The organism is Flavobacterium sp. GQ95 (assembly GCF_059758655.1).
Genome location: NZ_JCAXEB010000013.1, coordinates 1 through 115,343, shown reverse-complemented (window position 1 = coordinate 115,343; position 115,343 = coordinate 1). Strand labels below are relative to the sequence as shown.

At 34.8% G+C, this 115,343-nt stretch carries 112 protein-coding genes (1 of these 112 running past the window's edge); 60 read left to right on the top strand and 52 right to left on the bottom strand.

Features of this window, described 5'->3' with window-relative positions; translation table 11 throughout:
- The 5 genes from hemH to AC6CH4_RS21500 all read left to right on the top strand — a co-directional run.
- Positions 1-261: the 3' end of a ferrochelatase gene (hemH, locus tag AC6CH4_RS21520; protein WP_498106629.1), read on the top strand. It extends 753 nt beyond the left edge of the window; the window shows 261 of its 1,014 coding nt (coding positions 754-1,014); its start codon lies off the left edge, out of view; it ends in the stop codon at positions 259-261.
- Positions 262-301: 40 nt separating this feature from the next.
- On the top strand, positions 302-850 hold the full coding sequence (locus AC6CH4_RS21515; protein ID WP_498106627.1) for a CopD family protein: 549 nt from the start codon (positions 302-304) through the stop codon (positions 848-850).
- Between the two features lie 131 nt (positions 851-981).
- Entirely contained in the window at positions 982-2,397 is a 1,416-nt protein-coding gene (locus tag AC6CH4_RS21510; RefSeq protein WP_498106689.1) for a sensor histidine kinase, read from the top strand.
- A 10-nt stretch (positions 2,398-2,407) separates the two neighbouring features.
- Complete coding sequence (locus AC6CH4_RS21505) at positions 2,408-3,190, top strand: enoyl-CoA hydratase/isomerase family protein (protein WP_498106625.1); 783 nt, start codon at positions 2,408-2,410, stop codon at positions 3,188-3,190.
- A gap of 159 nt (positions 3,191-3,349) precedes the next feature.
- Positions 3,350-3,748, top strand: coding sequence for a hypothetical protein (locus AC6CH4_RS21500; protein WP_056196530.1), 399 nt, complete (start codon positions 3,350-3,352; stop codon positions 3,746-3,748).
- A 59-nt stretch (positions 3,749-3,807) separates the two neighbouring features.
- Here AC6CH4_RS21500 and AC6CH4_RS21495 read toward each other — a convergent pair whose 3' ends face one another.
- From AC6CH4_RS21495 to AC6CH4_RS21480, 4 genes are all read right to left on the bottom strand, one after another.
- Complete coding sequence (locus AC6CH4_RS21495; protein WP_498106623.1) at positions 3,808-4,146, bottom strand: hypothetical protein; 339 nt, start codon at positions 4,144-4,146, stop codon at positions 3,808-3,810.
- A 59-nt stretch (positions 4,147-4,205) separates the two neighbouring features.
- Positions 4,206-4,859, bottom strand: a complete 654-nt coding sequence (locus AC6CH4_RS21490) for a metal-dependent transcriptional regulator (RefSeq protein WP_498106621.1) — start codon at positions 4,857-4,859, stop codon at positions 4,206-4,208.
- A 94-nt stretch (positions 4,860-4,953) separates the two neighbouring features.
- Positions 4,954-6,822 carry an Nramp family divalent metal transporter gene (locus AC6CH4_RS21485; RefSeq protein ID WP_498106619.1) on the bottom strand — a complete coding sequence of 623 codons (1,869 nt, stop codon included), beginning with the start codon at positions 6,820-6,822 and terminating at the stop codon, positions 4,954-4,956.
- A 73-nt stretch (positions 6,823-6,895) separates the two neighbouring features.
- Complete coding sequence (locus AC6CH4_RS21480; protein WP_498106617.1) at positions 6,896-7,288, bottom strand: Fur family transcriptional regulator; 393 nt, start codon at positions 7,286-7,288, stop codon at positions 6,896-6,898.
- Between the two features lie 94 nt (positions 7,289-7,382).
- On the opposite strand from AC6CH4_RS21480, the gene AC6CH4_RS21475 reads away from it, so the two are divergent.
- The 6 genes from AC6CH4_RS21475 to AC6CH4_RS21450 all read left to right on the top strand — a co-directional run bounded on the left by AC6CH4_RS21475 (position 7,383) and on the right by AC6CH4_RS21450 (position 13,657).
- On the top strand, positions 7,383-7,736 hold the full coding sequence (locus AC6CH4_RS21475) for a MerC domain-containing protein (RefSeq protein WP_498106615.1): 354 nt from the start codon (positions 7,383-7,385) through the stop codon (positions 7,734-7,736).
- Positions 7,737-7,748: 12 nt separating this feature from the next.
- Positions 7,749-8,657 (top strand): NAD(P)/FAD-dependent oxidoreductase, encoded by a 909-nt coding sequence (locus AC6CH4_RS21470; RefSeq protein WP_498106613.1) that lies wholly within the window; start codon positions 7,749-7,751, stop codon positions 8,655-8,657.
- A gap of 260 nt (positions 8,658-8,917) precedes the next feature.
- Positions 8,918-11,179, top strand: coding sequence for a TonB-dependent receptor (locus AC6CH4_RS21465; RefSeq protein WP_498106611.1), 2,262 nt, complete (start codon positions 8,918-8,920; stop codon positions 11,177-11,179).
- Positions 11,180-11,361: 182 nt separating this feature from the next.
- Positions 11,362-11,826, top strand: a complete 465-nt coding sequence (locus tag AC6CH4_RS21460) for a thioredoxin family protein (RefSeq protein WP_498106609.1) — start codon at positions 11,362-11,364, stop codon at positions 11,824-11,826.
- Positions 11,827-11,844: 18 nt separating this feature from the next.
- Entirely contained in the window at positions 11,845-13,020 is a 1,176-nt protein-coding gene (locus AC6CH4_RS21455; protein WP_498106607.1) for a lycopene cyclase family protein, read from the top strand.
- Positions 13,021-13,246: 226 nt separating this feature from the next.
- Positions 13,247-13,657, top strand: coding sequence for a BrxA/BrxB family bacilliredoxin (locus tag AC6CH4_RS21450; protein WP_026982321.1), 411 nt, complete (start codon positions 13,247-13,249; stop codon positions 13,655-13,657).
- A 165-nt stretch (positions 13,658-13,822) separates the two neighbouring features.
- Here the strand turns inward: AC6CH4_RS21450 and AC6CH4_RS21445 are convergent, their stop codons facing one another.
- From AC6CH4_RS21445 to AC6CH4_RS21435, 3 genes are read right to left on the bottom strand one after another with little or no spacing between them, the layout of a single operon-like run.
- Positions 13,823-15,193 carry an efflux transporter outer membrane subunit gene (locus AC6CH4_RS21445; RefSeq protein ID WP_498106605.1) on the bottom strand — a complete coding sequence of 457 codons (1,371 nt, stop codon included), beginning with the start codon at positions 15,191-15,193 and terminating at the stop codon, positions 13,823-13,825.
- On the bottom strand, positions 15,183-18,356 hold the full coding sequence (locus AC6CH4_RS21440) for an efflux RND transporter permease subunit (protein WP_498106603.1): 3,174 nt from the start codon (positions 18,354-18,356) through the stop codon (positions 15,183-15,185). The genes AC6CH4_RS21445 and AC6CH4_RS21440 overlap by 11 nt, the downstream gene beginning before the upstream one ends.
- 34 nt (positions 18,357-18,390) lie before the next feature.
- Positions 18,391-19,545 (bottom strand): efflux RND transporter periplasmic adaptor subunit, encoded by a 1,155-nt coding sequence (locus AC6CH4_RS21435; RefSeq protein WP_498106601.1) that lies wholly within the window; start codon positions 19,543-19,545, stop codon positions 18,391-18,393.
- Between the two features lie 374 nt (positions 19,546-19,919).
- On the opposite strand from AC6CH4_RS21435, the gene trhO reads away from it, so the two are divergent.
- The 10 genes from trhO (at position 19,920) to AC6CH4_RS21385 (ending at position 32,901) form a co-directional block, all read left to right on the top strand.
- Positions 19,920-21,305: an oxygen-dependent tRNA uridine(34) hydroxylase TrhO gene (gene trhO / locus AC6CH4_RS21430; RefSeq protein ID WP_498106599.1), complete on the top strand. Its 1,386-nt coding sequence runs from the start codon at positions 19,920-19,922 to the stop codon at positions 21,303-21,305.
- A 24-nt stretch (positions 21,306-21,329) separates the two neighbouring features.
- A complete protein-coding gene (gene tnpA, locus AC6CH4_RS21425; protein WP_498106597.1) occupies positions 21,330-21,764 on the top strand; it encodes an IS200/IS605 family transposase in 435 nt (144 codons plus the stop codon).
- A 597-nt stretch (positions 21,765-22,361) separates the two neighbouring features.
- Positions 22,362-23,603, top strand: coding sequence for a peptidase U32 family protein (locus tag AC6CH4_RS21420; RefSeq protein ID WP_498106595.1), 1,242 nt, complete (start codon positions 22,362-22,364; stop codon positions 23,601-23,603).
- Complete coding sequence (locus AC6CH4_RS21415; protein ID WP_498106593.1) at positions 23,603-23,833, top strand: ferredoxin; 231 nt, start codon at positions 23,603-23,605, stop codon at positions 23,831-23,833. Before AC6CH4_RS21420 ends, AC6CH4_RS21415 begins: the two co-directional genes overlap by 1 nt.
- Positions 23,834-24,007: 174 nt before the next feature.
- Positions 24,008-25,345 carry a PSP1 domain-containing protein gene (locus AC6CH4_RS21410; protein ID WP_498106591.1) on the top strand — a complete coding sequence of 446 codons (1,338 nt, stop codon included), beginning with the start codon at positions 24,008-24,010 and terminating at the stop codon, positions 25,343-25,345.
- On the top strand, positions 25,329-25,808 hold the full coding sequence (locus tag AC6CH4_RS21405; RefSeq protein ID WP_498106589.1) for a gliding motility lipoprotein GldH: 480 nt from the start codon (positions 25,329-25,331) through the stop codon (positions 25,806-25,808). The genes AC6CH4_RS21410 and AC6CH4_RS21405 overlap by 17 nt, the downstream gene beginning before the upstream one ends.
- Before the next feature lie 13 nt (positions 25,809-25,821).
- A complete protein-coding gene (locus AC6CH4_RS21400; RefSeq protein WP_498106587.1) occupies positions 25,822-28,128 on the top strand; it encodes a penicillin-binding protein 1A in 2,307 nt (768 codons plus the stop codon).
- Positions 28,129-28,297: 169 nt separating this feature from the next.
- Positions 28,298-28,999, top strand: coding sequence for a CoA transferase subunit A (locus AC6CH4_RS21395; protein WP_498106585.1), 702 nt, complete (start codon positions 28,298-28,300; stop codon positions 28,997-28,999).
- Positions 29,000-29,100: 101 nt separating this feature from the next.
- Positions 29,101-29,754, top strand: coding sequence for a 3-oxoacid CoA-transferase subunit B (locus AC6CH4_RS21390; RefSeq protein ID WP_498106583.1), 654 nt, complete (start codon positions 29,101-29,103; stop codon positions 29,752-29,754).
- Positions 29,755-30,120: 366 nt separating this feature from the next.
- Positions 30,121-32,901, top strand: a complete 2,781-nt coding sequence (locus tag AC6CH4_RS21385) for a M4 family metallopeptidase (RefSeq protein WP_498106581.1) — start codon at positions 30,121-30,123, stop codon at positions 32,899-32,901.
- A gap of 69 nt (positions 32,902-32,970) precedes the next feature.
- On the opposite strand, the gene AC6CH4_RS21380 is transcribed toward AC6CH4_RS21385, so the two are convergent.
- Together AC6CH4_RS21380 and AC6CH4_RS21375 are read right to left on the bottom strand one after the other, a co-directional pair.
- Positions 32,971-33,498 carry a DUF6646 family protein gene (locus AC6CH4_RS21380; RefSeq protein ID WP_498106579.1) on the bottom strand — a complete coding sequence of 176 codons (528 nt, stop codon included), beginning with the start codon at positions 33,496-33,498 and terminating at the stop codon, positions 32,971-32,973.
- Between the two features lie 49 nt (positions 33,499-33,547).
- On the bottom strand, positions 33,548-34,282 hold the full coding sequence (locus tag AC6CH4_RS21375) for a metallophosphoesterase family protein (RefSeq protein WP_498106577.1): 735 nt from the start codon (positions 34,280-34,282) through the stop codon (positions 33,548-33,550).
- A 136-nt stretch (positions 34,283-34,418) separates the two neighbouring features.
- Between AC6CH4_RS21375 and dinB the strand changes: the two genes are divergently transcribed.
- Positions 34,419-35,501: a DNA polymerase IV gene (gene dinB / locus AC6CH4_RS21370; protein ID WP_498106575.1), complete on the top strand. Its 1,083-nt coding sequence runs from the start codon at positions 34,419-34,421 to the stop codon at positions 35,499-35,501.
- A 93-nt stretch (positions 35,502-35,594) separates the two neighbouring features.
- Positions 35,595-36,095, top strand: a complete 501-nt coding sequence (locus AC6CH4_RS21365; RefSeq protein WP_498106573.1) for a PAS domain-containing protein — start codon at positions 35,595-35,597, stop codon at positions 36,093-36,095.
- Positions 36,096-36,233: 138 nt separating this feature from the next.
- Here the strand turns inward: AC6CH4_RS21365 and AC6CH4_RS21360 are convergent, their stop codons facing one another.
- The 9 genes from AC6CH4_RS21360 to AC6CH4_RS21320 form a co-directional block, all read right to left on the bottom strand.
- The gene (locus AC6CH4_RS21360; protein WP_498106571.1) at positions 36,234-37,838 is read right to left on the bottom strand and encodes a fumarate hydratase; all 1,605 of its coding nucleotides are present in this window, start codon (positions 37,836-37,838) and stop codon (positions 36,234-36,236) included.
- Positions 37,839-37,909: 71 nt separating this feature from the next.
- Complete coding sequence (locus AC6CH4_RS21355; protein ID WP_498106569.1) at positions 37,910-38,572, bottom strand: hypothetical protein; 663 nt, start codon at positions 38,570-38,572, stop codon at positions 37,910-37,912.
- 81 nt (positions 38,573-38,653) lie between these two features.
- Positions 38,654-40,093 carry a nucleoside recognition domain-containing protein gene (locus tag AC6CH4_RS21350; RefSeq protein ID WP_498106567.1) on the bottom strand — a complete coding sequence of 480 codons (1,440 nt, stop codon included), beginning with the start codon at positions 40,091-40,093 and terminating at the stop codon, positions 38,654-38,656.
- A gap of 112 nt (positions 40,094-40,205) precedes the next feature.
- Positions 40,206-41,279, bottom strand: coding sequence for a winged helix DNA-binding domain-containing protein (locus tag AC6CH4_RS21345; protein ID WP_498106565.1), 1,074 nt, complete (start codon positions 41,277-41,279; stop codon positions 40,206-40,208).
- A gap of 54 nt (positions 41,280-41,333) precedes the next feature.
- Complete coding sequence (locus tag AC6CH4_RS21340; RefSeq protein ID WP_498106563.1) at positions 41,334-42,047, bottom strand: 3'-5' exonuclease; 714 nt, start codon at positions 42,045-42,047, stop codon at positions 41,334-41,336.
- 95 nt (positions 42,048-42,142) lie between these two features.
- Positions 42,143-42,619 (bottom strand): methylated-DNA--[protein]-cysteine S-methyltransferase, encoded by a 477-nt coding sequence (locus AC6CH4_RS21335; RefSeq protein ID WP_498106561.1) that lies wholly within the window; start codon positions 42,617-42,619, stop codon positions 42,143-42,145.
- Positions 42,620-42,789: 170 nt separating this feature from the next.
- Positions 42,790-43,602: a Rossmann-fold NAD(P)-binding domain-containing protein gene (locus AC6CH4_RS21330; protein WP_498106559.1), complete on the bottom strand. Its 813-nt coding sequence runs from the start codon at positions 43,600-43,602 to the stop codon at positions 42,790-42,792.
- Between the two features lie 186 nt (positions 43,603-43,788).
- Entirely contained in the window at positions 43,789-44,238 is a 450-nt protein-coding gene (locus AC6CH4_RS21325; RefSeq protein ID WP_498106557.1) for a GNAT family N-acetyltransferase, read from the bottom strand.
- Complete coding sequence (locus AC6CH4_RS21320) at positions 44,223-45,125, bottom strand: LysR family transcriptional regulator (protein ID WP_498106555.1); 903 nt, start codon at positions 45,123-45,125, stop codon at positions 44,223-44,225. The genes AC6CH4_RS21325 and AC6CH4_RS21320 overlap by 16 nt, the downstream gene beginning before the upstream one ends.
- A 144-nt stretch (positions 45,126-45,269) precedes the next feature.
- Between AC6CH4_RS21320 and AC6CH4_RS21315 the strand changes: the two genes are divergently transcribed.
- The gene (locus tag AC6CH4_RS21315; RefSeq protein ID WP_498106553.1) at positions 45,270-45,665 is read left to right on the top strand and encodes a rhodanese-like domain-containing protein; all 396 of its coding nucleotides are present in this window, start codon (positions 45,270-45,272) and stop codon (positions 45,663-45,665) included.
- A gap of 55 nt (positions 45,666-45,720) precedes the next feature.
- On the opposite strand, the gene AC6CH4_RS21310 is transcribed toward AC6CH4_RS21315, so the two are convergent.
- From AC6CH4_RS21310 to AC6CH4_RS21290, 5 genes are read right to left on the bottom strand one after another with little or no spacing between them, the layout of a single operon-like run.
- On the bottom strand, positions 45,721-46,140 hold the full coding sequence (locus AC6CH4_RS21310) for an SRPBCC family protein (RefSeq protein ID WP_498106551.1): 420 nt from the start codon (positions 46,138-46,140) through the stop codon (positions 45,721-45,723).
- 2 nt (positions 46,141-46,142) lie between these two features.
- Positions 46,143-47,015: a tetratricopeptide repeat protein gene (locus tag AC6CH4_RS21305; RefSeq protein ID WP_498106549.1), complete on the bottom strand. Its 873-nt coding sequence runs from the start codon at positions 47,013-47,015 to the stop codon at positions 46,143-46,145.
- 17 nt (positions 47,016-47,032) lie between these two features.
- Entirely contained in the window at positions 47,033-49,438 is a 2,406-nt protein-coding gene (locus AC6CH4_RS21300; RefSeq protein WP_498106547.1) for a M28 family peptidase, read from the bottom strand.
- Between the two features lie 11 nt (positions 49,439-49,449).
- Positions 49,450-49,797: a hypothetical protein gene (locus AC6CH4_RS21295; protein WP_056188723.1), complete on the bottom strand. Its 348-nt coding sequence runs from the start codon at positions 49,795-49,797 to the stop codon at positions 49,450-49,452.
- Positions 49,794-51,323, bottom strand: coding sequence for a carbon-nitrogen hydrolase family protein (locus AC6CH4_RS21290; protein ID WP_498106545.1), 1,530 nt, complete (start codon positions 51,321-51,323; stop codon positions 49,794-49,796). The genes AC6CH4_RS21295 and AC6CH4_RS21290 overlap by 4 nt, the downstream gene beginning before the upstream one ends.
- 177 nt (positions 51,324-51,500) lie before the next feature.
- On the opposite strand from AC6CH4_RS21290, the gene AC6CH4_RS21285 reads away from it, so the two are divergent.
- Complete coding sequence (locus AC6CH4_RS21285; protein ID WP_498106543.1) at positions 51,501-51,833, top strand: single-stranded DNA-binding protein; 333 nt, start codon at positions 51,501-51,503, stop codon at positions 51,831-51,833.
- 63 nt (positions 51,834-51,896) lie between these two features.
- Here the strand turns inward: AC6CH4_RS21285 and AC6CH4_RS21280 are convergent, their stop codons facing one another.
- The 10 genes from AC6CH4_RS21280 to metG all read right to left on the bottom strand — a co-directional run bounded on the left by AC6CH4_RS21280 (position 51,897) and on the right by metG (position 62,715).
- Positions 51,897-52,589 (bottom strand): DUF2461 domain-containing protein, encoded by a 693-nt coding sequence (locus AC6CH4_RS21280; protein WP_498106541.1) that lies wholly within the window; start codon positions 52,587-52,589, stop codon positions 51,897-51,899.
- Positions 52,590-52,680: 91 nt separating this feature from the next.
- The gene (locus AC6CH4_RS21275) at positions 52,681-52,866 is read right to left on the bottom strand and encodes a hypothetical protein (protein WP_026984196.1); all 186 of its coding nucleotides are present in this window, start codon (positions 52,864-52,866) and stop codon (positions 52,681-52,683) included.
- Positions 52,867-52,947: 81 nt separating this feature from the next.
- Entirely contained in the window at positions 52,948-53,466 is a 519-nt protein-coding gene (locus tag AC6CH4_RS21270; protein WP_056188711.1) for a ferritin, read from the bottom strand.
- 94 nt (positions 53,467-53,560) lie between these two features.
- Positions 53,561-55,054 carry a hypothetical protein gene (locus AC6CH4_RS21265; RefSeq protein WP_498106539.1) on the bottom strand — a complete coding sequence of 498 codons (1,494 nt, stop codon included), beginning with the start codon at positions 55,052-55,054 and terminating at the stop codon, positions 53,561-53,563.
- A 157-nt stretch (positions 55,055-55,211) separates the two neighbouring features.
- A complete protein-coding gene (locus tag AC6CH4_RS21260) occupies positions 55,212-56,348 on the bottom strand; it encodes an OmpA family protein (RefSeq protein WP_498106537.1) in 1,137 nt (378 codons plus the stop codon).
- A gap of 108 nt (positions 56,349-56,456) precedes the next feature.
- Positions 56,457-57,086, bottom strand: a complete 630-nt coding sequence (locus tag AC6CH4_RS21255; protein ID WP_498106535.1) for a CatA-like O-acetyltransferase — start codon at positions 57,084-57,086, stop codon at positions 56,457-56,459.
- On the bottom strand, positions 57,086-57,793 hold the full coding sequence (locus AC6CH4_RS21250) for an HAD family hydrolase (RefSeq protein WP_498106533.1): 708 nt from the start codon (positions 57,791-57,793) through the stop codon (positions 57,086-57,088). Before AC6CH4_RS21250 ends, AC6CH4_RS21255 begins: the two co-directional genes overlap by 1 nt.
- 198 nt (positions 57,794-57,991) lie before the next feature.
- Positions 57,992-58,879 carry a DMT family transporter gene (locus tag AC6CH4_RS21245; RefSeq protein WP_498106531.1) on the bottom strand — a complete coding sequence of 296 codons (888 nt, stop codon included), beginning with the start codon at positions 58,877-58,879 and terminating at the stop codon, positions 57,992-57,994.
- Positions 58,880-58,968: 89 nt separating this feature from the next.
- Positions 58,969-60,426, bottom strand: coding sequence for a hypothetical protein (locus AC6CH4_RS21240; RefSeq protein ID WP_498106529.1), 1,458 nt, complete (start codon positions 60,424-60,426; stop codon positions 58,969-58,971).
- Between the two features lie 153 nt (positions 60,427-60,579).
- A complete protein-coding gene (gene metG, locus AC6CH4_RS21235) occupies positions 60,580-62,715 on the bottom strand; it encodes a methionine--tRNA ligase (RefSeq protein ID WP_498106527.1) in 2,136 nt (711 codons plus the stop codon).
- Between the two features lie 539 nt (positions 62,716-63,254).
- Between metG and AC6CH4_RS21230 the strand changes: the two genes are divergently transcribed.
- Positions 63,255-63,482, top strand: coding sequence for a CDGSH iron-sulfur domain-containing protein (locus AC6CH4_RS21230; RefSeq protein WP_026984188.1), 228 nt, complete (start codon positions 63,255-63,257; stop codon positions 63,480-63,482).
- A 46-nt stretch (positions 63,483-63,528) separates the two neighbouring features.
- Here the strand turns inward: AC6CH4_RS21230 and AC6CH4_RS21225 are convergent, their stop codons facing one another.
- From AC6CH4_RS21225 to AC6CH4_RS21195, 7 genes are all read right to left on the bottom strand, one after another.
- Positions 63,529-64,020, bottom strand: coding sequence for an SMI1/KNR4 family protein (locus tag AC6CH4_RS21225; RefSeq protein ID WP_498106525.1), 492 nt, complete (start codon positions 64,018-64,020; stop codon positions 63,529-63,531).
- A gap of 3 nt (positions 64,021-64,023) precedes the next feature.
- Entirely contained in the window at positions 64,024-64,926 is a 903-nt protein-coding gene (locus tag AC6CH4_RS21220; RefSeq protein ID WP_498106523.1) for a PhzF family phenazine biosynthesis protein, read from the bottom strand.
- An 87-nt stretch (positions 64,927-65,013) separates the two neighbouring features.
- On the bottom strand, positions 65,014-65,571 hold the full coding sequence (locus AC6CH4_RS21215; RefSeq protein WP_498106521.1) for a YdeI/OmpD-associated family protein: 558 nt from the start codon (positions 65,569-65,571) through the stop codon (positions 65,014-65,016).
- 19 nt (positions 65,572-65,590) lie between these two features.
- Entirely contained in the window at positions 65,591-65,923 is a 333-nt protein-coding gene (locus AC6CH4_RS21210) for a hypothetical protein (protein ID WP_498106519.1), read from the bottom strand.
- A 44-nt stretch (positions 65,924-65,967) separates the two neighbouring features.
- Positions 65,968-66,246, bottom strand: coding sequence for a hypothetical protein (locus tag AC6CH4_RS21205; RefSeq protein ID WP_498106517.1), 279 nt, complete (start codon positions 66,244-66,246; stop codon positions 65,968-65,970).
- A 17-nt stretch (positions 66,247-66,263) separates the two neighbouring features.
- Positions 66,264-66,680: a lysozyme inhibitor LprI family protein gene (locus tag AC6CH4_RS21200; protein WP_498106515.1), complete on the bottom strand. Its 417-nt coding sequence runs from the start codon at positions 66,678-66,680 to the stop codon at positions 66,264-66,266.
- Positions 66,681-66,710: 30 nt separating this feature from the next.
- Positions 66,711-67,232, bottom strand: a complete 522-nt coding sequence (locus AC6CH4_RS21195) for a TlpA family protein disulfide reductase (RefSeq protein ID WP_498106513.1) — start codon at positions 67,230-67,232, stop codon at positions 66,711-66,713.
- A 368-nt stretch (positions 67,233-67,600) separates the two neighbouring features.
- On the opposite strand from AC6CH4_RS21195, the gene AC6CH4_RS21190 reads away from it, so the two are divergent.
- From AC6CH4_RS21190 to AC6CH4_RS21170, 5 genes are all read left to right on the top strand, one after another.
- Positions 67,601-67,771 (top strand): hypothetical protein, encoded by a 171-nt coding sequence (locus AC6CH4_RS21190; RefSeq protein ID WP_498106511.1) that lies wholly within the window; start codon positions 67,601-67,603, stop codon positions 67,769-67,771.
- 69 nt (positions 67,772-67,840) lie between these two features.
- Positions 67,841-68,383 (top strand): DMP19 family protein, encoded by a 543-nt coding sequence (locus AC6CH4_RS21185; RefSeq protein WP_498106509.1) that lies wholly within the window; start codon positions 67,841-67,843, stop codon positions 68,381-68,383.
- A gap of 223 nt (positions 68,384-68,606) precedes the next feature.
- Positions 68,607-69,173 (top strand): hypothetical protein, encoded by a 567-nt coding sequence (locus AC6CH4_RS21180; RefSeq protein ID WP_498106507.1) that lies wholly within the window; start codon positions 68,607-68,609, stop codon positions 69,171-69,173.
- 206 nt (positions 69,174-69,379) lie between these two features.
- The gene (locus AC6CH4_RS21175) at positions 69,380-70,924 is read left to right on the top strand and encodes a patatin-like phospholipase family protein (protein ID WP_498106505.1); all 1,545 of its coding nucleotides are present in this window, start codon (positions 69,380-69,382) and stop codon (positions 70,922-70,924) included.
- Between the two features lie 353 nt (positions 70,925-71,277).
- Positions 71,278-71,697, top strand: a complete 420-nt coding sequence (locus AC6CH4_RS21170) for a lipocalin family protein (protein ID WP_498106503.1) — start codon at positions 71,278-71,280, stop codon at positions 71,695-71,697.
- 92 nt (positions 71,698-71,789) lie between these two features.
- Here the strand turns inward: AC6CH4_RS21170 and AC6CH4_RS21165 are convergent, their stop codons facing one another.
- The gene (locus AC6CH4_RS21165) at positions 71,790-72,395 is read right to left on the bottom strand and encodes a DapH/DapD/GlmU-related protein (RefSeq protein ID WP_498106501.1); all 606 of its coding nucleotides are present in this window, start codon (positions 72,393-72,395) and stop codon (positions 71,790-71,792) included.
- Between the two features lie 251 nt (positions 72,396-72,646).
- Here AC6CH4_RS21165 and serS point away from each other — a divergent pair, with 251 nt between their 5' ends.
- From serS to proC, 7 genes are all read left to right on the top strand, one after another.
- Positions 72,647-73,918: a serine--tRNA ligase gene (gene serS / locus AC6CH4_RS21160; protein ID WP_498106499.1), complete on the top strand. Its 1,272-nt coding sequence runs from the start codon at positions 72,647-72,649 to the stop codon at positions 73,916-73,918.
- Positions 73,919-73,989: 71 nt separating this feature from the next.
- Positions 73,990-74,817 carry a prolipoprotein diacylglyceryl transferase gene (gene lgt / locus AC6CH4_RS21155; RefSeq protein ID WP_498106497.1) on the top strand — a complete coding sequence of 276 codons (828 nt, stop codon included), beginning with the start codon at positions 73,990-73,992 and terminating at the stop codon, positions 74,815-74,817.
- 93 nt (positions 74,818-74,910) lie between these two features.
- Positions 74,911-76,692 (top strand): tetratricopeptide repeat protein, encoded by a 1,782-nt coding sequence (locus tag AC6CH4_RS21150; RefSeq protein WP_498106495.1) that lies wholly within the window; start codon positions 74,911-74,913, stop codon positions 76,690-76,692.
- Positions 76,693-76,785: 93 nt separating this feature from the next.
- Positions 76,786-77,097: a DUF4286 family protein gene (locus AC6CH4_RS21145; RefSeq protein WP_498106493.1), complete on the top strand. Its 312-nt coding sequence runs from the start codon at positions 76,786-76,788 to the stop codon at positions 77,095-77,097.
- Positions 77,098-77,256: 159 nt separating this feature from the next.
- Complete coding sequence (gene rsmA / locus AC6CH4_RS21140; RefSeq protein ID WP_072969895.1) at positions 77,257-78,042, top strand: 16S rRNA (adenine(1518)-N(6)/adenine(1519)-N(6))-dimethyltransferase RsmA; 786 nt, start codon at positions 77,257-77,259, stop codon at positions 78,040-78,042.
- A complete protein-coding gene (gene mgtE / locus AC6CH4_RS21135; protein WP_498106491.1) occupies positions 78,026-79,375 on the top strand; it encodes a magnesium transporter in 1,350 nt (449 codons plus the stop codon). The genes rsmA and mgtE overlap by 17 nt, the downstream gene beginning before the upstream one ends.
- Before the next feature lie 100 nt (positions 79,376-79,475).
- Positions 79,476-80,252, top strand: coding sequence for a pyrroline-5-carboxylate reductase (gene proC, locus AC6CH4_RS21130; protein WP_498106489.1), 777 nt, complete (start codon positions 79,476-79,478; stop codon positions 80,250-80,252).
- A gap of 204 nt (positions 80,253-80,456) precedes the next feature.
- On the opposite strand, the gene AC6CH4_RS21125 is transcribed toward proC, so the two are convergent.
- Positions 80,457-80,756 (bottom strand): antibiotic biosynthesis monooxygenase family protein, encoded by a 300-nt coding sequence (locus tag AC6CH4_RS21125; RefSeq protein ID WP_498106487.1) that lies wholly within the window; start codon positions 80,754-80,756, stop codon positions 80,457-80,459.
- A gap of 65 nt (positions 80,757-80,821) precedes the next feature.
- Positions 80,822-81,961, bottom strand: a complete 1,140-nt coding sequence (gene nhaA, locus AC6CH4_RS21120; RefSeq protein WP_498106485.1) for a Na+/H+ antiporter NhaA — start codon at positions 81,959-81,961, stop codon at positions 80,822-80,824.
- Positions 81,962-82,226: 265 nt separating this feature from the next.
- Between nhaA and AC6CH4_RS21115 the strand changes: the two genes are divergently transcribed.
- The 4 genes from AC6CH4_RS21115 to AC6CH4_RS21100 all read left to right on the top strand — a co-directional run bounded on the left by AC6CH4_RS21115 (position 82,227) and on the right by AC6CH4_RS21100 (position 84,448).
- A complete protein-coding gene (locus tag AC6CH4_RS21115; RefSeq protein ID WP_498106483.1) occupies positions 82,227-83,174 on the top strand; it encodes a 2-hydroxyacid dehydrogenase in 948 nt (315 codons plus the stop codon).
- A gap of 212 nt (positions 83,175-83,386) precedes the next feature.
- Positions 83,387-83,812 carry a DUF805 domain-containing protein gene (locus tag AC6CH4_RS21110; protein WP_498106481.1) on the top strand — a complete coding sequence of 142 codons (426 nt, stop codon included), beginning with the start codon at positions 83,387-83,389 and terminating at the stop codon, positions 83,810-83,812.
- A gap of 15 nt (positions 83,813-83,827) precedes the next feature.
- Complete coding sequence (locus AC6CH4_RS21105) at positions 83,828-84,106, top strand: TM2 domain-containing protein (RefSeq protein ID WP_192186679.1); 279 nt, start codon at positions 83,828-83,830, stop codon at positions 84,104-84,106.
- Between the two features lie 78 nt (positions 84,107-84,184).
- Positions 84,185-84,448, top strand: coding sequence for a TM2 domain-containing protein (locus tag AC6CH4_RS21100; RefSeq protein ID WP_498106479.1), 264 nt, complete (start codon positions 84,185-84,187; stop codon positions 84,446-84,448).
- 57 nt (positions 84,449-84,505) lie between these two features.
- On the opposite strand, the gene AC6CH4_RS21095 is transcribed toward AC6CH4_RS21100, so the two are convergent.
- Positions 84,506-86,308: a GNAT family N-acyltransferase gene (locus AC6CH4_RS21095; protein ID WP_498106477.1), complete on the bottom strand. Its 1,803-nt coding sequence runs from the start codon at positions 86,306-86,308 to the stop codon at positions 84,506-84,508.
- A gap of 120 nt (positions 86,309-86,428) precedes the next feature.
- Between AC6CH4_RS21095 and AC6CH4_RS21090 the strand changes: the two genes are divergently transcribed.
- From AC6CH4_RS21090 to AC6CH4_RS21080, 3 genes are all read left to right on the top strand, one after another.
- Positions 86,429-87,190 (top strand): exodeoxyribonuclease III, encoded by a 762-nt coding sequence (locus tag AC6CH4_RS21090; protein WP_498106475.1) that lies wholly within the window; start codon positions 86,429-86,431, stop codon positions 87,188-87,190.
- A 230-nt stretch (positions 87,191-87,420) separates the two neighbouring features.
- Positions 87,421-88,365, top strand: coding sequence for an OmpA/MotB family protein (locus AC6CH4_RS21085; RefSeq protein WP_498106473.1), 945 nt, complete (start codon positions 87,421-87,423; stop codon positions 88,363-88,365).
- Positions 88,366-88,660: 295 nt separating this feature from the next.
- Positions 88,661-89,698 (top strand): aldo/keto reductase, encoded by a 1,038-nt coding sequence (locus AC6CH4_RS21080; protein ID WP_498106471.1) that lies wholly within the window; start codon positions 88,661-88,663, stop codon positions 89,696-89,698.
- A 76-nt stretch (positions 89,699-89,774) separates the two neighbouring features.
- Here the strand turns inward: AC6CH4_RS21080 and AC6CH4_RS21075 are convergent, their stop codons facing one another.
- From AC6CH4_RS21075 to panC, 7 genes are all read right to left on the bottom strand, one after another.
- The gene (locus AC6CH4_RS21075; protein WP_498106469.1) at positions 89,775-90,233 is read right to left on the bottom strand and encodes a DUF4262 domain-containing protein; all 459 of its coding nucleotides are present in this window, start codon (positions 90,231-90,233) and stop codon (positions 89,775-89,777) included.
- 69 nt (positions 90,234-90,302) lie between these two features.
- The gene (locus tag AC6CH4_RS21070) at positions 90,303-90,623 is read right to left on the bottom strand and encodes an SdpI family protein (protein ID WP_498106467.1); all 321 of its coding nucleotides are present in this window, start codon (positions 90,621-90,623) and stop codon (positions 90,303-90,305) included.
- A gap of 20 nt (positions 90,624-90,643) precedes the next feature.
- Positions 90,644-92,608, bottom strand: coding sequence for a transglycosylase domain-containing protein (locus tag AC6CH4_RS21065; protein WP_498106465.1), 1,965 nt, complete (start codon positions 92,606-92,608; stop codon positions 90,644-90,646).
- Positions 92,609-92,627: 19 nt separating this feature from the next.
- Complete coding sequence (gene radA, locus AC6CH4_RS21060; RefSeq protein ID WP_498106463.1) at positions 92,628-93,989, bottom strand: DNA repair protein RadA; 1,362 nt, start codon at positions 93,987-93,989, stop codon at positions 92,628-92,630.
- Positions 93,989-95,143: an alpha/beta hydrolase gene (locus AC6CH4_RS21055; RefSeq protein WP_498106461.1), complete on the bottom strand. Its 1,155-nt coding sequence runs from the start codon at positions 95,141-95,143 to the stop codon at positions 93,989-93,991. The genes radA and AC6CH4_RS21055 overlap by 1 nt, the downstream gene beginning before the upstream one ends.
- 197 nt (positions 95,144-95,340) lie before the next feature.
- Positions 95,341-95,691 (bottom strand): aspartate 1-decarboxylase, encoded by a 351-nt coding sequence (gene panD, locus AC6CH4_RS21050; protein WP_026984155.1) that lies wholly within the window; start codon positions 95,689-95,691, stop codon positions 95,341-95,343.
- 14 nt (positions 95,692-95,705) lie between these two features.
- Positions 95,706-96,584, bottom strand: coding sequence for a pantoate--beta-alanine ligase (gene panC, locus AC6CH4_RS21045; protein WP_498106459.1), 879 nt, complete (start codon positions 96,582-96,584; stop codon positions 95,706-95,708).
- Positions 96,585-96,662: 78 nt separating this feature from the next.
- Here panC and AC6CH4_RS21040 point away from each other — a divergent pair, with 78 nt between their 5' ends.
- From AC6CH4_RS21040 to AC6CH4_RS20970, 15 genes are all read left to right on the top strand, one after another.
- Complete coding sequence (locus tag AC6CH4_RS21040; protein ID WP_056188595.1) at positions 96,663-97,469, top strand: glycogen/starch synthase; 807 nt, start codon at positions 96,663-96,665, stop codon at positions 97,467-97,469.
- Positions 97,470-97,490: 21 nt separating this feature from the next.
- A complete protein-coding gene (gene bamH / locus AC6CH4_RS21035) occupies positions 97,491-99,068 on the top strand; it encodes a BamH family beta-barrel-assembly machinery protein (protein ID WP_498106457.1) in 1,578 nt (525 codons plus the stop codon).
- A gap of 9 nt (positions 99,069-99,077) precedes the next feature.
- Complete coding sequence (gene glmS / locus AC6CH4_RS21030; RefSeq protein WP_498106455.1) at positions 99,078-100,925, top strand: glutamine--fructose-6-phosphate transaminase (isomerizing); 1,848 nt, start codon at positions 99,078-99,080, stop codon at positions 100,923-100,925.
- 302 nt (positions 100,926-101,227) lie between these two features.
- Complete coding sequence (locus tag AC6CH4_RS21025; RefSeq protein ID WP_498106453.1) at positions 101,228-104,020, top strand: TonB-dependent receptor; 2,793 nt, start codon at positions 101,228-101,230, stop codon at positions 104,018-104,020.
- A 92-nt stretch (positions 104,021-104,112) separates the two neighbouring features.
- Positions 104,113-105,684 carry an SGNH/GDSL hydrolase family protein gene (locus AC6CH4_RS21020; protein ID WP_498106451.1) on the top strand — a complete coding sequence of 524 codons (1,572 nt, stop codon included), beginning with the start codon at positions 104,113-104,115 and terminating at the stop codon, positions 105,682-105,684.
- A 233-nt stretch (positions 105,685-105,917) separates the two neighbouring features.
- A complete protein-coding gene (gene atpD, locus AC6CH4_RS21015; RefSeq protein ID WP_192186694.1) occupies positions 105,918-107,429 on the top strand; it encodes a F0F1 ATP synthase subunit beta in 1,512 nt (503 codons plus the stop codon).
- A gap of 71 nt (positions 107,430-107,500) precedes the next feature.
- The gene (locus tag AC6CH4_RS21010) at positions 107,501-107,782 is read left to right on the top strand and encodes a F0F1 ATP synthase subunit delta/epsilon (protein ID WP_498106449.1); all 282 of its coding nucleotides are present in this window, start codon (positions 107,501-107,503) and stop codon (positions 107,780-107,782) included.
- Positions 107,783-107,911: 129 nt separating this feature from the next.
- Positions 107,912-109,054 (top strand): aminotransferase class I/II-fold pyridoxal phosphate-dependent enzyme, encoded by a 1,143-nt coding sequence (locus tag AC6CH4_RS21005; RefSeq protein WP_498106447.1) that lies wholly within the window; start codon positions 107,912-107,914, stop codon positions 109,052-109,054.
- A 188-nt stretch (positions 109,055-109,242) separates the two neighbouring features.
- The gene (locus AC6CH4_RS21000) at positions 109,243-109,440 is read left to right on the top strand and encodes a hypothetical protein (protein WP_498106445.1); all 198 of its coding nucleotides are present in this window, start codon (positions 109,243-109,245) and stop codon (positions 109,438-109,440) included.
- Between the two features lie 49 nt (positions 109,441-109,489).
- Entirely contained in the window at positions 109,490-110,353 is an 864-nt protein-coding gene (locus AC6CH4_RS20995; RefSeq protein WP_498106443.1) for a TraB/GumN family protein, read from the top strand.
- 7 nt (positions 110,354-110,360) lie between these two features.
- Complete coding sequence (locus tag AC6CH4_RS20990) at positions 110,361-110,864, top strand: RNA polymerase sigma factor (protein WP_498106441.1); 504 nt, start codon at positions 110,361-110,363, stop codon at positions 110,862-110,864.
- Positions 110,854-111,468, top strand: coding sequence for a hypothetical protein (locus tag AC6CH4_RS20985; RefSeq protein WP_498106439.1), 615 nt, complete (start codon positions 110,854-110,856; stop codon positions 111,466-111,468). Before AC6CH4_RS20990 ends, AC6CH4_RS20985 begins: the two co-directional genes overlap by 11 nt.
- Before the next feature lie 175 nt (positions 111,469-111,643).
- On the top strand, positions 111,644-112,261 hold the full coding sequence (gene bioD, locus AC6CH4_RS20980; RefSeq protein ID WP_498106437.1) for a dethiobiotin synthase: 618 nt from the start codon (positions 111,644-111,646) through the stop codon (positions 112,259-112,261).
- A 100-nt stretch (positions 112,262-112,361) separates the two neighbouring features.
- Positions 112,362-113,633, top strand: a complete 1,272-nt coding sequence (gene bioA, locus AC6CH4_RS20975) for an adenosylmethionine--8-amino-7-oxononanoate transaminase (protein WP_498106435.1) — start codon at positions 112,362-112,364, stop codon at positions 113,631-113,633.
- A 208-nt stretch (positions 113,634-113,841) separates the two neighbouring features.
- Positions 113,842-115,011 carry a beta-ketoacyl synthase N-terminal-like domain-containing protein gene (locus AC6CH4_RS20970; RefSeq protein ID WP_498106433.1) on the top strand — a complete coding sequence of 390 codons (1,170 nt, stop codon included), beginning with the start codon at positions 113,842-113,844 and terminating at the stop codon, positions 115,009-115,011.
- A 79-nt stretch (positions 115,012-115,090) separates the two neighbouring features.
- Here the strand turns inward: AC6CH4_RS20970 and AC6CH4_RS20965 are convergent.
- On the bottom strand, positions 115,091-115,343 hold a 253-nt coding region (locus AC6CH4_RS20965), incomplete at its 5' end, for a DUF8694 domain-containing protein (RefSeq protein ID WP_498106431.1).

Sequence of the window (115,343 nt, the reverse complement as noted above, 5' to 3'; positions counted from 1 at the left end):
CGCTTGGCGGGAGATAAATGGCTGGAACCTTATACCGATGTTGAAATTGATAAAATGCCAGGGAAAGGGATCAAGAAATTAGCAGTTGTAACACCCGCTTTTGTGTCTGATTGTTTAGAAACTCTGGAAGAAATTGCAATGCGCGCCAAAGAAGATTTTGAAGCACAGGGAGGCGAAGAATTTTTAGCGATTCCGTGTTTGAATGATGATGATGAGTGGTGTCAGACCGTGAGTAACTGGATTAACGACTGGGCTAAATAATAGAAAATAGAGTAAAGAATAAAGAACAAAGACTTTGTCAATGGAATATTATAACTACTTAAAATCATTACATCTTATTTTTGTAATAACCTGGTTTGCGGGATTGTTTTATATTGTGCGTTTGTTTGTGTACCAAATCGAAGCCAACGAAAAACCATCTCCTGAAAAGGAAATTTTGCAGGCACAGTATAAAATAATGGCCTACCGTTTGTGGTACATTATTACGTGGCCATCAGCAATTTTGGCCAGTATTTTTGCTTTTTGGATGTTGTTTTTTACCGATTTAGGAAACGCCTGGCTCAAAATGCCGTGGATGCATGTAAAATTGTGTTTCGTTTTCTTATTGTATTTGTATCATTTAAAATGCCATCAAATTTTCAAGCAATTGCAAAATGATGAGATAAAATATTCCAATAATTTCATGCGTTTATGGAATGAAGGCGCTACAATTATTTTATTTGCCGTAGTGTTTCTAGTAGTTTTAAAAAGCGCCATCAACTGGATTTTCGGTGTAATCGGAATTGTTTTATTCTCGGTTTTAATCATGTTGGGATTCCGATTTTATAAACGAATTCGCGAAAAGAAATAGTATTCAGTCGCAGTTTTCAGTCACAGTTTACACTCTGACACTGAAAACTGCGACTGCGACTGAAAACTAAATTTATGCTAAACAACTTCAAAATGTCAATGCTTTCACTTCGTACCAGGATTTTCCTGTCGATGATTGTATTGATTGTTGTGGCATCTTTTTTATTGGCTTCCATATCGATTATTCAGTTTAAGAACGAAGCCAAAGAATACCATCAGGAACGATTGGAGCGTAAAGAAAACGCCGTAAAAGAACACATCAATTACGTGCTTTCGACTACAACTTATCCTTTAAAAACCGCTAATCTAGATTTGATTTTTAAAGATAAAATCCACGAATTGGCTCAAATTCACAAAATCGAAATCAATATTTATAGCCTTGACGGAAAACTGTTGAAATCCTCGAAAGAATCTTTTGCAGTTGATAAAGTAGCGCCTCCGGTTCCGGATTATATACTGAAATTGGTTCGTTCGTCTATTGAAAAGCGTTTTGTTGATATTAAAACGATTGACGGAGTTAAAAACAGATCGTCTTATAGTTTGATAAAAGATGAAAAGTTCAAACCCCTCGGAATATTAAATCTTCCTTATTTAGAAGATGACGGATATTACGATAATGAGCTGAATACTTTCCTGATTCGTTTGAGTCAGGTATATTCCTTTATGCTGATTGTGGCTTTTGCATTGGCATATTTCCTTTCCACTTACATTACAAAATCACTTAAAACGATTTCTGATAAACTGGAAGAAACTAATCTGGATCAGAAAAACGAAAAGATTGTTTTAGAAGCGAATAGTAAAGAAGTGAACTTCCTGATCAGAGCTTATAACGGAATGGTCGATAAGTTGGAAACCAGTGCTATAAAACTGGCTCAAAGTGAGCGTGAAGAAGCGTGGCGTGAAATGGCAAAACAAGTCGCTCATGAAATTAAAAATCCACTTACGCCAATGCGTTTGACTGTACAGAGTTTTCAACGCAAGTTCGATCCTACAGCGCCTGATGTGAAACAGAAATTAAACGATTATTCTGAAACCTTAATCCAGCAAATTGATACGATGACGGCGGTGGCTTCGGCCTTTTCGAATTTTGCTTCAATGCCGGCTCAACAAAACGAAACGCTGAATGTGGTGGAAGTTGTGGAATTGGCGTTAGATATTTTCAATGAAGATTATATTGTTTTTGAAAGTGAAGAAGAGGAAATCATCTCCAAAATGGATCGTACGCAACTAATTCGTGTGATTACCAATTTGGTTAAAAATGCAACGCAGGCAATTCCGGAAAGTCAGTTTCATAAATCTATTTTGGTTACAGTAAAACGTCGAAATAATAATGTTGAAATTGCTGTAAAAGACAACGGTATCGGAATTCAGAAACTAGATACTGGCCGAATTTTCGAGCCAAAATTCACCACCAAAACCAGCGGAATGGGTCTTGGGCTCGGAATTATAAAAAACATCATCGAAAATTACAAAGGAACAATTACCTTTGAATCAACTTTCGGAAAAGGAACCACATTTACCGTTTCTTTGCCTATCACAAACTCATAAAACCACGACCATGAACTACGAAAATCTTTTAATTTCTATTGAAGAAAAAATTGCTACCGTAACCATAAACAGACCTACAAAGCTGAATGCGCTGAACAAAGCAACCATTAGCGATTTGAATAAAGCAATAAAAATATTAGGTAAAAATGATGAGGTTCGCGTTATTGTTTTAACCGGAAGCGGAGAGAAAGCTTTTGTGGCTGGGGCCGATATTTCAGAGTTTGCCAATTATACAGTGGTCGAAGGCGCACAATTAGCTGCTGAAGGGCAAGAATCACTTTTTGATTATATAGAAAATTTAAAGAAACCGGTAATTGCAGCCATAAATGGTTTTGCTCTTGGCGGCGGATTAGAATTAGCAATGGCGTGTCATTTCAGAGTAGCATCAGACAATGCAAAAATGGGATTGCCGGAAGTAACTTTAGGATTGATTCCGGGTTATGGAGGAACACAGCGTTTGCCCCAATTGGTCGGTAAAGGCCGTGCTATGGAAATGATCATGACTGCAGGAATGATTGGAGCAGAAGAAGCAAAGCAATATGGTTTGGTAAATCACGTCGTACCTCAGGCGGAACTTTTGGAATTTACAAATGGAATCGCTCAAAAAATCATTAAAAATGCACCGTTTGCCATCGGAAAAGCGATAAAAGCGATCAATGCGAATTTTAAAGACGGAAAAGATGGTTTTGAAACCGAAATAAAATCATTCGGAAAATGTTTCGGAACTCAGGATTTTAAAGAAGGAACCACAGCATTTTTAGAGAAAAGAAAAGCTGAATTTACAGGGAAATAAAATTATACCACAGAGCTGCACAAAGATTTTATACAGAGATACGCAAAGTTTTTCCTTGTGCCCTTTGCGTAAATCTTAGCGAACTTTGCGGTTAAATAATAGACAAAGGTTTTAAAAACTTAGAACCTTAGTACCTCAGAACCTTAGAACCTTAAAAAAATGTACGAACCAATATTTGCTCTTTTTTGCGAACGCGTCAAAGAAAGCATTCAAAGCGGCACTTTTGCCAAACTTACACTTGCCAAAACAATAGGCGATACAGAGATCAAAAACATTTACTTCCGACTGGTTTTAAATGAAGACAATACGTATTCAATCTCTTTGACTACGCGATACAAAACCGAAGAAATCGAAAGCATCCATACTTTAGATGAAGCTTTAATGGTTTTAGGAACTTATATTAAAAATCCGTTTTTGACGGCACTTTTATTTACGACTGATAATGATGTAACATTCAAAGTAAATAAGAAAAATGCAGGAAGTATTATCGAGCAGGAACCGACATTTAAAAATGCTTCGCCTGTGATGTTAGAAATGATAGAAAAGGGGATTGTTTAGTTTTTAGAAGGTAATACTGATAGTAATAGAATCACAAAAGAGTTATGGCTTTTGTGATTTTACTCTACAATTTCACTCTCCATTTTTTGCTTATTCAGTTTTAAATTTTCAAGTTCACATTCAATATCAAATATTTCATCATTGATTTTTTGAAAATGCATATAACAACCTGCAGGGATTGCAATTAATAAAATGGCAGCAAACATCAAAACAGAATCTTGATAACCCATTCTATCAACTAGCATTCCTTTTCTCATAGGAATATAGGGACCAACAAAAGGCGTAATGATTCCAACAATGATCAATCTCCAAATTTTCCACTTTTCTTTAGGAAGTTTTTTTAGTTGATCTTCAAGCTCTTTTTGTTTATTTTCTGAATTTATATCAAATTCATTCATATTTACGTATGATTTTTATTCTTTGTGAATCTCCGTGAAATAACCCACGCAATATCCCTCTAAAGAAGCTTCACAAACAAATTAGAAGCGATTTTATTCGAAATAGACAATTCCCTTCCATCAATCTTAATTTTAACCGACAAATCGAAAGATTCTTTAGAAAGAAATTCGATTTTAGATCCCAAAGCAATTTCCTGCTTATCCAGATATTTCAAAAATTCTGAAGAGGTGTCTTTTACACCTACGCAAACACCAATTTGATTTTCTGATAATTCAGAAAGAAGTTGTTTTTCAATCTTAACGATTCGCCCATTCGCATCCGGAATAGGATCGCCGTGCGGATCTTCCGTCGGATTCCCAAGAAAATCATCCAAACGGTTAATCAATTGCTCCGATTTGATATGTTCTAATTGCTCAGCAATATCGTGAACCTCATCCCAACTGAAATTTAGTTTCTCCACTAAAAAAACCTCCCATAAACGATGTTTTCGAACAATCATTTTAGCGGCTAGTTTTCCGTTTTCAGTTAAGGAAACGCCTTGGTATTTTTTATAATTAACTAAATCTTTATCTGCCAGCTTTTTAAGCATATCCGTAACCGATGAAGCTTTAGTTTCCATCATTTCCGCAATAGCGTTAGTGCTGACTTCAGTATCATTTGAAGCCGTAAGATGATATATTGATTTTAAATAGTTTTCTTCTGAAAAAGTCATTTTTTTTGAGGTTCTGAGGTTCTAAGGTTCTGAGGTTCTAAGTTTTTGTTCTGAAAAAAACCTCAGAACCTTAGCATCTCAGCGACTTAGCACCTTATTTAACAATCAACAAAGGTATCGAAATTTTATGTCTCAATTTGTCTACGGTGGTGCCAAATAAAATGTCTTTTAATCCGGTGTGGCCGTGGGTTCCCATAACTAAAACATCAAAATTTCCTTGATTGATAATCTTCGGAATCACGCTGTTAGGTTTTCCAAAACCAAGTTCTGTTTCTATTTTGAATCCCTTCTGCGAAAGCATTTCTTTATATTCTAACAATAATTTTTCGTCAATAGTGGTTTCATGATCGTCAACATGCCCTCCATACATCAAGGCGCCAACCGTTTCGACAATATGTATTAAAGTATATTGGGCGTTTATACCGCCTAATTCAAATGCATTGTTTAGTGCTGCTTCGTCGGCTTTAGAAAAATCGACAGAAATTGCTATGTTTTTCTTGGTATACGTTTCTTTTGGTTCATATTGCAATTTTAAATGGTGTGGAGAATGATTCTCAATATTCGATTTTGCTCTTGCAACAAATGGTTTAAATACAATATAAAGAAGCAATCCTAAGAATCCAAAAGCTAATGGTACAACCGTAAACCAAAGAAAGAGGGGGTGATTAGAATTTTCAAGCCATGAAGTGATTTCATCATAAACCAATTTGGCATTTAGCGAAACAATAATCAGCGCAATAATCCAGGCTATAATTTGTGTGGTTTTAGAAATATGAAAACCTTTCATTTTGGTTTTATCGCTCACAAAATGAATAAGCGGAATAATTGCAAAGCCCAATTGCAGGCTCAAAATAACCTGGCTTAAAATTAAAAGTTTTCCAGTTACGCTTTCGCCATAAATTAAAATCACTACGACTGCAGGAACAATGGCTATTAAACGGGTAATGATACGGCGAACCCATGGCTGTATACGTAAATTCAAATAACCTTCCATCACAATTTGCCCTGCTAAAGTTCCCGTTACTGTTGAACTTTGTCCGGCAGCGATCAGGGCAACGGCAAATAAAACAGGCGCCCATTTGGTTCCTAATAACGGTTCTAAAAACTTGTGTGCGTCCTGAATTTCTGCAACTTCAAACATTCCGTTTCTATAAAATGTAGCTGCAGCCAAAATTAATATGGCGGCGTTTACAAAAAAGGCAAGATTTAAGGCGATTGTAGAATCGATGAAATTATACTTCAATGCTTGTTTGATTCCGGCCGGAGTTCTGTCGAATTTACGGGTTTGTACCAAAGAAGAATGTAAATATAAATTGTGAGGCATTACAGTTGCACCGATAATTCCGATTGCAATATATAAAGCGGCAGAACTTGGAATTGAAGGAACTAGTCCATAAATCACTTTGTCAAGTTCAGGTTCAGCAAAAATCATCTCGAAAATGAAAGAGAATCCAATAATGGCAACCAAAACAATAATAAAAGCTTCCATTTTTCGGATGCCTTTATTAATTAGGAAAAGCAATAAAAAAGTATCAAGAACCGTGATTAAAACACCTTCAATTAACGGAATATCAAAAAGAAGATTAATTCCGATTGCCATTCCTAAAACTTCGGCTAAATCACAAGCAGCGATAGCAATTTCTGCTAAAAAATATAATATATAATTGATGAATTTAGAGTAAGTTTCACGTGAAGCCTGGGCTAAATCTCGTTGTGTTACGATTCCTAGTCTTGCACTTAAACTTTGAAGAAGTAAAGCCATTAAGTTACTCATTAACAAAACCCAAAGTAAAGAATAGCCAAACTGACTTCCGCCGGCAATATCTGTTGCCCAGTTTCCGGGATCCATGTAACCAACGCTTACCAGATATGCGGGGCCTAAAAAGGCTAATATTTTACGGAATCCGGTCTTTTTATGTTCTGTCGCAACCGATTGGTTAACTTCTTCTAAAGATTTGGTCATTTTAAAAATGTGTTTTAACAAATGTATATAAAAATTACATTCGTGCAACAATATTTTTAGACGAGCCTAAATCTTATATGTTAGAATTAAAACAATTTGGACATATTCCTGACAATGTAAAGTTTATGTCATTCACTTTATAATTGTGCGGAATAATGTAGCTGGGTTTCACATTTTCAAGGCAAGTGATCTCAAGACATTTTTCACAACTGAAGTGAGCGTGATTATGAATATGAACCCGTTGCGCATGATGATGGCATTTTGCATATTTTATAGTGCCGTCCAAATCAACAATTTTATGGACAATATCGTCGTTAACCAGACGATCTAAAATTCTGTAAACAGTTACCCGATCGCAAATATCTTCGATTTGTTTGTAAATTTCAGTGTGTGACAACGCTGTTTTAGTTTTTCCAAAAATCTCTAAAACGGCCGTCTTTGCTGTGGTGTTTCTCGTTATTTTCATTTTATTAAAATAAAAAAATATTAACGCAACATTGTTGCGTTTGATTTTTATGTATATATTTGCAACAAAATTGCATTAAGCAAATGTACACGAAATGAAGAAAACTACAACACCTTTTTACGATATTTTAGGAATTTCAAGCGCGACGATTTGTTTAGTGCATTGTTTGGTTTTTCCGCTTTTGACTGTGCTGCCTTTTGGCTTAAGCCATAATCCGTTTATTGATTTGCTTTTCGCAATTATAGGACTTTTTGCAATCATTAAAATTATAAAAAAATCTGGACTATTGATAACATCAATTCTTGTTGTTTCAATGGCGCTGATTTGGATCAGCGTTTTAAGTGAAATTATTCTAGACACTCATCCTGATCTCATTTTCATTGGCGGAATTGGGATGATCATTGGACATTTGCTGAATTATAAATCTCATAAAAATAGAAATCATTAAAAACATACAGTTATGGAACAAAAACATTTTGAAGTGATTGTTGTTGGAGGAAGTTACAGCGGACTTTCGGCCGCGATGAGTTTAGGGCGTTCTTTACGTCAGGTTTTGGTTATTGACAGCGGTTTGCCTTGTAACAGACAAACCCCACATTCACATAATTTCATTACACAAGATGGAGAAGTGCCCGCTGTCATTTCGGCGAAAGCCAAATTACAAGTCGACTTTTATAAAACAGTTCAGTTTTTTAATGGACTTGCTGTTCAGGCTAATAAAACCAAAGATGGTTTCGAAATTAAAACGGATTCTGGAGAGATCTTCACTTCAAAAAAAATATTGTTTGCTACCGGTGTAAAGGATCTGCTTCCGGAAATCAAAGGCCTGGCTGAATGTTGGGGAATTTCGGTTTTACATTGTCCGTATTGTCACGGTTATGAAGTGAAAACGGAGAAAACTGCTATTATCGCTAATGGAGAAATGGCTTTTGAATATGCAAAACTGATTTCGAACTGGACAAAGGATTTAAGATTGCTGACCAATGGAAAATCAGATTTAACATCAGAACAAACTAAAATTCTTCAGAAACATCAAATTGAAATCATTGAAGAAGAGATTGAATTTTTAGAACATGAAAACGGAAGTATTAAACAAGTAGTCTTTAAAAACCAATCAAAAGCGGCAGTTAAAGCGATTTATTTCAGGCCTCCGTTCGAACAACATTGTTCTTTGCCGGAATCTTTAGGTTGTGAATTGACAGAACAAGGCTTGATCAAAGTTGATATGATGCAGAAAACAAGTATTCCCGGAGTTTATGCAAGCGGTGATTGTGTAATTCAGGCAAGATCTGTGGCGATGGCGGTTTCTTCGGGATCTTTCGCCGGCGCTTCAATCAATAAAGAACTTATTGATGAGAGCTTTAATTGATCTTCTTGTTGCTAATTTTTAATACTTAGTAACATAGTTTGAAATCGCTAAAAGGCGTTTCACTTGCATTAAAACATATGGCTATGTGTGAAAGCTAGCTTTTTAAATTGATCCTCAAACTTCAAGGCATAAAAACTATGTTTCTATGTGTTTAGGTAGAAATCTAACATATTGATTTAAATTGATTTAAAATTTTTAGTTTTAGAATCATTATTTGTCAAATTTAATTTTTAGTTTTGCCTAAATTTAATTTTATAACGATGAAAAATTCAATAGTGATATTGATTCTGTTTACTTTACAACTTTCTTATGCGCAGGAAACCACCACTATTTCTGGTTTTATAACTGGCGAAGGAAATAAAATACAAGCCGCGAATGTGCATTTATTAGGGACTAAACAAAAAACAGTTACCGATAGTTTAGGATTTTATTCTTTAGAAAATGTTGCAACAGGAAATTACACCCTTCAGATTTCGCAAATGGGTTTTCAGACTTTGAAAAGGAAAATTCAAGTTATAAAAGATTCAATTCAATCTTTTGATTTTGAACTGACCGATAACGAAAATCAACTTAATGAAGTTGTAGTTTCAGGAACTTTAAAAGCAGTAAAACGATTAGAAAGTGCTGTTCCGGTTGAGGTTTATTCACCGGTTTTCTTCAGGAAAAATCCAACGCCGAGTATTTACGAAGCACTTCAAAACATCAATGGGGTTCGGCCGCAGCTTAATTGTGGTGTTTGTAATACTGGCGATATTCATATCAACGGTTTGGAAGGGCCGTATACTTTGGTTTTAATTGATGGAATGCCAATTGTCAGTAGTCTTTCGACAGTTTATGGTTTGTCCGGAATTCCGAATTCTTTGGTAGAACGAATTGAAATCGTCAAAGGTCCGGCTTCGTCTTTATACGGAAGTGAGGCAGTTGGTGGCCTAATCAACATTATCACTAAAAACCCAACGAATGCTCCGGTTTTTGCTGCCGATGTTTTTACTACAACCTATTTAGAAACCAATGTCGATTTGGGAATGAAATTCAATCCAACCAAAAAATCGACTACGCTTTTAGGAATCAATTACTTCGGTTATAATCAGGTTATTGATAAAGACAAAGACAGTTTTACTGATGTGACTTTGTCGGAGAGAATTTCAGTTTTTAATAAATGGAGTTTTTTACGAAATAATAATCGGCTTTTTACGATCGCAGCACGCGGAATGTATGAAGATCGTTGGGGTGGCGATGTGCGTTGGGAGAAAAAATACCGGGGCGGTGACGAAATTTATGGGGAAAGCATTTATACCAAAAGAGGTGAATTAATAGGAAGTTATCAATTGCCTTTTGAAGAAAAATTAATGCTATCATTTTCTGGAAACGTTCATTATCAAGATAGTCGTTACGGAACAACGTCGTATATCGCGAATCAGAAAATTGGTTTTTTGCAATTAACCTGGGATAAAAAGCTCGGAAGAAACGATTTGCTTGCCGGAATTGCCAATCGTTATTCGTATTACGACGACAATACTACTGCCACAAAAGAAGCGGAAAGCACCTGGTTACCCGGAATTTTTGTTCAGGATGAAATTACGCTTTCGCCGAAAAGTCAGGTTTTGCTTGGAATGCGATACGATTATAACTCGATTCACGGATCTATTTACACGCCGAGAGTAGCGTATCGCTGGAAGAAAAATGAAAACACGATTTTCAGGTTGAACGCCGGAACAGGGTTTCGTGTTGTAAATTTATTTACAGAAGATCATGCGGCACTTACAGGCTCACGCGATGTTGTAATTAAGAATGATTTGAAACCGGAGCAATCTGTGAATACGAATCTGAATTATATTCAAAAGATAAACTTCACGAACGGAACTTTTATCGGAATTGAAACAACAGCTTTTTATACCCGTTTCAGCAATAAAATCATTTCTGATTATGAAACGGATCCGAACAAAATCATCTATGATAATATCAAGGGTTATGCGATAAGCCAGGGAATCAGCACGAACGTTGATGTTAATTTTCCTTCGGGATTAAAAATGATTTTGGGAGCTACGGTTTTAGATAATAAAAATGTCGAAAATGGAGTTTCAGAACGACCTTTTTTAACCGAGAATTTTACAGCAACCTGGAGCGTTTCCTATAAAATAGAATCGCTAAATTTATTGTTGGATTATACCGGAAATGTTTACAGTCCGATGAAGTTGCCTTTGTTGAGCGAATATGATCCGAGAAGTCCGAAATCGCCTTGGTTTAGTATTCAGAACATTCAATTTACCTATTTTGGATGGAAGAATTTTGAGCTTTATGGCGGAATAAAAAACCTGTTGAATTTTACACCGATGCAGAAAAATCCGTTTTTGATTTCAAGAACGAATGATCCTTTTGATAAAAACGTGCAATACGATTCGGCCGGGAAAGTTTTGGTAACACCAGATAATCCGTACGGTTTGACTTTTGATACGACTTATGTTTACGGACAAAACCAGTCGATTCGTGGTTTTTTTGGATTGCGATATACTTTGAGATAAAATATTTTATGCCACAGATTTGCTTCGCCCGTTCGCTATCGCTCGGGTCACAGATTTAAAGGATTATGCTTTAGAAAAAGGTTTGCCACGAATTACATAAATTTCCTCGAATTTAATTTGTGTAAATTCGTGTAATTCGTGGCAAAAAAAACCTTTAAATCTGTGGCAAAAAAGAAAAACACATGAAAAAGCTAGTCCTAATTATCTTCTTTTTTGGAATTACTTCAACGGGATTCTGTCAACCTCAAAGCAGATCTTTTGAGGCGATGGATAGCTTACAGCAGATTCAAAAGCGAAAAATCATTGTTTTTATTCATACCGATTGGTGTCAGTATTGCCAAAAAATGAAAGCAACTACTTTTAAAAATCCGGAAATTATTCAAAGTTTGAATTCGGATTTCTATTTTATTGATTTTAATGCCGAAGAAAAACGCAATATTTCTTTTAATAATCAGCTTTTTAAGTATCAACCAACCGGTAATAACGTTGGCGTTCATGAACTCGCTTTGCAACTCGGAACGATGAACAATCAAATCGTTTATCCGGTTTTATGTGTTTTGAATGATAAAAATGAAATCATTCTGCAATACAACAATTACCTCAGTCCACAAGATTTTAAACTGCTTTTAGAAAAGTTGAAAGAATAAAATTTCTTATTTTTGAGAATGAATTCTTCACAAACCAAACATTTCAACTACATTTTTACAGGAACGGGCTTAGCTTCTTTGATGACCGTTTATAAGATGGTTTTATCCGGGAGATTTGCTGATAAATCTATTTTGCTTTTAGATGAAAATCAAAAGAAAACCAATGACAGAACCTGGTGTTTTTGGGCAAGAGAAGAAACAGTTTGGGATTCTATTATATCCAAAAAATGGGATTCGGCTTTGTTTGCCAATGAAGATTTCAAAAGAGATTTGGACTTGAATCCTTATCAATACAATCAAATTCGAGGAATTGATTTTTATAACCTTGTTTTTGAAACGATTTCAAAACATTCAACTATTACTTTTTTAAAGGAAAAAGTAACTGATATAAATGAATTGGAAACCCACGTTTTTGTTGGAACTGAAGAAAATAGGTACACCTCTGATTATTTATTCAATAGTATTTATACTAAGACTTTCGCCGAAAGGCAAACAAAATATCCGGTTTTGCAACAGCATTTTGTAGGTTGGTTTGTGAAAACTGAAGCTGCCGTTTTCAATCCGGAACAAGCTACTTTCATGGACTTTTCAGTTGAACAAAAAGGAAATACAAGATTTATGTATGTTTTGCCGACTTCTAAAACCGAAGCTTTAGTTGAATATACATTGTTTTCAGAAAAGCTTCTGCCAAAAGAAGAATATGAAAATGAGATTCAGTTGTATTTGGAGAAACTCGAAACCAATAAAGTTGAAATTCTGGAAAAGGAGCAAGGAAGTATTCCGATGACCTGTTATCCTTTTTGGAAGAAAAACACCAAAAGAGTCCTGAATATTGGAACTGTCGGCGGATGGACCAAAGCAAGTACCGGTTATACGTTTAGAAACTCAGATAAAAAATCTTCAGAATTAGTTGAATTCCTTCATTCTTCTCCCGAAACTTCGGGATCGCTCAAAATGACAACCTTTCATAAAAAGAACCGATTTTGGTTTTATGATTTACTGCTTTTGGATATACTGCACCGTCATAATGAATTGGGAAGTGCTATTTTTTCTTCTTTATTCCGAAAAGGAAATCCCAAATTGATTTTTAAGTTTTTAGATGAAGAAACGAACTTATTTGAGGATTTGAAGGTGATTTTAAAATGCCCGAAAATACCATTTATAAAAGCATTGTTTCGAGTAATACGAAGCTAAAGATTTGTTTCAAACAGATTTAAGCAGATTAATTTTGATCTTTTTATTTATTAAATATAAATAAAAATCTGCGTTTATCAGCTTAAATCTGTAAGATCTGCGGGCAATCCCGCAACTAATTATTATATCAATTCAACTATAACAAAACTTTATACTTCAAATTAAGTAGTTGCGGGTAAACTTTGTAACTTTGCAGTTCAAAAGTAAAATTTAAAAAATAAACAATATGTATCCAGAAGAAATGGTAAAACCAATGCAAGCTGAATTGACTGCTGCAGGTTTTCAAGATTTACATAGTGCTGACGCTGTAGATAATGCTATCAAAGCAGAAGGTACCACTTTAGTTGTTGTAAACTCTGTTTGTGGTTGTGCTGCAAGAAATGCACGTCCGGGAGCAAAAATGAGTTTAGAAGGGGCTAAAAAACCAGATCACTTAATTACAGTTTTCGCTGGTGTTGACAAAGAAGCGGTTGATGCTGCAAGACAACATATGTTTCCTTTTCCTCCATCATCGCCATCTATGGCCTTGTTCAAAAACGGAGAATTGGTTCACATGTTAGAGCGTCACCACATCGAAGGACGTCCAGCAGAATTAATCGCTGAGAATTTGCAAGATGCGTTTAATGAGTTTTGTTAATTCTTGAGGTTCTGAGTTGCTGAGTGACTAAGGTTTTAGGTACAAAGCGGCAAAGGTACAGAGGTACAAAGATTTAAAACAAAAGCACTATAGAAATATAGTGCTTTTGTTGTTTATACAGTTTTTGAAACCTTAGTACCTTAGAATCTTAGCATCTCAGAACCTTTAAAGACTCCATCCCCCGCCTAAAGCTTTATAAAGCTGAATCATTGAGCTAAGCTGGCTTTGTGTTAAATCCGAAAGACTTAGTTCGGCATCAAATAGCGAGCGTTGTACTTCAAGAACTTCCAGATAGGATACGTAACCGTTGTAATATCTGGCTTGCGATAACTCTAAATTCTTTCTTGCTGCAATTACCTGTCTGTCTCTCGCGGCCCATTCGTCTTTGTAAGTTTTTATATTTTGCAAGGACTGTTCTACTTCGGCAAGGGCGATAATACAGGTTTTTTGGTAGGAAAGTCTTGATTCTTCGGCAATTTGTCTGTAAATTTCTACTCTTCTTTTATTTTTTCCGAAATTAAAAATAGGACCCGTAACCGAAGCGCTTGCATTTTGCAAATAAGATGAGCCGTCAAATAAAGTACTCACCTTATTGCTGGCAAATCCTGCGATAGCGGCAATATTAAAAGATGGAAAGCGCATTGCCTGCGCAACGCCAATTCTTTCGTTAGAAGCCATGTAATACATTTCAGCCTGTCTTACATCTGGTCTGTTTCTTAACAGTATAGAAGGGATTGAAACCGGTATCGTGTTGGCTACCTGAAGCTCTGTAACGGTTTTTCCGCGTTCTATTGGACCGGGAGGCTGACCAGTCAATATTGAAATGGTATTTTCTCTTATCGTAATTTGTCTTTGAATGGACGGAATTACAGCTTCGGCAATTGCTACTTGTTGTTCTATTTGAACGTTATCTACTTCAGAAACATAGCCTGCTTTAAATCTTGAATTGATGATATCAAAAGCTTTTCTTCTGGTTTCCAAAGTCTGATTGGTAATAATCAGTTGATTGTCAAAATTTCGAAGTTCGAAATAAGCAGTCGCAATATCACTTACGAGATTTGAAAGGATTACTTTTCGTCCTTCTTCACTGGCAATTAATTCATCCTGAACAGCTCTGTTTTCATGACGAACTTTCCCCCAGAAATCCAATTCCCAGGATAAAGTGGCAGATGCGGTTGAAGGCATAAAAGCATTTTCATTGCTGTTTACTGTTCCGCTATATCCAACTGAAGGCAGGAAATCAGCTTTTGAATAACCTAATTCTGCTCTGGTTTGTTCGATACGGGCCATTGCAATTCGAAGATCATAGTTGTTTGCTAAACCTTTATTGATAAGCCCTTTCAAAACATCATCATTAAAGAGATCAAACCATTTGACATTTACTACAGAAGCAAGCGTGTCAGCATATCCGGGACCATAACGGAAATTAGCCGTTTGAGGTTCTTCTGGCTTTTGATATTTTGGACCTACAAGACAGGCTGTAGGTACTATTGCCAGAGTAAGAATAACGATTAGTATTTTTACTTTATTCATCATGATCTGTAGTTTTTGAATCCGTACTAATTTCAGTTTCTACAACCTCATCTTTCTTTTTTCCGATATTCTCAATCATTACAAACAAGCCCGGAACGATTAAAACTCCAAGAACTGTGGCAATCAACATTCCGCTAAATACGGCCATTCCCATAACGATACGCGCTTGCGAACCTGCACCTGTTGCGGTAAGCAACGGCACAACTCCAAGAATAAAAGCAAAAGCGGTCATCAAAATTGGCCTAAAGCGGAGTTTGGCAGCAATCATTGCAGATTCGTAGAGTGGTCTTCCTTTTTCATATTCTTCTTTGGCAAATTCCACAATCAGAATGGCGTTTTTGGCCACTAATCCAATTAAGAGAACCAGCCCAATTTGGGCAAATACATTGTTGACATAAGCGTCACTTCCAATTCTTGCGAGAAATAATCCTAAAAAGGCTCCGAAAACTGCAAAAGGCGCTCCAAGCAATACGCTAAACGGAAGTTTCCAGCTTTCGTATTGCGCAGCAAGAATTAAGAATACAAAGACTAATGCCATTAAGAATACAGTTCCTCCTCCGGGTGAATGTTTTTCCTGATAGGAAAGATTGATATAATCGTAACTCATATCGGCGGGTAATGTTTCCTTGGCTACTTCTTCCAAAGCATCCAAAGCTTGTGCGCTACTAAAACCGTCGTTAGGGCTTCCTCCAATTTCTGCCGATCGAAATAAATTAAGACGATTGGTAAAATCAGGACCTGCAACTTTTGTAGTGGTTACCAGAGTTGATATGGGCAACATTTCGCCATTGTCATTTCTGACATAAATCTTATTTAAATTTTCGGGTTTTAATCGGTCAACGGCTTCACCTTGCAGATATACTTTGTACTGACGACCAAAACGGTTGAAATCATTTACATAAGTTCCTCCTAAAAAGGCACCTAATACTTCGGTAACTCTTGAAACCGGAACGCCAAGCTTCATGGCTTTTTCGTTGTCAATATCCAGTTTTATTTGTGGTGTTCCCGCATTAAATGTGGTATAAATCCTTTTTATTTCCGGGCGTTTTTGTGCTGCGGCAATAAAGGCCTGTGTTTGTTGTGCCAAATATTGTGGAGTATTTCCGCCCCGATCCTGTAACATCAAACTAAAACCTGCAGAGGCTCCTAAACCTTGAATGGCCGGTGGACCAAAAGCAAAAGCAGTTGCGGTAGTAATTTGCGTCGATAGTTTTTTATTTAATCTATCAACCAGTTGTTTTGCCGTTTCCGCTCTTTCTTCCCAAGGTTTCAGGGATATAAAAACAAATGCATTATTGGGTTGATAGGAGTTAGTAAGCATACTAAATCCATTAATGGTTGTATAAGAAAGTATGGATTCTTCTTCTTTTAAAAAGCCATCCACTTTTCTTGAAATTTCATCTGTACGCTGAAGAGAGGAGGCAGGAGGTAATGCAATGTTGACCAGTGCATAACCCTGATCTTCTTCAGGGATAAACCCGAGCGGGATTTTTTTACCCAATAATACAACAGCTAATAAAATGATAACCAACAAAGCGACAATGCGCAATGATTTTTTGGCAAAGAAAGTAGCGCCCTTTATATAGCCGCCAGTAACTTTTTCGAAAATTCTGTTGAAACCAGTAAAAAATTTAGCCAGCCAGCCTGTTTGCTCATCTACTGGTTTTGTGGGTTTTAATAACATGGCACAGAGCGCGGGACTTAAAGAGAGTGCGCTAAATGCCGAGAATGCGACCGAGACCGCAATGGTTATGGCAAATTGCTGGTAAAAACGGCCTGTAATACCTGGAGTCATCGCAACTGGCACAAACACGGCAATTAATATAAGGGCAATTGCAATTACGGGTCCTGAAACTTCCCGCATTGCTTGTATAGTTGCATCTTTTGGAGATTTTCCGTGCTCGATATGATGCATTACCGCTTCAACCACCACGATGGCATCATCCACTACAATTCCAATTGCGAGTACTAATCCCAATAGTGATAAGGTGTTTATTGAAAAGCCTAAAAGTGGAAAAACAGCTATCGTACCAATTAAGGATACCGGAACTGTTATCAGTGGAATTAAAGTCGCACGCCAGTTTTGAAGAAATATAAATACAACTAAAATAACCAGAATTACGGCTTCAAACAGTGTGTGAACAATATCTTCAACACCAGCTGTAATCGCAAGTGTTGTATCTAATGATTCTTGGTAAACTACATCTTTTGGAAATTTTTCAGACATTTTTTTCATTGCCTCTTTGGCAAGAGTGGCTACTTCCAAAGCATTACTTCCCGGCATTTGGAATACCGTAATTGCTGCTGTGGCATTTCCGTTTCTTCGGGCGTTTGAACTATAGTTTTCTGTTCCTAATTCAATTCTGGAAATATCACTTAATAATACCTGGGCACCATCTGATTTGCTTTTTACGACAATTTGACCAAACTGTTTTTCAGTAACCAAACGATCCTGTAGTGTAACGCCATAAGTGAAATCGGTTCCTGGCGGCGTTGGCTCTGCGCCAAATTTTCCTCCGGGACTAATCATGTTTTGGGCGTTCAGGGCATTTTTTACATCATCAACGGTTACACCAAGTTTGCTCATTACATCGGCCTTGAGCCAAATTCTCATAGAATAATCACTTCCTCCAAAAAGAGAAACTTCACCAACACCTTTGATACGTGCCAATTGATCTACTATGTTTATATTGGCGTAGTTGTTCAGGAATTTTGAATCGTATTTTGGGTTTGTTGAGGTAAGTGTAAACAGCATCATCGGGAATGAGAGTGATTTTTTTACCACGACTCCCTGTTGCTTTACGCTTGGCGGCATAAAAGGAGCTGATTGTGCCTGACGATTTTGAGTTAACATATTGGCATTATCCAAATTAGTTCCCACATCAAAAGTTACTTCAATGGTACAGGCTCCGTCAGAGGTATTGGTAGATTTTATGTAAAGCATTTGTTCAACTCCATTTACTTTTTGTTCAATTGGGGTTGCAACAGCTTGTTCAACATTTAATGCATTTGCCCCTGTAAAAGAAGTTGTAATTTTTACTACAGGCGGATTGATATCTGGATATTGTGATATTGGCGTTTTTTGTAATGCGAGTAATCCGAGTATCACAATAATGATACTGATTACCATGGCTACGATTGGTCTTCTAACAAAAAATTCTCCCATAATGATGTGTGTAAATTATTAAGTTAGCATAGAATTACTTAACTGCTTGTGATTGTCCCGGAGTCCATTCCTTAATTTGAGGAGTGATAACACTGCCGCTTTTTAATAATGAGGTTCCTCCCAGAGCAACTTTGTCATTTGCTGTTAATCCATCGGTAACGATGTAGGAGTCTTTGAATGCAGGACCAATTTGTACTGCTTTCATTTCGACCTTATTATCATTGCCTAAAACATAAACCTGAGAAATTCCCTGCATTTCAATCACAGAACGTTGCGGTATAATCAAGGCATCTTTTCGAACATCAGTAGTGACAAGGATTTTTACATATTGGCCAGGGCGAATCAATCGATCCGGATTCGAGAACCCTGCCTCAAAAGTTACAGCTCCGGTTGTTGGGTCAATTTGTCTGTCGGCAAAACTGATTTTTCCTTTTTGTGGATAAAGGGATCCATCTGATAATAAAATAGTAATGGATTGTCCAGCACCTTTGAGGTTAGAATTTTTCTTCGCTAATTCTCTGAAAATGCGAAGATATTCCTGCTCGCTCATGGTGAAACGAACTCTGACATCGCCTAAATCTGAAACTGTATTCAGTACTGATGCTGCGCCGGGACGAACATAATCGCCAACTCTTACTTTTGATATTCCTATCAATCCGGATATAGGTGCAACAATATTGCAATAACTTAATTCTATTCTTGAATTCTTTACATTGGCCGATGCTGCTTTAATAGAAGCCTGAGAAGCATTATAAGAAGATCTTGCCGCGATCAATTCTCTTTGGCTGACAGCGTTCATCTTAGCTAATGGCTCCATCATTTCGTAATCTGATTTGGTTTTAGCTAATCTTGCCTGCATTTCGGCTAACTTTCCTTCTGCCTCGCTTACTTTATTCCGAAATGGTAAAGGATCAATAGTGTATAATAACTGGCCTTTGGTTACCAGGCTGCCCTCCTTAAAGTTAAGACTTTCAATAACACCATCAACGCGTGGGTTAATCTGGATATCAGATTGTCCAAAAGTTTCACCCGTAAATTCTGATTCAAGATTTACATCTTGCTGCAGCACTTTTACAATTTGAATTTCGAGTGGTTTGGGTTGAGGTGGTGCCTCTTTTTTACAGGAAATATAACAAGAAGAAAGAACTATAACAAAAAATAATATTTTAACCTTTTTTAACGTAATCATACAATTATTATTAAAGTTAGTCTCACAAATTTAATAAATTAAATTATTCATTAACAGTTGATTATGAAAAAACAAGTGCAAATTTTATAATAATAGTTGAGAAATATTTCAGTATATTAACGCGAGAGAGTGTTTTTTGTAATATGTTGTTTGTTAGTAACTTATCTTTTTGTTGAATTTTAAGGTTTTTTCTGGTTTTAGTTATTAAAAAATATTCCGGTTTTGTATAATTATATCTTTGTAAAAAGGTATTAAAGTTGTAATATTTTCCTAATTAGCCTTTAAAAAACCTAAAAGTTCCTTAGTTTTGCGCCCGAATTCATTAGAACAATTGAATTTATACATATTTATTCTCAACTTAAATAGTTTATAGCATGCAACTGTACAACACTTTAAGCGCAGAAGAGAGAGCCATCATGATCGATGATGCAGGTAAACAACGACTTACGTTGTCTTTCTATGCGTACGCCAAAATTCAAGATCCCAAAAAATTTCGCGATGATTTATTTTTAGCCTGGAATAAGCTCGATGCTTTAGGCCGAATCTATGTTGCGACCGAAGGAATTAATGCTCAAATGAGTATTCCGGAAGAAAATTTGGAGGCTTTCCGAGCAACTCTTGAAGTGTATGATTTCATGAAAGGCATACGATTGAATGAAGCTGTAGAACATGATGACCATTCCTTTTTAAAATTAACTATTAAAGTTCGTGATAAAATCGTTGCTGACGGTTTAAATGACGAGACTTTTGATGTAACCAATATTGGCGTTCACTTAAAAGCCAAAGAATTCAATGAGATTTTAGATGATCCAAACACTATTGTAGTTGATTTTAGAAATCACTACGAAAGTGAAGTGGGGCATTTCAAAGGCGCCATCACTCCGGATGTTGAAACGTTTAGAGAGAGTTTACCCATTATCAATGAACAACTTCAAAATCACAAGGAAGATAAAAAACTGGTAATGTATTGTACTGGTGGAATTCGCTGTGAAAAAGCAAGTGCTTATTTTAAACACCAGGGTTTTAAAAATGTTTATCAATTAGAAGGCGGAATCATTAATTACGCCAAACAAATTGAAGCTGAAGGTTTAGAAAGCAAATTCATTGGTAAAAACTTTGTGTTTGATAACCGTCTTGGTGAAAGAATTACGGATGACATTATTTCGCAATGCCACCAGTGCGGAAAACCTTGTGATAATCATACCAATTGTGAAAATGACGGCTGCCATTTGCTATTCATTCAATGTGATGAATGTAAAGCGGCAATGGAAAACTGTTGTTCTACGGAATGTCTTGAAATTACCCACCTGCCTTTGGTAGATCAGGTAAGATTAAGAACCGGAAAACAAGTTGGAAACAAAGTTTTTAGAAAAGGAAAATCTGAAAATTTAAAATTCAAACATTCAGGAGAGTTGTCAAATGTCGCTTTAGGTGCAAGCGACTCGAGCGCCAGCGAACAGGCGAAGCAAAAACCAGTAGATATTCGTCAAAAAGTAAAAGTAAAGAAAGTACTTCTTGGAAAAGCAGAACACTATTACGTAAAAGCTCAAGTGGCACAATTTACTATCGAAAATCAAGAACTAAACATTGGTGATAAAATTTTAATTTCCGGACCAACTACAGGGAATCAGGAATTGGTTTTAGAAAAAATGATTGTCGATGGAGCAGCAACTACAACTGCTAAAATTGGAGATATTATTACTTTTGAGGTACCATTTCGCATTCGTTTGTCAGATAAATTGTATAAAATTGTAAATTAGCGGAAAAATTTATGCTAATTTATTATGTCACAATCTTTTACCAAATTATGGATTCATGCAATTTGGGCAACCAAAAATCGTCAGGAATTAATTGATTTTTCAATTGAGAAAAACTTGTATGATTTTATTCATGAGGAGTTAATAAAACTTGGATGTTCCGTTAGAATCATTAATGGAATGCCTGATCATGTGCATGTTTTATTTCTCCATAATCCACAAAAAACTATCTCAGACCTTCTAAAGCAAATAAAGGGAAGTTCTTCTCACTTTATAAATAGTGGAGAATTTATCCTTGAAAAATTTGCGTGGCAAGAAGGCTTTGCAGCTTATTCAGTCAGCGAATCTCAGCTAGATATTGTTTACAATTATATAAAAAATCAAAAGCAACATCATCTTAAGAAAAATGGCAAAGATGAATTTGACGAATTTGTAAAATTACATGGGTTGGGAAATAAATAAAATGCTTGACTCAATTTGCTTCCCCAAGGTTGAAACCTCGGGCTATATTGAAATTCTTTATATCTACAAATACCACAATCGTATGCAATATTTTCAACTGTTGGAAATAATGTAGACATAAATGTCCAAAAAAATGCCTTCCCAAGGTTGAAACCTTGGGCTATATTGAAATTCGTTATATCTACAATGCCACAACCTAGTCAATGGTTATAACCGTTGAAATATCAGGGAATTTATTCCAAAAGTTCCCAACAAACAATATATTCTCGAGTGTAAACCTTGGACTAAATTGAGAATTATTATAATCATTGCTGAAAACATAGCCCGAGGTTTCAACCTTGGGGACAATTATGAAGAGAAACTCGCTACAAGTAATACGTTACCAAGTTTAAACCTTGGACTAAAATTGAAAATTATTTATAATCATTGCTAAAAACATAGCCCGAGGTTTCAACCTTGGGGACAGTGTGGAGAGAAACTTACGACAAATAATACGTTCCCAAGGTTGAAACCTCGGGCTATATTGGAAATCGGACATAAAACTAATGCTAAACCCTTACCAATGATTTTAATCATTGGGAAAAAATATCAATAAAAATGAAAATTAATAGCAAAATTGAACTCATGGCTCCCGCAGGGAGCTTCGAGTCGCTTCAGGCTGCGCTCGATAATGGCGCAAATTCTATCTATTTCGGAGTAGAACAACTCAACATGCGTGCGAGATCGACGGTAAATTTCACAATGGATGATTTACCTGAAATTGCCAATCGTTGTGAAGCCAAAAATGTTAGAAGTTATTTGACGCTGAACACAATTATTTACGATCATGATTTATCTGTTGTAAAAACACTTTTAAACAAAGCCAAAGAAGCCAACATCACGGCGGTTATTGCTTCTGATCAAGCTGTAATTGCCATGGCAAGGAATATTTCGATGGAAGTTCATATTTCGACCCAGCTGAACGTAACGAACATCGAAACCATAAAATTCTATAGTTTATTTGCTGATACCATGGTTTTAAGCCGGGAATTAAGCTTACGCCAAGTAAAGAAAATTACCGATCAAATAGCAAAAGAACAAATTAAAGGCCCAGGCGGAAATTTAGTTGAAATCGAAATTTTTGGACACGGTGCCTTGTGTATGGCGGTTTCCGGAAAGTGTTATTTGAGTCTGCATTCGCATAATTCATCGGCAAATCGCGGGGCTTGCAAACAAAATTGCCGTAAAAAATATACTGTTATTGATCAGGAAACGGGATTTGAAATTGAATTGGACAACGAATATATGATGTCGCCAAAAGATTTATGTACGCTCGATTTTCTGGATCAGGTAATCGATTCCGGAATTCAGGTTTTGAAAATCGAAGGACGTGGACGTGCACCTGAATATGTCGCAACAGTAATCAAAACCTATCGTGAAGCAATTGACGCTTATTACGACAAAACCTTCTCCAGAGAAAAAATCAAAATTTGGATGGAAGCTTTGAATACCATTTACAATCGCGGTTTTTGGTCAGGCTATTATCTGGGTCAGGAATTAGGGGAATGGAGTGCTATTCCGGGATCTGCTGCCACTCAAAAGAAAGTGTATGTTGGAAAGGGAACACATTATTTTCCAAAAGCAGAAGTGGGACAATTCAAAATTGAAGCGTATGATATTAAAATCGGAGATAAAATTTTGGTTACCGGCCCAAGTACAGGCGCTCAGGAAATGATTATTAATGAAATGTTTGTGGATGATATTGCAGCTGAAAAAGCGACAAAAGGCGATGACTGTACATTTAAATTGCCTTTCCGAATCAGAATGTCTGATAAATTATATAAAATTGTAGAAGCGTAATGGTGATTATAACTTTACAGAGAGACAAATGCATCGGTTGTAATTATTGTGTGGAAATGGATCCGACACATTTTCAAATGTCAAAAAAAGATGGAAAATCGGTTTTAATTCATTCTCAAAATGCAAAGGGGTTTCATACGCTAAAATCTCCAAATCACACTATAGCTGAAAGTTGTGAGTTGGCGGCAAAGGCATGTCCGGTTAAGATTATTACGGTTAAAGAAACTTAAAAATTTTGATTTAAAATGTTTTTTAAAATCCTATTTTGCAGAATGTGAAATAGGCTTTTTTATTTAACAAGCATTTAGTTTTAATGCATAAAAAGCAAACTAAAAAAAATACTATCTTTACCGATTAAACGTTTATGAACTTAAGTTGCTTTTTGCAACACTACATATATAATTATGGCATGTACAAGTTGTTCAACTTCAGATGGTGGCGCACCAAAGGGTTGTAAAAATAATGGGACTTGCGGCACCGATAGCTGCAATAAATTAACGGTTTTTGATTGGCTCGCGAACATGAGTCCGTCTAATGGAGAGGCTATTTTTGATTGTGTTGAGGTTCGTTTTAAAAACGGCCGCAAGGAATTTTTTAGAAATTCAGAGAAATTAACTTTAAGTATTGGTGATATTGTAGCGACTGTTGCATCACCAGGGCATGATATTGGAATTGTTACTTTGACAGGCGAATTGGTAAAAATTCAAATGAAGAAAAAAGGTGTAAACCATGAAAGTAACGAAGTGCCAAAAATTTACAGAAAAGCATCTCAAAAAGACATCGATATTTGGTCTGTTGCACGTGATCGCGAGGAGCCAATGAAGGTTCGTGCGCGTGAATTAGCGATTCAGCATAAATTGGAAATGAAAATTTCTGATATTGAATTTCAGGGAGACGGATCAAAAGCGACGTTTTATTACACCGCAAATGACAGAGTCGATTTTAGACTTTTGATTAAAGATTTTGCTAAAGAATTCAGCACAAGAGTCGAAATGAAACAAGTGGGTTTCCGTCAGGAAGCAGCGCGTTTAGGCGGAATTGGTTCTTGCGGACGTGAACTTTGCTGCTCGACCTGGTTAACTGATTTTAGAAGTGTAAATACTTCAGCAGCACGTTACCAACAGCTTTCTCTAAATCCTCAAAAATTAGCCGGACAATGCGGTAAATTGAAGTGTTGCTTAAATTATGAGCTTGACACTTACATGGATGCGTTGAAAGATTTTCCGGATTATGATACTAAATTAGTAACCGAAAAAGGAGATGCAATCTGTCAAAAACAAGATATTTTTAAAGGTTTGATGTGGTTTGCTTATACCAATAATTTTGCAAACTGGCATGTTTTGAAAATTGATCAGGTAAAAGAAATTATTGCCGAAAATAAACAGAAAAACAAAGTGTCTTCATTGGAAGATTTTGCAATCGAAATTGTTTCAGAGCCTGAAAAAGACTTTAACAATGCAATGGGTCAGGAGAGTTTAACCCGTTTTGATCAGCCGAAGAAAAAGAAAAAACCAAATCGCAAACGCAAACCAAATGCGGAAGGCGCGGTAGTAACTGCTCCAGCACCAAATAAGCCTCAACAAGGAAATAACAATAATAAACCGGCTGGCGGAAATCCGAATAAATCGAATAAGCCGCACAACAAACCAAATCAATCGAATAAGCCAAATAATTCGAATGAAAACAAGTCGGCTGAACCTAGAAAACCTATAATTATTACTAAAAATGAGAATAAAAAATAGCGGAATTCTTCTTTTGGCAGCGATACTTCTTTTTTCATGTGATAAAAAAAGAGTATTTGACGAGTACAAATCTGTTGGCAGTGCCTGGCATAAAGACAGCGTTGTTACTTTTGATTTACCTGTTTTAGATTCCACCAAAAAATACAATTTATTTGTAAATTTGAGAGACAATAACGATTATCCGTTCAACAATTTGTTTTTAATTGTTGCTCTTGAAATGCCGAATGGTTTTACAAAAGTCGATACGTTAGAATATCAAATGGCAAATCCGGACGGGACTTTATTAGGAAACGGTTTTACAGATATTAAAGAAAGTAAACTGTATTATAAAGATGGCGTTAAATTTAGAGGAAAATATAAAGTACACATCAAACAAGCGGTGAGACAATCTGGAAAAATTCCAGGTGTTCAGGAGTTAGATGGTATTACAGATGTAGGTTTTAGAATAGAACAAAAAGATTAGAAAATAGTTATTTATGGCCACCAAAAAAAACAATCAACCTAATAGTAATAAAGATATTAACTATTATAAAAAGAAATTCTGGAGAGTTTTTGCTTATACTTTGCTTGGAATTTTAGCTTTCTTTTTATTTGCCTCTTGGGGATTATTCGGTTCCATGCCTTCTTTTGAAGATTTAGAAAATCCGGATTCTAACCTGGCTACTGAAATTATTTCTTCTGATGGAGTTGTACTTGGTAAATACTTTAAAACCAACAGATCACAGCTTAAATATTCGGATTTACCAAAAAATTTGGTTGAAGCCTTAGTTGCTACTGAAGATGCTCGTTTTTACGAACATTCAGGAATTGACGGGCGAGGAACTTTAAGAGCTGTTTTTACTTTAGGAACCAATGGTGGAGCGAGTACATTAACGCAGCAATTAGCAAAACAATTATTCCACGGTGAAGGATCAAAATTCCTTCCTTTCAGAATTGTACAAAAAATAAAAGAATGGATTATTGCCATTCGTCTGGAAAGACAATATACCAAAAATGAAATCCTGGCAATGTACTGCAATGTTTATGATTTCGGGAATTATTCCGTTGGTGTAAGTTCAGCAGCGCAAACTTATTTTTCAAAAAGTCCAAAGGATTTGACGATGGATGAATCGGCTATTTTAGTCGGAATGTTCAAGAACTCAGGTTTATATAATCCGGTTCGTAATCCACAAGGCGTAAAAAATCGTCGTAATGTGGTATTAGGGCAAATGGAAAAAGCCAAAATGATCACTACCGCCGAGAAGGAAAGATTACAGGCCTTACCAATTAGCTTAAAATTCAAATTAGAAAGTCACCGTGAAGGAACGGCAACTTATTTCAGAGAATACCTTCGTGATTACATGAAAAAATGGGTTGCTGAAAATAAAAAACCCGACGGTTCTGATTATGATATCTACAAAGATGGATTGAAAATCTATACCACAATCGATTCGAGAATGCAGTCTTATGCTGAAGAAGCGGTTACTGAACATATGAAAAATTTACAACAACAATTTTTCATCGACCAGAAAAACAATAAAAATGCACCTTTCGTAAATATCACTCAGGCAGAAACGGATAAGCTTATGATGCAGGCTATGAAAAATTCTACGCGTTGGGCTATCATGAAAGATATGGATAAAAGCGAAGATGATATCATTGCGTCATTCAAAGTAAAAACGCAAATGCGTATTTTTACATGGAAAGGGGAACGCGATACCATTATGACTCCGTTGGATTCTATTCGTTATTATAAACACTTTTTGCAATCTGGTTTAATGGCAATGGAGCCTCAAACCGGAAATATCAAAGCATGGGTAGGTGGTATCAATTACAAATATTTCCAATACGATCACGTTGGACAGGGAGCAAGACAAGTTGGTTCAACTTTTAAACCATTTGTTTATGCAACAGCTATCGAACAATTGAATATGTCTCCTTGTGATTCTATTTTAGATGGTCCGTTTGTGATTCGCAAAGGGCGTCACCACGTAACAGAAGATTGGGAGCCAAGAAACTCAAACCATACCTACCGTGGGATGGTGACTTTAAAACAAGCTTTAGCCGGTTCCATTAATACCGTTTCAGCAAAATTAATTGACAGAACAGGTCCTGAAGCTGTTGTTGAATTAACACAAAAATTAGGCGTTAAAACTGAAATTCCGGTACAGCCGTCAATTGCTCTAGGAGCTGTTGATATCACGGTTGAAGATATGGTTGCCGCTTACAGTACGTTTGCCAACCAGGGAGTATATGTAAAACCACAGTTTTTAAGCCGAATTGAGAATAAAAGTGGAGAGGTTATTTACGAACCAATTCCGGAATCGCATGATGTATTAAATAAAGATATTGCTTTTGCAGTTATTAAATTACTGGAAGGAGTTACTGAAACCGGTTCTGGGGCGCGTTTGCGTACAGAAGGCGGAGGAAGTGGAGATAACCGCTGGACAGGATATCCATATATGTTCAGAAACCCGATTGCAGGTAAAACAGGAACAACACAAAACCAGTCGGATGGTTGGTTTATGGGAATGGTTCCAAACTTAGTCACCGGAGTTTGGGTTGGATGTGAAGATCGTTCAGCACGTTTTAAAAGTTTGACTTATGGTCAGGGAGCTACAGCAGCATTACCGGTTTGGGCTTATTTCATGAAACTTTGCTATAAAGATGAAAATCTTCAGATTTCTAAATCAGAATTTGAGCGTCCGGCAAATCTTTCTATTAAAGTAGATTGCTACAGCAGACCAGCAGTTGTAAAAGATACTACACAAACAGAACAAAATACAGACGAATTCGAATTGTAGTTTAGATTCTCTTTTAAATAATAAATATCCTTTTGTGGCTTCTGAAATTCAGAAGAATACAAAAGGATATTTTTTTGAATTATGGCGACTTTATTTTTACGAAATCGTTATAATTTAATCTAAAAATCTTATTTTTATCAAAAATATACCGCAATAAAGACAGTTTGTTATGATTACAAAAAAAGTAAATAACGTTCAGGATGCCATTGAAGGAATCAAAAGCAGCATGACTATCATGTTTGGAGGTTTCGGATTATGCGGAATTCCTGAGAATACAATTGCAGCCTTGGTAAACACCACAATTTCAGATTTAACTTGTATTTCAAATAATGCAGGGGTCGATGATTTTGGTTTGGGATTGCTTTTGCAGAAGAAACAAATTAAAAAAATGATTTCATCTTATGTTGGTGAAAATGCAGAGTTCGAACGCCAGATGCTTTCAGGAGAATTAGAAGTGGAACTGACTCCCCAAGGAACTTTGGCAGAACGTTGTCGTGCAGCACAAGCCGGAATCCCGGCCTTCTTTACACCTGCAGGTTATGGAACCGAAGTTGCCGAAGGAAAAGAAGTTCGTGAATTCAACGGTAAAATGCACATCATGGAACAAGCCTTCAAAGCTGATTTTGCCATTGTAAAAGCATGGAAAGGTGATGAAGCCGGAAATCTTATCTTCAAAGGAACTGCCAGAAACTTCAATGCCTGTATGGCGGGTGCTGCAAAAATAACCATTGCTGAGGTTGAAGAATTAGTTCCCGTTGGCACTTTAGATCCAAATCAAATACACATTCCGGGAATTATGGTGCAACGCATTTTTCAGGGAGAGAAATTTGAGAAAAGAATTGAACAACGAACTGTAAGACAGAGGAATTAGATAATTAGTCAATTAGATAATTACCTAGATTGCGTAAAGGGAACTATTATCTAATTATCACATTTTCTAATTGGCACATTTAATAAAGACACATTCAATTTATGTTAACAAAAGAAGATATTGCAAAACGTATTGCAAAAGAAGTAAAAGACCGATATTTCGTTAATCTTGGAATCGGTATTCCGACTTTGGTGGCGAATTATGTTAGGGAAGATATTGCAGTTGAATTTCAAAGTGAAAACGGAGTTCTCGGAATGGGACCTTTTCCGTTTGCCGGAGAAGAAGACGCTGATATTATCAACGCAGGAAAACAAACGATTACAACGCTTCCGGGAGCAAGTTTCTTTGATTCGGCGTTTAGTTTCGGAATGATTCGTAGTCAAAAAGTTGATTTAACCATTTTGGGTGCGATGGAAGTTTCAGAAAACGGAGATATCGCCAACTGGAAAATTCCCGGTAAAATGGTAAAAGGAATGGGAGGAGCAATGGATTTGGTGGCTTCCGCCGAAAATATCATCGTTGCTATGATGCACGTTAATAAAGCAGGAGAATCTAAAATATTAAAAAAATGTACTTTGCCATTAACAGGTGTAGGTTGCGTTAAAAAGGTTGTAACAGAATTGGCAGTTCTCGAAGTGACAAAAATGGGTTTTAAGCTCTTAGAACGAGCACCAGGAGTTTCTGTTGAGCATATCATTGCTTCAACAGAAGCTGATTTGATAATTGAAGGAGAAATTCCGGAAATGAATATTTAGTTCCTCTTTTTAAATTATATAAAAAATATAAGGCTAGCTTTTAAAGGCTAGCCTTTTTTGTTCTAATAAATATTGAGGCTAGAGTAATATTGGCTTTTCAATCAGAATCGAATTTGTAAGTGGTTTTTTGTGTAAAATGATGCTAACCAATGGTATAATTACTTTTTGTGCCTATTTAATGTAGGATTCGTACAATTTGTTAAATAAAAGTGAATTTCAAATAAAAAATGTTGTATTTTATCGATTAAAGGTAAAATTCATCGATTATATAACAAATTTAAAATACTTTTAACCAAAAATAAAGTATTTACTTACTTTAAGTATTTTATTTGTAATCCATTTAACTAAACTTTAACCAAACTTATTATGGAAAGAAAATTACCCGGAATTTTAGTGGCAACAACTGTTTTTCTTACGTTTTCACTCACTGTTTCCGCACAGCAAACAGACAAAAGAGTTAGTAAAAAAGATTTATCTGAAAATGGTTTGCCCAGTTTAATTACATTTAATGACAAGTCAACCTATAAGGGTTCGGATTCGCAAAAGGTTTTTAAAGAACAATTAGGTTTAAAAGACAGTCAGTCTTTTTCAAAGATTCGAGTAGAATCTGATAAAGAAGGTTTTACGCATGAAAAATTCCAATTGTATGAACAAGGAATTAAAGTGGAGTTTGCTAATTATACTTTACATTCAAAAGGCGGAAAATTAGTTTCGATGAATGGCGAGTTTTACGCTTTCGAAAATGTAAATACAACTCCAAAATTATCAAACCAGGCAGCTTTTGATAAAGCTATTGCTTATACTGGTGCAAAACAATATTTATGGGAAACCCCAGAAGATGCGGCTGCAATGGATTATGAAAAACCGACAGGGGAACTAGTTTTATTGCCATCTATGGAAGACCAGGGACAATTGAGAAAAAGCGATAAAGTACGATTGGCTTATAAATTTGATATTTATGCAACAAATCCTTTAAGTCGTGGTGACCTTTATATCGATGCTGAAACCGGAAAAGCATTATTTTATAACGCTACAATTAAACATCTTGGCGAACATAGTCATGGAGGATCAAATACTTTAGGAGCGAAAGAACAAAAAAACACAGCTTCAAAAATAGCGGTTGTGGCGGCTAACGCAGCAACTCGTTATAGTGGCACTCAAACTATTCAGACAAGTTTAAGCGGTTCCTCTTATATTTTATCAGATGTTACTCGTGGAAATGGAGTTCAAACTTACAATTCTGCAAGAACTGCAACATATCCAACAACAAATTTTACTGATGCAGATAATAACTGGACAGCGGCTGAATATAATAATACAAATAAAGACAATGGAGCACTTGATGCGCATTGGGGTGCTGAAATGACTTATGATTATTGGTCAGCAGTTCATGGCAGAAATAGTTATGATAATGCCGGAGCAAAAATCAAAAGCTATGTGCACTATAATTTAGTTGCTGCCGGATACCCAAATAATAACAATGCATTCTGGAACGGAAGTGTGATGACCTATGGAGACGGAACCGGAACTGGAGGTTTTGATATTTTAACTGCAATGGATGTTGCGGGACATGAAATAGGTCACGCAGTATGTACCTATACAGCGAATTTGGCCTACCAAAAAGAGTCCGGAGCAATGAATGAAGCTTTCTCAGATATTTGGGGAGCTTGTATTGAATATCGTGCGGCGCCAACAAAGTCAACCTGGTTGGTGGGTGAGGATATTGAAAGAAGAACGGGGCATTTAGCTTTACGTTCCATGAGTGATCCAAACTCTGAAGGTCAGCCAGACACTTATGCAGGGACTTATTGGGTCAATGTAAGTTGTACACCAACAAACAACAATGATTATTGTGGTGTTCATACAAATTCAGGCGTATTAAACCATTGGTTTTATATATTGTCGGTTGGTAAATCGGGAACAAACGACATCGGAAACGTGTATAATGTGACTGGAATTACAATTGATAAAGCAGCAAAAATTGCTTACCGTTTGGAAAGTGTTTATTTAACTGCAAATTCGACTTACGCAAATGCCAGAACTTCAGGCATACAATCGGCTATTGATTTATATGGTGCTGGTTCTGCTGAAGTTATTGCTACAACAAATGCATTTTATGCCGTTGGTGTAGGAGCAGCTTACTCGGGATCTACGGATACTGTTGCGCCTACAGCTCCAACAGCTCTTGCTGCTTCGGGCACGACAGGTACAACTACCAATTTAACATGGACTGCTTCTACAGATAATGTAGCAGTAACAGGATATGACATTTACCAAGGGACAACTTTAAAAGGCTCGTCTACAACGACAACTTATACAGTTACCGGACTAACTGCCTCAACGGTGTATACTTTTACGGTAAAAGCCAAAGATGCAGCAGGAAATGTTTCAGCAGCAAGCAACGCTATTAATGTTACGACTACTGCAACTACTGTAACATATTGTACATCTAAAGGAAATAATACAGCAGATGAAAGAATTGGTAAAGTAGTTTTTGGTACGATCAATAATACTTCTACCGGAACGGCGGGTTATGAAAATTATAGTGCTATTTCTACAAATGCAACAAGAGGAACAGCCTATACAATTACAATTACGCCAACCTGGACTTCTTCTGTTTACAGTGAGGGATATGCTGTTTTTATAGATTATAACCAAGATGGAGACTTTGCAGATTCTGGAGAAACAGCCTGGACAAAAGCTGCATCAACAACAACTCCGGTAACGGGTTCCATTACAATTCCATCAACTGCAATACTTGGAACAACGAAAGTAAGGGTTTCTATGAAGTACAATGGAATTCCAACATCTTGTGAATCTTTTTCTTATGGGCAAGTAGAAGATTATTCTATAAACATAACGGCTTCTGGTGCGGTAGCTGTAGAAGAAATAACAGCAGGACTAGTTGAAACTATTGAAACTTCAAGTTTTGCCTTATATCCTAATCCTGTTGAAAATGAATTAAATGTTTCTTTTTCAAACAGCAACGGATACTCTTATAAAATTTCAAATACAATAGGTCAGCAAGTTATTTCGGGAGAAATTTCTGGAAATGCTATCGATGTAAGCAAATTGACTACAGGATTTTATATCATCGAATTAAATAATGGTGAAAAAAGAATTGTTAAGAAATTCGTTAAGAGATAAAAATTGTAATTTTAGTAAAAATGAAAAGCCTCGCATTTGCGAGGCTTTTTTATGAAAATCTATAAAATTTTATAAATTAAAAGAAGCTCCTAAACTAAAAGTTGTTTGATTATTTAAATGATCAAAAACGTCATTGTTGTCACTATATTTAGCAATTGGAAATCCAATTTCTGTGAAAACACCAAATCCTTCAGTGAAAAAATAACGACCACCAACGTGACCGCCAAAATTATGTAATCCAAGACTTAAACCAGGATAAACGTCTAATTGCTCAACACCAATAACACTGCTCAAATTGGCGTTAATTCTTGCTTTTGCATCAAAACGATCTTGAAATTCTGGTTTTTCATCAGTGTATGGAGTTGGATTATTATGGTAAAAACCATTAAAATTATCAACTCCTAACAGGTAAGTTGAAACAAATCCGAAAGAGAAATTTTCTCCTAATCCAAAATCAACAGAACCCTGAATTCCTGAACCACCATTCTGAAGATTGGCACCAACGTTAACTTTAATGTCTCCTTTTCCTTTAAAAGCTTGTTGAGCCTGGGTTAAACCGAATGACACTAAAAATAAAAATGTAAAAACTTTTTTCATAAACTTAAATATTAATTATTTTGGGAATGCAAATTTAGTTTTTTACACATTAATTCCTACCTTTTTCATTAGAATACAATTCATTTAACGGATCACTTTGCCAAAATTCTTTTGTGTCAACATTCATAATGGTCAATGGGCCTTTGAAAGCTGCTCCTGTATCAACATTCCAGACACACGCCTTGTTAACCGGAACTGTTTGTCCGATTCGGGTAACAGGTGTATGGCCAATAAATATTTCCTTGTAAATAGTAAAGCGTTTAGGATAGTAGGGATCGTCCGGTTTGAGGTTCGGATCTAATGAAAGTGCCGTTTCCCAAAGCGTTCTGTCCCAATAAAATAACTTTGGAAAGTATTCCCATATCACTCCATTCAAATTGGTAAAACCGGCATGAACAAATAATCGATTTTGATCGTCATGGTAGTAATCCTGTAAAGATTCTAAGAAAACAATATGTTCTTTTTTTCTCTCTTCTGAAAGTTTGGCGTATCCTTCGACAGTAGCTTTACCACCGTGTTTATACCACATTTCTTCATCAAATTCTTCGTGCCTGTTTTCAAGCCAATCCAATGCAAGCTGATCGTGATTTCCTCTGATACAAATGCAGTTTTGTTTGCTTTTCAGGTCAATTAAATATTCAATTACCTCTGCTGACTGACTCCACCCATCAACATAATCACCTAAAAATATTAAAGTATCTTCTGCAGTAACTTCGGCTTTTTTCATCACTTGCTCAAGCGCGAGTAATCCTCCGTGTATGTCGCCTATAACAAATGTTCGCATTTTATTAAATTTCGTGTAGTATACAAAAATAAAGAAAATGATTTGTTTGCGATCATTTAGTTGATAATCTTTGAATGAGTTTATTTTTATGAGTTTTTGCATCTCATTTTCATGCTTTCCTATTTAAATTTGTAGCATGTCTGAAGTACCTACATATCGTAAAATTATCCATATTGATATGGATGCTTTTTATGCCTCGGTAGAGCAAATGGATAATCCTGCTTTACGTGGAAAACCAGTTGCTGTGGGTGGTTCAGAGAATAGAGGAGTGGTTTCGGCTGCAAGTTACGAAGCCCGTAAATTTGGCGTTCGAAGTGCTATAAGTGGAGTTTTAGCTAAAAAATATTGTCCTGAGATCATTTTTGTACGTCCAAGATTTGATCGGTACAAAGAAATTTCCAGTAAAATTCATAAAATCTTTCACGAATATACCGATTTGGTAGAACCGCTTTCGCTCGACGAAGCCTATCTTGATGTAACGCAGAATAAAAAGGGAAATCCAAGTGCGAGTTTATTGGCGCAGGAAATTCGGATGAGAATTCTGAATGAGGTCGGATTGACCGCTTCAGCAGGAATTTCGGTTAATAAATTTGTGGCGAAAATAGCAAGTGATATCAATAAACCAAACGGACAGAAAACCGTAAATCCGGATGAGATTTTGTCTTTTCTGGAAGAGTTGCCTATCCGGAAGTTTTATGGTGTCGGAAAAGTAACTACAGAAAAAATGTACCAACTGGGAATTTTTACCGGAGCCGATTTAAAAACCAAATCTGAAGAATTTCTGGAAAAACATTTCGGAAAATCCGGCGCTTTTTATTATAAAGTAGTTCGCGGAATTCATAATAGCGAAGTGAAATCATATCGGGTAACAAAATCTGTAGCGGCAGAACATACTTTTGATGTGAATTTATCTTCGGAAATATTTATGTTAGAACAGTTGGAGAGAATTGCGATTTCATTAGAAAAGCGATTAAAAAAACACAATATTTCAGGAAAAACAGTAACACTTAAAATTAAATACAGCGATTTTACACAACAAACAAGAAGTAAAACACTTGCCTATTTTATTTCTGACAAGAGTTTAATTCTTGAAACTGTTGAAGAACTTTTGTATCAGGAAAAAATGAAAGATTCTGTTCGGCTGCTCGGAATCTCCTTAAGTAATTTAAACACTGAAGAAAAGAAAGCTGTGGTTGTTCAGCTAAAATTTGCTTTTTAATGATTCATTATTGCTAAAATCTTAAAATCTATCTTTTACGATGAATTTTCTTTCTATCTTTACTCCAAGACCATTTTTCAAATCACATTCAAAATGAAAAATTCTAAAGAAAATGAAGCCCTACAATGGAATTCTGCTCCTGTTTTAGCCTGGGATTTTCATTATGAATATCTGAACGAATTGAAAGCAATATTTGCTGATTTGAAAAAAGTAAAAAAGATTTCAAATCGATTTTCCTGGGATGATAATAAGCTTGAAATAGAAAATCGAATTTTAGATGAAGTAATTTTAGTTACCGATTCAAATTTGAAAATCGTTTTTGCCTCAAACGGAATCAAAAAAATGACAGGCTATACAGAAAGCGAAATCATTGGAAAAACCCCAAAGATGTTTCAGGGGCCAAAAACGTCTGAAATTGCCTTAAAAGAGATCAGAATGGCAATTCAGTCACAAGTTCCGTTTGAAAAAACAATTGAGAACTATAAAAAAGATGGTAAAACCTATAAGTGCAAAATAAACAGCGTGCCCATTTTTAATGTAAAAGGAGAATTGTCGCATTTTATAGCTTTTGAAAGTGTAGATAAAAGCGCTTGAGATTTAACCGCAAAGATCGCTAAGGTCTACGCAAGGTTCGCAAAGTTTTTTTGTAAAGATGAAATAAATAAATATAAAAAAAACCGCCCAGATAGGCGGTTTTTTTGTCTTAGAACCTTAGCATCTTAGTACCTTAAATTATAGATTCTCAAAGAAATCATTTCCTTTATCATCCGTAATGATAAATGCAGGAAAATCTTTAACAGTGATTTTGCGAACAGCTTCCATTCCTAATTCTTCAAAGTCAACAACTTCAACTTTTAAGATGTTGTCCTGAGCTAAAATCGCAGCCGGGCCTCCAATAGAACCTAAATAGAAGCCACCGTATTTATGACAGGCATCCGTAACTTGTTTGGTACGATTTCCTTTTGCAAGCATAATCATACTTCCGCCGTGTTTTTGGAATTCATCCACATAAACGTCCATACGTCCTGCTGTTGTTGGTCCAAAACTTCCAGACGCCATTCCTTCCGGAGTTTTGGCAGGACCTGCGTAATAAACAGGATGATTTTTGAAATATTCCGGCATTGGTTGACCAGCTTCCAACATTTCCATAATTTTTGCGTGTGCGATATCACGGGCGACAATTACGGTTCCGTTTAATTTTAAACGTGTTTTTATTGGATATTGAGATAGTTTTGCCAACATATCTTTCATTGGCATATTCAAATCAATTTCAACCGGAGCTTCTAAATGTGGAGCCGTTTCCGGTAAAAATTGCTTTGGATTTACTTCTAATTGTTCTACATAAATACCATCTTTTGTAATTTTTCCTTTGATGTTTCGATCCGCAGAACAGGAAACTCCCAATCCAACCGGACAAGAAGCAGCGTGGCGAGGCAAACGGATTACACGAACATCATGCGTGAAATATTTTCCTCCAAACTGAGCGCCAATAGCACTTTCCTGGCAAATTTGCTGTACTTTTTGTTCCCATTCATGATCGCGGAAAGCCTGACCTGACATGTTTCCTGTAGTTGGTAAATTGTCGTAATATCCGGCAGATGCTTTTTTAACGGCACTTAAGTTCGCTTCCGCAGAAGTTCCGCCAATAACCAAAGCTAAATGGTATGGAGGACAAGCCGAAGTTCCTAAATCTTTGATTTTTGCACGAACAAAAGCATCCATCGATTTTTCATTCAACAGAGATTTAGTCTGCTGATATAAATAAGTTTTATTAGCAGATCCACCACCTTTTGCCATGAATAAAAATTCGTATGAATTTCCCTTTTTTGCATAAATATCAATCTGCGCCGGAAGATTCGAACCTGAATTCTTTTCTTCAAACATCGAAATCGGAACAATTTGAGAATAACGTAAGTTACGTTTTTGGTATGTATTGAAAATTCCTCTGCTTAACCATTCAGCGTCATCAACGCCAGTAAAAATGCTTTCGCCTTTTTTTGCCATTACAATTGCAGTTCCGGTATCCTGACAGCTTGGTAACTGACCTTCGGCAGCAACTGAAGCATTTTGCAGTAAATTGTAAGCAACAAAACGATCATTGTCTGTAGCTTCAGGATCGTCAAGAATTTTTCTTAATTTTTGTAGATGTGTCGTTCTCAACATGAACGAAACATCGGTTAAAGCTTCTTCCGCTAATAATTCTAATCCTTTTGGATCAACAGTCAGAACTTCACGTTCTCCAAATTTTTCAACTTTTACAAAATCAGAAGTAATTTTGCGATATTGTGTGTCATCCTTTAAAATAGGGTAAGGGTCTTGGTATATAAAATCAATCATTTCTTTGTTTTTGACAAAGTTAAAAATTATTTACCTAAGAAAGAATTTGAATTAGAGCTGTTTTATTGTTTTTATTTGAACGTAACGATCTTTAGTTTCTTTTTTTTATACAATTCTGCTAATGCCATTTTTTCTCTGTTTAAATAAAAAAAACCGTTTTCATATTTAACCTCAGGTTTAATCAGAAAATGATAATTATCACGATCGTTTAAAACGGTCAAATTTTCAAAATTGAGCTCAATGACTTCAACATATTTTATAATGTTAAGTTTTAAGGCTTCTTCAATATTTATTGGATTTTCCTCGTATCTTAAACAGTATTTGTCTCCTTCGCCCGGCATTCCAAACCAAGGTATCGCTTTTGCGGAGACTAATTCAATATAATCTGGAAATTGATCAAAAATAAAAGGCTTCCTTTCATAACTTTCAAAAAATTCAGGTAAAGATTTCCTATCAAAAGGTTCATCATCCGTCCAGAAAAACACACCTTGATTCTGCCAGGAAGGATCATATTGGTCTTTTTTGGTATTAATGTCTGAATAATGCATGTATAAATCGCGTGGCAAAAAAGTCAGGATTGAATCATTGATCAGCCAATCAATTTTGTCGGGATCGAATTCTTTAGTTTCTGGTTCTTCTACTGGATTATTTTCAGCAAGTTGTACTTCTTCGAAGAATGGTTTTTCTTCTATAGTTTCAATCTCCTTTTTTTTATTGAAAAATCTTTTGAACATATTTTTTTAATCTTTTACATAATTAATCTGCCAATTCTTATTTAGAACTGGACTGAAGTCCAGTTTAGAATGAATCAGTTTTTAAAAAAACCAGCTCGCCACAAAAATCGCTGTAATTACACAAATTACATCAACTAAAAGCATTGTGCCCAAAGCGTAACGGGTATTTTTGATGTTTACAGAACCAAAGTAAACCGCAATCACATAAAAAGTACTTTCAGCACTACATTGGAAAATACTACTCAATCTTCCGGTTAAGGAATCGGCACCAAAAGTATTCATCGAGTCAATCAAAAATCCTCTTGATCCGGCAGAGCTAAAAGGTCTTAGCATCGCAACCGGCAAGGCATCCGTAATTTGTTTGTTTACTCCCATATTTGAGAAAATAAAGGCAATCCACTCACTAATAATTTCGAATAAACCGCTGTTTCTAAATAATGAAATAGCCACCAGCATTCCTAAAACATAAGGGAAAATTGTAACTCCGGTTTTAACTCCGTTATTTGCTCCTACTACAAAAGCATCAAAAACCGTAGTTTCTGCTTCTTTAAATTTCTTTTCATGGATAAATGAAAAAATCAGTGTAAAACCTATTATGAAAAGTAAAATCAATGCCGATAGATTTGTGGTAAAAAAGTTTTTCCCTATTAAATCCAAATGGTTTACGTACATCAATAACCCAATGATGGCAGCAATTAAAACCATTAGACCAATAACAAGAGAGGCACTTTTGAAATTGATTTTTTGTTTGATTCCGACAATTAAAAAAGCGGCAATCGTACCAATAAACGAGGTAATAATACACGGAAGCATGACATCTGCAGGATTGCTCGCACCTGCTGCAGCGCGGTAGCCAATAATAGAAGTTGCAATTAAGGTTAGACCCGAAGCGTGAAGACACATAAACATAATTTGCGCGTCACTGGCTCTGTCTTTATCTGGATTTATTTCTTGTAAACTTTCCATTGCTTTAAGGCCAAACGGAGTTGCAGCCGAATCTAATCCCAAGAAATTGGCAGCAAAGTTTAACGTCATATACGAGATAGAAGGGTGATTTTTTGGAATACTTGGAAACACTTTTACAAAGACCGGACTTAGGGCTTTAGCTAATTTTCCAGATGCTCCGGAGATAATTAAAAGTTCCATTAATCCGCAGAAAAAGGCCAAATAGGCTATAAGCGGTAAAATTAAATCAAGTAAAGTGGTTTTGCAGGTTGGCAATAAGCCATCAGATTTTTGAAGACCGCTGAAAATTTTTACCGTTTTGTTTTTATAAACGTAAGTTGTGTCAGGATTTAATGTATCACGATTGATAATCATGGTCTGTTCCGGCGCTTTTTTGATACTGTCTTTGATGAAGGCAGGAAGTTGTTCAGCGTATTTTTCTGAAACCAGAATTGGATCGTCTTTTTTCCCATTCAAAACATAGTCAATGGTATAAGTATTCGCAGTAAATAAACTGATCATAATAAAAATGATCGACGAAATAAAAATAGTTAACCAAAATCTACTTAATACCATAACGCTGTTTTTTTTGTAAATGTAATTATTTAGCAATAAAAATGCACAAAGAATTTAGTGTCGAAAGGAGAAGAATTTATCAAAAATGATATTGTTTTAGTGAAAATTCAATTTATTCAATAACAATTTTGGTACCCAGATAATTTTCAAAAGATTTAATACCCTCAAACAGAATTGCTTTTTTATGAGTTTCCGTTTCATTAAAAAATTGCGTTTCTATTTTGGCATGATCTTTTTTGATAGTTCTTTTCCATGTTCCAATGACCTTGCTGTTTTCGAGAATAATCGGTTTAAAAATGCCATTATTGGTAAAAGTTTTCGATTGATGTTCGAGTAAAATGGAAGCTTCTCTGGTTTTATACGAGATTAAAATTTCATCAAATGCAGGAAGAAAATGTACGCTTTCGCGGAAGTTGTTTTTGTCAGATGAATCAGTTTTAAACCAATATATTTGGTCATTAATTTCAACTGAATTTAATTGCAACTCAATTGCATTAAAGATGTTTTTGCAAGTTGTAGGAGGGAAACCAGACCACCACGAAAAGTCAAGAAGCGTGGCAGGGCCGTGGCTTTCTAAATATTTGAGGGCTAGTTTTGCAAGACCTTCTTCTTTGGTTAATTTGGATTTTGGTTTTGAAACCCGCTCTTCGAGTAAAGCATAAGTGATTTGTTTTCCTTTCATTCTTCCGTTACAAACCAAACCGTCCAATTCGGCATTCATCATAATGGCGGCACTCAAAAAATCTTCATTGGAAGTTTTTTTGATGCCGAGCTCCTGCATGATTTCGTCACGCGTCAAATGATTGTTTCCGGAAAGTAGTTTTTCGATTTTAGAATTGGTCTGATCCAGTTTTTTGGCATCGTAACCATATTTTTTACCGGCAGAAGCTGTAAATCTTTTTACCTGAGGAGCCGAAACATCCAACATCCAATAAATATCATCAGCGGAAACAAAATGCCAGGTTGGTCGAAGAATATGAGTTCGGATGATTTCTGCTGAATTTATAACTTCTTCGATCTCTTTTTCAGTAGCATTACATCGGGAACCAATCGCCCATTTGGCCATCGAATAATCTTGGGCTTGCATGGCGCCTAAATGCTTTACAATTTCCTGAGGAGAAATTGGACTTGTTTTGTATAACTTTTGTGAAACAAGACGATGATGTGAAATTTCATGATATGTCATTTTCTAAAAGATTTAAGCTTTGTAACTCTGTGCCTTTGCAACTTTGTACCCCGATCAAACATGAATAATTTCCTCATCAATTAACAAATCTTCCCTACGCAAACGCAGGAAAATCTGCGCAACCGCAATTGTATCTTTTTCACAATACGTTACAATTCGGTCAATGTCTTTCTCGACATAAAAAACATGGGCAACCTGACTGCCGTCGATATCGCCTTTTGGAGACGGAACTCCCAGAATTTTAGTTAGTAATTTTAAGGAAGTGAAATGTTTGTAATCACCAAATTTCCATAACTCTAAAGTATCTAAATGCGGAATTTCCCAAGGTTTTTTGCCGAATAGATTCAGTTTGTCGGGAATCGCAATTTGATTGATAATCATTCTTCTGGCAATAAACGGAATATCGAATTCCTTCGCATTATGTCCACATAAAAGATGATACGGTTGATTAAAATGATTGCTCAGTAAATTATTAAAATCTTTCAGGATTTTCTTTTCGTCTCCAAAGAAGGAAGTCACTCTAAAATTTCGAATATCGCCCTTGATCGTAAAATACCCAACCGAGATACAAATGATTTTTCCAAATTCAGCCCAAATTCCTGCACGATCATAAAATTCTTCGGGAGTGAATTCGTCTTTACGCTGATATTGCGTTTTATGATCCCAAAGCGATTGCATTTCCGCATCAAGCGAATTAAAATTCTCTTCTTCCGGAACGGTTTCTATATCGAGAAATAAGATGTTGTTGAGGTTTACTTTTTCAATCATTATTTTTTGGGACTTCTTAGCTATTAGATTATAAGACTTCTTAGATTTATAAAAGTACAAAAAAATGATTTTACCTAAGAATTAACTTATGTTTTTTAAAACAAGCTCTGTTGAGTTGAAGGGTTTTCGTGTTCGAGCAGCCATTTCTTGCGGGACAAACCTCCGGCGTAACCGGTTAAAGATCCATTTGTGCCAATAACGCGATGACAGGGAATCACAATCCAAAGCGGATTTTTTCCATTGGCCGATGCAACTGCACGAATCGCTTTTATATCGCCCAGTTTTTTGGTTTGATCCATGTAACTTATGGTTTTTCCGTATGGAATTTCCAATAACGCTTTCCAAACTTTTTGCTGAAATTCTGTTCCTTGCGGATTTAATTTCAGATCAAAATCAGTTCTTTTGCCTTCGAAGTATTCTTCAAGTTGAGAAACAGCTTCTTTTAAAACTTTCGGAATCTTCTTTGAAACTTCATTTGAGCCAACATCGGAAACGGAGATTACTGCAATACCATTATCGTCTCCAATGATTTTGGTGATTCCTAAAGGTGAGTTGATATAAACTGTTTCCATAAATTTTTAACCGTAAAGGCGCTAGGGTTTACGCAAAGTTCGCAAAGTTTTTTGTTTTCACCATATAAGTTATGTAAGTAAATTTAAGCCTCGCTGGTATTGGAAGATCATAAAAGCTTTGTGTAAAGTTTCTAAGCTTTCTCTAAATGAACTTATATCACTAAAATGGTTTAATATTCATCCAATTTGAATTGGTATTTTAAAGTGTTTTCAATTTTCTCGCTTGAAATTATCTTTTTAATATTCGATTTTTCAGAACTGAATTTCGGCAAAACCAAATTTTGCTCTTTTGCTTTTTGTGTGTAATACGCTGAACGCGATGGATGGAAAGGCGCTACGGCATTGAACACTTCATCCCATTTTGACTGACGAATTATTTCTTCGATGATTCCAATACAATCATTTTGATGAATTAAATTCACAGGTGCATCTGGATTTTCGAGGTTTTCTTTTCCGGCTAAAAACTTTACAGGATGGCGATCTTCGCCAATCAATCCGCCAAAGCGTAGAATTGTGGTTTGGAAATTTTGGTTTTTTTGTAGAATTGCTTCCGCTAAAAGCAATTGTTTACCACTTTCCGTTTCTGGATTTGGGTTTGTTTCTTCTGTAATCAAATCATTTTGATCTCTATAAATAGACGTTGAGCTCACAAAAAGTACTTTTTTGATCGTCGATTTCTCTATAAAAGGAATCAAAGTTTCGATTTTATCAACAAAAATCTTTCGGGAAGAATCCGTATTTGCTCGTAATTTAGGTGGAATATCAATAATTAGAATTTCACTTTCGGTTAAAAAATCATTTATAGTTTCTGAAATACTTTCGCTTTCAAGCATAACTAAAAACGGACTTATTCCGGCATCTTTCAAAATAGAGAGTTTACTTTCAGAAGTTGTAGATCCGTTGACCGAATTCCCTTTTTCGATTAATTTTTTCGCCAGTGGCAAACCGAGCCAGCCACAGCCTAAAATAGTTATTTTCTTCATTGTCTTGATAAGGTGCAAAGGTTCAGAGAGGCAAAGGTACAAAGGTTATTCACAATCTTGTCATCCTGAGGAACGAAGGATCACACAAGATATTCCACATGCTAAATTGCCAATCTTTGTCGAGTTTCGAGTGTGATCCTTCGTTCCTCAGGATGACAAAATGGAGAAAAACTTTGCGTTTTTTTATTACAAATCCAGAAAAAAGCAAATTTTGTCTTTTCCTTTTGCGCCAATTCTGTTGTAGAATTTTATAGCCCTTTCATTGAATTGAGGCGTGCGCCATTGCATGCTGACGCAGTTTTTGGCTTTTCCGATTTCCTTTAATTTATTGATTATAACTTCTCCAATGCCAAAATTTCTGGCTTCTTCTTCTAAAAACAGACAATCCATGTAAATGAAATCGCCAGCACTCCAGGTAGAATATGTAAAATTATACGAGGCGTAACCTACAATGTCATTTTCAGTCGCAACAACTAAACAAAATAATTTAGGATTTTCACTGAATAAAGCGCCTTTTAAACCTTCTTCTTTTCCTTTCGGATCATAATCCGCTTTTTCAAATTCGGTATGTTTTTGGCATAAAATGACTAATTTTGGTAAATCGGCTATTTCGCAGTTTCTTATTGTATATTCCATTGCAGGTTGATTTCGGTTTGTAAAAAGGTAATAAAATGATGAAAATATGCCGGATATTCCTGATTGTCCCGAATCGCGATAAAATGCTTTCTTTTTAAGCCGTTCTTTCCAATTTTGATGGCTTTGATCGGATTGTTTTTTAAATGGGGCAACAAAGCCCATTTTGCCATTGACATAACGCCCATATCCGCTTTCACCATTTCCAGACAAGCTTCTGTTAAAGGCAAGGCTGTAATTTTCTTCGGAGTCACTTTGGCTGGGGCCAAAAGAAACTGATGAATCGTAACGGTTTCCATCGGAAGGGAATGAATCAAAAGATGTTCGTTGACAAAATCTTCGGCAACAACGTATTTTTTATTTGACCAGGCATGATTTTCAGAAACCACCATTACAACTTCGTCCTGAACAAGTTCCAGATATTTAATGTTATTGTCATTGATCTGATCGCTTATAATCGCAATATCAATCGTGTTTTCTAATAATTTTTGTAATGGAATATGTGTCGCTTCAGTGACAATTTTCAATTCCACATTTGGATAAAGCAAATGAAATTGTTTCATTACCGAAGGAAGCCAGTGATAACTCGAGAAACACTCGGTACTAATTCGGATTTCGCCATATTCACCAAATACCATTTGTTTAATCTGAGTTTGGGTTTGTGAAAGTTTATCCAGAATTTCATTAGCCAATTCGTAGATTTTTTCGCCGGCTTTCGTCAAAACCAGTTTTTTATTTGTTCTCAAAAAAATGGCTGTTCCCAATTGATATTCAGCTTCTTTCAATTGATGGCTCAAGGCTGATTGTGTCAAATGAAGTTTATCTATCGCTTTGGTGATGCTTCCTTCTTCGACAATCGCTTTTATCAATCTTAAGTGACGTATTTCCATTTTTAGAGAATTTGAATACAAAGGAACAAAATTTTAGAATGGCTTTTTCATGAAAAAAAGTAATGCAGTTGATGAATTTTTTTCGTTTTTATAGTATGTAATGTTCATCTACTTTTGAAAAAACAAAATCATAAAACTGAAAAAATGGAAGCACAAATTAAACATTATGAAAACAAATTGGCCTTCGAAATGGATTCTTCGGATTTGTTTGATGCCTTGAATAATGGAGAAAAAGTAGTTGTTATTGATTCCCGAAAAGCATTTGGGTACGAAGGTGAGCATATTCCGACAGCGATTAATATTCCGCATCGCGAAATGACTATAGAAAGTACTCAACATTTAGATAAAGAAGTTTTGTATGTAACGTATTGCGACGGAATTGGCTGCAACGCTTCGACAAGAGGTGCACTCAATATGACAAAATTAGGTTTTAAAGTAAAAGAATTACTTGGCGGAATAGAGTGGTGGAAGTTTGATGGATATGCCACTGAAGGGACAAACGGAGTAAAAGCAGGATTGAAAATAGAATGTGCCTGCTAAAGAAAAAGCCAGTTTTAATTTAAAACTGGCTTTTCTATATTTTAAAAACGCAATGTTACGCTTCAATTATTGCTTTTAATCCTTGAAGAATAGGGTTTTCTTCACCTTGAGGTTCTTCCTGAACAGCGCCAGACCGATTATCTTCCTGAATAATTTCGAGTTTGGTTTTTTGATTTTCTTCAGACAAAACATAACTCATAATGAAATAGTTTTCGGGCTTATCTTCTAATCCTGGTCTTGGGAAAAACAAAGAATATTTGATTTTTTGATTTGGTATAACTTCTAATATAGTTCCCCATTGTTCAAAAACCTGACCTTCCCATTCATTCCTGAATCTGATTTCGCTACCAACTTTCCAGTCTGTAATTAAATCGCTCCCGTATTGCCATTGTTTAACTAATTCGGGTTGTGTTAAGGTATTCCATACTTTTTCGACTGGGGCATTCAGTACTATTGTAGAAATATTTGCTGCCATCTTTATTCAATTTTAACGTTGTTTTTCTCTGCAATTTTTTTGAATAAATCTTCTTTATTTTCAGATTTCATTTTTTGATAAATAGCTCCCAAAAGCTGTTCAGAATCTTTTACATATTCTGATTTTTCATTGGTGTAGATAACATGCGCCATGAAAATGTTGTCGAGCGCCTTTTCATCATCATTCAGAACAAAATAATTTTTTCCGGCACCAAAGTAACCTTCTGCATTATTAGGCTGGTATTTGATCAGTTTTTCATAATACTCAATAGCCGTCTTAAAATCTGATTTTAAGGTATAAGCAACCCCAATATTCATTAGTGCTAAATCGCCTTCCGGAAAAATATCAAGCGATTTTTTATAATATTTTATGGCATTATCAAAATCATTCAATTGTCTGTAACAAACGGCAATGTCATCCAGAGCGAGTACAAAATTCGGATCTTCCTTCAGCGAAAGCTGCAAACTTTCAATAGCTAGTTTATAGTTGCTCGCTTTCATGAAATCTTTTGCAATGATATAGGAATTCTGCGCCTTTTCATTTTTTGAATCAGCGTAGAAAATAGTCGTTTTGTCTTCTGGTTCTTGCGGAAGTAATTTTGGACATTTTTTAATGACAGCATCACTCACTTTTTGAATCATGCTTTTAATTCCGTCAACCGTGTTAATCGATTCCCTAACTTTTGGGTCTTTATCGGTCAATATAGTTTCAGACATTGTGCTGGTCAGGCAGTCTCTAAAGATATCTTCTGTAATAATGCCTGAATTTTTTTGCAAACAATCACATGTTTTTACGGCTATTTTTTCTTCTACAGCTTGTGCATAAATAGTGGGAAAGCTTGCAAATGCTATAAAAATCAGGATTCTTTTTTTCATATAAGGGTATTTCTATTTTATAAACTATTGTTTTGTTGCGGCTTAACTACTGGTGTTAAACTGTCTTTCGCAACAGTCAAGCTATCTTTGATTGGCGCAGCTTCTATTGTTGGTATTGGTGCAGTATATCTTTTTATTTTTTGCTGAATTAAAACGGCATCATTCAAAACAAAAGGTGTCGGCATCATCCAGTCGCTTCTTGGTTTTACCTGAAATAACGGATTAGTCATCAAATCAAAAGAACTCTCGATTAAATCCATATCAAAAATAGACGATTTGTTGATGTAGAATTCCATTACAAGTGGTTCGTTACCCACAACATAATAACATAAAATCTTCATACCTTCTCTTTCCAGACTATTTCCTTTTTGGTCAGAAGTTGAAACTCCATTGGCTTTAAAGTTGTAAAAAGTCATTTTAGGATGGGCAAAAATATCGTAACGATTGACCTTGCGGTTCGGTGTAATTTGTATTTTCATATAACGATTGTTGCCTATAACGCTATCTTTCAGGAAAGAAATTGTTGGTTTAGGAACATCAACAACCGGTGCAATGGCACTGTAGGTAAAGCCGGAATTGTATTTGCTGGCAAGTGGCAGTGCATTTAGCCCAACCGCTTTTTGATTTTTTTCTCCCAAATATGTTTTGGTCCAATCATCAAGATTTACATCGTATGTTGTCCACACGGCAGAATTTGTATCGGCATTGTATACGTAAAGTAAACTGTTCGATTTTGCTTTTCCATGTTCGTAACCAGAATTGTAACCTGCGTAAACAAAAAAGCCAATAGATACAACAAAAAAGAATGCGGCCCATGCTCCTTTTCTAATAAAATCTCCGAAAATTGGAAGTAACAATCCGAAAAGTAAAACAGTAAGTACGGCACTTCCAAAAAGAATTTTCAAACCTAAACCAATTGGAAACATTACAATAAATGGCGCAACAATTAGTAATGCAGGAAGCGTAAATAATAAGTTTAAACCTAAGCTGTAATGCTGTGTAATAACAAAAATTCCAAATAAGAAGATTCCAAAATAAACCGGAATAATCAGGAATCCTGCGCCAGTTAAGTTATTGGCTAAAAATATATTGATAACAATCCATAGTAGCAAAGGCGCTACAAAATGATTCATCGTGATTTTTGTTTCTGAGAAATGATTATAAAAAGCGAAGCAAATTGCAATGCTTAAAGTAACAAATGCTCCAATATAAGCATGCCCATTGTAGGTAAAACCATTAAGCAAGTCTGAATATTGCGGATAGATTTGTAAAACGATTTTCCATCCTAAAAACGTTACCAAACCGGCAATGATCAAAGCACCCAAAAAAGGAACAAAACCCTTAAAAATCTCTCTGAAAGAGATTAACCGTTTTGCTTTTCCAATAAAAATAAAAATAATTAGCAGGCCTAAAGCAATTATTGTCATTGGGAAAACCCAGGTAAACGGGTAACTTATAAATGAAAACGGAACGCTGAAATAAACATCGTCTGCAGTTGAGTTTGTTGCATTTAAGTCGATGTTTGAAAAGTATTTTAATAAAGGCATCAGATAAGTTCCCTGATGTGCCAGTGTCATTTTGTTTAAATGATAAATGTCGTCTTGTTGAGTGTGATAATTATAATGCCCGTCGATAAAAGCAAAATTAAATCCCTGAATGTTTCCTTGTTCTCTAAAAACAGTTAAATCAGTATCGTTTGGAAGCATTTTGTAAATACTGTACATCAACGAATTGGAAACCGGATATTTAGTTTTGGCTTTTGAAAATTCTTTTACAAGAGCTTCATTTCCTTTGTTGGTTTCCATCAGCATATAACTTGGTCCTGACGATCCTCTGGCTTCAAAATTAATAACCAAACCAACATCTTTTGCCCACGGATGTTTGTTTACAAACAACGCAGCGCCGTTCAATCCCAATTCTTCAGCATCTGAAAAAAGAATTATAATATCATTTTTTTGTGGTTGTTTGGAGTACATAAAAGCACGAATACCTTCAAGAATGGTAGCTACTCCAGAAGCATCATCACTTGCTCCTTTAGAAAAGGAATGTGGCGCACTGTCATAATGGGATAGTAATAAAAGTGCTTTTGAGTTGTTGGTCCCTTTTATGCGGGCCAGAATATTTTTAGATTTTACTAAAAGTCCCTTGTCGTTTAGTGTAAATCCTTCCTGAACAGAAGTCTCTAAACCAATCCGGTTCAATTCAAGTTTAAGGTAGTTTGCTACTAATTCGTGATTAGTAGATCCCACATAATGTGGTTTTTGAGCAATAATTTCGACTTGGTTTAGAGCCCTTTCGGTCGAAAATTCGGCAAGAGCTTCCTCTTCTTTCGAAATCCATTGTGGCATCATGGTGGCGTAAATAATACCAAGAATTGCTAAAATGCATACTACGGCAAGAATTGAGGTGGGGTTTTTTTTCATGATGAATAGTACTATATTTCTTTTTTAACAAGCATAAAATAATCATTGTCCAAAGATCTATATCCTTGGTCATACAGAAAATAGTAGGTATTCCCTGTTTTGGTCTGCAAGATATTGGTAAAGAAATCAAAATCAAAACCTTTATTGATCATTTTATCCCTTGTTGCCTTTGATTTCCCCTCCGTGTTTAGCTCGACCAAAATACGGTAATTTTTTCGTAATTTGTTGTTTACATTTCGCATGAAATTAGTGCTGTCTTTATTTATTTTGTTGTTGTAGGCATTTCGGCAACTATCAGAACAAAACTTTTTGTCTTCACGGCCTACAATTTTTTCGGAGCATTCAAGGCAGGTTTTCATTGTTCAATTTTTTTAATTTCGTATAAATCATGTCTTCTGTCTTTTAATATTCGCACACTTCCGTGTTCATGAAGTTGTTTTAGTAAGTTCAAATCAACATCAACAATGAGTGTCATTTCGGTATTTGGAGTTGCTTCGGCTTTAATTCCGTTGCTCGGAAAAGCAAAATCAGAAGGCGTAAACACAGAAGCCTGAGCAAATTGAATATCCATATTGTTCACCTTTGGCAAATTACCAACGCAACCGGCAATGGCTACATAACATTCATTTTCGATAGCACGCGCCTGTGAACAATGTTTTACACGCGTGTAAGCATTTTGAGTATCTGTTAAAAAGGGAACAAAAAGAATATTCATTCCTTCATTGGCCATAATTCTTGAAAGTTCCGGGAACTCAACATCATAACAAATTAAGATTCCAATTTTACCGCAATCGGTATCAAAGGTTTTAAACTGCGATCCGCCTTTCATTCCCCAATGCTGCACTTCATTTGGCGTAACGTGAATTTTGGTATACATTTCTGAAGTTCCGTCTCTTTTACATAAAAAACCAACATTGTATAAATTACCATTGTCCAAATAAGGCATACTTCCGGTAATGATGTTGATATTATATGAAATAGCAAATTCCTGAAAACGCTTTCTGATAGGATCAGAATATCGCGCAAGTTCCCGAATGGCTTCGGCCTCTGATAAATGATTGTAATCGGCCATCAAGGGGGCGATGAAAAGTTCCGGAAATAAAGCAAAATCAGCTCCATAGCCGGAAACTACATCAATAAAAAATTCTGCCTGTTCAAAAAACTCTTCAACATTATTCAATTGACGCATTTGCCATTGGATTAATCCTAAACGAATTACGCTTTTTTCAAGGTTGATAAGCTTCGGACTTTCGTCGTAATAGACATTATTCCACTCTAAAAGAACCGCAAATTCTTTTGATTCTTCGTCTCCTTCCAAATAATTTTTGATGATTTTCAAAACGTGAAAATCGTTGCTTAACTGAAAAGAAAGTACAGGATCGTGCAATTCTTTGTGTTTTACTTTATCAATATAATTTTTTGGAGTTAGTTTCTTAGAGTGTTGGGAATAATTTGGAATTCTGCCAGCAAATACAATGGCTTTCAAATTAAGCTGTTCACAAAGTTCTTTTCTGGCATCATACAAACGACGGCCTAAGCGTAAACCTCGATAATTAGGATGAATGAAAACATCGATTCCGTATAAAATTTCAGCATCTTTATTGTGGGTCGAAAAGGTGTAGTCACCAACAATTTGTCTGTAATTATGTCTTTTATCAACCAGCTTTTCGTCAACAATTAAAGATAACGCAGATCCTACAACTATATCATCGACTAAAATGACTAATTGACCTTCCGGGAATATCGAAAGTAATTTTTCGATGTCGCTAACGCTCCAATACGAATTGGCCATTTCAGGATACGACACGACCATCGAATTTTTTAATTGCTTGTAATCTTCGATTTCTAAATTTCGTAATTCAACCTTATTGATTTTTGTCTGCATGTAGTATGGTTTTTGTTAAATATACGAAAAATATTTCCATTTACAAACGCTTACAAATAGTTACAACCGAAAGTAAATAGTTGTTAACCGACTAATGTTTGAAAGCTGCCGCATCTTTGCACTGTTGAATTTGATAAACGAATTCGATTTTATAAGAACATTAAAAAAGTATACGCCATGAATGCAATGAAAAACAGAGTACAATTAATTGGGAACGTAGGAAACGACCCGGAAATTAAAACATTAGAAAGCGGAAAAAAATTTGCACAACTAACGATCGCAACACACGATTATTATAAAAATGACAAAGGTGAAAAAATAGAACAAACGGATTGGCATCGTGTTACAGCCTGGGGGAAAGTAGCTGAGATTATTGAAAAATTTGTCGTAAAAGGTAAAGAAGTTGCGATTGATGGAAAGTTAACCCACAGAAGTTATGATGATAAAAACGGGGAGAAGAAATATATAACCGAAGTTGTTGTAAATGAAATATTGTTGTTAAGCAAGTAATACTTGCTGTGTGGAGTAAACCCGACAGGTTTTAAAACCTGTCGGGTTTTTTTGTATATATAATTATAAAACAGAAGCTCCGTTTGTATCCGTTGTTAGTATTTCGCTCATATAATCAAAAAACGGTCTCATGTTTTTGAATGTCTCTAAAGCTTGTTCTAAAAAATGCGGACTTAAAACTTCATCATCAGTAAAACGTTTCATGACCAGGAACTGTTTGTACCGAAGTAAATCAATAGCTTCATGGTTTACATCAAAATCTTTGGGAGCTGTTTTAAGTTGTTCGCCTTGTAAAGTTCCGAAAGTGTTGATAAAATATTTTGTATTCACTATTTTTTTCATGGATTCAGGATCATGTGCGAATTCGCTTCTTATACGTTTTAAATCTGCCGCATTTGGTCCCCAAAAACCACCGGCAAGAAAGCTGTTTCCTTGTTCCAGATGAAAATAATAACCGCCGCGTCTTGTTGCTGTGGCTCTGGTATAACTTCCTCCCCAAAAGGTTTTGAAAGGAGTTTTATCTTTTGAGAACCGAATATCACGGTAAATTCGGTAAACGCTTTTCTTTCCGGAAGCGGTTTCAAGAACATCAGTTTTGGAAAGTTCCTGAAGCAAAGCACCTGCAAAATTTTCAATATGATTTAATTCGTTTAAGTAAGTGGGCTTATTTGTTTCAAACCAGGGCTTGTTATTGTTGCTTTTAAGTTGAAGCAAAAAATCAAGACTGGATTTAGGTATAGTAATCTGGTTTTCCATAGTTAAATTTTGAGAGTTTTTAATATCAAAAGTGGTCTGCAATTTAAACAAAAAACCCACCAGATTTCTCGGTGGGTTTTGAATATATTGTTTAAGCCGTTTTTTTGAATAAATCAAACATAGGACAACGCGAACAGCGTTTCTTTTCGCTCTTTTTGTATTTTTCACAACAAGAAGATTTACAGTTTTCTAACTTCTTAATGTTCTCAAGGATAGCTTTATTCTTCTTTTTCTTTTTATCCTTTTTTTTGTCCTTGTCTTTTTCTTTCTTGCTCAATTTTCCTCTGTATTATAAAAACAGAGACAAATATAAAAGAATTTTGTTATTTTTAAGTATTCTAAATAAACTTTAACTTTTTTATTTTGGATTGATAGCTATTGAGCTGGTAACAGTTAACTGCTGAATATCACGATCAAACAAGTAAAGTCCGCCTTTGTCATCACCAATTAAGTTGATTTTATCTAAGATTGATTTAGCTGTAGCCTCTTCTTCGATTTGTTCAGATACATACCATTGTAAGAAATTATGTGTTGCATAATCTTTTTCTTCAAAAGTGATGTGAACCAATTCATTAATAGATTCTGAAACAAAAATTTCATGGCTATAAAGCGCTTCAAACATTTCTTTAAATGTAGTATAAGATGTTTTTGGTGCTTTTAGATCTGTAATCGTTGCATGTCCGCCTCGCTCGTTAACATATTTAACTAGTTTTAGCATGTGCGCGCGCTCTTCGTCTGACTGTGTGTACATAAATTGAGCTATTCCTTCTAATCCGTGTACTTCAGCCCAACAAGCCATAGAAAGGTAGGTTTGCGAAGATTCTGCCTCTATGCGTATTTGCTTGTTCAAAGCCGATTCAATATTTTTCTTTAGCATAATTTGTGTCTTTTTTGTAAAGTTAAAAAAAATAATCCATTCCATTTTTTTGAAAGAGAGAAACAGCAGACATTTGGATTAATTCTCAATAAATTTAAGGCCTTTTCTGAAAAGGTTTTTTGAAAGACGAAGGAGCATTTAATCGCTCAAGAAATGGATCATCTGCGTTAAATCCATCTTTGAATTTACGCATGATAAATTGTTTTGAAACCGTATCGTAATAGCTAAGAATATAGAAATCTTTATATTTTAAAATGTTGTCTAATGCTATCTGCTTATTCAAACTCATAAAATAGAATATATTATCAATCGCTAATGGTTCTAGTTGTTCTTGTTTTACAACATTATAATTAGGATTCCATACACTTTCAAAATAAACCGTTTCAGTATGAATATAACCTGAAGAATAATTTGGTGGATAGTATGATGAACCATTATTATAAAATCCAAAATCTTCAGAAGGATAGTAGGAAGAGATGTATATACTGCCTTGTATTGCCATTTTAGGATTTCCTCCTAGTGTCATTAAGGTATTTTCTTTGTTTTTAAAAACGGATAATCCAATATCTAAAAATGAAAGATGATTTAAGAATTTTTTTGTTGTTTTTAATTCTTTAGCTTTTTCATCCTCTCTCTGAATTAATAATGGAGATGTTTTAAAATCAATAGTGTCATTTTTTGTAATATGAAAACTTTTTAGAGTTTCATTTGAATTGTAATCTTTTATATCAAAGAATAACTCTTCATCACTGGCAATAGTTTGATACAGTTTATTATCCTGAAAAAACGAATTACTTATTTTTTTAGGTTTCTCAATAGCAGATTGGTTAAAGGTTTTTTCTTTAATTTCTTCTGTTTCGAGATTTATATCAAATACCTGAGTTTTTTTTGGATTATGATCTAAAGTTAAAACAAAACGGTTTGGAAAGATGTATAATTTACTTTTTGCAGTGCTTCTAAATAGAGGGGTGTATTCTTCTGCGTCAATTTTTTCAATTGGATTTTGCTGAATAACATAATTGAAAGTGACAAATTTCGTGGTTCTATTCTGAAATTTGAAAGCTGAAAAATCGAATATTTTCTGCTCGACAGTGCCATTTTCAAAAGTATAAAGAACAAGTGTTTGTTCTTCCAAATCTTTAACAAGGAGATTAAATGAATTTTCTAACTGAAATTGCGCTATAATAGATTGCTTTTCAGAGGTAAATACGAAATTTAAATTTTTTGAGGTTTTGTTTCCAAAGAAATATTTAATAGCGATAATAGTTCCATAATCTTTAGTTGCCCAATAGAGTGTAGGTAATCCGTCGGCACTAAAACTATATCCAACCAGAGACTTGTCACCAATGTCTTTTAAGGGACCTTTATATTGGTCCGTCAGGAATAAGGAACTGTTGTATTTTAAAATAGAGATATTCTGACTATCTGCTGCAAAGGCAAAAACTTCATGAGTCTGTTGGTTTTCAGCTGTCAAAATCTGCTCTGCTCCGTTCGATTTTTTTAAATCTAACGGATAGGAATTCAATATTGTTTGACTGAACAACAATGAATTAGAGAATACAAGAAATAAGAGTACAATTTTTTTCACATTATTTTAACTACAAATATTGTTCCAATTTTATTAGATGGAATTTTTGAATAATGAAAGTACAAATTATTTCTGATAGATTTTAAGTCTTCAAAAAGACAAAATAAAAAAGCCCTAAACTTTTTCTTTAGGGCTTCATTTTTTATTTAAAAAAAGATTATTTTACTTTAAAAGTAACTCTTCTTGCTAATCGTCTTGCTTCTTCTGAATCTTTTTGGATTGAAGTGTCCTCTCCATGAGGAATAACATTTAATCTTGAAGATGCAATTCCTGCTTTTTCAAAAATGGTTTCTACATTATTAGCCCTTGCATTTGATAATTTATCATTATACTCTGAGCTACCAACCTGATCAGCATAACCAAGAATATCAAGAGAGGCCGAAGGGTTTTTTCTTAAATAAGTTAAAACAACATCTATAGCAGCCGTTGAATTTTCGATTGGAGTCGATTTATTGAAATCAAAATAAACACTATAGTATTTGTCGTTGATCAATTCTTTGATAACATCTTTGTCATTTACTACTGTATTAGTAACCGGTTTTTCAACAATTACCTGCTTTTCGGGCATTTTATTTACCTGAGCTTCAAGATTGGCAACCTTATTTTCTAATGCAGCAATATCAGCATTTTCGGAGATTACAGTCCAGTCGGCATGTTTGGTATTTTTACCCAAGTAAATGTTCAGACCTGCAGTTCCAGTAAATAATAATCCACTAAATCCTCTTGAGTTTGTAAGAGCACCACCATCAAAAGTGTGATCCTGGTAAGCATTTACAATGGTCGAAATATCTCCTGTTAAGGCAAAACGATCTGACAATCTAATTTGTCCTGTTAGACCAGCAATGAAATTACCAACATTGTCTTTTACATGTAAATCTTTATTTTCTAAACGTCCCACTCCAAAACCAGCATGTGCAAGTAAACCAAATGTATTTGTCCAGGTTTCGAAATTCATAATTCTTCCTAAGTTGGCTACACCTTGCAGATCGACTCTGTAGTATTTTGAGTCAAAATCAATTGAACTATTATTTTGACCAGTGAAACTATTATATCCAACATCCGCTTTTAAACCGAATTTGTTGTTCAACATGTATCTTACACCTAAATCGACAGTATAAGGATTGATTCTTGAAGTGTAATAATTCCCAGAGGTAAATGGACGCTGAGGTTTGTTGAAACCACCTTCTAATTCTACAGACCACTTGTTATAATTGGTTGTACTATTGTTTTCTGTTTGTGCTTTTGCATGCATTAAACTTAATGCAAACGCCAGAGTAATTACAATTTTTTTCATTGTATTTGAGATTTTAAATTTTCCCCAAACCAACAATTATTTGTAAGAATTACTTTCCGTTAAAAGTCCAAAACATGATAAAATAGGGTTTATTGCGTAAGATAAACATTAAGAGTTCATTAGGTCTTGAAAAGCATCAACGAACTGACTGACATGTAAGCCATCCATTAATCCATGATGAACATGAACTGATATAGCAATAGTTCTTTTTCCAGATTCAGAAGTCATCATTTTTCCAAATGAAATCTTAGGGCAACTATCCGGAAAGGTATAGCTCCTTGCATGTGAAAGTGATGTGAAATTCAACCACGGAATCGCCGAAAAGTGAATTACATTATCATCATCAAACGATCTGGTAAAAAGTCCGGTTGTTTTTTGAATTCGTTCGATTTCTGCTAAAGCAATCTTTTCGAAAATTCTAAAATCAGAATTATATTCAATTAATGAAAATCCGAAAGTACCATCTTCACGCCCAATGGTTGCTGAAGCATCGATACGATCATTAATGTAAATTTTGCCTTCTGAAATTCGATATCTAAAATTCTCAATTGTATTTACTGCAACTAAAGTTTTATGCAAATAATAGATGAAAAAAGAACTATTCAAACTTTTGGCAGTTTGATACGCTTTGGTACAATCAATCTCAACAGTTACACCAAAAAATGGTTCTTCCATTCTGCAGAAATGTTCAAAATGCTCTTTTCTGTTCCAGTTTTCTAAGTCTAAAAGTGTTTTCATTATAATAAATTATGGAGCACTTCAGAAATTTTTTCAAAAGAACTAAAATGTTCGTGCTCTACTTTATGATTAATTTTTTCGTGTTCCCAGGTAGTATGAAAAGGGATATGAACTGCATAACCGCCAATTCCTAAAACCGGCAAAATATCTGATTTTAAAGAATTCCCAATCATCAAGAATTGATGTGCCTGAATGTCTAAACGTCCCAAAAGTTTTTCATAATCAATTTCCTGTTTGTCTGACATTACTTCAATATGGTGAAAATAATGACCTAAACCGGAACGATGTAATTTACTGTGCTGATCTTTCAGATCGCCTTTTGTAGCAACAACCAATTTATATTTGCCATGCAAAGCCTGTAAAGTTTCTTCGATTCCGTCCAGCAACTCGATTGGTTTTTCAAGCAATTCTTTTCCGTATTGAATGATTTTCTCAACGACTTCAATCGGAATTGTATTGTTCGAAATATTCATCGCCGCCTCAATCATCGACAAAATATAGCCTTTGATTCCGTAACCGTACAAAGGTAAATTGGCAATTTCGATTTTGAATAATTCCTGTGAAATACCCTGATGCGAAAGATAATCTTCCATCAAAGCACAAAATTTATGTTCGGTTTCCTGAAAATAAGGTTCGTTTACAAATAGAGTATCATCTGCATCGAATGCGATTACTTTTAAATTGGGTATTTTGCTTTTATCTAACATGGTTTTTTGTTTCAGGTTTTATTTGTTTCAGGTTTCAAGTTTTTCGCGACAGATTAAAATGATTTTAAAGATTTTTTTAAAAATATCTGCGCCGATCTGTTTAAATCTACAAAATCTGCGTGAAACTTTTTCTGGGCACTAATTAAAAAATTAATCTGCGTAAATCCGCCACAATCCGTGTCATCCGCGTGCCATTTCTCAACCCTTTGAAAACAGTCTTTTTAATGAAATAGTCTTATCGTAAAAAGTAATCCTGATTCCGAAGAGCAAAATGATTCCGCCAAAAACCATCTGTAAAGTTATTTGTTCTTCTAAAAACAACCAAGCTAATATCGAAGTTATTACAGCCTGACTCAATAAACTTAGCGAAACCCTGGTTGCGCGCATGTGTTGTGTCGCATAACTGATCGAAAGCCAGGCACACAATTGACAAATTACAGCTTGTAAAACCAGAACAAACCAACCTGTATTTGTGAATCCAGTAAAAGGTTGGTCCAGCGAATAACAAAGAATTCCTAAATAAACGCTTGAAGCCAATAAACTGATCGTCATAAAAGATAAAACATCAACATCCGAAAGAACATTTTTGCTAACTAATAGATAAATCGAGTATAAAATACCTGATAAAACCGCAAACAAGAAAGCCTGGTCGAAATTCAATTCCATAAAAAAACTAAAACCAACCAAAGTCACCATTCCGAATAAAGAAACCACCGTTCCAATCCAGAAATTGGTTGCTGGTTTTGATTTCAAAAATAAAAAAGAACCAATCCCAACCCAAAGCGGTGATAAATTTGTCAATAAAGAAGCTTGGGTTGCACTCGAATCCAGAATGGCGATATTCCAAACGGCAACATCTGAAGAAAACAAAACACCGCAGAGCATGGCCAAAAGCAAAAACTTGGTTTTTGGAAGTTTAAAACTTTTGGTAATAATTACATATGGCAAAAGCAAAATGACCGCAAAAAACATGCGGTAAAAAGCGGAAATTAATCCAGGAGCTAATTTCAGTTTAACCAATATCGGAAAAATTGAAATACAAAGTATCCCGCAGATTAATGCTAATCTTGGTTTGGTGAGTTTCATTTAGTGATTTTTTGAAGCTTTCTTTTTCTTAAAAAGCTGTAATTTTATAAAATAATTCCCGGACGCAAGTCCGGGAATTATTAATGTTTTCAGTCATTAAATTTTCTAATAATATATTCTTTTGCTTTTTTGTCATAATATCCTAAATAATAAGAATCTATCTTAAATAAAATTTGTGCAGATGTATCTTCATTTTTATCAAGAAACGTTCGAATCTTATCAAATGCTAACGGCTGTAATTCGCCTTTTACGTGATTGCCTTCTTTGTCAAATAAACCTTCTACCTTAATCACTTTTCGGCTAGAATAGGAATTGAAGCTATCCATAGTTGGATTAAATATCACAGCTCCTAATAATGAACCTATAAAGCCAAATTGATTCATTACAGATTGACCTGCAGGTTGTTGTGATGTATCAGAAATGCCTCCGAAAGTTATTAATGTATTTTCCCCAACATTATAACAGGCAATACCTGCATGTAAATTAGTTATCTTTCGAATAAATTGGGAAGAGTTCTCCAATACTTTCTCACCTCCACCAAAAAAATCGTTTCCTTGCTGTGAAATTTCTGTGTTTTTAAATTCAATTGGAGTATCTCCAGTTGCAGTGTATTCTTTGAGTAAATTACCATCTAAATCTTTTATGGTAAAATGAAAAATATCGGCTGAAGATTTTATTTGATATAGTTTATTGTTAATAAAGAAAGAGTTTGAATTTAATCGAACAGAATATCCTCCTGAACTCATTTCTGAAATTGAAGGAAATTTAATTATTTTTTCGATAGCACTAAATCTTGTTAAATCAATTACAATAGCTTGGGTGTAATTTACATTATTATCAATTGTTATAACGATTTGATTTTTATTAAAATAACACTTTCTCTTTTTTGTAGCTTCATTTAATGAAGTTGGATTTTCGATATTCATAAAATGCATCGAAAAAGGCCATTCATTAGGAAGGAAACTCTCCTCTAATACGCCATAGAGCGTTGATTTGACATACTTTTTTTTAAAGAAATGAAATCCTTCCAAAGAGATCGTTTTTGATGCGTACACTCCTTCTTTATCAAAAATATGTAATCTTAAATTATTGCTTTTTTTAACAACAGTTAAGATATAAAACTTTTCATTTTCACTAAATTTTTGCAAAAACTTTTCGTCTTTTAAAGCAAGGGTGTATTGTTGTGTTTGGACTGTTCGGCTATTAAAATCATACAATTGTGTGAAAATATCTTCATAATCATCCGAAGACCAGAAAAGTCTTGTATTATTATTTTTGATGTTATAACCAATCATATTGGTGTAAACTTTAGTATTTGGTCTTTCTGTTGAAATACTATCTACTATTTGCATTTTTTCATTAAGATGAATAGCATTTACTTTTATTTTGTCACTGACAAATACGGTAACATCTTTTTTCTGATCATTTACGGTCTGGAAAACACCACGATTTTTTTTTAATTCAATAGGTGTAGAACTAATTGTTTCTTGTGAAAAAGAGACTAAACCATTTAAAAGTAAAGCCGTAAGGAGTATTTTTTTAAACATTATGAGATTTGATTTTTTTATTTGCTAATATCTAGTTTTTTTATGAAACTAGATATTAGCAAATAAAATATTAGAGAGTGATTTTTAAAATCAAAAAGCGTGAATCAATTAAAATGTTTAATCGATTCACGCCATTTTATAGTAGTATAAAACTTAGTTTACCGTTTCGCCATTAGGTGCATCAGCATCCGGATTGATAAAAACCAATTTTCCTTCAGCATTTGTAGTCATCAAAATCATACCCTGACTTTCAACACCACGTAGAGCTCTTGGCGCTAAATTGGCTAATACAGAAACACGTTTTCCGATAATTTCTTCCGGAGAAAAGCTTTCGGCAATTCCGGAAACGATTGTACGAACGTCAATTCCGGTATCTACCTTAAGAACCAGAAGTTTGTTTGCTTTTGGCATTTTTTCTGCTTCCAGAATAGTTCCAACACGAATGTCCATTTTAGCAAAATCCTCAAACTGAATCAACTCTTTTTGTGGTTCCGGTTGTTTGCTTTCTGCAAGATTGGCTGTTTTTGTAGCTTCCAATTTATCTATTTGTTTTTGTATTTCTTCGTCTTCTATTTTAGCAAAAAGCAATTCTGCTTCGCCAATTTTATGTCCTGCCGGAATTAAATCTGAATTTTCAGCAATATCATTCCAACCTAGTACTTTATCAATAATGATGTCTTTTGCATCACGATTTTTCTCTTTAAGAAATTTACTAAATCCTTCAAAATGCTCTTTAAGATCACTTAAATTAAGGATTTTTGAAAGTTTAGCTGAGGTAAAAGGTAAAAATGGTTCAGCCAAAACACTCAAAGCAGTAGCAATTTGCAAGGCCACATACATTTGGGTTTTTACACGCTCCGGATTGTCTTTCATTACTTTCCAAGGCTCTTCGTCTGCTAAATATTTATTTCCTAGACGGGCCACATTCATCAATTCGCCTAAAGCTTCACGGAATCTGTAACGCTCCACTGAACTTGAGATTACAGCCGGATATGCTTTTAATTCGGCTAAAGTTTGCTCGTCAACTTCACTAAATTCATTTGGCGTCGGAATAACTCCTTCGTAATATTTGTTGGTTAAAACCACAACACGATTAATGAAATTCCCGAAAATCGCAACCAATTCGTTGTTGTTTCTCGCCTGGAAATCTTTCCATGTAAAATCGTTATCCTTAGTTTCTGGAGCGTTTGAAGTTAATGCATAACGCAAAACGTCTTGTTTCTCCGGAAATTCTTCTAAATATTCGTGCAGCCAAACTGCCCAGTTTTTAGAAGTCGAAAGTTTGTTTCCTTCCAAATTCAAAAACTCATTTGCCGGAACATTGTCTGGTAAAATGTAGCTTCCTTCGGCTTTTAACATTGCAGGGAAAATGATACAGTGAAAAACGATATTGTCTTTCCCGATAAAGTGAACCAATTTGGTTTCCTCATCTTTCCAATACGGTTCCCAGTCTTTTCCTTCGCGCGCCGCCCATTCTTTCGTAGACGAAATATATCCGATAGGCGCATCAAACCAAACATATAATTTTTTTCCTTCGGCACCTTCAACCGGAACATCAATTCCCCAATCAAGGTCACGTGTTACCGCACGAGGTTCTAATCCGCCGTCTACCCAAGATTTAACCTGTCCGTAAACATTCGGTTTCCAGTCGTTTTTATGTCCGACTAAAATCCATTCTGTCAGGAAATCAGTGTATCTGTCCAAAGGTAAAAACCAGTGTTTTGTTTCTTTTAAAATAGGAGTTTCTCCCGTAATCGTCGATTTTGGATTGATCAAATCGGTCGCATTCAAAGTCGATCCGCACTTTTCGCACTGATCGCCATAAGCTTCCGGATTATCACATTTTGGGCAAGTTCCTACTACAAAACGGTCAGCCAAAAACTGATCTGCTTTTGCATCGTACAATTGTTCTGTTACTTCTTCAATAAAATCACCGTTATCATACAAAGTTCTGAAGAATTCCTGAGCTGTATCATGATGAATTTTAGCCGAAGTACGAGAATAATTATCAAATGAAATTCCGAAATCAGCAAATGATTTTCTTATAATTCCGTCGTATTTATCAATAACTTCTTGTGGCGTAACTCCTTCTTTTTTTGCTTTCATCGAAATTGCAACACCGTGTTCATCGCTTCCGCAGATAAATGCAACATCTTTTCCTTGCAGACGCAAGTATCTCGAATATATATCTGCAGGCACGTAAACCCCCGCCAAATGCCCAATATGTATAGGTCCGTTGGTGTAAGGTAGGGCTGCCGTAATAGTATATCTCTTTGGATTCTGTATCATAACTCAATTTTATTGAGTGCAAAAATAAGCAATAGAATTGAGAATTTGTTATTTCAGGGAGATTCGCAAAGATTTTCGCGGAGATTCGCTGAATTTTTTAATCTCGCAATCCCGATAGCTATCGGGAGCAGAGACGCAAAGTTTTTAAATTAAATCTGCTCAATCTGCGGAATCTGCGTGAAACAAAAATTTCATGAGATTATTTAGTGTTGATTATATTTTTCAGAAGCTAATCCCGCTATCCGTTCCAATCTTTTGTGTCCGCCGCGGCGGACACAAAAGGATTTCCACTTCTATCGGGGCTAGGGCACTCATTTTCAAAAGAAGGTATCCGCCTTGTTTGTCATCCTGACGAAGGATGGATCACACACGAAACTCGACAAAGATTGGCGAATTTCTGTGCGGAATATCTATTGTGATCCTTACTTCGTCAGGATGACAATATTGCGTAAAATAGAACCAGTTTAAACTACGTTTACCGCTTATAAATAAAGATATATTTTGCAACCTTTGCCTAAGAAAAAAACAAAGACAATCTTATGAGCAAGACAAAACTTATCATCAATAAAAACGGATCTATAAAAATCGAAGGTGATTTTGAAATCATGGATTCAGAAGGAACAGTATACGGACTTCAGGGAAGATCTGCATTAGGGCTTTGCCGTTGCGGATTATCTGCAAACAAACCTTTTTGCGATGGTGGACACCGCAATAACTTCGAACACGATTCTGTTGCGTTTGATTTACCGCCTATGAAAACGAACTAATTTCTGGTTGAGATATAAAAAAGCTGCATTATTTAATGCAGCTTTTTTATATCTCATATTCTTTAGTTATAAATTTAAGAACATTTTTAAAGTATTCTTTTAAATTTTGATAAGGATTTTCACCAGCATGCCAATTTGCAAATATCCAATATTTCCATTTTTCATTTTTTGATTCTGGAGGTAGTATTAAGAAATACTGTTCTTCTTCTATACCTGCAACAAGTATAGCATTTTCTAATTCAGGTAAACCATATGCTTCAATAGTAAAAGGATCAATGTTTTTTAAGAAGTCAATTTTTTCAATTGCTTCAAAAGTAGGTTCAATTTGATTTGGTGCTGAAAAGCCATTGGTTATGCTTATAAACTCTATGTAATCTTTGGGTAATTTAATACCGAGTTTATTTTCAGCTTCAATTATTTGATTTTCTGAAGCAGGAATAGTTCCGAGCCAATTGTGTTCAATTTGTTCAGGTGTAAAATTAAAATCTTCATATTTAATTGCTTTTTCAGAAATTGCAATTAGTAAATTTTTCATCATTTTTTATAAATATAATTCTCCACGCATCGTAATAATTGAAGAACCACCAACTAAAATATCTTCTTCACGATTCATAACTTCAATCATTGAAGCCTGTTTTAATTTTACACCTTGCAGGATTTTATATTCTTTCTCTGATTTAGTGAATTTCTTTTGTGTCAAAAAGCCAATTAGTGGGCCTGCAGCTGTTCCGGTTGCCGGATCTTCATATATTCCGATTATAGGGTTGAAGAATCTCGTTTCGACTATGTGTTCCTGATTTTCATCGGCAGGAGTGAAACAATAAAATCCTTCAAATTTATATTCTTTTGAAATTTCGATTAAAAGTTGGTTATCAGGTATAATACTATTGAGCACCTGACTGTTTTTTATGGGAACCATGGTATGGGCGACTTCTGTTTTTACAATTGTCGGAACAAAGGCATTTACATCTAAATCTTCAATTTTTAAACCCAATGCTACCGCAATTCTATAAGTTGGAATTTCCTGTTTAATGACTGCCGATTTTTGATGCATTTGTACCACCGGATAATATGTAATCGGATCAAAACTTACTGTTAATGGAATGGATGAATTTTTCATGATGACAAAACGTTCGCTTTCATTTTGCTCTTCAAAAATGGGCATTCTTTTTAGCATGGCACCACAAACAGCACCCAATAAATTGTGTCCTGCACCATCAATTTCGATTCCGGTTGGGGTAAACGAGCGAACTTTTAGGGCTTTTTTCTTTGTAGAATAATAAACAAATGATGTTTCAGAATAACCAAATTCTTTTGAAATGTTTTGATAGGTTTCTAATTCTAAATCACCATTTGTAAAAACAACCGACAATGGGTTTCCTTTATAACTTTTATTCGAGAATACATCTAAAACATAGTATTGTAAAGTGGTTCTGTTTTCCATTGTTTGACTTTTTGATGAATTAAATTGTAAGAAAGAGGATAAAGTTACTATTTGTCGCTTAATCAAATTGATAAACATTTGTTATTTTTATAACATTCGTTTATGCTCCTCACTAACTTTTATGGTTTTTTCCAATCTCGAAATTTGGGTTTTTTCTTGCTTGGCGCTCATAATCCAGTGAATCATGACTTTTTTGTAGGATGGCGCTTGTTGGTTAAAGTATTCCCAAGCGGGTTTGTTGGCTTTGAATTGCTTTTCAAATTCAGGATCAAGAAGGGCAGGGGCTTTTTCGTGCGAATAAATTCGGGAACGCTCTTCTGATCTTAATTCGAAAGCTTTTTGACCAGCTTCTTTCATGAGTCCGTCTTTGGTGAGTTCTTCGACTTTTTTAATGTTTATGGCACTCCAAATACTGGTTTTCTTTCTTGGTGTAAACCGAATCGTATAACTTTCTTCGTCAATTGATTTGCGAACGCCGTCGATCCAGCCAAAACAAAGTGCCTGATCTACAGATTCTGACCACGACATAGAAGGTTTTTTGCTGCTCACTTTATAGAAACCAACTAATAATTCGGTTTCTGTTTGGTGATGCTTTTCTAACCATGATCTGAATTTTTCTTGTGTTGCGAAAAAGTTCGGTTCCATTTTGTGTTGCTTGTTGAAACTATTTTTTCTTTCTGTTTGTAGTTACGATTAAAACTCCCGCTTCAGCAAAAGAGCCATAAATTTTAATGCCTTTTTCTCTATCCAAAGGCACAATATTTATAATTTCTTTTTTAGATAAAGGAAGTTTTTCTTTCTCTAAATCCTGAAAACGATAAGGAACTCCATCAATTACAACAATTGGTTCAGTTGTAATGATTTTTCGATCAGACATTTCGGTGATAGAATTTGAAAGATAAAGTTTTTCAGTGCCTTCATCCTGCAATTCGTAACGATTTTGCGAATAGATCGAAAAAGATAAAAGAGAAATAATGGTGATGATGATATTTTTCATGGATTTGGTTTTTTTAATTGGCAGGAAATCATAAGTTATTATTCTTATAAATTTATTATTGCCCTAACAATCCATAAAAGTATAATAAATCCCAGAAAAGAGAATTGAACTTTATTCACTTTTTGATTTCCAAACCGCTTAACCAAAAAGCGATCGATTACTAGAATTAGTAAAACCGGGACAAGACAAAACAAAATGTAAATTCCCATTAAGCCGTCTTCTGCTGAGTTGCCGTTTATTAGTATAATGGCGTAAATTATTCCTGCGACAATGGAAAGGATTCCAGAGATGTAGAATAGGGTTAGGTTTTTTGGGAGTTTCATTCGGGTTAAATTAATTTTTAGTTTTTCAAATACACTTTTTCTAATTCAATAATGCGATTTCTCACAAATAAAGCATTTTCATGAGTACAAATCATTCTGTAATCTTGTGATTCATGTTCTCCATCAAGTTCTTTTGCAGTTTCGGCTTTGACTTTTTTAAAATACTGATCTCTTTTTTTAAGCCATGCTAATTGTTGACTTTTTAATTTTTCCTGATCAGATTGACTTAATGTAGCTCTGGTTTTTTTGTATGTTATATTAAGTTGTTCATCTATTTTAGTATAATATTCAAGTGTACAGTTCAACATATTGTTCTGTGTATTATCTAAACATTTTTGAAGTTCTGTATCTAGTTTTTGTATTGTTTTGTTCTCTTGGGAATAAGAATAGAAACTGATTGAAAATAATAGTAAGAATAGGTGCTTTTTATTCATAAGTTTTAAATAATGCTAAGTTTCGTTTCCTTATTTGTTAGCAGTTTCTTGATTTTGAGCCATTTTATAGTTTTCAATAATGTCTCTAATTACTTTCGAAGTCAACATAAACCCATTTAATATCGGATAGCCTTCCCATCGAACAATTCCGTCAGGATCTATTAAAATGCAATGCGGAATTCCTTGTATTTCTAAAGTATTGTACACAGTTCTTTCGGTATCAATTGCGCTGTAATATTCTATTTTTGGATCTGTAAGGTTGTTTAGTTCCTCTTTTGTTTCATCGCTGATGCCTATTATGATCAAATCGGTTGCAAATTCAGTATTAAATCGATTTAATTTTGGAATAGCTGTTTTACAAGGCCCACACCATGTTGCCCAAAAATCGATTAGTATAAATTTTCCTTTTGTTTCTGGTTTATCTGTCAACCATTTTTGCACAACAAGTTTTGGTGCTTTTTGATTGATAATAGATTTTGCCCAGATTTTCTTTTCTTGAGAAAAAGCATTTAGAACAAATAGAACTGTTAGTACTATTAATATTTTTTTCATTTGTTAGGTTATGGTTTTGTTTCGTTTTATGGTTTAATTAGTACAATGGCATTTTTATTAGATTTTCTATTGCAATTTAAAAGAGAAAAAATTAGAAAACTGATTATAGTGATCCGAAATGTTCTCATGTGATGTTTTTTTCTTTTGCTAAAAATACTCAATTTAATAGTACAAAATAATCTCACAAAACTAAATCTTCTTATGAAAACGTGAGCGTTAGGGATAGCAGCGGAAAGCCCACAGCCTGACGAAGGAAGTGCGAGGACTTGCAGCGAATAGCCCGGCCGGAGGTAACGCCAAAAAAATTATTCCTATTCGTATCATTATTTCACCGAAATTTGCAAATAAAGTACTAAACCATAGAAATCATGGCAAAAGGACCTGAAAAAAACACGAAAAACAAGGCTTTGCATACCAAATTACTCAATCGGAAGAAGGCTAAACTTCAGGAAGAAAAAAGAGAACGCGCCTTGCGTTTGAAAGCTTTGGTGGCAAAAATGAATGAAAAGCAGCATACGGACGAATCTGATGCGATATAAATCAGATTGTATTTCTTTTCTGTTTTTATTTAACTGAAATTTGCAAATCAATCTCAAAACAAAATCAAAATGGAGGAATTCGGTAGAATAATAGTTTCTGAAACGGCAATGAATAGTGAAAATCTTCATGATCTTATTCATTCCAATATTTCAGTAATCAATTTAATGCGTGAAGAAGGTGTCGATGACGAATTTATTCATCCGGATGCCTTGATGAGTTATTATCTTGATTATTACTGGTCGCAATATGCCGAAGGAAATTTTGCCCAGTTTGTTTATAAATCGGCCTGGAATAAAGAACTGAACGAATTAATCGAGGAAGGACTGGCTTTAATTGGCGCCGAAAAACACTTAGAATTATTTCAACTACAAAGCAAAAAAGTCAAATTGATGAGCAGCGTTAAGCTGAATAAATTTGTAAGCGGGAAATTTGAAGGAGTTAATCCGGTTCGTGATTCTTTGAATAATGATACTTTTTATGAACTCGAAGAAAATTTAGTTACACTTAATGCTAATTTCCTGAAAAATCACCCTGACTTTGAAGTGCTTTCGGTAGACGATATGTTTGCTGCTTTGGAGGAATATGTTGGGCATGAGATTAAGAGAGCTTAAGGTTTTTTAACCGCAAGGTTCGCAAAGGGTTTACGCTAGGCACGCAAAGAGGTTAGTTTTAATCTCGCAAAAGTCGCGAAGACGCAAAGTTTTATTTTCCTTTCGAACATTGCGTAAACCCTTTGCGAACCTTGCGGTTAAACTGAGTTAGTAAAATTTTATTCGCAAACACTTGTTTTTGAATTAATTAAATTAATTTTAGTTCTGTATAAATAGTTTATTTATGGAAGAACTAACGCACATCAAATCCATTATCGGAATCATTCTCGGATTGAGTTTAACACATCTTATCAAAGGATCAGTTATTTTTATTCAGCATCCGGGACGAAAGAAAATCTATTTTGTACACTCGCTTTGGGTGTTTTATGTTTTTTTACTGATTATCCATTTTTGGTGGTGGGAATTTAATCTGAAACTTATAACCGAATGGTATTTTATAGATTACTTCTTTATCATTTGTTATATTCTGATTTATTATTTGTTGTGTGCTATTCTATATCCTGACGATTTAGTGGATTATACAGGTTACGAAGATTATTTTTATTCAAGGAAAAATTGGTTTTTTGCTATTCTGGCCATAAGTTTTATTGCCGATATGATTGATACGGCCATAAAAGGCGGGAATTACTTTTTATACAATCAAACGGAATATTATGTGAGGATTGCTACACATATTGTCCTTTGTCTGGTCGCAATAAAATATCACAATAAAGTTTTTCATACGATTCTGGCAATTCTGTTCATTGTTTATGAGCTCTCCTATATTTTAAGGTTGTTTAATGTGGAATAGTTTTTTAAGGTTCAAAGTTGCAAAGGTTCAAAGATTCAAAGGTTTTCTGCAGATTTTTAATCTGTGGCAATAAAACCTGACTACTTCGCTATCGGGATTTCGAAATTCATTCATGTCAAAAAAAACTCAGTGGATCTCTGTGTTAACTTGCGCAACTTTGTGGAATAACTTTATTAACTTCGCTTTATAGATTTAATTGATTTAAAATGAGATATGTATACGGTCAAATAATAGTGCTTCTTTTTTTTCAATCGGGCTTTTCTCAAAACAAAATCAACCTTTTTTCAGAGATCAATTATAGTTCTATTCCTGCGGTTTCTTTAAATGACTATAAATCGGTTCAGGATCGTGATACCAAATTTCAAAATCCCAATATTGCTTTAGGAATTGCTATTTCAGGTGGTGGTTCGAGAGCGCAGTTTTTTAGTATGGGTGTTCTTTTGGGTTTAGAAGAAATTCAGGAAAACAATCAGCAACGTAACTTCTTAAATGAAATTGATTATTTCTCAACGGTTTCGGGGGGGTGCTATTCGGCAGGTTATTATTTAACAATTCTAAAAAATAAACTCAATCACGACAACTGTTCGTTTAATGAGTTTTATTTCTCTAAAGCCGATGCGTATAAAGATTATGTAGATAAATCGGCTACGATTTTGTCGCTTTTAAATAATAGCCGAAACGAAAAAGGCGATAAAATTTCGATGACACAACGACTAGATTCAGAGATTCTGCAATACGACAACACTAATCCTGATAATCCGAATAAATTTTCAACTCAAATGTTGATGTCTGATTTTTTTGTTCCAAAGGAAAGTAAAAACACGCCATCTTTACCAATGATGGTTGCCAACGGAACGGCATATAACAACGGAGAGCGCATTCCGTTTATGCCTCATATTATTCGCGGTTTAAATTTAAATTCGTCTTTAGCACCAAACAGAGCTTCTATTCCGTTAAATCATAATGAGGTAAATGATGGATTTAATTTTCCGGTTACCTATGCTATTACCGCGAGTTCTGCTTTTCCAGGCGTTTTGCCAAAAGTGAAATTCGGTGTTAAAAATCAGCAGAAAATATTATGTATTATTGATGGAGGTGCTTCGGATAATATGGGATATAAAACTCTGGTCGAATTACTGCACGATGATTCTAAAGTAGATAATAAAAACAAACGCGCCCTTTTTATTGATTGTCTGGGACAGGGAAAAAAAGAACCTTACATAAGCGACGAAAAAATCAAACTGATTTCGCTTTTCGAAACGGCATCGTTATACACAGTTCAAACTCGCTATATTACATTTGACAGAGATGTCGAAAATTTGATGGACCGCTATAAAATTCCGGTTTCGAATTATCAGGTGATTGGTTTTACCACTTTACGAGACCATTTATTAAAGATGGATAAAAATCAGAAGTATGAAGATTTGGTAACCGAATTAAAAAGTTCAGATGACGATTATTCGACCTGGCTTCGATTTTATGCCAATTTCAAAAAAGACTTAATTGATCAATTTGGAGAGCTTAGTTTTACAAGAGATAAAGATGGCGAAGTGATTCTGGCCACTTTAACCCGAGATAAATTCAACGAATTAACAGCAAGCGAAATTCTGATCTTATATGAATTTGCTTCTCATGTCCAAACCAAACTACGCATCGCTCCGGAAGAAAGAGAAGTCTTATTGCTTGCCGGCCGTCTGGCTACCTTTTTGAAAACAAATGAACTTAAAGATTTGTTAGTCGAGCGTAAGTAAGGTTATTTCACAAGATAGGATGAAGAAATGCTTTACGCAGCTTGCGCAACAGAATAAAGCTATTCCAAAGAGAGACACGAAGAACTACACAGAGATTCACAAAGAATATTAAAAGTACTTTGCGAATCTCTGCGAAATTACTTTGTGTAAGAGAGTAGAGCTAATCATAGAAATTCATGAAGTACTTTTAATATTCTTTGCGAATCGTTGTGAAATCTCTTTGTTTTTTGTGTAAATATTATGAATTAACTTACGGATTTCTAGAAATTATGTAAATCATCGGGAAATTTATGTAACACGGCAGGAAAACTTTAAAATTAATTTAGCATTATTAATATTTAAAGAAATCAAACATGAAAACGAAAAGCTTATTACTCGCCTTAATCCTAAGCATTGGCTTATTTACAACATCTTGCAGCAATGATGATAATGAAGGAGAAACACTTGTTCCATTAGAAGGAAAATGGAAATTAAGTAAAATTGGTACTGTTTCAGGTGGTACAGAAACATTAATTGACGCACCTCAAAATCAAAGTGGATGCGAAAAAGATTATTTGGAACTAAAATTAGATAATACTGCAACTGAAGGTGATTATGATTCAACAATTAGTGCTTGTGCAATAACAACAAGATCAGGTATTTATTCAAGATCACACAATAATTTAACCACTGTTATAAATGGTGTAAGTAAAACTCAGGATATCGTAAATCTTACACTTTCAGAATTGAAAGTAAAAGATGCAAACGGTGCAATTACGGTTTATACAAGATAAATTATTTATCCTAGTGCTGAATCTCAATTTTGAGAGACAGCTAAACGGAAACGGCTTGGGGGCCGTTTCCGTTTTTTTGGCAAAAAAAGATTTTAAATAACTTGTTCAATCAGTTCAAGTCTTTTTACAATCGAATTTTTGAGCAATATTGTTCCAGGCGATAAAACGGCGTTTGCCCCAATTCTGGAATTATCTCCAACTAAAGAGCCAAATTTTTCTGAGTTTGTTTCAATAATTTCCGAATTATAAAGTACAGAGATTTTCTTTATTAGCCTTTCGTTATAATGATTTGCAGCAATTGAACCAGCTTCAAAATTTATATTTCTGCCAATGATGCTGTTTCCAACATAGTTAAAATGTGCAATTGCAGTATTTGAACAAATAATACTGTTTTTTATTTCGCAGCCAGGGCCAATTTTTACTGAATTGTCTAAGTAAACACCTTCTCTAAAATAAGCATTTGCTCCAATGTGGCAATTTTTACCAATAATTGCTGGCGATTTTATGGTAACATTGTTTTCTATAGTCGCAGTTTTATGAATAGCAATATTATCTTTTATAACAAAATCTTCATCTAAATCCAGAATCATTTTTTCGATAATGTTTTTAAGATTATTTGTAATCTCCCAAGGTTTTGACGAAGAAGAATCTTTGAAAGTTGCTGAGAAATCTTCAATAAAATGTTCAATATCTATCATAACGAGTTTTAATGCAATTTACTTAATTCTTTTATTTTTGAAGTACAAAAATCTTTCCTATCAGTTATAAATTCTGCAAAGCTTCACAAAGTATATTAAAAAAGACTTTGTGAAACTCTGCTAAACCTTTGTGAATCTCTGTGAAACAACCACGAAATAACTTTTTCCTTTTAAACTTTGTCGTAATCTTAGCAAACATTTCCTTAAATTTGCTTCCTTTATATAAAAATACTAGTTATAAACACAAAGCTATGTTACAAATCGCATTTATTAGAGAGAATCAGGAGAAAGTAATCAAGGCTTTAGCAAAACGAAATATCGATGCTAAAAGCGTTGTTGAAGAGGTGGTGCAATTAGACGAAAACCGTCGTGCTACACAGGTAGAATTAGACAATACTTTAGCTGAATCTAATAAATTATCCAAAGATATAGGCGAATTAATGAAAGCGGGCGAGAAATCTAAAGCCGCAATCTTAAAAGAAAAAACCGTTTCATTAAAAGAAAAAAGTAAAGAATTGGGCGAAAAAGCAGAAGCTTTGGCAACCGAATTGACCAATAAATTATACACATTGCCAAACCTTCCGGCTGATATTGTTCCTGAAGGAAAAACTCCGGACGACAATTTGAATGTTTTTCAGGAAGGTGATATTCCGGTTTTGCATGAAAATGCACAGCCTCACTGGGAATTGGTAAAGAAATACGATATTATCGATTTTGAATTGGGTGTAAAAATTACAGGTGCAGGTTTTCCAGTTTACAAAGGAAAAGGTGCTCGTTTGCAACGTGCCTTAATCAATTATTTTTTAGATAAAAATACAGCTGCAGGATACAATGAAGTTCAGGTGCCCCATTTGGTAAACGAAGCTTCAGGGTACGGAACAGGACAATTACCAGACAAAGAAGGGCAAATGTATCATTCAACTATTGATGATTTATATTTGATTCCGACAGCTGAGGTTCCGGTTACGAATTTATTCCGTGATGTTATTTTAAACGAAACCGAATTACCGGTTTTACACACCGCTTATACGCCATGTTTCCGTCGTGAAGCAGGTTCATACGGAGCGCACGTTCGTGGATTAAACCGTTTGCACCAATTTGATAAAGTAGAAATCGTACGTATCGAACACCCGGATAATTCTTATCAGGCACTTGACGGAATGGTAGAGCACGTAAAAGATATTTTGAAAGAATTGAAATTGCCATACCGAGTTTTACGTTTATGTGGAGGTGATATGGGTTTCACATCTGCTTTGACTTATGATTTTGAAGTATTTTCTACAGCGCAGGATCGTTGGTTAGAAATTAGTTCAGTTTCTAATTTTGAGACTTTCCAGGCAAATCGTTTGAAATTGCGTTTCAAAGACAAAGACGGAAAGAATCAATTGGCGCACACGCTAAATGGAAGTTCATTGGCCTTGCCAAGAGTTTTAGCAGGGATTTTAGAAAATTACCAAACGCCGGAAGGAATTGTAATTCCAGAAGTTTTACGCCCTTACTGCGGATTTGATATTATAAACTAATTTAGTTACAGTTTACAGTCTCGGCACAAAGCTGAAAACTGAGACTGAGACTGCGACTGAAAACTGGGATTATGAAGAACGGAGTTTTATACTGGAACGTTGATCCGGTTATTGTTATGATAACAGATAGTTTTCCTTTGAAATATTATGGTGCTCTTTTTGCTTCCGGACTCTTACTTGGGTATTATATTGTTAGAAATATTTATAAAAAAGAGAAGCTGCCCTTAGATAATCTGGATAGTTTACTGGTTTATGTAATTGTAGGCACCATTTTGGGAGCCCGTTTAGGACATTGTTTGTTTTATGAACCTGAATATTTTTTCAAACATCCGATAGAAATACTTTTGCCTATTCAGAAAATAGGCGGGGTTTATAAGTTTGTTGGTTTTCAGGGATTAGCAAGTCATGGCGGTACAATAGGTGTTTTGATTGCTATAGTCTTATATTGCAAAAAATTCAAGGTTAATTTTTTATGGCTGTTGGACAGAATGGCAATTGGGGTTCCGGTTACAGCAGCTTTTATCAGGCTGGGTAATTTTATGAATTCTGAAATCTACGGAAAACCTACGAATGGAAATTGGGGAGTTATTTTTCAACGAGATGATTTAATTCCGAGGCATCCAACGCAATTGTATGAGGCATTTTCGTATTTATTGATTTTTGGAATTTTATTTTGGATGTATAAATCAGAAAGGATAAAACAAGCAAGCGGTTTACTATTTGGAACTTTTCTGGCACTGTTGTTTTTAGCCCGATTTTTGATCGAATTTTTTAAAGAAAATCAGGAAAGCTTTGAGAATAATATGCTGATAAATATGGGACAAATTTTAAGTATCCCTTTTATTTTAATTGGCTTAACTTTGATAGTCTGGAAATCGAATGTTGAAATTAAATATTAGTTTGAAGTCACAGTCTCAGTTTATATTTTTGAACTGAGAATGAAACTAAAGCTGAAAACTGCGACTGAAAACTGTGACTAAAAAAACTGAAATATGAAAAACATCTTTATCTATATCGTTTTGTTGTGGTCCGGTTTTGCATTCTCTCAAAATGAGCAATTGGCTCAATATTACTATGATAAAGGCGATTTTGAAAAAGCGAAGATCAGTTACGAAGAGCTTTTAAACAGCGCACCATCCAATACCCAATATTTTTTAAGAACGGTTGATTGTTATCAGCAATTGCAGCAATTTGCTTTGGCTGAAAAAATGATTCAGGATCGCTATAATAGATACAAACAAGGTGTTTTTTTAGTGGAATTGGGTTATAATTTCCAGCTTCAAAAAAATGATTCAAAAGCCAAAAATTACTACGATCAGGCTATCGAAAAAATCAAAACGAATCCAAATGATGTTTACGGAATCGGGAATTCATTCGAGAAAAAGGTATTGTTAGAATATGCTTTAAGGGCTTATCAGGTTGCAATGCAGGTTCAGCCCAATTATAATTTCAATTTCCAAATCGGAATGTTGTACGGACAGTTAGGCAAGACGGATCAGATGATTGATCTTTTACTGACGGAATCTTATCAAAATCCGCAAAACGCCAATTTAATTCAGACACAATTATCGCGTTTCATGAACGGCGAAACCGACAATACCGCTTTTAAAGATGCCATGCGAAAAGCTTTAATCCTGAAAACACAAAAAGATCAGGATGTATTCTGGAATCACTATTTAAGTTGGTTTTATGTACAGCAAAAGGAATTCGGGAAAGCTTTTATTCAGGAAAAAGCGATTTACAAGCGCGAACCTGAATCACTTTCGAGTATTGTCAATTTGAGTCAGTTTGCATTAAATGAAGATGACACTGAGACTGCGGCTGAAATTCTGAACTTTATTCTTCTTAATACCAAAGATTTAGATTTATTGGTGCAAACCAATTACTATTTAATGGAAATTAAAATTGATAAAGCACAGGAAAAAGATTATCCAATAATCGACGCTGAGTTACAACAATTGCTTACAACCTATGAAATAACTCCTTTTACCTTATCTTTGCAATTAATTCAGGCACATTTTAAGGCATTTAATTTAAAAAAGCCAGAAGAAGGTATTGCAATTGTAAAAAAGGCTTTAGAGCTTAATTTGAACGATTATCAGGAAGCGGATGCTAAAATGGAGTTGGGAGATATTTTGCTTTTGCAGGAAAAATTCAATCAGGCATTGATTTATTATTCTCAGATTCAATTGGATTTAAAGAATGATGTAATGTCGCACGAAGCGAGTTTAAAGGCGGCGAAAACAAGTTATTATAAAACCGATTTTGAATGGGCTTTAAAACAGTTCAAAGAATTAAAATCGGCAAACACGCAGTTGATTGCAAATGATGCGCTGGAATATTTTTTATTGATAAATGACAACACCGTTGCCGATTCGACACAAACGGCATTGAAACAATTTGCAAAAGGTGATTTTTTAATTTATCAGAATAAAAAAGCAGAAGCGATTACACAGTTTCAGAACATTCTGAAAACGTATAAAGGACAGGAAATCGAAGCTGTAACAATGTTGCGTTTAGGTAAAATTTATGAAAGCCTGAAGGATTATACTTCAGCTTTAAGCCAATACCAGCAGATCATTGACCACCATAGCGACGGAATTTATGTTGATGAAGCATTGTTTTTTTCGGCAGAAATTTACAACGACGAATTAAAAGATATTGAAAAGGCAAAACCTTTGTATGAAAAGGTAATTTTTAATCATCAGGACAGTATTTACTTTGTTGATGCGAGAAAAAAATACCGCGAGTTAAGAGGAGATAAGAATTTATAAAATAGATTATTAGATTTTTAGACTACTTAGATTTTAGACTTTTCTGAGATCTGACAATCTAACAATCTAAGGAGTCTAACAATCTAAAAGAGAATGATAATTTACAACGTTACCACAAATATACACGAAAGCGTTCACGACCAATGGTTAAAGTGGATGCAGGAAAAACACATACCGGAAATTCTGGCTACGAACAAGTTTTCTTCAGCAAGAGTTGTAAAAGTTTTGATTGAAGAAGAAATGGGTGGAATCACCTATTCTGTTCAATATGTTACCGATAACAAAGAAACTTTGGAACGTTATTACATTGAAGATGAGCCGGCATTTCACAGAGAAGCTTTAGAATTATTTGCAGACAAAATGCTTTCTTTCAGAACCGAATTAGAAGTTATTTCGGAACATTAATTTGAGTTTTCAGTCTCGGTTTACAGTGTACAGATAAAATTGGCCCGCAGATTTGACGGATTAAACAGATCCGCTGATTATTATATTTTAAAATTTGTGATAATTTGTGTAATTCGTGGCAAAAGAACCATAGTGCCTTCGTGGCAAATAAAATATATAATGGAAAAAGTAAAAGCTAAAAAACATTTAGGACAACACTTCTTAAAAGATGAAAGCATTGCCAAAGCAATTGCTGACACCTTGAGTTTAGAAGGATACAATGAGGTTCTTGAAATAGGACCGGGAATGGGTGTGTTGACTAAGTATTTGCTTGACAAACCAATTAATACGCACGTAATCGAGATTGATACCGAATCAGTGACGTATTTGGGTGAAAATTATCCGAAATTAAAAGATCAGATTATCTCTCAGGATTTTCTGAAATACAATATTAATGAGGTTTACAAAGACAAACAATTCGCTATAATTGGTAACTTTCCTTATAATATCTCGACTCAGATTGTTTTTAGAACATTAGAGTTCAGAGACCAGATTCCTGAGTTTTCAGGAATGTTTCAAAAAGAAGTTGCAGAGCGAATCTGCGAGAAAAAAGGCTCTAAGGCTTACGGAATCTTATCTGTATTAGCCCAGGCTTTCTATATTACTGAGTATTTGTTTACTGTTGACGAAAATGTTTTTATTCCTCCGCCCAAGGTGAAGTCGGGTGTGATGAAAATGACCCGAAAGGAAGATTATAGTCTTCCGTGCGGTGAAAAGTTGTTCTTTACGGTAGTGAAAACTGCTTTTCAGCAAAGACGAAAAACATTACGTAACAGTTTGAAAACATTAAATTTAACTGATGATTTGCGATTAGACACTATCTTTGATAAACGTCCCGAGCAACTTAGTGTAGAAGAATTTATTGAACTGACTCAAAAAATAGAAGCCGATGGAGTTCAAAGTTAGCAAAGAATTAATCCACCAATTAGAAGAGCATATTGTTAATAAAAACGACAAAGAACTTGAAGTTTTACTTAACGATTTGCACCACGCAGATATTGCCGAAATCCTGGACGAGCTGGATTTCGACGAAGCAACTTATATTTTCAGGGTTTTAGATAGTGATAAAACGGCAGAAATTCTTCTTGAGTTAGAAGATGATTTGCGGGAAAACATCTTAAGCCGACTTTCGCCTAAAGAAATTGCTGAAGAGCTCGATGAGCTTGAAACCAATGACGCGGCCGATATTATCGGGGAACTTTCACAGGAAATCAAAGCGGAAGTAATTTCTGAGATGCTTGACGTCGAGCATGCAAAAGACATTGTTGACTTGTTGCGTTACGACGAAAATTCTGCCGGTGGTTTGATGGGGAAAGAGTTGGTAAAAGTCAATGAAAATTGGAATGTACTGACCTGTGTAAAAGAAATGCGTATTCAGGCAGAAAATGTTTCCAGAGTACATTCGATTTATGTTGTCGATGATGAAAACCGCTTAAAAGGGAGATTATCATTAAAAGATTTATTGACGACTTCGACCAAAACTCAAATCGGTGATATTTATATTCGAAAATTAAATTTTGTAAATGTTGATACCGAAGATGTTGAGGTGGCACGTATCATGCAAAAATACGATTTAGAGGCCATTCCGGTTGTGGATGAACTCGGTCGTTTGGTGGGAAGAATTACCATCGATGATATCGTAGACGTAATCAAGGACGAAGCCGATAAGGATTACCAATTAGCGGCGGGTATTACACAAGATGTTGAATCCAACGATAGTGTTTTGGAATTAACCAAAGCGCGTTTGCCGTGGCTTTTAATCGGGATGGTAATCGAAATTGTAGCGTCTTTTGTCCTGAAAGGAAATGAAGATGTCTTTAAAATCCATTCTACATTAATCATTTTTGTGCCATTGCTTTCGGCAACTGCCGGAAATATTGGGGTTCAGGCATCAGCAATTGTTGTGCAGGGTTTGGCAAACGGAACGTTAAAAGAATTTAGTAGAGGTTATTTTACTAAAGAAATTACCGTTTCGATGATTTCAGGAAGTATTATTTCATTGCTTTTATTAGGATATCATTCTATTATGTATCAGCAATATTTAGTTGGATTTGCAATTTCAATTTCAATGATTGTAGTGATTTTATTCGCTGCGACTTTAGGAACTTTGGTGCCGCTTTTCCTTCATAAAAATAAAATTGATCCCGCTATTGCTACAGGTCCGTTTATCACAACAACCAATGACGTTTTTGGAATTATGCTCTACTTTGGAGTAGCCAAATTGATTCTTGGGTTTTAGATTTTTGCCACAAATTAATAGATTACAGTGATTTAAGATCCTTAAAATCTATGTAATTTGCAAACCGAAAACAGGGTATTAACCAGCCAATAAATAAGCAATGAAAGTACATATAATTGGAGGAGGGAATTTAGGGGTTTCTATTGCCTTGGGAATTGCTAAATTCTCCAAAAACAACCAGGTTACAGTAACAAGAAGAAACACGGCCAGTATTCTATATTTATCTGAATACGGAATTACGGTTTCTAATGATAATAAACACAATATTCAGGAAGCTGATGTGGTAATTTTAACCATTAAACCGTATCAGGTTGATACTGTTTTAGCAGAAATTTTACCAGTAATCAAAGGAAAAACGATTGCTTCTGCAGTAAGCGGATTATCTTTAGATGTGCTTCAATCCAAAACAAATAATGAATATCCGGTAATTCGAATCATGCCGAATATTGCGGCGCAGTTTGGCGAGTCCGCGACTTGTATTTCTTTTCCTGAAAAGGACAGAGAGAAAGCATTGCCAATTGTAGATTTATTTCAGGATTTAGGAACGGCTCCGGTTATTGACGAAAAATTAATGGATGCCGCAACTGTTTTAGGTGCGTGTGGAACAGCTTATGCGCTAAGATATATCCGTGCTTCAATGCAAGCGGGAATCGAAATTGGTTTTGATTCTCAAACGGCTTTGGCAATTGCAGCACAAACCGTAAAAGGAGCCGCAAAAATGTTGCTAGAGGAAAAAGTGCATCCGGAACAATTAATTGATCGTGTAACGACGCCCCAGGGATGTACAATCGTTGGTTTGAATGAAATGGAGCATAATGGTTTCAGTTCATCTTTAATAAAAGGGATTAAAACTTCTTTGAAGCAGATAAAAGGATAAACTTAAAATTCCAATATAAAAAATTCCAAATCCAATGCTTAGGCTTAGGATTTGGAATTTTTTGTTTTACACAAAGTTTTGTCATCCTGATGGAGGAAGGACCATACACGTAACTCGCCAAAGATTGGAGAATAACTATGCGGAATTTCTTGTGTGGTCCTTCCTCCATCAGGATGACAAGTTTGCGAATAATTGGAATTTTAATCAGCTAAAAACCTCAAAATGCTCGACTTTCTCTTCAAATTCTAAAAGAAAATGAACATCCTCAGGGTAATATTTCGCTTTTTCAAAATCTTCTCCGGCAAAATTTTTAATTACCTCCAGATTCTCCCAATAGGTAATCAAAGTAAAATGACCTTCGTTGTTTTTGATGTTTCTCAAAAAAGATAATTTTATAAAACCAGCCGTTTTTGAATAATCGGGAATAGCGGTCTTTATGATGAAATCTGTATAAGTTTCATAATCCTCAAGTTTCGTTTTTCCGTGCCAGATTCTTGCAATCATAATAATAAGTTTTAAAGTTAGTTATGATGTGATGTTGGAATTTGGGGTTTTTCTATATTGAAAATTTAAACTTTCTTCTTCAAAACATATTTCAAATAAACAAATCCGAAAACTCCGGAAAGTACAGAAGCAATCAAAATAGCAATTTTAGAAAAAACAATGGTTTCGGGATCTTTGAAAGCCAAAATAGTTATGAAAATTGACATTGTAAAACCAATTCCGCCCAACATTCCGGCACCCAAAATATGCGTCCACTTTAATTTCTTTGGCAAAGCGCAAAGGCCGGCGCTTACTCCTAAAAATGAAAAAAGTAGTATTCCCAAAGGCTTTCCGATAACCAATCCTAAAATAATTCCGAACGTATTGGGATGATTCAGACCCTGATGCCAATCAGATTTTATGGCAATACACGTATTGGCAATGGCAAATAAGGGTAAAATCAGGAAAGCAACAGGTTTATGTAAGAAGTGTTGTAATTTATACGAAACTGATTTTTCGCCGCCGTCTCCAAACGGAATCACAAATGCCAGAATGACTCCTGTAATAGTGGCATGAACACCAGAATTCAGCATAAAATACCACATAAAGACACCACCAACTAAATACGGAATCAGGTTATGAACTTGTTTTCTGTTTAAGATGAATAAGAATACCCAAATAGCTAAGGCAATACCAAGATTTATAAAAGAAATAGAGCTTGTGTAAAATATAGCAATCACAATTATAGCGCCTAAATCGTCAATAACTGCAAGTGCAGTTAGAAATACTTTTAAAGAAGCAGGAACTTTATTTCCTAATAATGACAAAATTCCAATCGCAAATGCAATATCGGTCGCCATTGGAATTCCCGCTCCGTTTTGTGTTGCAGTTCCATAATTTAAGGCCAAAAATATTCCCGCAGGAACCAGCATTCCACCTAAAGCGGCCATTAAAGGTAAAGAAGCATTTTTTATGCTGGATAATTCTCCATGATAAATTTCACGCTCCAATTCTAAACCAATCAACAAAAAGAAAATCGTCATCAATCCGTCATTGATCCAGTGTGTAATGGAATGTTCACCTAAATCTTTTTCCCAAAAAGCTATATACTCATTATGAAAAGAGGAATTGGCAAGGTAAAGCGAGATTATAGTAACAAAAAGCAATAACAGCCCTCCCGATTTTTCGTTAGCAAAAAAGGATTTAAAAGTTTTAGTCAATTTCATTGGTGAGAATTTTAAGCTGATTTGAAGATGAATGTCAAGTAGAATTCTCAGCAGAGTTATTTTCAAAGTTAAAAAAAATATAGGCAATAAAAAATTCCGATAAAGGTTAAGACTTTTTAAGGTTTGCTTTTAATTATTCTTGCAAAGGCGCTAAGCCACAAAGTTTAGTTTTTCTTAAGTCACTTTTCTTTGCGCCTCTGCTTTGCGAGATTAAAATAAAATAAGCTGTATTTTTGTTTTTCATTAGCATAATAAAATTTTAGACATGAGTGTAAAAATTCTACATATCGACAGCAACAATCCAATTCTGTGGCAACAACTTGAAGAAGCCGGTTTTGAGAACCACGCCGATTTTAAATCTTCAAAGGAAGAAATCGAAGCGAAAATTCAGGATTATAACGGAATCGTTATTCGAAGCCGTTTTAAAATTGATAAAACGTTTTTAGATAAAGGAGCCAATTTACAGTTTATTGCCAGAGTTGGTGCGGGTTTAGAAAGTATCGATTGTGATTATGCCGAGGCAAAAGGGATTCAATTGATTGCTGCTCCGGAAGGTAATCGCAACGCTGTTGCAGAACATTCTCTGGGTGTAATTTTATCCCTTTTCAATAATTTAAATCAGGCTGACGCCGAAATAAGAGCCGGACACTGGAATCGTGAAAGCAATCGCGGCCATGAACTTGACGGAAAAACTGTCGGGATTATTGGTTATGGGAATATGGGAAAAGCTTTTGCCAAAAAACTCCGCGGTTTTGATGTCGAAGTTTTGTGTTATGATATTTTGGAAAATGTAGGCGACCAAAATGCTAAACAAGTTTCTTTAGCTGAATTACAAAAAAGAACCGATGTTCTGAGTTTACATCTTCCTTGGACACCAGAAACGGACAAAATGGTAAATGCCAATTTTATAAATGCATTTGCAAAGCCATTTTGGATCATTAATACCTCTCGTGGTAAAAATATCGTTACAGCAGATTTGGTTGAAGCTATGAAGTCTAAAAAGATTCTGGGAGCAGGTTTGGATGTTTTGGAGTATGAGAAATTATCTTTCGAAACACTTTTTCAGGATAAAAATACGCCTGAAGCTTTTCAATATTTATTAGAAGCTAAAAATGTTTTACTAACACCACACATTGCAGGCTGGACTTTTGAAAGTCATGAACGTTTGGCGCAGGTTATTGTAGATAAAATAAAAGCAGTTTATACTCAATAAGCCAATGTAGCTAGGACTTAAGAAGTTGTATTCGTTCTGTAAAATGAATTTAGTTTTTAATAACAAGTCTTTTCTTTAAAAGTAACATTCGGAATTAGTTTTTAAGATTATTTTTTTCTAATATTGTTCGGAAAATTTTTAACAAAATTTTTAGAGAGGAGCGGCCGAAAATCCTAAAAAGAGTAGGGTTTAACTAACTAATTTTATTAATTATGATTGAATGGTACAAAAAAGTTGTTTTTGAAAACTATGGAAACTTCAAAGGAAGGGCCAGAAGAAGTGAATATTGGTATTTCCGTTTGGCTAGTACAATTATCTTTTTATTGTTTGTTGTTTTAGGAGTTATTATATACGCGGCTACAGATAATGGCCCTTTGGCTCTTGGTTTAGCTTACGGTTTACTTATGCTTTATGCACTAGGTACAATGATTCCATCTTTAGCAGTTTCAGTTCGAAGAATGCATGATATTGGTAAAAGTGGCTGGACTATTTTGGTGGCTATGATTCCATTAGTAGGTCCAATTTGGATTTTGGTATTGTTATTCACAGAAGGAGATTCGGGTGAAAACTATTATGGAAATGATCCAAAAAACGAAATTGAAGAAATTAATGAAATCGGAAACGTTGAATTGCAATAATTAAAAATAAGTAAAATGGAAAATACAAAACCAGAAGCTTGGAATACACCATCAACTCCAACACAAGAGAATAAAAAAGTTGTTGCCGGAGTTCTAGGCATTTTATTAGGAGGATTTGGAATACATAAATTCATCCTGGGATACACACAAGAAGGGATCATTCAGTTAGTAATCACTTTGGTTACTTGTGGAATTGGAAGTTTAATAGGTTTCATTGAGGGAATTATTTACCTGACGAAAACAGACGAAGAGTTTTATCAGACTTATCAGGTTGGAAAAAAAGGCTGGTTCTAAAGCATAAAAAATCCCATCTGCAATGGCGGATGGAAATTTTTCTTTTTAATAGTAATTGATTTAAATTTAATAAGGATTATGGAAAATACGCAATCAGAGTTTGGAACTGCCAAACCAGAAAATAAAAAAGTTGTTGCTGGAATTTTTGGAATATTACTTGGAGCTTTAGGAATTCATAAATTCTATTTAGGTTACACCAAAGAAGGAATAATTCAAATACTTCTTAATCTTTTATGCGGACTAGGTAGTTTAATAGGACTTATAGAAGGGATTATTTACCTGACAAAAACCGACGAAGAGTTTTACCAGACGTATCAGGTTGGTAGAAAACCTTGGTTCTAAAACATAAAAAATCCCGTTAGTATTCTAACGGGATTTTCTTTTTATATTGATTTGCAATTAATCTTCTTTTTCAGATAATTTGCGTTCTAATTCTATTTGAAATTCTTCAATAACAGGTTTCATAGTGCTCTCAGGAATATCTGCGATTCTGATGTACATTAAACCGTCAATAGCATTGTTGAATAAAGGATCGACGTTGAAAGCTACCACACGGGCATTTTGCTTGATGTACTTTTTAATTAAAACAGGCAAGCGTAAATTTCCTGGTTCTAACTCATCAATGATTTTATCAAATTTGTTTAAGTCTGATTCAGCTTCATCAAAAATAAAATCTTTGTCAGCATCTTTCAGTTTTACTTTATAAGCTTTCTTCGGATGAATATATTGTGCAATGTAAGGATCGTAATAATTGGACTTCATGAACTCAATCATCAGTGATTTTGAGAAGTCTGAAAATTGATTACTGATGCTCACACCGCCTAATAAGAATTTGTGTTCCGGATAACGTAGTGTGGTATGAATAATTCCTTTCCATAACAAGAACAAAGGCATTGGTTTTTGCTGGTATTCTTTTACAATAAATGCACGGCCCATTTCGATGGATTTGTGCATCATATCGTGCAATTCTGGCTCGAATCTAAAAAGATCATTTAAATAAAACCCCTCAATTCCGTATTTTGGGTAAATTTCAGAACCCAATCCCATACGGTAGGCACCTGCAATTTTCTTGGTTTCATCATCCCATAAAAACATATGGTGATAATATTGGTCAAATTTATCTAAATCGATAGATTCATTGGTTCCTTCGCCAACTTCACGAAAAGTAATTTCGCGTAAACGACCAATTTCATGTAAGATATTTGGAATTGATTTTGCTCTGGCGAAAAATACCTCGTAATTTTTGCTTTGCAACAAACGACAATCACTGTTTCTTAAGGCATTTACTTCGTCAATCATTTTCGATTCGCTTGCCGGCGTTACGATTTTTTTTGGTGCTTTTGGTATTTTTAAACTCGCTGTATCTAATAATTTGCTGTCCTTTTCAAAAGGATTGGCAAGCATATATGTTTTCTTTCTTAAGAATTCTGAATACTCTTCAAACGATTCAATTTCGTTTTGTTCGTTTACTGAAATAGGTTTTCCAATACGAACTTTAATGACACGATCTCTTTGAGTTAATAATTCAGATGGCAATTTTGCAGTACGCAAAGTATCATCAATTTTAGAAAGCCAGTAAAATAATCTGCTGTTTTTGGCATGGAAATAAATCGGAACTACAGGAACTTTTGCTTTCCTAATTAACTTCAAAGCGCCTTCTTCCCAAGGTTTGTCAACAACTAGTTTCCCGTCTTTATAAGTCGAAACTTCTCCCGCGGGGAAAATCCCCAAAGGTTTTCCATCGCTTAAGTGACGTAAAGTTTCTTTGATTCCAACTACGCTTGATTTGGCATCCTTATGGTTTTCAAAAGGATTAACCGGCATGATGTATTTTTTAAGCGGAACAATTCGGTGTAATAAGAAGTTGGCGATGATTTTGAAATTTGGTTCCCTTTCCAACATTAATTTCAAAAGTAAAATACCATCAATTCCTCCAAGCGGATGATTTGAGATGGTAATATAAGCGCCGTCTTTAGGTAAACGTTTTAAATCTTCTTCAGGAATTTCGAATTTAATCTCCATCTCATCCAAAATCCCGTTTAAAAACGGAACATCCTCTAAATGTTTATTATGATCGTAAATTTTATTAAGGGTAGAGATCTTAAGAACCTTCATAAGAATCCAGCCAGAAAAAGTACCGAAAACTCCGTACTTATCAACATTTATTGCCTTTGCAACTTCTTTCGCGGTAACTAAACCCATGTACTATTTTTAATTTATTAGAGCAGCGAACAAAGATAACAAAAAACTCTACTTTTCGTTGATTCCAACACAAACTTTCCACTTTTTTATTACATTTGGAATCCTAAAAAAAATACACTGATGAAAATTATTTCTTATAATGTTAACGGAATTCGTGCAGCAATAACTAAAGGTTTTATCGAATGGCTGCAGCAGGCGAACCCTGATGTAATTTGCCTTCAGGAAATAAAAGCGACTCAGGAACAAATTCCGGTCGACGATATAACGGCTGCTGGCTATCCGTTTCAATATTATTATCCCGCAACAAAAAAAGGATATAGTGGTGTTGCTATACTTTCTAAAATAAAACCCAACAATGTCGTTTTCGGAACCGGAATTCATCACATGGATTTTGAAGGTCGTAACCTTCGAGCCGATTTTGACGATTGTTCTGTAATGAGTTTATACCTTCCGTCAGGAACAAATATTGAAAGATTAGATCATAAATTTATGTTTATGGATGACTTTCAAAACTATATCAACGAATTAAAAGTAACCATTCCGAATCTGATCATTTGCGGTGATTACAATATTTGTCACGAAGCAATAGATATTCACGATCCCGTTCGTAATAAAACGGTTTCAGGGTTTTTACCCCAGGAACGTGCCTGGCTTGACGGTTTCATGAAATCCGGATTTATAGACAGTTTCCGTCATTTCAACAAAGATCCGCACCATTATTCGTGGTGGAGTTATCGCGCCGGAGCCCGTGGAAATAACAAAGGCTGGCGTATCGATTACAATTTAGTAAGCGATTCAATGGAGCATCGATTAAAGCGTGCTGTAATTCTTCCAGATGCTGTTCACTCAGATCATTGCCCGGTTTTAGTTGAAATTGACTAAAATTTGGTATTGTTCTTGTTGAGAGAAAAGCGAACGTAGAATGGATATAATCGAATAGTTTGGAATTTGGAATTTTTTTATTGGAATTTCAAGGAGCTATTTCCTGCTGTCCACTATATCTTTTGTGCCGAACTCCGCCACAAAAGGATGCTGTTCCCATCAGGGCTAGGGACCTCCGTTAAATAAGAAGTTTAGAATATTAATCTCTCCAAATAAAAACAGTAAGTAAAATGATTAAAAAGGCCTCAGTCGGGTTACTAGTTGTAGCTATGTCTATGACTTCATGTGTATCCAAGAAAATCTACAACGATCTTGAATCAAAATATTCAGATCTTAAAAAAGAAAATCGTTCAATAGCTGATGAAAATGCTGAATTGCAAAAATCAAAAAATCAGTTAGAGTTAGATCGTGATAAACTAACTAAGGATTTAGCAAGTACAAAAGAGGATCTTGCTAAACAAAAAGCAGATCTGGCTGCAGAACAAAAAAAATACAAAGTATTACAGGATTCTTATAATGCATTAGAGAAAAACAGCAACGATGCATTAGAAAGTAATATGGCTAAAAACCGTGAATTGTTAGCGCAATTAGAAGCAAAATCTAAAAAATTAGCCGAAGAACAGGCCCGTTTAGACAAAACAGCAAGTCGCTTAAACGAACTTGAAGCCATGATCGCAGCAAAAGAAGCGGCAATGAAAAAACTGAAAGAAACTTTATCTAAAGCCTTAAACGGTTTTGAAGGAAAAGGTTTGACAGTTGAACAAAAAAACGGAAAAGTTTATGTTTCTATGGAAAACAAATTGCTTTTCAATTCAGGAAGCTGGGCTGTTGGAGTAGAAGGAAGAAAAGCGGTTGTTGAATTAGGAAAAGTATTAGGAGATAATCCGGATCTTTCCGTATTAATTGAAGGACATACTGATGACGATCCATACGCTGGTTCAGGTCCAATTGCAAACAACTGGGATTTATCAACTAAAAGAGCGACTGCCATTGTAAATATTTTAAGTGAAAACACTAAAATCAACAAGCAAAAATTAACAGCAGCAGGTCGTAGCGAATTTTCTCCGCTTGCAAGTAACGCAACTCCGGAAGGAAAAGCTAAAAACCGCAGAATCGAAATCATCTTAACACCAAGATTAGATGAGATTGCTGAGATGCTTAATAGCATTAACTAAGATACTAAGGTTCTAAGGGACTAAGATTCTAAGTTTTTTAAAAAGGGTTCAAAGGTTTTGCTTTGAACCCTTTTTTGTGAAATTCCAATAAAATTCTTAATTCCAAGCTTCCCCTAGAGCATTTCATAATGGAATTTGGGATTTGGAATTTTTAAAATTGGAATTTACTTTTTATGTCCTTTTTAACTTCTGTAGCATTTTCATTTGAAAAATCCCGTTGTATATTTGAAGCTTATTGTCCAATAGGAAAAAAACTTAGCACCTTAGCGACTCAGAACCTTAGAACCTTAAAAAAATGATCTACACAACTTTACCCAATACCGATATAAAAGTTAGTAAAATCTGTCTCGGAACGATGACTTTCGGGCAACAAAATACAGAAGCAGAAGGCCACGCGCAAATGGACTATGCACTTGAAAGAGGTGTAAACTTTTTTGATACCGCTGAAATGTACTCGGTTCCGGCAAGTGAAGCGACCTACGGTAGTACCGAGAAAATCGTTGGAACCTGGTTTAAGAAGTCAGGAAACCGAGAAAAAGTGGTTTTGGCTTCAAAAATTGCTGGTCCAAACGCGAATTTTGGCTATATGCGCGAAAAACTGGATTTCTCACCTGCAAGTATCAAATATGCCGTAGAAAATAGCTTAAAACGCCTTCAAACAGATTATATCGACTTATATCAAATGCATTGGCCGGAACGTAAAACCAATACTTTTGGACAACGTGCTTTTAAAGTTCAGAATGACCCTTGGGAAGATAATTTCAGAGAAGTTTTGGAAACTTTTGATGGCTTAATCAAAGAAGGAAAAATAAAACATATTGGCGTTTCTAATGAGAATGCCTGGGGAATGATGCGTTTTCTGGAAGAAAGCAAATATCAAAACCTGCCAAGAATCAAAACGATTCAGAATCCATATAACTTATTAAACCGTCTTTTCGAAGTGGGTTCTGCCGAAGTTTCAATGAATGAAAACGTGGGCTTATTGGGATATTCCCCGTTAGGATTTGGAACTTTAACTGGTAAATTTCTAACCGGAGAAGAACATCCAAATGCAAGAATCAAACTTTTCCCGCAATATACACGTTACGCCAGCGAGCAATGTACACAAGCAACCAAATTGTATCAGGAAATTGCTAAAAAACACGGATTAACATTGACAGAACTGGCAATGGGATTTGTGTTGCAACAGCCGTTTCTAACAAGTGCTATTATTGGTGCTACAACATTGGAACAATTAAAAGAGAACATCGATACAATTGATATTGTTTTATCAAAAGAAATTCTGAATGAGATTGAGAAAGTTCAGGCGATCATTCCTGATCCAGCGCCTTAATTAGAATTTAATATAAAATAAAAAACCCCGATAACTGAATATAGTTTCGGGGTTTTTTATTTGTTTGAATAATTAATCAGATTTCTAATTTTCCAATTATCTTTTGATCATAATCATAATTAGTTTCATTTGGAAAATTTCCATTTAAATCCGGAAAAACTAACTGAAGATATTCATAGTTACGATCTTCATAAAATTTTATTGAAGTAAGAACATATTCTTCTAAATCCTCATTGCTAACATTTATAAAATAAACTGGAAATCTATCTGTTAGATCATCAATTTTTGTATTTAATGGAACTTTTTCGAATTTATATTTGTCAGCATAACTTTTAATTAATTGACCTGATAGATTTTGACCAAGTCCAGAAATAAATAATTCGGGAATTTTAAAATTTTCAAATATTCCAGTTGAATATGCAAAAGGAGTAAAGTCTTTTTCTTCTAAAATTGCTGTTGTATGATAGCCATCGTTCCTGATGTTATCATAAACTCTTTTGAAATATATTTCCTTTTTACTTTCGTTTTCCTCCATTTTTACTTTTGATGATTTAACATTCTTAAGGCTTTAATTTATTTTAGAACAACCAGTAAAAATAATTGTTTAATCAAATTTATTTTTAATTGCTTTTTCTGTTTTTTGTCTAACAAATAATATAAAAACAATAATAACTGCAAGTGAAGCAATAAGACCTACAATATCAGTAAGAGAGAAAAACGATCCAATAAAAGAGATTATAATTAAACATAACGCAGAAATAAAAATCATTTTTGCGGAATATTTTTGTGCAAAATCCCAATGTTCTTGAGATCTTAAAGAATTTTTTGTACGATATCCTTTTTGATTTCTGCTTTTTGGAGGAAAAATATATTCAACCAATCCCACGAATATAAAAACAATACCGAACACAAAAAGTATTTCCATAAAATTCTAAATTTTAACTCTTACAAATCAAATTCATCATCAGTCGCTAAAGAATCAACAGGAACAACAGTCGAATCCGGAGCCTTAATTTTTATTAAAGAACGAGCATTTCCAGAGATATAAACAGGTAATTGTCCAATTGTATCTTCCGGAATTAATAGACCCCGACGAAACATTAAGTTCTTTAAAAACTTCTGGTTTTTTATGGCGTAATCTTTCAGATTTCCTTGTTCATTAAATTGATACATGAACTTTCGCGGCTTTGGGATAATCGTTGCCAAATACAAGCATTCATCTACATTTAATGCTGATGGGGGTTTTTGGAAATAAAAATGACTTGCTTCTCCAATTCCGTACACATTTGGTCCCCATTCGATAATATTGAAATAGACTTCCAGCATTCTTTCTTTGCTCACAATACGGTTGTTTTCCAAAATATAAACCAATAAAATTTCTTCCAGCTTTCTCGAAACCGTTTTTTCACGGGTCAGAAAAACATTTTTAATCAACTGCATGCTGATTGTGCTGGCACCGCGAGAGAATTTTTTAGTTCTGATGTTTTTTAGAATCGATTGTTTGAAAGCTTCATTTATAAATCCGCGATGCGAAAAGAAAGAAGGATCTTCTGTTGTCAAAACCGATTTTCTCAAATAAGGCGAAATCTGATCTAAAGGCGTATAATTCGGATTGGCATTTCCAACCAAAATCGGGCGTTGTTGAACATTTTGAATAATGGCGCGGTAGACAAATTCACCATTTAATTTATTCAGATTGGCTTCTCCGTATTTCGTGATTCTTAAATCTTCTTTATTCATTTTGCTGTCAAAAACGAGCGTATTCGGTTTGTTTTTATTGAATTTGAAATCCAGTTTATAATCGAAATTTCCGGTTGCTTCCATTCCCTGAAAATGGGTAAACAATCCGTCGGGTAAGGAAACAATAAAATCCTGTGCCTTCATTTTCGGAATAGTAACTTTCAAAGTATAAACTGTATCTTTTTCTGTGTTATATGAAACGTATGGTTTTACTTTTATCTTGTTCAATTGCATGGTTGAAGTGCTGTCAATCGAAATAAAATCATCTCCCAATAAAAAGCGATAATCAAAACGGGCATTTTTGATCACAACATCTTTACTGGCAATTTTTGGATGATTGATTTTTAGATTGGTAATCGATGTATAACCGTCAATGTGTAATTCACTTCCGTCTTTGTCAATATTTTTAACGTTTAAACGGATAGAATCAAAACTTGCTTTTAAATTATATCGTTCATCCAAATAAGGAACACGAATAGCGCCGGTATCCAGATTAAAAAATCGGATATCTGCTTTTTTGTTTCTTGGATCAGCAAAACCTTTTATGTTCCAGCGCTGATCAAAATCTTTGCTTTGCACATGAAGATTGGTTTCGAGCTGTTTATTGTCTAAAACGAGTTTACTAATCGCAATTGAGGCTTTTTTACCGTTATCATCAATTCTGAAATTCAGGTTTTCCAAATTCATGTCCGTCGGAACCAAATTTAGTAATTGCGAAATGATTCGATAGGCAAAAGTCGCATATTTGCGTTTTTCGTTAGTATCGGACTCTGATTTATCTCTTTTCAGGAAAGCATCAAAATTTCGAACTTTTCCTTTTTTAACGAATTGAACATAGCCATTGTTGATTTTCAAAGTTCCAACCTGAACATCACCAATCAATAAATTGGATAAGCTGATACTGGTTTCTATTTTATGAATATGAAAAAGTGTATCGGCATTTTTTGGAACCAGAATAACATCTGTTAATTTAATAGTAGACAAACCATCAAACGAGGCCGATTTTACCGAAAAAGTACTGTTATAATCAACATTCATTTTGTGGGTTACTTTGGCAATAGCTTGTTTTAGAAGCGAATTACGAAAAAAGTAAAGTCCTGAAAAAAGCACTGCTAATACCAGGGCAAGTATTAAGAGTGCTTTATATATTTTTTGTTTTGGAAAATTCATAAAGTAGGTTTATAAAAAATTAACCAAATAAAATACTGGCTACATCTTCAATTTTGGCCACAAGCTCAATTTTGATACCGGTATTTTTTAAGGCGATTTTATTGTATTTGGATACAAAGATAGTATTGAATCCTAATTTTTCAGCTTCCTGAATGCGCTGGTCTACGCGATTTACAGGACGAATTTCTCCTGAAAGACCAACTTCACCGGCAAAACAAAAACCTTTGGTTACCGGAATATCCTCGTTTGAGGATAAAATAGCGGCAACTACAGCCAAATCAATTGCAGGATCATCAACAGAAATTCCACCCGTTATGTTCAGGAAAACATCTTTAGCGCCTAAACGAAATCCGGCTCTTTTTTCTAAAACAGCCAAGATCATGTTTAGTCTTTTTGCGTTGTAACCTGTAGTGCTTCGTTGTGGGGTTCCGTAAACTGCGGTACTTACAAGCGATTGTATTTCGATCATTAACGGACGCATGCCTTCCATTGTAGTGGCAATCGCAGTTCCGGACATTTCTTCATCTTTGTGCGAAATCAATATTTCTGACGGATTACTAACTTCTCGCAAACCGCTTCCTAACATTTCATAAATTCCCAATTCGGCAGTAGAGCCAAAGCGGTTTTTTAAGGAGCGTAAAATGCGGTAAACGTGATTTCGATCGCCTTCAAACTGCAAAACGGTATCGACCATATGTTCCAGGATTTTTGGCCCGGCGATATTTCCGTCTTTTGTAATATGTCCAATCAAAATAACCGGAATGTTGGTTTCTTTAGCAAATTTGATCAGCTCGGCAGTTGTTTCCCTAATTTGAGAAATGCTTCCGGCAGTTGATTCAATATAATCAGTATGTAAAGTCTGAATTGAATCGATAATGACTATTTCGGGCTGAATGGCTTCAATTTGTTTGAAGATATTCTGCGTTTTGGTTTCTGTCAAAATATAACAATTGTCACTATTTGGCGTGATTCTTTCGGCACGCATTTTTATTTGTTTCTGACTTTCTTCACCAGAAACATATAAAGTTTTATAGGGTAATTTTAATGAAATTTGAAGCAAAAGCGTACTTTTTCCTATTCCCGGTTCACCTCCCAAAAGTGTCAAAGAGCCAGGAACAATTCCACCGCCTAAAACACGATTCAATTCACCATCAGTAGTGTCCATTCGGATTTCCTGAGCCGAATCAATTTCATTGATTTTTAATGGGCGCGGTGCTTTACCGGTTGAGGTCGGTTCACTTTTCCATGCTACTTTTTCCTGTTTCTGAATGATTTCTTCGGCAATAGTATTCCATTCTTTGCAGGCATTGCATTGTCCTTGCCATTTGGCATATTGGGTTCCACAATTCTGGCAAAAAAAAGAAGTTTTAACTTTTGACATTATTTGGTTTTTTTTGCAAGTGTATTCATTTCATCAATTTTCTCATACATCACATCCTTGTTCAAATCACCGATTGGTTCCATTTGAGAAGCATTTTGATATTTTTTTGAAGCATGTTTCGGATCTCCCATTTTTTCATACATCAACCCTAATTCATACTCTCCAAGCATGGCCTTTGGATAATTTACATTTCCAATTTCAGCCATTTTTCCTAATTCATCGTAAGCGTTCTTTTTTAATATAAGAGTCTCTATAATTTTAAAATCACTAATTCTTACCGGAATTTGAACTCCTAAAACTTTAGACATGACATTATATTTATTCTCCAGATAATCAGCATAACCTGATTCAAGAACAGCGATTTTTTCATTGTATTCTGCAGAATTTATAGGTCTATAAACTTCAAAAATTTGATATAAAGCGCTTGGTATGGCATGTAATACCTGAGTGTAGTGAGTTGTTCCTTTGAATAAATCATATTTATAATTTACTAACGGATTATTAGCAATTTTAATATTGCTGTCTAATTTTTCAATAGGTTCTTTAATTTTTTTATTGTCTCCATCAGCTGCAGATAAATAGTAAAATAAAGGCTCAGTCACTTTAGCAAATTTTTCAGGAACCCTAACTTCCATTTTATTGGCAAGTTCAGGACTGAAAGAAATGTATGCATTAAAAAGAGGTTGTTCCTTATATAAATAGAAATTAATGAAACTGGCAGTTACATCATGTCCTGCAATAATTCTAAAAGGTGCTGTTCGGTATTTTTTTTCAATATAAGGAAGTAATTCAGCACCTATAAATTCATAAAATTCAGCTCCTTTTTCAAAAGGAAGTCCAGTATTCTGATCAATTGTTGTATCGTCTTCACGCTCATCATTTTTATTTTGATGAACACCAATGACTATCATTTCTGGTAAATCTCCCCAGTAATTGCCGTAACTTATAGCTCCGGAGAAAGGATCAAACAAATAATCGCCGTCTAATAAATAGAGGACAGGATATTTTTTTTCAGGATTAGCTTCGTAAGAAGCGGGAAGTCCGATCGTTATTCTTCTTTCTTCTCCAAGTTTTTCAGATTGAATGTTGTCAAATTTTTTCTGTGAGAATACAGAAGCAGAAATTAAGATCAGTAGCAAATAAACTTTTTTCATGAGTTGGGGCATTTCAGTGAATTAAAAAGTATTGAAATAGTGTAGCAATATAACAATTTATTTGCTTTTTTGTTATTTAGGATTTTAAAAAGCAAGGAAGTTTTCTGTCTGAAATTTACTTCGTTTCAGGCAATAGAAGTCGTATTTGACAAAATTATTTTGTCAAATAGAAGAGAAATAAGGTGTAAAAGAAAAACTTATGTTAGCGAATTATCATTTTCATTTGGGAAGATAATCCACGGTTTGAAGGTTTTTGCTTCTTCAAAATCAAGGGTTGCGTATGAAATGATAATGATAATATCGTCTTTTTGAACTTTTCTTGCAGCCGGGCCATTCAGGGTAATATCACCTGAATTTTTTTCTCCCTTAATTGCGTAAGTTTCAAAACGTTCGCCATTATTGATGTTTACAATAGATACTTTTTCGCCTTCAATAATATTTGAAGCTTCCAGTAATGTTTCGTCAATAGTAATACTGCCGATGTAATTTAAATCAGCTCCAGTTACTTTTACACGATGAATTTTAGATTTTATAACTTGAATTTGCATGCTGCAAAGGTAAATTAATTTAATGAAATGGTGTCAATCAGTCTTATAGAATTAACAAATACCGCTATAAAGGCACGATAGTTTTTGTCTTTAATTTTGTTTTCTATAGGTAATAATGTGGATTCGTCAGCAATAACAAAATATTCAAGTTCAAATCGTGGATTGTCCTCGAAAGAATTTTTAACAAATTCTATAGTTTCTTCCGGAGTTTTTGTTTTGAATATTTCTTTGGCTTCAGTTAATGTTTTATAAATAATAGCTGCTTCTTTTCGTTCTTCAGGAGTTAAACGCTCATTACGAGAGCTCATTGCCAATTGATTGTCTTCTCTGAAAATTGGACAGCCAATAACATTTACAGGCAAATGGCTTTTCTCGACCATTTTTTTTACAATTTGTAATTGCTGAAAATCTTTTTCGCCAAAGTATGCATTTGTTGGGGTAACGATTTCAAATAATCGTTTTACGATGGTTCCGACTCCGTTAAAATGGCCGGGTCTGAATTTTCCTTCCATTTGATTTTCCAGTCCGTCAAAATCGAAATCCTGCGAAATAGTGTGTCCTTCATATATATCCTCCACAGAAGGGGCATATAAAATTATTTTGTCACTTAAACCTCGCATTTTTTTTACATCTTCTTCAAGTGTTCTTGGATATTTTGCAAGATCTTCAGGATTGTTAAATTGAGTAGGGTTTACGAAAATGCTTACAACAGTATCGTCATTTTCTTTAAGAGATCGTTGCATTAAAGCCAGATGCCCTTGGTGTAAAGCGCCCATTGTTGGTACAAATCCGATAGTTGAATTTGTGGTTTTGATAGTTTTTAAATAAGCTATCAAAGCTACTTTACCGTAGAAAATATGCATGGCGGTATTATTAAAATTTAGTGCAAACATAATATATTAGTTATAAACTGCATAAATTTTTGTAATTTTGCAACGTTTTTATTACCAAAAATTAAGTAAAATACTATTATGAAAGATAAGAGGATATTATATGTATCATCTGAAGTCGTGCCTTATTTGGCTGAAAATGAGGTTTCTTTAATGTCTTATGACGTTCCTAAAATGATTAATGATCAGGGAGGTCAGATAAGAATTTTCATGCCAAGATATGGAAATATCAACGAAAGAAGACACCAGCTACACGAAGTGATTAGACTTTCAGGAATGAATTTGGTAGTGAATGACTTAGATATGCCATTGATTATTAAGGTAGCTTCAATTCCGAAAGAAAGAATTCAGGTTTATTTTATCGATAATGATGAATATTTTAAGCGTAAAGCAACTTTTGCTGACGAGGAGGGAGTTTTATATCCTGATAATGACGAAAGAGCAATATTTTTTGCAAAAGGAGTTGTTGAAACAGTAAAAAAATTAAATTGGGTTCCGGACATTATTCACGTTCATGGTTGGTTGGCGGCTATGTTGCCAATTTATATGAAGCATTATTATAAAAATGAAGCTTTGTTTTCTGAAACTAAAATCGTAACGTCTGTATACGGACAATCTTTTGACGAAAATTTAGATTTGGAAATGATCAACAAGGTGAAATTTGATGGTGTTCCACACGAGTCCGTTGCTGATTTAGAAATACCTAATTACGAAAATATCTTAAAGGCCAGTATATTACATTCGGATGCCGTAATTATAGCGTCTGAAAACGTATCCCCAAGTTTAACAAAATTTATAGAATCTTCAGGAAAACCTTTTTTACCTTTCGCCACGAAAGATGCATTCGCTGAAGCGTATACAAATTTCTATAAAAGTATGGGTCTTTAAATTTTAACTTTATTATTAAACATGTATAATACTTCTTTTATTAAGAAAATTCTATTAGTTGCAACAGTTGTTCTTTTCTATTCTTGCGATAAAGATTTTAATGCGATTGGTGATGATTTGATCGGAGATAACCATTTTGAATTAGCGCCTGAAAAATATGATGTTTTGGCTTATAACCAGGAAGTGACTCCAATTCAGTCAAATGGATTAGCAATTAATGGTTTAGGTATTTATGATAATCCTGTTTTGGGAACCACTACTGGTAATTACGCTACTCAGCTTACATTAGTTGATTATGCACCCACTATTGGTGAAGAGCCAGTTGTTGATAGCGTAATGTTAAGTGTTCCTTATTTTAATCATACAAAAAGTATAAATACGGATGGTAGCACTACTTATGAGTTGGACTCTATTTATGGACCAACAATAGGTAAACTTAAATTAAGTATTTATGAGTCTGGAGTTCAAATGCGTTCTTCTTATTTTGATAACGGATCGCAATTAGCACAATTGTATTATACGGATCAAAATGCAGATTTTGAAAGTTTTAAAAAGGGTGATCGATTAAATGATGATTCAAATGTTTTGCAGAATGATCAGTTCTTTTTTAGTTCTGAGGAGATTAAACAATTAACAACAGATGCTGCAACGGGTAAAAAAACAGTTACAAGAATTCCGCCTGAAATGCATTTGAAATTAAACAAAACTTTTTTTGAAAATAAAGTTCTAAAAGCACCTGTCGCAAAGCTTGCAAATGGGGATGCTTTTCAGGAGTATTTCAGAGGATTGTATTTTAAAGTAGAAAAATCTGGAACAGATAGTAATATGGCACTGTTAGACTTTTCAAAAGGTAAAATAACAATTTACTATAAAGCTAAAACTGTTATTACAACTGATGGAGATCTTAAAGAAGATAAATCGCTTGTAGTTAATTTAGCTGGAGCGAATGTTAGTTTATTGAATGATGCTAAAAACACCACTTACGATACTGCAATAAAGAATCCGGATAATGTTAATGGGGATGAAAGTCTTTACTTAAAAGGCGGTCAGGGATCTCTTGCTGTTATTGATCTTTTTAATTTTGCAGCGAAGCTAGCTGAAATCAGGACAAATAAATGGATAGTGAATGAAGCAAATTTGGTGTTTTATGTTGATTCTGATAAAATGAAAGATTCAGACTACGAGCCAAAAAGGGTTTATTTATATGATTTAACAAATAATGTTCCGGTAATTGATTATGCTGATGGTACTAGCGGATTTGCAGGTACTGACTCTAAAGCAACCCGATATATTTTCGGAGGTCTTTTAGAGGTGGACGCTACTACTAAACGTGGAAAATCATATAAGGTGAGAATCACAAATCATATCAGAAATCTTATAAAAGATGCTGCAGCCGTTAATGTGAAATTAGGTTTAGTGGTAACAGAAAGTATTGATATTGTAGCTTCAAATAAATTAAAATTAAAAAACAGCGTTATTTCAGAAGCGCCAAGAGGATCAGTTATGAGTCCGGTAGGAACAATATTACACGGAAGTAAAGCTAGTGTGCCAGATGATAAGAGATTGAGACTTGAAGTTTACTACACGAAACCAAATTAATAAATATATATGTGTGGAATTGTTGGATATATCGGCCATCGAGAGGCGTATCCTATTATTATAAAAGGACTAAAGCGACTCGAATACAGAGGATATGATAGTGCAGGTGTTATGTTATATGATAACACAGGCATTAAACTTTGTAAAACAAAAGGTAAGGTTTCGGATCTTGAAGCTAAAGCAAAAGACGGTTTTACGACGAACGGAACTATTGGGATTGGACACACTCGTTGGGCAACCCATGGGGTGCCAAATGATGTGAATTCACATCCGCATCTTTCAAATTCTGGTGAATTAGTGATTATTCACAACGGAATTATAGAAAATTATGCACCACTTAAAGAAGAATTAATAAAAAGAGGGTATACTTTTAAATCGGATACTGATACTGAAGTTTTAGTGAACTTAATTGAAGAAGTTCAGAAAAAAGAAGGTATAAAATTAGGGAAAGCAGTACAAATTGCGTTGAATCAAGTTGTGGGAGCGTATGCTATTGCAGTTTTTGATAAAAAAAATCCAAATGAAATTGTTGCTGCCAGACTAGGTAGCCCTTTGGCTATTGGTGTCGGTGAAGGAGAATATTTTATAGCTTCTGATGCCTCGCCTTTTATTGAATACACTTCAAATGCGATTTATCTTGAAGATGGTGAAATGGCAAATATTAGATTGCACAAACCTCTTAAAGTTAGAAAAATAAAAGATGACTCTTTAGTTGATCCTTATATTCAGGAACTTCAAATGAATTTGGAGCAAATTGAAAAAGGTGGCTATGACCATTTTATGCTTAAAGAAATCTACGAGCAACCTAGTGTTATAAAAGATACTTACAGAGGAAGACTTCACGCCAATGAAGGAATTGTTCAAATGGCAGGTGTTGAAGATAATCTTGAAAAATTCTTAAATGCTAAACGAATTCTGATTGTTGCTTGTGGTACTTCATGGCATGCAGGACTAGTAGCGGAATATATTTTTGAAGAATTTACACGTATTCCTGTTGAAGTTGAATATGCTTCTGAATTTAGATACAGAAACCCAATTATTAATAAAGATGACGTTGTAATTGCTATTTCTCAATCTGGAGAAACTGCGGATACAATGGCTGCTATTAAATTGGCAAAAGAAAATGGTGCTTTTGTGTTTGGAGTTTGTAATGTTGTAGGTTCTTCTATTTCAAGAGAAAGTCATGCTGGTGCTTATACACACGCAGGACCAGAAATTGGAGTAGCATCAACTAAAGCCTTTACTACTCAAATCACAGTTTTAACTATGATTGCTTTAAGATTAGGAAAAGCAAAAGGTACTTTGTCAAATACTGATTTCCATACTTATTTACAGGAATTAGAAATAATCCCTGAAAAAGTAGCTGAAGCATTAGAAACAAATGACAGAGCAAAAGAAATTGCTGCAGCTTTTAAAGATGCACCAAATTGCCTGTATTTAGGTCGTGGATATAACTTTCCGGTTGCGCTTGAAGGAGCTTTAAAACTGAAAGAGATATCATATATTCATGCTGAAGGTTATCCTGCTGCTGAAATGAAACATGGTCCAATTGCTCTTATTGATGAACACATGCCGGTTATTGTTATTGCGCCTAAACAAGGTCACTATGATAAAATTGTAAGTAACATCCAGGAAATAAAATCAAGAAGCGGAAAAATCATTGCTGTTGTTACTAAAGGTGATACTCAGGTTCGCGAATTAGCGGATTATGTTATTGAGATTCCTGAGACTTCAGATGCATTGTCTCCGTTAATTACTACGATACCATTACAGTTACTTTCTTACCATATTGCTGTAATGAGAGGTTGTAATGTTGATCAGCCACGTAACTTGGCCAAATCTGTTACTGTAGAATAACGTCACAGTTATATAATATGTTAAAAAGCGAGATTTATGTCTCGCTTTTTTTTATTACCATATTTTTTTTCTGACCCCTGTATTTTTATTAAATCTTCATTTTTTCTCTTAAATTTTATATGTATGCATACTATTTAAGATTTGAAATGCTCTGTTGTTGCTGTTACTCTAATAAAACTCAATGTGAAAATGTTAAAATACTAACAAAAAAGATGCGTTATATTAATTTTTTTTAACGTTTTTTTATTAATATCAAAAATATTTGTATTTTGGCTAGATAAACTAACCAAAAACTAACCCACATGAGAGTGTATTTGCTAATTATGTTGTTTTTCTGCGGAGTATCCTTTGCGCAGAATACAATTACTGGTTCTGTTACCGACAGTAACAAACAATCTATTCCTGGTGCCAACATAAATGTGGTTGGAAGTTCAACAGGAACTTCGACGGACTTTGACGGTACTTTTAAATTAAGCACTACTGCAAAACCACCTTTTTCAATTAAAGTATCGGCAGTTGGATTTGAAACTAAAACAATTAGTGTTACATCGCTAAATCAAAGGCTGGATGTGGTTCTGAAAGATGAAGAAACCAAGTTAGATGAAATCGTGGTTTCGGCTTCGAGAACTCCTGAAAGAGTGATTGAATCACCAGTGACAATTGAAAGAATGGGTATTCAGGAAATAAAGAACACTACTGCGGCAACTTTTTATGATGGTTTAGAAAACTTAAAAGAAGTAAATTTTAATACCAGTAGTATTTCATTTAAATCTATTAATACACGTGGTTTTGCCACTGTTGCAAATACGCGTTTTATGCAATTGGTTGACGGAATGGATAATTCATCTCCTGCATTAAACTTCGTATTGGGTAACTTAATTGGTATTTCTGATATTGATGTGGCGAGTGTAGAGCTTTTGCCAGGAGCTTCTTCTGCACTATATGGAGCGAATGCTTTTAACGGTATTATGTTTATGACGAGTAAAAGTCCTTTCACAAATGAAGGAATAAGTGTTTACTATAAATACGGACAAACAAGTCAGGATGCTGCAGGAACAAATGATTATAATGATTTTGGAATTAGAGCAGCAAAAGCGTTTACAAAACATTTTGCGTTAAAAGCGAATTTCACTTATATGGAAGCATCGGAATGGATTGCTGCCGATAAAAGAAGTATGACTGGAGGTTCTGAAGGTCACGCAATGAATCAAAATTATGATGGATTAAATATTTACGGCGACGAGGTTACTACTTTTATTCCGAATGTAGGTCAGGTTAGTAGAACAGGATATCGTGAACAGGATTTAACAGATAATAAAGTTAAAAATATAAAAGCAGATTTCTCTGCCCATATCAAGCCTTTTGCTGATGATACAGAAGTTATTTTACAATATAAAATTGGTTTAGGTAGTACAATTTACCAGGGAGCCAATAGATATTCATTGGATGGTTTCATGATGCAGCAAGCAAAAATTGAAGTTAAAGGGAAAAACTTTTTCGCTCGCGTGTATGCTACTGATGAGGATGCAGGGAATTCATATGATATGAGATTTGCTGCCTGGAATGTAAATAGGGCTGCAAAATCAGATCAGGAATGGTTTACAAATTATGCTACCGCTTATCAGTATTCTGGAGCTGTTATGGGAACAAATGCAAATGAATCTGCTGCAATAGCAAGAAATTTTGCAGATTATAATGTTTTACCAGCTGCTATCTCTTTTATTCCAAAACCAACAGGTTCTCCAAGATTTGAACCAGGTTCGACTCAGTTTAACAGTGCTCTTAAATCTGTAATATCTAATCCTGATTTAACTCAGGGAGCTAAGTTTATTGATCATTCAAAATTATATCATTCTGATGTGAATTATAATTTTAGAGATATCATTAAATGGGCAGAAGTTCAGGTGGGTGGTTCCTGGAGGAAATATATAATGGATTCAGAAGGTACAATCTTTACAGATTATGATGGGCCAATTGAGTATAAAGAGTATGGTGCATACGCACAATTGCAAAAGAAATTCATGGATGATCGTTTGAAATTCACAGGATCATTACGTTATGATAAAAGCCAGAATTTTGATGGTAATCTTTCTCCAAGAGTTTCATTTGTATATTCTGCAGGTGAGTCTAAAAGACATAACTTCAGATTATCTTATCAAACAGGTTTCCGTAACCCAACAACACAAGATCAGTATATTGGTTTAGATTTAGGTCCATTTGCTTTAATTGGTTCTGCGGCTGAAAATTTAGATCGTTTCCAAGAGACTGTAAATGTAAGTGCGGCCGGGCAAACAATTGCCGGTCAGCCTGCGACTATTGGTATGTCTGGTCAAAATGCTTATCATAATGCATATACAGTAGCTTCTGTTCAGGCTTTTGCTGCTTCTGCAAATCCTGGGGATCTTCAGGTTGCTAATATTGGTTTAGTAAAACCGGAGCAAGTTCAGGCTTTTGAGATAGGATACCGTTCAGTAGTTCAAAATGATTTGTCAATCGATTTAAATGCTTACTATAATATTTACAATGATTTCATGAATACAGCGAGAGTAATTTCTCCTTATTATGGAACAGTAGGAACAGATCCTTCTAATCCTGCGGTTCAGCAAACGTATCAGGCATTAGCGTTTGGAGACAGAAGAGTTTATCAGGTTTATACAAATACAACGGCAGAAGTTTCTTCATTAGGCTTTGGAGTTGGTTTGTCTAAAAAAGTGTATAAAGATTTTGAAGTAGGGGTAAATTATAACTACGCACAATTTGATTTTGATCAATCAGAAGATCCAAGTTTCATAGCAGGATTTAATACACCAAAACACAGAATTAAAGCTTCTCTTGGAAATGCTAAAGTGATTGAAAATTTAGGATTTAATTTGAATGTGAGATGGAATACTGAGTACTTATGGCAATCTTCTTTCGGAGATGGTATGATTCCTGAAAACACAGTTCTTGATGCTCAGATTAATTATGCTTTTCCAAAACTTAAATCAGTTATTAAAGTTGGAGCAACTAACCTTTTCGGAAAAGATTATCTTCAGGTAATTGGTGCTGGAGCAATTGGTCAGATGTGGTTTGCTTCGTGGACAATTAATCCATAATTGAAAATAATTAATTTGATGAAGTAGGGTTTTCTTTCTGTTTATTCGAAGAAAATAAAATAGGAAGAAGTAATAATTTTAAACTTAATGACATGAAAAAAAATATAAAATGGCTTTTATTGGTTTCTTTAACCTTTATGGCGTGTAATAATGATGATAGTGATGCGCCTGTAGAAGTGCCAGTAGTTCCAGGATCCGCAGTTTTTACTAAATATGTTGCTCTTGGAGATTCTTTTGCTGCGGGTTATAGTGATAATGCGCTCTTTAAAAAAGGGCAGGATGGAGCTTATACTAATATTTTGGCACAACAATTTGTCGCAGCCGGAGGAGGTGCTTTTGCAACACCATATATGAATGATAATATTGGTGGATTACTTTTAGGAGGAAAAGTTATTGCAGGGACGCGTTTGTATTTTGTTGGAGAAACTCAGACTCCGGTAAATGTGCCAGGAAAACCAACCACAGAAGTTACATCACATCTTACTGGTACATTTGGTAATTTAGGTGTTCCGGGTGCAAAAAGTTTTCATTTGCTGGCTGCGGGGTATGGAAATGTTGCCGGTGTAGAAGCTGGACTGGCGAATCCGTATTTTGCCAGATTTTCAAGTGCTCCGGGAACTACGGTTTTGGCTGATGCGGTTGTGCAAAATCCAACCTTTTTCTCTTTGTTTATTGGTGGAAATGATGTATTGGCATATGCAACTTCTGGAGGAACAGGAAAAGATCAGACGGGTAATATGAATCCGAATACATATGGAGGAAGTGATATTACAGATCCAACCGTATTTGCAAGTGTATATAATAATTTAGTTACGGTACTTACTGCTAAAGGCGCAAAAGGTGTTGTGGCGAATTTGCCGTACATTACGGCGTTACCTTATTTTACAACTGTTCCGTATAACCCACTTACACCAAAAATACTTGGAGGAGGTAATGAAGCTGTAGGTAAAGCAACAATACAAGCATTGAATGCACAATTATATGGTCCGCTAAAACAAGCATTAACTGCTTTTAACGCGGGAGACAGAATTAATTTGTTGTCTGAAACGGCTACAAATCTTCCACTTTTAATAAAAGATGAAAGTTTGACAAATTTATCGGCACAGTTAACTGCAGCGTTTACTCCAACATTAGGAGCGCAGACTGCTGCTTTTTATGGTACTGTATTTGGACAGGCCAGACAAGCTAAAGCAACAGATTTGGTGGTTTTAACAACAAGACCAGACATTGGTACTGCTCCAACGGCTTTAAATTCTGGATTAGGAATCATGCCGCCTGCTCCTTTAAATAAATTTGGAATAACTTATCCGTTACAAGATAAACATGTGCTTATTCCAACAGAAGCTGCTGAAGTTAAAAAAGCGACAGATGCTTATAATGTGACCATTGAAGCAATTGCAAAAGAAAAAGGTTTGGCTTTTGTTGATACAAGAGCAACTTTGACACAATTAGCAAGCGGCGGAATTAGATTTGGGAATTTCACCATGTCTTCTTCATTTGCTACAGGAGGTGCTTTCTCTTTAGATGGAGTTCATCCAAGTGCAAGAGGTTATGGTTTAATTGCTAACATTTTTATAGATGCCATTAATGCGAAATATGGTTCTACACTGCGTCACGTTGATTTGGCTTTATACCCAATTCAATTTCCGCAAGTAATGCAATAAAGCCAATTTTTTTTAGTAAGAAAGTCACTCATTTCTAAAATGTAGTGGCTTTTTTTATTTGATAAAAAATTGCCATTTTAGATATTTGAAGCCTGTGTTTTAGGAATCAAACAAAATCATGGTATTTTTTATGAAAAAAAAATTGATTTTATATTTTAAAAAATTATCTTTGCGCTCTGAAAAAAGAGGTATTTTCGATAAACCTAAATAGCTATTTAATAAATACATAAGTAATGTCAAAAGTAATAGGAAAAGTTGCTCAAATCATTGGACCAGTAGTTGACGTAGTTTTCAACGGTAAGGATGTTGAACTTCCAAAAATTTATGATTCACTAGAAGTCACTAAAAAAGATGGAACTTTATTAGTTCTAGAAGTACAATCTCATATTGGAGAAAACACTGTTCGTACAATCTCTATGGACTCTACAGACGGTTTGTCTAGAGGATATGAAGTAGTTGGAACTGGTAATCCAATCCAAATGCCAATCGGTCCAGATGTATATGGACGATTATTCAATGTAATTGGAGATGCAATTGATGGTTTAGGAAACTTGCCAAAAACAGGAGAAAATGGTTTGTCTATTCACAGACAAGCTCCTAGATTCGAAGATTTATCAACTTCATCTGAAGTTTTATTCACAGGTATTAAAGTAATCGATTTGATCGAGCCTTACGCAAAAGGGGGTAAAATTGGATTGTTTGGTGGTGCTGGTGTTGGTAAAACAGTATTGATTCAGGAGTTGATCAACAATATTGCAAAAGGTCACGGTGGACTTTCAGTATTCGCAGGAGTAGGTGAAAGAACACGTGAAGGAAATGACTTGCTTCGTGAGATGTTAGAGTCAGGAATTATTAAATATGGTGATGATTTTATGCACTCTATGGAAAATGGAGGATGGGATTTATCTAAAGTAGATATGCCAGGAATGAGAGAGTCTAAAGCTACTTTCGTTTTTGGACAAATGAATGAGCCTCCTGGAGCTCGTGCACGTGTGGCACTTTCAGGATTATCTATCGCTGAGTATTTCCGTGATGGAGCTGGAACTGATCAAGGTAAAGACGTATTGTTTTTCGTTGATAATATCTTCCGTTTTACACAAGCAGGTTCTGAAGTATCAGCACTTTTAGGTCGTATGCCTTCTGCAGTAGGATACCAACCAACTTTGGCAACAGAAATGGGAGCTATGCAAGAACGTATTACATCTACAAACAAAGGATCTATTACATCTGTACAAGCGGTTTACGTTCCTGCGGATGATTTAACTGACCCGGCGCCGGCAACAACGTTTGCTCACTTAGATGCTACAACTGTATTGTCTCGTAAAATTGCTGAGTTAGGTATTTATCCAGCGGTTGACCCGTTAGATTCTACTTCAAGAATTTTGACTCCTCAAATTTTAGGAGCTGAACACTACGACTGTGCACAAAGAGTAAAAGAGATTCTTCAAAAATACAAACAATTGCAAGATATTATCGCGATTTTGGGTATGGAAGAGTTATCTGAAGAAGATAAATTATCAGTATCAAGAGCACGTCGTGTTCAACGTTTCTTATCTCAACCTTTCCACGTAGCGGAGCAATTTACAGGTATTCCTGGAGTATTGGTTGACATTAAAGATACTATCAAAGGATTCAACATGATTATCGACGGTGAGTTAGATCATCTTCCGGAAGCAGCTTTCAACTTGAAAGGTTCTATTCAGGATGCTATCGAAGCTGGAGAAAAAATGTTAGCTGAAGCATAAATCTAGTTTTCAGTATTCAGTCGCAGTATTCAGTACTGAGACTTTTAACTGAGACTGTAAACTAAAAAAATATGATTTTAGAAATAGTATCACCAGAAGCAAAATTATTTTCAGGAGAAGTAACATCCGTTACATTGCCTGGAGTTGATGGAAGCTTTCAAATATTGAATCATCACGCTCCTATTGTTTCTATTCTAGAAAAAGGAACTATTAAAATTGTAGCTTCAAGTTTCAATTTTTCAAAAGAGGTAGCGAGTAAATTCACGAAAGTAAATGACCAAACCTATACATTAGAGATTACGTCAGGTACTATCGAAATGAAAGACAATAAGATTATTGTTTTAGTTGACTAAAACAATTTTAAAATAAATCAAAAAGCCAGACAGAAATGTTTGGCTTTTTTTATTTGGAAAAAATCAGAATAATTATGTAATTGAAATGCTATTTATAAATTTAATTTTCAATTTCATAACTTTGCTTTTATGAAATTACCTGAAAATCTTATTCAAAAGCTTGAAACCCGAAAGCAAAATAATGCGTTAAGACAATTGCCAAGTTTTAATAATCTTGTCGATTTTTCTTCAAACGATTATATTGGCTTTTCAAGATCTGAAGCTATTTTCAAATTGGCACATCATTATTTGATCGAAAATGAGATTATTCAAAATGGTGCGACGGGTTCCCGATTAATTTCCGGTAACCATTCTTTGTATCAAATAGCAGAAACTTTTATTGCTGAATTTCAAGACGCAGAATCGGCTTTGATTTTTAATTCGGGTTATGATGTCAATGTTGGTTTTTTTAGCGCTGTACCGCAGCGAAATGATGTTATTTTGTATGATGAACTAAGTCATGCTTCCATTCGTGACGGAATAGTAATGTCAAACGCGAAATCATACAAATTCAATCACAATGATTTTGAAGATTTAGAGCATCTTATCTTAAAATTTCCAGACACAAATATCTATATAGTTACTGAAACCGTTTTTTCTATGGACGGTGATAGTCCAAATTTAGAAGAGCTAGTAGCACTTTCAGAAAAATATAACTGTTATTTGGTTGTGGATGAAGCCCACACTCTTGGCGTTTTTGGTGAAAAAGGCGAAGGCATGACACAATATCTAAACTTGCATCAAAGAATTTTTGCCCGCATTATGACTTTTGGAAAAGGTTTGGGATGTCACGGCGCAGTTGTTTTAGGAAGTCTCGAACTTAAAGAATATCTGGTAAACTTCGCCCGAAGTTTTATTTATACAACAGGACTGTCTCCACATTCTGTTGCCACCATTTTAGTGGCTTATCAACATTTAGAAATCGAAAAGGAAAATATTGATAAACTGCGTCAAAACATTGTATTTTTTAATCAACAGAAAAACTTATTAGGTTTAAAGCCGATGTTTGTCCGAAGTAAATCGGCAATACAATCAGCTATAGTTCCCGGAAATGAAAAAGTCAAACAATTAGCACAACAACTACAAGATAAAGGTTTTGATGTAAAACCAATTCTTTCTCCAACGGTTCCGGAAGGTCAGGAGCGTTTGCGTTTTTGTATTCATAGTTATAATTCCGAAGAAGAAATCAAACAGGTTTTAGAACTTCTGAGAGATTTCGTGTTTAGAGTTTAAATTATACCAGAGAGATACACAAAGTACAACAGAGAACCACAAAGATTTTTGTGAATCTCTGTTTTTTTGTTTCGCGGAGCTCTGTGCAATAGCTGAGTTTCCTCACTTTTTTAAAAAAGATTAAATTTTTTGTAACGTTTTGATTATTCGATTACTTACGAGTCGTAATCAAATAAACCAAAATAATTATGAAAACTATAATCACTTCAGTAAAAAAAATCATTTGTAATGTATTGCTTTTTTTAACCTCATTACAGCTAACGTATTCAGTAGTAAACCACCATGCGTATGGTACGCCTTATCCACATCTTTTTATTATTATTATTATTTGTTTGCTTGTAGCAACTTTTGCTTCAATAAAAAAAGAAAAAGACAGTAAACAATAACAGGAGTTTTAATCATCAAATCAATCAATAATTTTAATCAATCAACAAAATGAAAAATTTATTCAAATCAGTAGTAACAGCAATCGCAATTGTTTTTAGTTTATCTATTCAGGCACAAACCAAATCTTCAAAACTTGAAAATTCACTTTTGTGGGAAGTATCAGGAAACGGATTATCGAAACCTTCCTATCTGTACGGAACTGTTCATATGATTTGTGGAGGAGATTATTTTCTTTCGGAAAAAACAAAAAAAGCATTCGAAGCTTCAAATAAATTAGTTTTAGAAATTAATTTTGCTGATCCCAACGAAATGGCAGACATGCAAAAAATGGCAATGGGAAAAGAGCCTTTGAGCAAAAAATTAAATCCGGAACAATTGGCTAAATTAGATGCAATTCTAAAAAAGACAACCGGAATGGCCGTTCAGCAAGTAGACAGCTTTAGTTTAATGACGGTAATGAGTTTAATTTCGATGAAGACTTTTGGTTGTACCGATATAAAACTTTATGAGATGGAATTTATAGAGCAAGCTAAAAAACGAAATATTATAATTGGAGGATTAGAAACGGTTAAATCCCAATTTGCAATGTTTGACAGTGCTTATTCTAATGATGAGATGATTACTATGCTATCAGAATCAACTTCTGAAGAAACGGCTAAATTAGTAGCATCTTACAAATCAGAAAATATTGAGGGTTTGTATGATATTACCACTGATGAGAAATTTACAAGCGACAAAACAAAAAAGATTATGCTTGATAATAGAAATAATAATTGGGTAAAAAACATGCCTGAACTAATGAAAAAAGAAAGTGTTTTCTTCGCAGTTGGTGCGGCACATTTAGGAGGTGAAGAAGGAGTAATTAATTTATTGAGAAAATCGGGATATAGTGTAAAACCAATACTGAATTAGAACTGTTTTGAAAGAAAAAGAGCAAGAGTTTTTAAACCGGATAGAAAGTCACAAGGGAATTCTGTACAAAGTTTCTAAGATGTACATGGACAATCATGACGATCAACAGGATTTGTTTCAGGAGATTGTTTGTCAGCTTTGGAAATCGTATCATACTTTTCGAAACGAAAGTCAGTTTTCGACCTGGATGTATCGCGTGGCAGTAAATACAGCGATTGTTTTCCTTAGAAAAGAAAAACGGAAAATTGATAAGTATGAAATTGCTTCGGAGAATATTAAAGATGATGAAGGCGACTCGCATATTAAAGAAAGTCAGCTGGATCATTTTTATAAAGCGGTTCAGAAACTGGAAAAAATTGACAAAGCGATTATTTTCTATCAGTTAGAAGGTTTTTCGCATAAAGAAATAGGGGATAATCTCGGAATTTCTGAAGGAAATGCGAGGGTGAAACTTAACAGAGCAAAAGAAAAATTAAAAGAAATTATTAAAAATCAAGGATATGGATTTTAACGACATACAAAACGCATGGAAAAATGAACAAACTGAAAATGTGGTTCTTCCAAATAATTTAAAAAAAATTCAATCGGCTAATACGCCACTCGATAAAATTAAATACAATTTGAAAAATGAATTTATTTACCAAATCATTTCAATTGTGTTGATGGGATTTATTCCTTTATTATTCGATTTTCCTCAGAAGGGGGTAGTTTTATTTTATTTGCTCTATAGTCTTTTTACAGCTGTTAGCATTTATTATCTGGTAAAACTCTACTTTTTTTATAAGAGATTGGGGGCGATAGAATTAAAGACAAAGGACAGTTTGTATGAAACTTATTTTGATATAAGACTGAATATGGAATTGTATAAAACTTTCGGATTCGCCTTAACACCTTTTTTAATTCTGTTTTTAATAGGTTTCTTTTACTTTCAATTATCTAAAATTCCTGGTTTTTTTGCAAGCGATATTACCAATTACCAGTTGGCAGGATTGGTTTCGGTTGTTGTTTTTAGTATGCTTTTTATGGGAATTGCCCTGGAGTGGTGGGTTCATAAATTTTACGGAAAATATGCCAAAGAAATCAAAAAAGTAATCGACGAATTAAAAGAAGAATAAAATACAACCCATCGCAATTGATGGGTTTGTTGTTTTTATTGGTATTTTTGCATCACGGCCCACAGATAAAACGGATGCTACGGATTTACACAGATTATCAAGTAGCTGTATAGATTGAAAAATAAAAAAATCCGCAATAATCGGTTTAATCCGCGTTATCCGCGGTCTATTAATTATGAAAATATTTATAACAGGAATTTCAACTGATGTTGGTAAAACAGTGACTTCTGCAATAGTAGTTGAAGCTTTAGAAGCCGATTATTGGAAACCAATTCAGGCGGGAGATTTAGACAATTCGGATAGTCATAAGGTAAAGACTCAAATTTCAAATTCTAAATCTCAATTTTATCCAAATGCATATAAACTGAATACACCTGCAAGTCCTCATTTGGCGGCAGAAATTGATGGAGTTACAATTGATTTAAAACAAATTCAGGAACCAAAAACTGAAAATCATTTGGTTATTGAAGGTGCGGGAGGAATTTTTGTTCCATTAAACGAAAAAGATACAATTATTGATTTAATTCAGGCAGACTACAAAGTGATTGTGGTTTCGAGACATTATTTAGGAAGTATCAATCATACTTTGTTGACTATTGAAGCGATTCAGAATAGAGGTTTTAAAGTGGCCGGAATTATCTTTAGCGGAAGCGAAAACAAATCGACTGAAAGTTTGATTCTCACTAAAACCGGAATAAAATGTATTGGAAGAATTGATGAAGAACCGTATTTCGACCAAAATGTAATTCGAGAATATGCTGATTTGTTCAGAGAAAATCTACTGAATTTATAGCGCAAAGAATATAGAATAAAGAAAATAGACTTTCTTATCTTTGTCAAAACGATAGCGGCCTAGTCTTTTTTCTATGCTCTATACTCTATTTTCTAAAAAAATGACATTAACAGAAAAAGACAGCCAATATCTGTGGCATCCTTATACCCAACACAAAACTTCGCAAACACCAATTGCCATTTCAAGAGGAGAAGGTGCCTTGCTTTGGGATGAAAACAATAAAGAATATATTGATGCGATCGCCTCCTGGTGGGTGAACCCGTTTGGACACAGTAATAAATTTATTGCCGATGCGATTTACAAACAATTGACGACTTTAGAACATGTTTTATTTGGAGGTTTTACCCATGAACCCGCGATAAAAGTGGCTGAAAGATTGATGGAAATTCTACCAAAAAATCAGCAAAAGATTTTCTTTTCAGATAACGGTTCAACCGCTGTTGAAGTGGCGATTAAAGTAGCTTTGCAATATTTCTTCAATAAAAACCAAAAACGAACTACAATAATTGCGTTTGAAAATGCCTTTCACGGAGATACTTTTGCGGCAATGGCAGCAAGTGGAATTTCATTTTATACGCAGGCTTTTCAAGGAATGTTTATAGATGTAGTTCGGATTCCGGTTCCGGTAAAAGGGCAGGAGCAGGTGAGCTTTGATGCTTTAAAAAATGTAATTCAAACCCATAATTGCGCCGGATTTATATTTGAGCCTTTAGTTCAGGGCGCTGCGGGAATGGTTATGCACGAACCCGAAGCTTTAGCAAAACTAATTCAGATTTGTAAAGAAAACAAAGTCCTGACAATTGCTGATGAAGTAATGACGGGTTTTGGCAAAACAGGAAAAACCTTTGCAATGGATTATGTTGCGGAAAATCCGGATATGATTTGTTTATCGAAAGCGTTAACCGGAGGCACAATTCCGATGGCAATTACAACATTTACGCAAGAAGTTTTTGATGCTTTTTATGACGATGATATCAATAAAGCTTTATTTCATGGTCACACTTTTACGGCGAACCCAACAGGTTGTGCGGCAGCGTTGGCCAGTATCGATTTATTGCAAACCGATGAAATGCAGGCTAATATTAAGAGAATCAATAAAAGTCATTTAGCATTTCAGCAAAAAATAGAAAATCATTCAAAAGTAATTACAGCCAGAACATTAGGAGTTATTTTTGCAGTTGAAATCAAATCAGATGCTGAAGAAAGTTACTACGGATCGATGCGTACAAAATTGTATAATTTCTTTATCGATAAAGGAGTTATTTTAAGACCGGTTGGAAATATAGTTTATATTCTACCACCGTATATAATGACTGATGAACAACTTCAGAAAGTATATAAAACAATTGAAGAAGCCATAGAAATGGTATGATTTTGCCCACGTATTTGACGTATTTACGCAGATTAATAATTTGAAATCTGTGTAAATGCGTTTAATACGCGTCATCCATGGTCCATTTTTTCGAAGCTTTGAGAACTTTACACACAATTAATTCCCGCATTTTAGAAACTTTTGCGACCTTTGCGTAATCCTTTGCGATCTTTGCGGTTAAAAAAACAACCAGCATAAAAACATTATTTTGAATACACAAAAAATCTCCATAACAGCTTTTTCTTCTATTTCCCCTTTAGGGAATAATGTGGATGAAGTTTGGCAAAAATATCTCAATAACCAACATTGTTTTTCACAACAATTCCTGGATCAGCAGAAAACTTCGGTTGCGGCTTTAAGTGCTGAATCAAAACAGATTGTTGCTGAGATTAGGGAATCAGATCCTAAATATAAATTTTTAGATGATTCAGTTTTATTTGCTTTAGCAGCTTCTCGAAAAGCAGTTGAGCAAGCAGGCTGGAGTTCAGATGATATCTTTGGAATAAATATTGGCTCATCTCGTGGTGCTACTGATTTATTTGAAAAGCATTATAAGGAATACATAGATACCGGGAAAGCACAAACCTTAGCTTCTCCGACAACCACTTTAGGGAATATTTCGTCCTGGATTGCGCATGATTTACAAAGTGTTGGTCCTGAAATTTCACATTCGATAACTTGTTCAACAGCACTTCATGCATTGTTAAATGGAGTAGCCTGGTTAAGATCCGGAATGGCCGATAAGTTTTTAGTAGGAGGGAGTGAAGCACCTTTAACCGATTTTACAATTGCCCAAATGAGAGCGTTGAAAATCTACTCACGCATTAATCAAGAAGAAGAAGCTTGGCCAAATCTGGCTTTTGATTTTGAGAAAACGCAAAACACTATGATTTTGGGTGAAGGCTCAGCAGTGTGTTGTTTAGAAGCTGGAGAAAAAGACAATGCTATCGCATATATTACAGGTGTTGGTTATGCAACAGAAATTCTTGAACATAATATTTCTATTTCTGCAGAAGCAGACTGTTTTCAAAAATCGATGAAAATGGCATTAAAAAATGAAAATTTACAAGATATTGATGTTATTGTAATGCATGCTCCCGGAACCATAAAAGGAGATTTAACAGAATTACGTGCCATCGAAAAAGTATTCGGATCAAAACTGCCTTTGTTGACTACAAACAAATGGAAAATTGGGCATACGTTTGGAGCTTCCGGAATATTGAGTTTAGAATTAGCTCTTTTGATGATGCAGCATGATATATTTGTTGGAGTACCATTTGGAGAAAAGCAAACTCAGGCCAAATCAATTAAAAAGGTTTTAATTAATGCAGTTGGTTTTGGAGGAAATGCAGTAAGTATTCTGATTGAAAAGAGATAATGTAATATTTGGAAGTGATTATAAATAAAAAATCCATTCGCCGCGGCGAATGGATTTTTTTATATTACTGGTTTGTTATTTATTGAAATACTATTTTTTTCGTTACAACATAATCATTCTCCAGTGTAACTTTTACCAATAAAACCTGATTGGCTGCCTGCAGGTTTGAAATTTGTAACTCTGTAGATCCAACTTTCTTTTTGTTATAAAGTAGTTTTCCGTTGATATCAAAAATCGTAACTTCTTTGATAGTTTCTTTTGCCGAAGTAACTTTTATAGTTTTATCTTTTACAGAAACCAGAAGTCCATTTTCGATATTTTCAAAATCACCT

Bases quoted from the DNA above. Each gene is read 5' to 3' on its own strand.
- AC6CH4_RS21465 (WP_498106611.1), top strand. From the start codon at position 8,918: ATGAAAAATTCAATAGTGATATTGATTCTGTTTACTTTACAACTTTCT.
- AC6CH4_RS20995 (WP_498106443.1), top strand. From the start codon at position 109,490: ATGAAAAATTTATTCAAATCAGTAGTAACAGCAATCGCAATTGTTTTT.
- AC6CH4_RS21510 (WP_498106689.1), top strand. From the start codon at position 982: ATGATTGTATTGATTGTTGTGGCATCTTTTTTATTGGCTTCCATATCG.
- proC (WP_498106489.1), top strand. From the start codon at position 79,476: ATGAAAGTACATATAATTGGAGGAGGGAATTTAGGGGTTTCTATTGCC.
- AC6CH4_RS21385 (WP_498106581.1), top strand. From the start codon at position 30,121: ATGGAAAGAAAATTACCCGGAATTTTAGTGGCAACAACTGTTTTTCTT.
- AC6CH4_RS21395 (WP_498106585.1), top strand. From the start codon at position 28,298: ATGATTACAAAAAAAGTAAATAACGTTCAGGATGCCATTGAAGGAATC.
- AC6CH4_RS21110 (WP_498106481.1), top strand. From the start codon at position 83,387: ATGATTGAATGGTACAAAAAAGTTGTTTTTGAAAACTATGGAAACTTC.
- AC6CH4_RS21005 (WP_498106447.1), top strand. From the start codon at position 107,912: ATGAAATTACCTGAAAATCTTATTCAAAAGCTTGAAACCCGAAAGCAA.
- AC6CH4_RS21230 (WP_026984188.1), top strand. From the start codon at position 63,255: ATGAGCAAGACAAAACTTATCATCAATAAAAACGGATCTATAAAAATC.
- AC6CH4_RS21440 (WP_498106603.1), bottom strand. From the start codon at position 18,356: ATGGGAGAATTTTTTGTTAGAAGACCAATCGTAGCCATGGTAATCAGT.
- AC6CH4_RS21350 (WP_498106567.1), bottom strand. From the start codon at position 40,093: ATGGTATTAAGTAGATTTTGGTTAACTATTTTTATTTCGTCGATCATT.
- AC6CH4_RS21515 (WP_498106627.1), top strand. From the start codon at position 302: ATGGAATATTATAACTACTTAAAATCATTACATCTTATTTTTGTAATA.
- AC6CH4_RS21405 (WP_498106589.1), top strand. From the start codon at position 25,329: ATGAGAATAAAAAATAGCGGAATTCTTCTTTTGGCAGCGATACTTCTT.
- AC6CH4_RS21270 (WP_056188711.1), bottom strand. From the start codon at position 53,466: ATGCTAAAGAAAAATATTGAATCGGCTTTGAACAAGCAAATACGCATA.
- AC6CH4_RS21330 (WP_498106559.1), bottom strand. From the start codon at position 43,602: ATGAAGAAAATAACTATTTTAGGCTGTGGCTGGCTCGGTTTGCCACTG.
- AC6CH4_RS21295 (WP_056188723.1), bottom strand. From the start codon at position 49,797: ATGAAAACCTGCCTTGAATGCTCCGAAAAAATTGTAGGCCGTGAAGAC.
- AC6CH4_RS21175 (WP_498106505.1), top strand. From the start codon at position 69,380: ATGAGATATGTATACGGTCAAATAATAGTGCTTCTTTTTTTTCAATCG.
- AC6CH4_RS21360 (WP_498106571.1), bottom strand. From the start codon at position 37,838: ATGATTGATTTTATATACCAAGACCCTTACCCTATTTTAAAGGATGAC.
- AC6CH4_RS21210 (WP_498106519.1), bottom strand. From the start codon at position 65,923: ATGAAAAATATCATCATCACCATTATTTCTCTTTTATCTTTTTCGATC.
- AC6CH4_RS21300 (WP_498106547.1), bottom strand. From the start codon at position 49,438: ATGAAAAAAAACCCCACCTCAATTCTTGCCGTAGTATGCATTTTAGCA.
- AC6CH4_RS21075 (WP_498106469.1), bottom strand. From the start codon at position 90,233: ATGGAGGAAAACGAAAGTAAAAAGGAAATATATTTCAAAAGAGTTTAT.
- radA (WP_498106463.1), bottom strand. From the start codon at position 93,989: ATGTCAAAAGTTAAAACTTCTTTTTTTTGCCAGAATTGTGGAACCCAA.
- AC6CH4_RS21355 (WP_498106569.1), bottom strand. From the start codon at position 38,572: ATGTTCAAAAGATTTTTCAATAAAAAAAAGGAGATTGAAACTATAGAA.
- AC6CH4_RS21165 (WP_498106501.1), bottom strand. From the start codon at position 72,395: ATGATAGATATTGAACATTTTATTGAAGATTTCTCAGCAACTTTCAAA.
- AC6CH4_RS21325 (WP_498106557.1), bottom strand. From the start codon at position 44,238: ATGGAATATACAATAAGAAACTGCGAAATAGCCGATTTACCAAAATTA.
- AC6CH4_RS21505 (WP_498106625.1), top strand. From the start codon at position 2,408: ATGAACTACGAAAATCTTTTAATTTCTATTGAAGAAAAAATTGCTACC.
- AC6CH4_RS21220 (WP_498106523.1), bottom strand. From the start codon at position 64,926: ATGGAAAACAGAACCACTTTACAATACTATGTTTTAGATGTATTCTCG.
- AC6CH4_RS21490 (WP_498106621.1), bottom strand. From the start codon at position 4,859: ATGACTTTTTCAGAAGAAAACTATTTAAAATCAATATATCATCTTACG.
- AC6CH4_RS21040 (WP_056188595.1), top strand. From the start codon at position 96,663: ATGAAAGATAAGAGGATATTATATGTATCATCTGAAGTCGTGCCTTAT.
- AC6CH4_RS21445 (WP_498106605.1), bottom strand. From the start codon at position 15,193: ATGATGAATAAAGTAAAAATACTAATCGTTATTCTTACTCTGGCAATA.
- AC6CH4_RS21185 (WP_498106509.1), top strand. From the start codon at position 67,841: ATGGAGGAATTCGGTAGAATAATAGTTTCTGAAACGGCAATGAATAGT.
- AC6CH4_RS21065 (WP_498106465.1), bottom strand. From the start codon at position 92,608: ATGAATTTTCCAAAACAAAAAATATATAAAGCACTCTTAATACTTGCC.
- AC6CH4_RS21470 (WP_498106613.1), top strand. From the start codon at position 7,749: ATGGAACAAAAACATTTTGAAGTGATTGTTGTTGGAGGAAGTTACAGC.
- AC6CH4_RS21480 (WP_498106617.1), bottom strand. From the start codon at position 7,288: ATGAAAATAACGAGAAACACCACAGCAAAGACGGCCGTTTTAGAGATT.
- AC6CH4_RS21025 (WP_498106453.1), top strand. From the start codon at position 101,228: ATGAGAGTGTATTTGCTAATTATGTTGTTTTTCTGCGGAGTATCCTTT.
- AC6CH4_RS21290 (WP_498106545.1), bottom strand. From the start codon at position 51,323: ATGCAGACAAAAATCAATAAGGTTGAATTACGAAATTTAGAAATCGAA.
- AC6CH4_RS21125 (WP_498106487.1), bottom strand. From the start codon at position 80,756: ATGATTGCAAGAATCTGGCACGGAAAAACGAAACTTGAGGATTATGAA.
- metG (WP_498106527.1), bottom strand. From the start codon at position 62,715: ATGATACAGAATCCAAAGAGATATACTATTACGGCAGCCCTACCTTAC.
- AC6CH4_RS21390 (WP_498106583.1), top strand. From the start codon at position 29,101: ATGTTAACAAAAGAAGATATTGCAAAACGTATTGCAAAAGAAGTAAAA.
- AC6CH4_RS21420 (WP_498106595.1), top strand. From the start codon at position 22,362: ATGAAAATTAATAGCAAAATTGAACTCATGGCTCCCGCAGGGAGCTTC.
- AC6CH4_RS21280 (WP_498106541.1), bottom strand. From the start codon at position 52,589: ATGGAAAACCAGATTACTATACCTAAATCCAGTCTTGATTTTTTGCTT.
- panD (WP_026984155.1), bottom strand. From the start codon at position 95,691: ATGCAAATTCAAGTTATAAAATCTAAAATTCATCGTGTAAAAGTAACT.
- AC6CH4_RS21215 (WP_498106521.1), bottom strand. From the start codon at position 65,571: ATGGAACCGAACTTTTTCGCAACACAAGAAAAATTCAGATCATGGTTA.
- AC6CH4_RS21415 (WP_498106593.1), top strand. From the start codon at position 23,603: ATGGTGATTATAACTTTACAGAGAGACAAATGCATCGGTTGTAATTAT.
- mgtE (WP_498106491.1), top strand. From the start codon at position 78,026: ATGGAGTTCAAAGTTAGCAAAGAATTAATCCACCAATTAGAAGAGCAT.
- AC6CH4_RS21205 (WP_498106517.1), bottom strand. From the start codon at position 66,246: ATGAAACTCCCAAAAAACCTAACCCTATTCTACATCTCTGGAATCCTT.
- AC6CH4_RS21495 (WP_498106623.1), bottom strand. From the start codon at position 4,146: ATGAATGAATTTGATATAAATTCAGAAAATAAACAAAAAGAGCTTGAA.
- AC6CH4_RS21095 (WP_498106477.1), bottom strand. From the start codon at position 86,308: ATGGGTTTAGTTACCGCGAAAGAAGTTGCAAAGGCAATAAATGTTGAT.
- AC6CH4_RS21115 (WP_498106483.1), top strand. From the start codon at position 82,227: ATGAGTGTAAAAATTCTACATATCGACAGCAACAATCCAATTCTGTGG.
- tnpA (WP_498106597.1), top strand. From the start codon at position 21,330: ATGTCACAATCTTTTACCAAATTATGGATTCATGCAATTTGGGCAACC.
- AC6CH4_RS21255 (WP_498106535.1), bottom strand. From the start codon at position 57,086: ATGAAAACACTTTTAGACTTAGAAAACTGGAACAGAAAAGAGCATTTT.
- AC6CH4_RS21070 (WP_498106467.1), bottom strand. From the start codon at position 90,623: ATGGAAATACTTTTTGTGTTCGGTATTGTTTTTATATTCGTGGGATTG.
- rsmA (WP_072969895.1), top strand. From the start codon at position 77,257: ATGGAAAAAGTAAAAGCTAAAAAACATTTAGGACAACACTTCTTAAAA.
- dinB (WP_498106575.1), top strand. From the start codon at position 34,419: ATGTCTGAAGTACCTACATATCGTAAAATTATCCATATTGATATGGAT.
- AC6CH4_RS21100 (WP_498106479.1), top strand. From the start codon at position 84,185: ATGGAAAATACGCAATCAGAGTTTGGAACTGCCAAACCAGAAAATAAA.
- AC6CH4_RS21455 (WP_498106607.1), top strand. From the start codon at position 11,845: ATGAATTCTTCACAAACCAAACATTTCAACTACATTTTTACAGGAACG.
- AC6CH4_RS21245 (WP_498106531.1), bottom strand. From the start codon at position 58,879: ATGAAACTCACCAAACCAAGATTAGCATTAATCTGCGGGATACTTTGT.
- panC (WP_498106459.1), bottom strand. From the start codon at position 96,584: ATGTTTGCACTAAATTTTAATAATACCGCCATGCATATTTTCTACGGT.
- AC6CH4_RS21340 (WP_498106563.1), bottom strand. From the start codon at position 42,047: ATGATTGAAAAAGTAAACCTCAACAACATCTTATTTCTCGATATAGAA.
- glmS (WP_498106455.1), top strand. From the start codon at position 99,078: ATGTGTGGAATTGTTGGATATATCGGCCATCGAGAGGCGTATCCTATT.
- AC6CH4_RS21180 (WP_498106507.1), top strand. From the start codon at position 68,607: ATGGAAGAACTAACGCACATCAAATCCATTATCGGAATCATTCTCGGA.
- atpD (WP_192186694.1), top strand. From the start codon at position 105,918: ATGTCAAAAGTAATAGGAAAAGTTGCTCAAATCATTGGACCAGTAGTT.
- nhaA (WP_498106485.1), bottom strand. From the start codon at position 81,961: ATGAAATTGACTAAAACTTTTAAATCCTTTTTTGCTAACGAAAAATCG.
- AC6CH4_RS21435 (WP_498106601.1), bottom strand. From the start codon at position 19,545: ATGATTACGTTAAAAAAGGTTAAAATATTATTTTTTGTTATAGTTCTT.
- AC6CH4_RS21460 (WP_498106609.1), top strand. From the start codon at position 11,362: ATGAAAAAGCTAGTCCTAATTATCTTCTTTTTTGGAATTACTTCAACG.
- AC6CH4_RS21485 (WP_498106619.1), bottom strand. From the start codon at position 6,822: ATGACCAAATCTTTAGAAGAAGTTAACCAATCGGTTGCGACAGAACAT.
- AC6CH4_RS21195 (WP_498106513.1), bottom strand. From the start codon at position 67,232: ATGAAAAAAATATTAATAGTACTAACAGTTCTATTTGTTCTAAATGCT.
- AC6CH4_RS21365 (WP_498106573.1), top strand. From the start codon at position 35,595: ATGAAAAATTCTAAAGAAAATGAAGCCCTACAATGGAATTCTGCTCCT.
- AC6CH4_RS21500 (WP_056196530.1), top strand. From the start codon at position 3,350: ATGTACGAACCAATATTTGCTCTTTTTTGCGAACGCGTCAAAGAAAGC.
- AC6CH4_RS21305 (WP_498106549.1), bottom strand. From the start codon at position 47,015: ATGAAAAAAAGAATCCTGATTTTTATAGCATTTGCAAGCTTTCCCACT.
- AC6CH4_RS21380 (WP_498106579.1), bottom strand. From the start codon at position 33,498: ATGAAAAAAGTTTTTACATTTTTATTTTTAGTGTCATTCGGTTTAACC.
- serS (WP_498106499.1), top strand. From the start codon at position 72,647: ATGTTACAAATCGCATTTATTAGAGAGAATCAGGAGAAAGTAATCAAG.
- AC6CH4_RS21310 (WP_498106551.1), bottom strand. From the start codon at position 46,140: ATGGCAGCAAATATTTCTACAATAGTACTGAATGCCCCAGTCGAAAAA.
- AC6CH4_RS21410 (WP_498106591.1), top strand. From the start codon at position 24,008: ATGGCATGTACAAGTTGTTCAACTTCAGATGGTGGCGCACCAAAGGGT.
- AC6CH4_RS21375 (WP_498106577.1), bottom strand. From the start codon at position 34,282: ATGCGAACATTTGTTATAGGCGACATACACGGAGGATTACTCGCGCTT.
- AC6CH4_RS21105 (WP_192186679.1), top strand. From the start codon at position 83,828: ATGGAAAATACAAAACCAGAAGCTTGGAATACACCATCAACTCCAACA.
- AC6CH4_RS21315 (WP_498106553.1), top strand. From the start codon at position 45,270: ATGGAAGCACAAATTAAACATTATGAAAACAAATTGGCCTTCGAAATG.
- AC6CH4_RS21170 (WP_498106503.1), top strand. From the start codon at position 71,278: ATGAAAACGAAAAGCTTATTACTCGCCTTAATCCTAAGCATTGGCTTA.
- AC6CH4_RS21335 (WP_498106561.1), bottom strand. From the start codon at position 42,619: ATGGAAACAGTTTATATCAACTCACCTTTAGGAATCACCAAAATCATT.
- bamH (WP_498106457.1), top strand. From the start codon at position 97,491: ATGTATAATACTTCTTTTATTAAGAAAATTCTATTAGTTGCAACAGTT.
- AC6CH4_RS21450 (WP_026982321.1), top strand. From the start codon at position 13,247: ATGTATCCAGAAGAAATGGTAAAACCAATGCAAGCTGAATTGACTGCT.
- bioD (WP_498106437.1), top strand. From the start codon at position 111,644: ATGAAAATATTTATAACAGGAATTTCAACTGATGTTGGTAAAACAGTG.
- AC6CH4_RS21225 (WP_498106525.1), bottom strand. From the start codon at position 64,020: ATGATGAAAAATTTACTAATTGCAATTTCTGAAAAAGCAATTAAATAT.
- bioA (WP_498106435.1), top strand. From the start codon at position 112,362: ATGACATTAACAGAAAAAGACAGCCAATATCTGTGGCATCCTTATACC.
- AC6CH4_RS20985 (WP_498106439.1), top strand. From the start codon at position 110,854: ATGGATTTTAACGACATACAAAACGCATGGAAAAATGAACAAACTGAA.
- AC6CH4_RS21320 (WP_498106555.1), bottom strand. From the start codon at position 45,125: ATGGAAATACGTCACTTAAGATTGATAAAAGCGATTGTCGAAGAAGGA.
- AC6CH4_RS21020 (WP_498106451.1), top strand. From the start codon at position 104,113: ATGAAAAAAAATATAAAATGGCTTTTATTGGTTTCTTTAACCTTTATG.
- AC6CH4_RS21055 (WP_498106461.1), bottom strand. From the start codon at position 95,143: ATGAAAAAAGTTTATTTGCTACTGATCTTAATTTCTGCTTCTGTATTC.
- AC6CH4_RS21475 (WP_498106615.1), top strand. From the start codon at position 7,383: ATGAAGAAAACTACAACACCTTTTTACGATATTTTAGGAATTTCAAGC.
- AC6CH4_RS21080 (WP_498106471.1), top strand. From the start codon at position 88,661: ATGATCTACACAACTTTACCCAATACCGATATAAAAGTTAGTAAAATC.
- AC6CH4_RS21400 (WP_498106587.1), top strand. From the start codon at position 25,822: ATGGCCACCAAAAAAAACAATCAACCTAATAGTAATAAAGATATTAAC.
- trhO (WP_498106599.1), top strand. From the start codon at position 19,920: ATGCAACTGTACAACACTTTAAGCGCAGAAGAGAGAGCCATCATGATC.
- AC6CH4_RS21010 (WP_498106449.1), top strand. From the start codon at position 107,501: ATGATTTTAGAAATAGTATCACCAGAAGCAAAATTATTTTCAGGAGAA.
- AC6CH4_RS21090 (WP_498106475.1), top strand. From the start codon at position 86,429: ATGAAAATTATTTCTTATAATGTTAACGGAATTCGTGCAGCAATAACT.
- AC6CH4_RS21200 (WP_498106515.1), bottom strand. From the start codon at position 66,680: ATGAATAAAAAGCACCTATTCTTACTATTATTTTCAATCAGTTTCTAT.
- AC6CH4_RS21150 (WP_498106495.1), top strand. From the start codon at position 74,911: ATGAAAAACATCTTTATCTATATCGTTTTGTTGTGGTCCGGTTTTGCA.
- AC6CH4_RS21240 (WP_498106529.1), bottom strand. From the start codon at position 60,426: ATGTTTAAAAAAATACTCCTTACGGCTTTACTTTTAAATGGTTTAGTC.
- AC6CH4_RS21285 (WP_498106543.1), top strand. From the start codon at position 51,501: ATGAATGCAATGAAAAACAGAGTACAATTAATTGGGAACGTAGGAAAC.
- AC6CH4_RS21145 (WP_498106493.1), top strand. From the start codon at position 76,786: ATGATAATTTACAACGTTACCACAAATATACACGAAAGCGTTCACGAC.
- AC6CH4_RS21190 (WP_498106511.1), top strand. From the start codon at position 67,601: ATGGCAAAAGGACCTGAAAAAAACACGAAAAACAAGGCTTTGCATACC.
- lgt (WP_498106497.1), top strand. From the start codon at position 73,990: ATGAAGAACGGAGTTTTATACTGGAACGTTGATCCGGTTATTGTTATG.
- AC6CH4_RS21085 (WP_498106473.1), top strand. From the start codon at position 87,421: ATGATTAAAAAGGCCTCAGTCGGGTTACTAGTTGTAGCTATGTCTATG.
- AC6CH4_RS21000 (WP_498106445.1), top strand. From the start codon at position 109,243: ATGAAAACTATAATCACTTCAGTAAAAAAAATCATTTGTAATGTATTG.
- AC6CH4_RS21345 (WP_498106565.1), bottom strand. From the start codon at position 41,279: ATGACATATCATGAAATTTCACATCATCGTCTTGTTTCACAAAAGTTA.
- AC6CH4_RS21260 (WP_498106537.1), bottom strand. From the start codon at position 56,348: ATGAAAAAAATTGTAATTACTCTGGCGTTTGCATTAAGTTTAATGCAT.
- AC6CH4_RS21250 (WP_498106533.1), bottom strand. From the start codon at position 57,793: ATGTTAGATAAAAGCAAAATACCCAATTTAAAAGTAATCGCATTCGAT.